The organism is Rathayibacter sp. AY1D1, from assembly GCF_002932635.1.
Classification (GTDB): domain Bacteria; phylum Actinomycetota; class Actinomycetes; order Actinomycetales; family Microbacteriaceae; genus Rathayibacter.
The window spans coordinates 57,672-171,520 of record NZ_PSVY01000003.1; the positions used below are offsets into that span (position 1 = coordinate 57,672).

Genomic DNA, 113,849 nt, shown 5'->3' on the forward strand with positions numbered 1-113,849 from the left:
CGGCCGAGCCGTCGCCCGCGAGGACGATGCCGTCGCTGAGCATGTTCGCCGGGCCGGCGCTCGCGACCTCCTGCTGCGACCAGACGTTCCAGCAGACCAGGGCCACGACCGCGAGGAGCCCGACGACCGCTCCGCCCTGCCCGAGCAGCCGGTTCCGGCGCCGCCGGCGCCTCTCGGCTTCGCGGCGCTCCCGCGCCTGCGCTCGGGCGAGCTCCTGGCGCTCGCGCTTGGTCAGGCCGCTTCTCGCACTGTTCCCGGACATCGCCGACGACGCTACGGGCGCAGGCTTCGGCGCGCCGTGGAGTGCGCCCGCCGGATCCTGGGACGGAGTGCGGGTCCTCTCAGGGATCAGGCGAAGAGGCCGGAGCCGAGGAAATCGGTCTCGTCGCGGGCACCGGGCGGCACCGCGAACACGGCCGAGCCGACGTGCTTCACGTACTCGTTCAGCGCGTCGGTCGCGAGGTTCCGCTGCACGGTGACGAACTGCTCCGGGGAGCGCTGGAACGAGAGGAAGAACAGCCCCGCGTTCAGGCGTCCGAGCTCGTCGTTGCCGTCGACGAAGTTGTAGCCGCGGCGCAGGAGCCGCACTCCGTTGTTCACGCTCGGGTGCGCGAGGCGCACGTGCGACTCCTGATCGATCAGCGGGGCACCGGTGGCGCCGGCCGCTGCGAAGTCCGGCTCGGTGGACTCCGTGCCGCCCGAGAGCGGGGCTCCGGACCCCTTGCTGCGGCCGATGACCCGCTCCTGCTCGCCCAGCTGGCTGCGGTCCCACGTCTCGATGATCATCCGGATCTTCCGCGCGACCAGGTAGCTGCCGCCGACCATCCACGCGGGGCCGTCGGAGGACGGGACCCAGACGTGCTCCTCTACGGCGTCGGCCTCCTCGGACTTCACGTTCGCCGTGCCGTCCTTGAAGCCGAAGAGGTTGCGCGGAGTCGCCTGGGCGGTGGACGTCGAGGAGGTGCGGCCGAAGCCGAGCTGCGACCAGCGGAGCGAGGCCCGGCCGAACGCGATCCGGCTCAGGTTGCGGATGGCGTGCACGGCGACCTGCGGATCGTCGGCGCAGGCCTGGATGCAGAGGTCGCCGCCGCCGGCCGACGGGACGAGCGCGTCGCCGCGGAAGCGGGGCAGGGCCTGCAGCTGCGGAGGCCGGCGGTCGGCGAGGCCGAAGCGGTCGGCGCCGGACTCGTCCGTGAAGAGGGTCGGTCCGAAGCCGACCGTGACGGTGAGGGACGCGGCGTCGAGCCCGAGCGCCTCCCCGGTGTCCTCCGGGGGAGCCGTGTCCGGCCCGTCCACCGCGCCGGTCTCGCCGACCTCGAGGCCCTGGGTCATCCGCGAGGCGGCGAGCGTCCAGTCCTTCAGGAGCTCGACGAGGTCCTCGCGCGTGGTGCCCGCGGCGAGGTCGAACGCGGCGAAGTGCAGACGGTCCTGCGCGGCGGTGGTGATGCCCGCCTGGTTCGCGCCGAAGAACGGCACGGTGCGCGTGGCGGAGGAGGCCGTCGCGCTGGCGGACGACGTGACGGCCACCGTGCCGCCCACTCCGGCGGCCAGCCCGGCCGTCCCCGCCGAGACGAGGCCGAGAAGCCCGCGCCGCGAGAGGCGGCGGGGCTCGTCGGCGGGCTGCTCGGAATCCGTCGGCCGGGCTCCCTCGTGCTGCTCGGCGCCCACTACGCGGCCGGCTCCTCGACGCCCAGCACCGTGTGGGTCAGCTGCGAGAGCGGCTCGGAGAGAGCGTTGACCGCGTCCGAGAGCTCCTTCTTCTGCTCCGCGGTGACGGTGGAGTACGCGGCGAAGCCGGAGTCGATCGAGCCGTACTGCGCGAGCAGAGCGTCGAGCTCGGAGAACCGCTGCGTGATCCGTCCGGTGAGGTCGGCGCCCTCGTCGCCGCTGGCGGTCGCGATCGGCTCGACGTTGCCGAACGCCACCTCCGCGCCCTGGACGTTCGCGGCGAAGTCGGTGAGGTCGGTGCTCGACCACCAGTCCTCCTCGCCCGTGATCTTGCCGGCCGCGACCTCGTCGAGCAGGCCGATGGCGCCGTTGGAGATGTCGCCCACCGAGACGGTGAAGCCGGGCGCGTTCACGAGGTCGGCCAGGCTCTGCACGTCGTCGACGAGGCCCTGGCCGAACTGCGCGCGCTGCTCGGGGGTGGAGGGCGCCCAGTCGAGGAGCGCGCTCGTGCCGTCGGAGTTGAGCGCACCCTCCGCGGGGGCCCACAGGTCCTTCTCGATGCGGTGGAAGCCGGTCCAGTCCAGGCCCTCGGCGACGGCGTCGACCTCGCGGTAGTCGATGCGCGGGTCGAGGTCGCCGAACGCCTCCGCGGTCGGCTCGATCCGCTCGTAGAAGACGCGGGTCGACGCGAAGAGGCCGCGCGCCTTCTCGTCGTCGCCGGCCTCGTAGGCCTGCGTGAACTCGGCGACCGCGGGGAGCAGCTCGCCCGCCTGCGACTTCACGTACGCCACGTAGTTGGTGACCGCCGCCTCCGTCGCCGCCTTCTCGTCCGCCGACTGAGCGGTGGCCTCACCGGTCACGGTGAACTCGCTCAGCCCGACCGGGGCGCCGACCTGCTGGAACTTGCAGGCGGTGTAGTAGGTGCCCGGCTCGAGCTGAGCGACGTAGGAGACGCTCTGGCCCGGGGTCACGTTCTCCTTCTCGCCCACGATCCGCAGCTTGTCCTCGGCCAGGATCTCGAACTCGTTGACGTCCGAGCCGCCGTTGGTCAGTGAGAACGTCACCGCTCCCGCCTCGGCGGTCGCCGTCGACACCTCGCAGGCGTCGTCCCTCATCGCGACGTCGAGCGCGACGGAGGAGGAGGACGCGGGGGTGTTCGGCACGCAGCCCGTGAGGATCAGCGCCAGGGCGCCGGCGCCGGCGAGGCCGAGGGTGACGCGGGGGAGGGTGGGACGAGCGCGCGAGGACATGCTTCTCCTGGATCGGGGCGAGTGCGCCGGCGGTGCCGGAGCGGGTCAGACGGAGGTGGGAGCGGGAGCGGCGACCGGGGCCGCGCTGCCCCGTCGCGGGCCGCGCAGGCGGACCTGGCGGACGAACAGGGCGCCGACGACGACGAGGTAGAGCAGCCAGGCGGCGAACTGCAGAGCGGTCGGCTCGGGCGTGTAGTTGAAGAGGCCGCCGACCACGGCGGTCACGGGCGGCGGGAGGATCGGGCCGAGCGAGAACAGCGGGGTGCCCCAGCCGGGCAGGAGCGACGCCTCCTGCAGGTCGCCGACGCCGTAGGAGAGGACGCCGGCCGCGACGAGGATGAGGAAGCCGCCCGTCCAGGTGAAGAAGCGCCCGAGGTCGATCCGGACGAAGCCCCGAAAGATCAGGTACGCGATGACGACCGAGCTGAGGATGCCCAGCATCGCGCCGACCGTGCCGACCCACGCGCTGGATCCCGACCCCGCAGTGCTCGAGGACACGCTCGCCCAGACGAAGAGCGCCGTCTCGATGCCCTCGCGGCCGACGCTGATGAAGCCGAGGACCACGATGCCGAGGGCCGACCCCGCAACGGCGCCGTCGAGCCGGGACTCGAGGTCGCCCTTCATGCTGCGGGCGTTCGCGCCCATCCAGAAGATCATCCAGGTGACCAGGCCGACCGCGAGGATCGAGAGGCCGCCGCCGATGAGCTCCTGAGCCTGGAACGACAGGGTCGAGGGGCCCCAGGTGAGGATCGCACCGGTGACGAGCGAGATCGCGATCGCGGCGGCGATGCCGGTCCAGAGCCGCGGCAGCACGTCGCGCCGGCCGAGCTTGGTCAGGTAGGCCACGAGGATGCCGACCACGAGGCCGGCTTCGAGGCCTTCGCGGAGGCCGATGAGGTAGTTTGCGAGCACGCGTGTTCTCTTGGTCGATGGTGGACGAGGAGGGGGCGACTCCCGCCCCGAGTCGATCCGGTCGGCGGGGCTCCGTTGTTCGGTAAGCCTTGCCTAACCCGGGTCGACTGTAGTCCGCTGCCCGGTCGCTGTCCAGAAGCGCCCGCAGCGGAGGCCGCGCAGGACGAGAGGCGGAGAGTGGACGCGGGCCGGGACGCAGCAGCGGAGCGGGTGGTGGCGGTGCACGCCCACCCCGACGACGAGACGATCACCATGGGCGGGACCCTGGCGCAGCTGGTGGCGCAGGGCGCCTCCGTCACCGTCGTCACCGCCACGCGGGGCGAGTGCGGCGAGGTCATCCCCGAGGACCTCGCTCCGCTCGAGGGCTCGGCCGAGCTGGCCGCGCACCGGACGACCGAGCTCGTCGTCGCCCTGACGGCCCTCGGCGTCGCCGACCACCGCTTCCTCGGCGAGGCGGGTGCCCGCGCACCCGGCCTCGCTCCGCGCGTCTACCGGGACTCCGGCATGCAGTGGGGGCCCGGCCGCGTCCCGGTGCCGCTCGAGCCGGTGCATCCCGCGTCCTTCACCGCCGCGCCCGAGGACGAGGAGGTGGCCGATCTCGTCGCCGTCCTCCGGCAGGTCGACGCGGGCGTCGTGCTGTCCTACGACGCGGGCGGCGGCTACGGCCACCCGGACCACGTCCGCACCGCCCGGGTCGCCGAGCGCGCCGCCGAGCTGCTGGGCCTGCGCTTCCTCGCCGTCCTCCCCGACGCGGCCCCGCCCCTCCCCGGGGACGTCGTGATCGAGCTGTCCGCCGAGGACCACGCCCGCAAGCGCGCGGCCCTCGAGGCGCACGCGACGCAGCTGGTGGTCGAGGGTGACGAGGCCCGCCTCTCGAGCGGTCCGCCGTTCCCCATCGGCCGCATCGAGCGCTTCCGCCCGGTCGCGCAGGCGGGGCGTCCGGCGCCGCTGCCGGAGGAGCGTCCGACGCTGGGATCGCGCGTGCTGTCGGGCGTCGCCGGAGTCCTGGTCGGCGCGGTGGTCGGAGCGATCACGACCGTCGCCCATCAGAGCACCGTGTCGGTCGGCGGTGTCGTCCTCCCGGTCGGCCTCGCCGCCTCCCTCGCCGGCGTGCTGCTGCTCCTGCTCGGGCTGCGCCTCGTGCTCATCGACCGGTTCGTCGCGTTCTGCACCGCGATGGGCCTGCTCGGGATGATCGGGCTGCTCGCCCTGCGCAGCACCGGCGGATCCGTCCTCGTCCCGGCGAACGGCCTCGGCGTGGCCTGGACCTTCCTCCCCGCCCTCATCGCCCTCGTCGTGATCGCCTGGCCGCGGCTGCGGGCGGCCGCTCCCGCCGCCGCCCCGCGGCCCGCGGACGCCGACGCCCCGTCGGCCCCCGTACGATAGACACACTGTTCGAAGGGACCTGGAGCACCGTGACCTACGTGATCGCACTTCCGTGCGTCGATGTCAAAGACCGCGCCTGCATCGACGAGTGCCCGGTCGACTGCATCTACGAAGGCGAGCGCTCGCTCTACATCCACCCGGACGAGTGCGTGGACTGCGGTGCCTGCGAGCCGGTCTGCCCCGTCGAGGCGATCTACTACGAGGACGACCTCCCCGAGGAGTGGTCCGACTACTACAAGGCCAACGTCGAGTTCTTCGACGAGATCGGCTCCCCGGGTGGAGCCGCCAAGGTCGGCGTGATCGCGAAGGACCACCCGGTCATCGCGGCGCTGCCTCCGCAGAGCCACTGAGGCCGCTCCCGTGGCCCTCGGCGCGCTGCCCGACTACCCCTGGGACCTGATGGCGCCCTTCGCCCGCACGGCGGCGGAGCACCCCGGCGGGATCGTCGACCTGTCGATCGGCTCGCCGGTGGACCCGACGCCCGCCCCGATCGGCGACGCGCTCGCCCGCGCGACGGACTCGCACGCGTACCCCACGACTGTGGGCACCCCCGCTCTGCGCGAGGCGATCGCCGCCTGGTACGCGCGGCGGCGCGGAGTCGAGGGCCTCGGGATCGACGAGGTCCTGCCGACGATCGGCTCCAAGGAGCTCGTCGCCTGGCTGCCCTTCCTCCTCGGACTCGGGGAGGGGGACGTGGTCGTGCATCCGCGCGCCGCCTACCCGACGTACGCGATGGGCGCGGCGATCGCCGGCGCCGAGGCGCTCGCCTCCGACGACCCGGCCGAATGGCCCGCGACGACCCGCCTGGTCTGGCTCAACTCTCCCGGCAACCCCGATGGCGCCGTGCTCGACGTGCCCGCCCTGCAGCGCGCCGTCGCGCGTGCCCGTGAGCTGGGGGCCGTGATCTCGGGGGACGAGTGCTACGCCGAGCTCGGCTGGGACGGCCGCTGGGCCGACGAGCCGATCCCGAGCGTCCTCGACCCGCGCGTGGTGGGCGAGGACCGCACCGGGGTCCTCGGCGTCTACTCGCTGAGCAAGCAGTCGAACCTCGCCGGCTACCGCGCCGCCTTCGTCGCCGGGGACGCGGCCCTGATCGCGCGCCTGGTGACCGTCCGCAAGCACGCGGGCATGATCGTGCCCGGTCCGCTGCAGGAGGCGATGATCGTCGCCCTCGCCGACGACGAGCACGTCGCCGCGCAGAAGGAGCGCTACCGCTCCCGCCGCGACCGCCTCCGGCCCGCCCTCGAGTCCGCGGGCTTCCGGATCGACCGCAGCGAGGCCGGCCTCTACCTGTGGGCGACCGAGGGCCGCGCGGCCTGGGAGTCCATCGACCGGCTCGCCCGCCTCGGCGTCCTCGCGGGCCCCGGCGTCTTCTACGGGGAGGGCTTCCCCGAGCACGTGCGCCTCTCGCTGACGGCCTCCGACGAGCGGATCGACGCGGCCGTCGAGCGCCTGTCCGGCGGCCTCTGAGGCGCTCGACCCGGCCGATCCTGGCGGGTTCCGACAAGGCCCCGGCCCCAGCGCTGGGCGATGTCACAGTGCCCCCGCTTTGCCCATAGGCTGTATGTGGTTCGGTCGACGTCGCCTCGCGAGGCCCCGGCTGCACCACGATCCAGACCCGGCGCCGCCCGCTCCGCGCGAGCGCTTCCGGGGTGCGACCGCGACGACCTGGGAGGCGTTGTGACCGAATCCGGCACGCAGAGCGACGGAACCGCGACGGTGGGCTCCACGGAGCCCGCGACCGGGAGCGCCACGACGCCGCCTCCCGCGCCGGCGGAGCAGGAGCTCCCCGAGAAGGTCACGCTCACCTTCGGCGACCGCACCGCGGACTTCCCGGTCCTGCGCAGCGTCGACGGCTCCTCGAGCATCGACTTCTCGACCCTGTCGAAGCAGACCGGCTTCATGTCGCTCGACTACGGCTTCGTGAACACGGCGGCGACCAAGTCGCAGATCACCTACATCGACGGCGACCAGGGGATCCTCCGCTACCGCGGCTACCCGATCGAGGAGGTGGCCACCAACGCGACCTACCTCGAGGTGGCCTGGCTCCTCATCTACGGCGAGCTGCCGACGGCCGACGAGCTCGCGGGCTTCGACGAGCGCATCCGCCGCCACACGCTCCTCCACGAGGACCTCAAGCGCTTCTTCGACGCGCTCCCGCACAGCGCGCACCCCATGTCGGTGCTCTCGGCCGGGGTCTCGGCCCTGTCGACGTACTACGAGGACAGCTCCAACCCGAAGGATCCGGAGGCGGTGGAGCTCACCACGATCCGCCTCCTGGCGAAGCTGCCCGTGATGGCGGCGTACGCCCACAAGAAGGCGATCGGCCAGGCGTTCCTCTACCCGGACAACTCGCTGAGCTTCGTCGACAACTTCCTCCGCCTCAACTTCGGCACGATGGCCGAGCAGTACCAGGTCGACCCGGTGCTCTCGAAGGCGCTCGACCGCCTCCTGATCCTCCACGAGGACCACGAGCAGAACGCGTCGACGTCGACCGTCCGCCTCGTCGGCTCCACCGAGGCGAACCTCTACGCCTCCGTCTCGGCCGGCATCAACGCCCTGTTCGGCCCTCTGCACGGCGGAGCGAACGAGGCGGTGCTCACCATGCTCGGCCGGATCCGCGAGTCGGGCGAGAGCGTGTCGACGTTCGTCGAGCGGGTGAAGAACAAGGAGGAGGGCGTGCGCCTGATGGGCTTCGGCCACCGGGTGTACAAGAACTACGACCCGCGCGCGAAGCTGGTCAAGGAGAGCGCCTCCGAGGTCCTGCAGGCCCTCGGCGTGAAGGACCCGCTGCTCGACATCGCGATGGAGCTCGAGGCCCTCGCTCTCGAGGACGACTACTTCAAGGAGCGGCGTCTCTACCCGAACGTCGACTTCTACACGGGCGTCATCTACAAGGCGATGGGCTTCCCGACCCGGATGTTCACCGTGCTCTTCGCGATCGGCCGCCTGCCCGGCTGGATCGCCCACTGGCGCGAGATGAACACCGACAAGCAGACCAAGATCGGCCGCCCGCAGCAGCTCTACATGGGCTCGCCCGAGCGCCACTGGCCGACCGACCGCTGACCGGTCCCCGAGAGCCCGTCCCCGCCGGGGGCGGGCTCTCGCTGTGCGGCGCACCCGCCTCTCATCAGCCGTCCGAGGCTCGCACCTCTTCTCCGAGGCGGGACGCAGAGCGGTGTGGTCGCCGCGGACTCGATCAGCACGGTTCGTCCCGGGGTGCCGCCTGCTGGGCCCGGCGGCGCGGGACGCCCGTCCTCAGGCGTGCAGGGCGGCGTTCAGCTCGATGCCGGCGCCGGTGCGGGGGAGGACCTCGACAGCTCCGGTGAGTGAGTTGCGGCGGAAGAGCAGGTTCGGCACGCCCGAGAGCTGCACGGCCTTCACGGTCTGCGGGGCGCCGTCGGCGCGCGGCGCTCCGCCGACCACGACGACCTTGGTGCCGGCGGTCACGTAGAGGCCGGCCTCGACGACGGTGTCGTCGCCGAGGGAGATGCCGATGCCCGAGTTCGCACCCAGCAGCGCCCGCGCGCCGATCGAGACGCGCTGCACTCCTCCGCCCGAGAGGGTGCCCATGATGGAGGCGCCGCCGCCGATGTCCGAGCCGTCGCCGACCACGACGCCCTGCGAGATGCGCCCCTCGACCATCGAGCTGCCGAGAGTCCCGGCGTTGAAGTTGACGAAGCCCTCGTGCATCACCGTCGTGCCGGGTGCCAGGTGCGCGCCGAGGCGGACGCGCGAGGTGTCTGCGATGCGCACCTTCGCGGGGGTGACGTAGTCGGTCAGCCGCGGGAACTTGTCGATGCCGGTGGCCTGGATGCCGTGGCGCCGGAGCGAGGGCCGCAGGCGGGTGAACGACTCCGGCGAGACCGGACCGGCGTTCGTCCACACCACGTTCGGCAGGTGGGCGAAGACGCCGTCGAGGTTCACCTCGTTCGGGCGGACCAGGAGGTGCGAGAGCAGGTGCAGCCGCAGGTAGGCGTCGGACGTGGAGGCGGGCGGCGCCTGCACGTCGATCTGCAGCGTGACCACGTCGATGCGGACCTCGCGGCGAGGATCCTCGCCGGCCTGCTCCTCGAACTCCGCCGGCACGATCCAGGGGTCGCGGCCGGCCGGGATGGTGCCGAGGCGCGGCTCCGGGAACCAGGTGTCGAGGACGGTGCCGTCGACGGCCACGGTGGCGAGCCCGTAGCCCCAGGCGGAGGCGGGCGCGGAGGAGTCTGCGGAGTGCTCGAGGGTCATGCCGATCAGGGTAGCGCGGAGCGTCCGGCCGCTACCCTGGGGCGCATGGCCGATCCGACCACCGCCCCTCCGCTCGATCTGCGCACCGATCCGGTCGCTCTGACGCGGATCCTCTGCGACATCCCGTCCGTCTCGGGCGACGAGCTCGAGATCGCGGACGCGGTGCAGTGGGCGCTCGAGCAGTACGACCACCTCGAGGTCATCCGCGACGGCCACACCGTCGTGGCGCGGACGAACCTCGGCCTCGCCCAGCGCGTCGTGATCGCCGGGCACCTCGACACGGTGCCGGTCAACGGCAACCTGCCCGTCGTCGCCGAGACGATCGACGGCGTCGAGCACCTGGTCGGCCGCGGGACCGTCGACATGAAGGCCGGAGTGGCGGTGCAGCTCGTCCTCGCCGCCGAGCTCTCCGATCCGGCCGTCGACATCACCTGGATGTGGTACGACAACGAGGAGGTCGCAGCGGACCTCAACGGCCTCGGCCGTCTCTCCCGGCACCGCCCCGACCTCTTCTCCGCCGACTTCGCCGTGCTCGGCGAGCCGACGAGCGGAGCAGTGGAGGGCGGCTGCAACGGGACGCTCCGGGTCGACGTGGTCACCCGCGGCGTCCGCGCCCACTCCGCCCGCAGCTGGGTCGGCGAGAACGCGATCCACGCGGCGGCGCCGATCCTCGACCGCCTCGCCGCCTACGTGCCGCGCGAGGTCGAGGTCGAGGGCCTCGTGTACCGCGAGGGCGTCAACGCCGTGCGCGTCACCGGCGGGGTCGCGGGCAACGTGATCCCGGACCTCTGCACGGTGCAGGTCAACTACCGCTTCGCCCCCGACCGGTCCGGGGAGGAGGCGCTCGCCCACCTCGAGGAGCTCTTCGAGGGGTTCGAGGTGACGGTGGACGATCTGGCCGAGGGCGCCCGCCCGGGGCTGGACGCACCTCTGGCCCAGGCCTTCCTCGCGGCCGTCGGAGCCGAGGCGAAGCCCAAGTACGGCTGGACCGACGTCGCGCGGTTCTCCGCCATGGGCATCCCGGCTGTCAACTACGGACCGGGCGACCCGCTCCGGGCCCACGCCGACGACGAGCGCGTGGCGGTGCGCGAGATCACCGAGTGCGCCGAGGGCCTCCGCCGCTGGCTGACCGCGTCCTCGTGAGCGCGAGCGCCACGGCCGTCCCCGTCCGACTCCGCCTCCGCCTGCGCCTGGTCCCGTGGTGGGCGCGGGTCCTCCTGGTGTACATCGCGACCCGCGTGGTCACGACGGTGATCCTGTTGCAGTTCGCCGCGCACCAGCTCGCGAACCCGTGGACCGGACCCTCCCCGTCCTACTCGGCCTTCGCGTCGATGTGGGACGGCCGCTGGTACGAGATCATCGCGGCCACCGGGTACCCCGGCTTCCTGCCGATCACGCAGGACGGCCATGTGGGGGAGAACGCCTGGGCCTTCATGCCGCTCTACCCGGGCGTCGTGAAGGCGCTGATGGCGCTCACCGGCCTCACCTGGGCTCCGGCCGCCGTGACCGTCTCCGTCCTGTGCGGAGCCGGAGCCTGCCTCGTCCTGTACCGCCTCTTCCGGCACTCCCTCGGCGAGTCGCAGTCGCTGACGGCGGTGCTGCTGTTCTGCGTGGCGCCGACCTCGCCGCTGATGCAGCTCGCCTACGCGGAGTCGATGGCGATGCTGCTGACCGCGGTCACGCTCCTCCTCCTGGTGCGGCGGCGCTGGCTCGCGGTCGTGCCCGTCGTGCTGCTGCTGGGCCTGACGCGGCCGAGCGGGCTCGCCTTCGCCGCCGCGCTCGGCCTGTACGTCGTCTACCGGTTCGTCCGGCGCCGCACGGAGCCGTTCCCGCGGTCGGAGTGGCTGCCGGCCGTGGGCCTGACGGCGTGGGGGCTCGTGGTCGGCTTCCTCTGGCCCGCCGTGGCGTGGGCCGTCACCGGGTCGATGACCGCGTACACCGACACCGAGCTGGCGTGGCGTGCGGTCTACATCGGCTACCAGGAGCTGCTCCCGCTGACCCCGTGGTTCCAGGGCGGCGCCTGGTGGGGCTCGTGGTGGTTCGGTGCTCCGGCCGTCGGCGTCGTGCTGGTGGTGCTCCTGCTGGCGGCGTTCGTCGGGATCCTCGCCGCACCGTGGACACGGCGGCTCGATCTCTTCAGCCGGGCCTGGGTCGCCGGGTACGGCGTCTACCTGCTGGCGTTCTTCTTCCCGCAGTCGAGCACCTTCCGGCTGCTGGGCCCGATGTTCCCGCTCGTCGGAGCGCTGGCGGTGCCGCGCTCGCCGGTCTTCCGCGTCGCGCTGGTCCTGCTCGGGATCGGCGGCCAGATCGTCTGGATCTCGATCTGCTGGGCCGTCGCCGGATCGGACTGGACTCCGCCGTGATCGTGCCGCGCGCCCGCCCGGCGCGGTGCTCCTCCGGGGACTCCCGACTCCCGCACGGGTATGCTCGTCGGAATGTCTCCCCTCACGCCAGCCGGTGAGCCGCGACACGCGTCGCCCCTCCTCCGGCCGACCCGCCGGCGAGCCGCGGCGACACCCGCCCGCTCCCCGCTGACGACCGCCTCCGCCTCCTCGACGGACCGCGGGCCTCTCGCGTGAGCGCCACCGCGATCGCGCCGGAGACGGAGGACGCCTCTCCGTCCCGCTCCCGCTGGGGTCTGCTCCGGAGGATCCCGTGGTGGATCCAGGTGCTCCTGGTCTTCGCCGTGTCCCGCGTCGTCACGACCGTGATCATGCTCCGTGTCGGCGCCGTGCGTCAGGGCGTCGAGTGGACGGGACTCCGCGACACCTACGTCCGATTCGCGACGACGTGGGACGGCGGCTGGTACGAGCGGATCGGGATGACGGGGTACCCGTCGGTCCTGCCGCTCTCGCCGTCCGGAGCCGTGGAGCAGAACCCCTGGGCGTTCATGCCCGTCTACCCGTTCACCGTCCGCGGCCTGATGAACATCACCGGGCTCGACTGGGCGAACGCGGCGGTGCTCGTCGCCCTGGTCTGCAGTGCAGCGGCGTGCCTGGTGATCTACCGGCTGTTCCGCGTCTCGCTCAGCGAGGGCCAGGCGCTGATGGGGATCGTCTTCTTCTGCGTCGCTCCGACGTCCCCGATCCTGCAGATCGGCTACGCGGAGTCCGGCGGCATCCTCCTGACGGCCGTGCTGCTCCTGCTGCTGGTGCGCCGGAAGTGGATCTGGACGTTCCCCGTCGTGCTGGTCGTGGGGCTCCTGCGCCCGAGCGGTCTCGCGATCGCGGCGATGACGGGCCTCTACTTCCTCTACCGCGTCTGGCGGCACGTGCGCGGCACCGAGCCGTTCGCCCGCCGGGAGTTCGCCTTCACGGTCTCCCTCACGGTCTGGTCCCTCGCGGTGGGGTTCGCCTGGCTGCTCATCGCCTGGGCCGTGACCGGCTCCTTCACCGCGTACACCGACACCGAGCTCGCCTGGCGCAGCGTCTTCATCGGCGAGGGCGAGCTCATCCCCTTCACCTCCTGGTTCGCCGGCGGGGGCTGGTGGGGAGGCCTCTGGTTCGGCTCGCCGATCACGGGCATGGGCATCACCGTCGTGGTGGTGCTCGGATTCCTGGCGATCCTGTTCTCGCGGGCCACGCGCAGCCTCGACGTCTTCTCGCGGCTCTGGGTCGGCGGCTACGCGATCTACCTCTTCGCGTTCTTCTACCCGCAGTCGAGCACGTTCCGCATCCTGATGCCGATGTTCCCGCTGGCCGGGGCGCTCGCGGTGCCGCGGTCGACCCTCCTGAGGGTGTTCGTGGTGACCGCATCGATCGTCGGGCAGATCGTCTGGGTGCTGCTGTGCTGGGTGTTCACCCCGGGCGACTGGTCCCCGCCGTGATCGGCTGACGCCCGACTTCCGGGCGCGGTTCGGAACACCCCCGCGGATGCACGATAATAGGGGGATACGTCACGAAAGGGGAACTCTATGGCGGCCATGAAGCCGAGGACCGGAGACGGACCGATGGAGGCTGTTAAGGAGGGCCGACTCATCGTCGTGCGCGTTCCGCTCGAAGGAGGCGGACGCCTCGTCGTCTCGGTCAACGATGCAGAGGCGAAAGAGCTGCACGACGCGCTCGCGTCGGTGGTGTCTCCCGCCTGATCCGCACCGTCGTGAACGCCCGTCGCACACCGTGCGGCGGGCGTTCCGTCTTTCCTCGGTCGGCCGCGCTCGTCAGGCGCGGCGCTTGTTGGCCTGCAGCAGGCCGTCGCCGATCGGCGAGAGCACGCTGACCACGGCGGGGGAGGCGCAGACCTCGGCCACCAGCGTGCGGAACGCCGTCGCGATCTCGTCGCGCTGCGCGGGGTTGGCCACGCGTCCGCGCCAGAGCGCGTGGGGGACGAGGACCGTCCCGCCCGGACGGACGAGCCGCAGCGCGTGCTCGACGTTCTCGATGACCTGCAGCGGATCGCCGTCGACGAAGACGATGTCGTAGGAGTTCTCGTTCATCCGGGGCAGCACCTCGAGGGCGCGGCCCGGGATGAGCCGCAGCCGGTTGGGCGAGATGCCCGCCTCGTGGAACTGGGCGCGCGCGTGCTGCTGGTGCACGGCCTCGGAGTCGATCGAGGTGAGCATCGCCTCGGGGGCGCCGTCGAGCAGCCACAGGCCGCTCACTCCGGTGCCGGTGCCGATCTCGATGATGGAGGTCGCGCGCGCCGCGGCGGCGACCAGCGCGGCCTGCGCTCCGATCGAGGGGGAGACGGCGTCGATGCCCAGCTCGACCGAGAGCCGGCGGGCCGAGGCGATGGCCTCCGACTCGACGACCGCGTCCTCGGCGTACTTCCAGTTGGCATCCTTGTCGGACACGGGGGCGCTCCTCTGATCGGTGCACCGAGCGGATCGCGCCCGGGCATCGTCAGGGTACGGTGGCGCGCGGGCTCCGCGAGGGAGGCGCGGCGGGTTAGTGTTGTCCTCGTGTTCGGTCTGACGTTCGACAAGCTCCTCATCATCGGGGTCATCGCTGTCTTCGTGCTGGGTCCCGACCGCCTCCCGCACTACGCCGCCCAGCTCGGGCAGCTCGTGCGCAAGGTGCGCGGATTCGCCACGCAGGCCCGGGAGCGCGTCAAGGACGAGATGGGCGACGAGTTCAACGACGTCGACTGGAAGAAGCTCGACCCGCGCCAGTACGATCCCCGCCGCATCATCCGCGACGCCCTGCTCGAGGACGATCCGGCCCCCACCGTGAAGCCGCCCACCGCTGTCGCCGCTCCGGTCGTGCCGGGCGGCACCGGCTCCGCGCAGGACAGCTACTACACGACGATGCAGCGCTCCGTCTCGTCCGGCACGCTCTCGAGCGTCGCGCCGCCGCCGATCGACTCCGAGGCCACCTGAGCCCTGCTCCGCGAGGAGCGTCGGGCGGGCGTCTCGACCGACGCCGCCCGCACGAAGCCGCGCGGAGGCGTCAGCCGACGGCGAGCGGAAGACGACGGCCGGTCAGTCCCCGCGGCCGCGCGGCGAGCGTCGCCGCCAGGGCGTCGATCGCCCGGGCGGCAGGATCCTCCGGATCGCCGACGACGACGGGCACGCCCTCGTCGCCCCCCGCCCGCAGCGCGACGGAGATCGGCAGCGACGCGAGTAGCGGCACCTCGTCGCCCGTCGCAGTGAGCCGACGCGCGACCTCGGCCCCGCCTCCGCTGCCGAAGAGCTCCAGCACCGAGCCGTCGGGCTGCGGAAGCCCCGACATGTTCTCGACCACTCCGACGATGCGCTGGCCCGATTGGCGGGCGAGCGCGCCGCTGCGCTCGGCCACGTCGGCGGCCGCCGGCTGCGGGGTGGTGACGATGAGGACCTCCGCATGCGGGAGCAGCTGCCCGATGGAGATCGCCACATCCCCCGTGCCGGGAGGCAGGTCGAGCAGGAGCACGTCGAGGTCGCCGAAGTACACGTCGGTGAGGAACTGGGAGATCGTGCGGTGCAGCATGGGTCCGCGCCAGGAGACGGCCGCCCCCCGGGTGTCGCCCTCGAGGAACATCCCGATCGAGATGACCTTCACGCCGTGCGCCACCGGCGGCAGCATCAGTTCGCCGACGCGGGTGGGCCCCGCGACGCGCCCGTCGTGCATCAGGCCGAGCAGGCCGGGGATGGAGAAGCCGTGCACGTCGGCGTCCACGAGGCCGACCGCGAGACCCCGCTGAGCGAGGGCGACCGCGAGGTTGGCGGTGACGGTCGACTTGCCGACGCCGCCCTTGCCGCTGGTGACCGCGTACACGCGGGTGAGCGAGTCCGGGCCGAAGGGCATGCTCCGGCGGCCGCCCTGGAGGCGTTCGGTGAGGGCGGTGCGCTGCGCCGGCGTCATGACTCCGACCACGACGTCGACCGCCGTGACTCCGGGAGCCGAGGCCGCGGCCTCGCGCACGTCGCGCTCGATCGCGGAGGCGGCCGGGCAGCCGACGATGGTCAGCCGGATCGCGACGCGGACCGCTCCGTCGACGGCCGCCTCGACCGACTCGAGCATGTCGAGCTCGGTGATGGACTTCCGGATCTCCGGATCGACGACCCGGGCCAGCGCCGTCCTGACGGCGGTCTCGATGGCGGCGACGTCAGGCATCGCGCCGCTCGGGCTCCTGCGCCCGATCCTTCTCGAGCTCCTCGAGCAGGCCGCGCAGCTCCGAGCGGATGAAGTCCTTGCTCGCCATGTCGCGGATCGCCAGGCGCAGGGCCACGACCTCGCGCGCGAGGTACTCGGTGTCCGCGAGGTTGCGCTCGGCCCGCTGCCGGTCCTGCTCGATCTGCACGCGGTCGCGGTCGTCCTGTCGGTTCTGCGCGAGCAGCAGGAGCGGCGCGGCGTAGGAGGCCTGCAGCGAGAGGATCAGCGTCAGCACCGTGAAGCCGAGGGCCTGAGAGTCGAAGCGAGCGTCCGCGGGCCCGTAGGTGTTGAACATCAGCCAGAAGACGCAGAAGATCGTCATCCCGACCAGGAACCACGGCGTGCCCATGCCGCGGGCGAACGACTCGGTCAGGCGGCCGAAGCGGTCGCTGCTCGGGCGGTTCCGCCGCGAGAGGACGCGGGTGCGCAAGCCCTTGGGAGCGTCCAGGCGCCGGTCCTGCTTGGTGTCCCTAGCCACGCGCGCCCCTCCGTCCCCGTCGTGTCCTGCCTGTCGCCGCGGGTGCCGGCGGCACGAGCGGGACGCCCTGCGTCGCCGTCGTCACCGGCCTCCTCGGTTCGTCGTCGTCGCCGTGGCTGCGCCAGTCGTCGGGGAGGAGGTAGTCGAGGACGTCGTCGATGGTCACGACGCCGACGAGGCGGTGGGACGCGTCGACGACGGGCACCGAGACGAGGTTGTAGCTGGCCAGGATCCGGGCGACCTCGGCCGCCGAGGTCTCGGGCGTGATCGGGTCCATGCTCTGGTCGAGCAGGGTGCCGAGGCGCTCGTGCGGCGGGTAGCGGAGCATCCGCTGGAAGTGCACCATGCCGAGGAAGCGGCCGGTCGGCGGCTCGTAGGGCGGCAGTGTGACGCAGACGGCGGCGCCGAGGGCCGGGGCGAGCTCGTGGCGGCGGATGAGGGCGAGACCCTCGGCGACGGTCGCCTCGGAGGAGACGATGATCGGCTCCGTGGTCATCAGACCGCCGGCGGACTCCGGGGCGTAGGTGAGGAGCATGCGGACGTCGTCGGCCTCCTCCGGCTCCATCAGCTCCAGGAGCGCCTCGCCGCGCTCCTCCGAGAGCTGGGCGATCAGGTCGGCCGCGTCGTCCGGCTGCATCTGGTCGAGGACGTCGGCTGCGCGGTCGTCGTCGAGCCGGCCGAGGATCTCGACCTGCTCGCTCTCGGGCATCTCCTCGAGCACGTCCGCGAGGCGGTCGTCCGAGAGCTCGCCGGCGACCTCGAGCATCCGCTGCTGCGGCAGGTCGAGGAGCGTGCTGGCGAGGTCGGCGGGCTTGAGCTCGGAGAGGCTGGCGACGTACTGCTCGGCGGACTGCGCCTCGGTCGAGACGCTCTCGCGGACCTCGCGCCAGCCGGCGAAGGCGGTCGCGCCCTTGGCGAAGGGGGAGGGGCTGGTCTTGGGCCGGCGGACGAAGAGCTGCGCGAGCTCCCACTCGCCGGGAGCGGCTTCCTCGATCGCGACGTCCTCGACGACCGCGTCACCGGAGCCGTCCACGAAGCTCACCCGGCGGCCGAGGAGCTCGGCGATGACGCGGACCTCGCCGCCCCGCTGCTCGAAGCGGCGCACGTTGATCAGCCCGGTGGTGATGATCTGGCCGCTGCCGATGCTGGTGACCCGGCCGATCGACACGAAGACCCGACGGCGCCCGGGGATCTCGACCACCAGGCCGACCACCCGCGGGGCGTCGTTCTGCCGGTAGACCAGGAGCACGTCGCGGACCTTGCCGACGCGATCGCCGGCCGGGTCGAAGACACTGCATCCGGCCAAGCGCGCGACGAAGACTCTGGCGGAACTCACGGCTACAAACCTAGTCCCGTGCAGCCGGGCGGACGCCGAGCGTTCCCGGCTCGCCCTCGGCCGGTTCTCCGAATCCGTTCAGAGACCTTCAAGTGGCCTGTGCGATTCTGTCCGGGTGACTCAGCAGACGCCGTTCAGCGGCCGAGGGCCGGCCTTCCCCACGATCCCGCGCGGGGAGATCCTCGCCACGTTCGACACGTACCAGGAGGCGCAGGCCGCCGTCGACGTGCTCGCCCGCGCCGACTTCCCGGTGCGCCAGCTCGCCATCATCGGCAACGAGCTCAAGAGCGTCGAGCGGGTGACCGGCAAGCTCACCTGGGGCCGCGTCGCCCTCGCCGGAGCGGCCTCCGGCGCCTGGCTCGGTGTCTTCCTGGGCCTCCTGCTCATCATCTTCTCGCCGACGACGGAGTTCTCCTTCCTCATCGCGGCGGTCCTCCTCGGCGCCGGCTTCGGGATGCTCTTCGGGCTCGCCTCCTACGCCGTGAACCGCCGCCGTCGCGACTTCACCTCGACCATGCAGGTGATCGCGACAAGCTACTCCGTGCTCGTGGACCCCGAGGTGGTCAACCGCGCGCGCAACCTGCTCGACGGCGGCACCTCCCCGGCGGAGGCGCCGCAGACGGCCTGGGCTCCGCCGCCCGCCGCGGTCGGCGACCCGCAGCCGCAGCCCGTCCGCCCCGAGGACGACCCGCGCTGACGATCATCCACGAAGGCCCCCGGTCCGCCGGGGGCCTTCGTCATTCCGGGGGCGGGGCGGCTCAGGCGGAGCCGACGGGCGGGAGGACGATGTCGACCGCGAGACCCCGGGGGGAGCGGTTGACCAGGGCGACCGTCCCGCCGGCCGAGAGCACGGTGGTGTGCACCAGGGCCAGCCCCAGACCGCTGCCGCCGGAGGCGAGGGTCCGGGAGTCGTCCGGGCGGGAGAAGCGGTCGAAGGCGACCGGGATGAAGGCGTCGGGCATCCCCGGTCCGTCGTCCGAGACGCTGAGCATCAGGCGCCCGTCCGACTGCGAGAGGGAGGCGACGATCATGCCGCCGCCGTTCATCGCCTGGATCGCGTTCCTCACGAGGTTGTCGATCACCCGGCCGAAGTCCTGGGACGCGACCGCGTAGAGCCGCGCGGGCTCGCGCTCGTCGATCTCGTAGTCGATCTCCACCCCCGACTCCGAGGCGAGCAGGCGGGTGCGGTCGACGGCGCCCACCAGCTCGTCGACGAGCTCGGCGAAGGGAGCGGTCGGGCGGACGGTGCGGCTCTCGATGCGCGAGATGTCGAGCAGGGCGGACGCGAGGCGCACGAGCCGGTCGACGCTCTTCTGCGCATCGAGGATGACCCGGTCGACCGCGACCGGATCGTCGACGCGGTGGTGGGCGATCTCGAGCTGCGCGGAGAGCGCGGCGAGGGGAGTGCGGAGCTCGTGGCTCGCATCCGACACCATCTGCTTCTCCCGGGCCAGCGACGCGGTCTGCTTGGTCAGGAACGCGTTCAGCGTCACCGCGAGCTCGTCGATCTCGTCGCGCGTGCCGACGACCGGGAGCTGGTCGCCCTGCCCGGGCTCGGCGGCGATCTGATCCGCGCGCGCCCGCATCCGGCGCACCGGGGCGAGGGCCGCGCCCGTCAGGATCCACGAGGCGAGCCCGAACGTGACGACGAGGAAGATCGCGGCGTAGACGAGCACGTGGGCGAAGTCGTCGAGGACGAGCTGCGACGCGGCCTGATCGCGGGCGGAGGCGACCTGCCAGACGCCGCGATCGCTCTCGATGGCCGTGAAGCGAACCAGGTAGCTGCCGTTCGCCGTCGTCACGTCGGCGTACCGGGGCGAGGTGTCGGCCGGCTCCTCCGCCAGAGCGCTGAGCACCTCGCCGCTCAGGCGCGAGGGCATGGTCGAGGTGCTGACGCTCCCGTCGGGCGCGAGAGCGAGGAACAGCTGGCCCGTCGACGAGCCCTGCGTGCGCGGGACGTTGCCCGCCGAGATGTCGCGGCGCACCTCGTCCTCGATCGACATCAGGATCGTCCGCTCGCTGCGGTCGACGATGCCGGTGACCACCTGGTAGAAGAGCAGCGCCGCGAGCGCGAAGAGGGCGGTCGCCACAGCGACCGTTCCCACGGTGATCCTCGCGCGGATCGAGAGCGCGCCGACCCGGCGGCGTGCCGTGCTCATCCGCGACACGGGCTATTCGACCGGGCGGAGGAAGTAGCCCTTGCCGCGGACGGTAACGATGCTGACGCCCGTGTCCTCGGTCGGGAGCTTCTTGCGCAGGTAGCTGACGTACTGGTCGACGATGTTGTTGTCGACGATCTCGCCGCCGCCCCAGATCTCGGAGAGGATCCGCTGGCGGGTCACGACGGAGCCGACGGGAGTGATGAGGAGCTTGAGGAGCTCGAGCTCCTTCGGGCTGACGTGGATGCGCGAGCCGTCGGCGGTGCGCCGGATGCTCGATCCGTCCACGGTGATGCGTCCGACGTCGATCGAGGTGGACATCAGCGACGGGCTGCGGCGCAGGAGGGCCCGGAGGCGCGCGTTGAGCTCGGTGAACGCGAACGGCTTGGTCAGGTAGTCGTCCGCTCCGGCGTCGAGGCCGAAGACGCGGTCCTCGATCGCGTCCCGCGCGGTCAGCAGCATGATCGGCGTGGGCCGGCCGAGCTCGCGGATCCGGCGGCAGATCTCGAAGCCCGACATCGCCGGCAGCATGACGTCCACGATGGCGGCCGAGAACTCGGCGTTGCTGAACGCGACGAGCGCGTCGATGCCGTTCGTGGTCAGCACGGCCTCGTAGCCGGCGTCTTCGAGGCCGCCGACGAGGGCCTCACCCATGGCTGGATCGTCTTCGACGACAAGGATCTTCACGCGCTCACCCTACGGCCCGGCTCCCAGGAGGACGCACTGGGCGGGCCGTGTGTCGATCGGATGCGGGATCGACCCATTCGATCGGCGCTGGGCGACGAATGAGGAGCAACAGACCGCTCGGGGGCGTGGCGGGAGAGGCGCGATCAGTGGCGCATTTCTACTCTTCTCTCCCCGTCGGCCCGATGATCCTGTTTGCGAAGTTCACCTCTACCGTCACCCGAAGGCGGCACAAAAATGCTCGATATTCTTTCCATCTGGGCGCGTCTCGCGCTGTCGGTCCTCCTGTGGATCGTCGTTCTTCCCGTCATGCTCGTCCTGCTGCCGTTCCGCACGGGCAGGAGCGCCTCGCTCCCCGCCCTGCGACCGGTGCCGGTTCCCGCACCGACGGTTCCGATCGACACCCGGAGCACCAGCGGCGCGTACTAGGCCCACTTCCCGGTCGTTCCGGGCTCGACGCCCCGCTCCCATGAGCTCCGGCGTCGTCCGCCCACCGATCCCCGACGCCCGAACAGCCGTGCCTCTCTCCGCCAGGAGGGGGCGCGGCTGTTCGTCGTTCCCCGGGTCGATCCCGACTGACCGACAGATGTCGATATCGGCTCCTCTCGATCGCGAGCCGCGTCAAGCCCTTCGCAGAATCTCAGGGACTGGCAATACAGCGCTCGCACATGGTTCACCGATCGGAAGGAACACGGATGCTTCGCGCCACGCGCGACACCGCTGGGATCCAGCTCAATTCGACCACGGGAGCCCCCGTGCGCCCCGACACCCCGGTCTCGGTGGTCGCGTCGGCGCCTCAGAGCCTGATCTCGCGGATGCTCGGACGCCGCCGCTGCGAAGCCTGCGGAGCGGCCTCGGCCCGTCGCCGCGACGGCTTCTGCTCGGCCGACTGCGCCGGCACCTTCCACCTCTACGAGTGAGCCCGACCGGCCGAGTGCCGGTGGTGAACGTCCCGAAGGCCCGTGATCGACGATCGCGGGCCTTCGTGCTGTCCGGGGAGGGTCGGAGCGCCGGGTGAGGAGCGCCACGGTCGGACTCGGTCGCCCACCGGGTGACGCCGCTCGGTCCGTGGTGGAGGGGTGCGCCACGAGGGGCGTCGAGCACCGGAGCTGAGCTCCCGCAGGCGAGGGAGGGGAGCGGAGGACCGCAGATGTGCCCCCAGTAGGATTCGAACCTACGCCCCTGCCTCCGGAGGGCAGTGCTCTATCCCCTGAGCTATGGGGGCCAGGAGTGCCTGACCACATTAGCACCCGGGCGGGGCGGGCCCCGACGCCGGGAGCGGTCCTCGCGCATGCCACGATGGAGCCATGCTGCGCACCGTCTCCGCCTCGCTGGATCTGCGTCTGAACGGCCCGACCGACCTGATCTTCCTGGTGGCGGCGACGCCCACGGGCGACTCGTTCGAGGACTCCTTCACCGTCCGGCTCGACGGGCAGGACGTGCCGGTGCGGGAGTTCCCGGCGCGGCACGGCGCCCGCGTGCACCGCGTCGCGGGGAACGAGGGCGACCTGCGGGTCGAGTACCGGGCGCGGGTCGCCGGGCACGGCGCTCCGGACGAGCCGAGCGAGCTCGAGCTCGTCGAGTACCTGCGGCCGAGCCGGTACGCCGAGGCGGACGTGCTCGGCGGGATAGCCCGGCGCGAATTCGGGCGGGCCCGGGGCTTCGAGGCGCTGACGGCCGTCGAGGAATGGGTGCACGGCCACCTGTCGTACGTCTACGGGTCGACGGTCGGCACCGGGGGAGCGGCGCAGGTCATCGAGAGCGGCCAGGGCGTGTGCCGGGACTTCGCGCACACGGTCGCCGGGCTGCTCCGCGCCCTCGACATCCCCGCCCGGGTGACGGCGGTCTACGCGCCGGGCCTCGAGCCGCGGGATTTCCACGCGGTCACGGAGGCCTGGGTGGGCGGCGCCTGGCACGTCGTGGACGCGACCCGGCTGGCTCCGCGCGGGTCGATGCTGCGCATCTCGTCCGGCCGGGACACGGCTGACACCGCGTTCCTCAGCAGCTACCTGACGGACCTGCGCCTGACCGGGATGAGCGTGGAGGCCGACTGCGACGCGGCGCTCGTCGACGACCACGTCTCGCCGGTGCGCCTGGGCTGACGCCGGGGCTCAGCCGGCGAGGACGCCGATCGCCGACCGCACGAGCGGCTCGGGGTCGCCCGGCTCGACGAAGGAGGCGCTGGACGCCTCGATCCAGTACTCGCCGACGAAGGCGTCCGCGACGCCCCGCCCCTCGGCCACCTGGTAGTAGCCCTCGATCTCCGGCGGCTTGCCGTAGGTGGGGACGGCCTTGCTGGTGGTGAAGAACTCGTTCTTGAGCGCCTCGATCACCGCGGGGTCGAGGTGGGCCACGGCCAGCTGCAGCTCGGCGCCCGAATCGTCGGACCATCCGCAGACCAGGCCGTCGTACTGGGCGATCTCCTCGGAGACGGCGGTGGTCCCGATGCCGTCGTCCGGGGAGAATCCGCCCCACAGGCCCGCGAGCGCCGAGGCCGGGACCAGCTGCTCGCAGGCGAGGGGGATCGGCGTGCCGCTGACGGCGCCGCTCGCGCTCGGCTCCGGGTCGGCCGCGGGGGAGCAGCCGGAGAGGGCCGCCGCGGCGAGGGCGACGAGGAGGAGGGCGGCGGGACGGCGCATGCGTCGCACCCTAGCAACGCCGCCCTGCCGAGCGGCCCCGCGGTGCAGGAGGGACGGGGGGCGCGGGCGCGGCGGCCGGTAGAATCGCTCCCCGTGACTCCCGAACAGCTCGCCGCCTCCCTGCACGCCCTCGTCCTCGACGCCGTGCAGCGACGGGGGAGCGATGCGGGCGTCGAGCTCTCGGACGTCGTGCTGGAGCGCCCGAAGAACCGCGACCACGGCGACTGGGCCTCGAACATCGCGATGAAGCTCGCGAAGCGGGTCGGCGCGAACCCGCGCGAGCTCGCCGCCGAGCTGGCCGAGGGGCTGGGCGCGGTCGAGGGCGTCGCCACGGTCGAGGTCGCCGGTCCCGGCTTCCTCAACGTCCGGCTCGAGGCCGCGGCCGCGGGCGCCCTTGCCGGCGCGATCGTCGAGGCGGGCGAGGCCTACGGCACCGGGTCCGCCTACGCCGGCGTCCGGATGAACCTCGAGTTCGTCTCCGCCAACCCCACCGGCCCCATCCACATCGGCGGGACGCGCTGGGCGGCGGTCGGCGACAGCCTGGCCCGGATGCTCCTCTCGCAGGGCGCCGAGGTGACCCGCGAGTACTACTTCAACGACCACGGCGCGCAGATCGACCGCTTCACGCGGAGCCTCCTCGCCGCCCACCGCGGCGAGCCGACCCCGGAGGACGGCTACGGCGGCGCCTACATCGGCGACATCGCCGAGCGCGTCGCGGCCGCCTACCCGGGCGACCTCGCCGTCCTGCCCGAGGAGGAGCTCGCCGAGACCTTCCGCTCGATCGGCGTCGAGCTGATGTTCGGCGAGATCAAGCAGAGCCTGCACGAGTTCGGCGTCGACTTCGACGTGTACTTCCACGAGAACTCCCTGCACGAGTCGCGCGCCGTCGACCGCGCGATCGAGCGCCTCCGCGAGCTCGGGCACATCTTCGAGGCGGACGGCGCCACCTGGCTGCGGACCACCTCGTTCGGCGACGACCGCGACCGCGTCATCATCAAGAGCGACGGGGAGGCGGCCTACATCGCGGGCGACCTCGCCTACTACCTCGACAAGCGCGAGCGCGGCTTCGATCGGGCGATCATCATGCTCGGCGCCGACCACCACGGCTACATCGGCCGGATGATGGCGATGTGCGCGGCGTTCGGCGACACCCCGGGCGTGAACCTCGAGATCCTGATCGGCCAGCTGGTCAACCTGCTCCGCGACGGCGAGGCGGTCCGGATGTCCAAGCGGGCGGGGACCGTCGTCACGATGGAGGACCTCACGGAGGCCGTCGGCGTGGACGCCGCGCGCTATTCGCTGGTGCGCTCCTCGGCCGACTCGACCCTCGACATCGACCTCGACCTGCTGACCAAGCGGAGCAACGACAACCCCGTCTACTACGTGCAGTACGCCCACGCGCGCACCCGCCAGGTCGCGGCGAAGGCCGCGGCGTCGGGCGTCCCCGTCGAGCCGTTCGCGCCCGAGACGCTGGTGCATCCGACCGAGTCGGCGCTGCTCGGCGGCCTGCAGGAGTTCCCGCGCATCGTGGCGCACGCCGCGGAGCTGCGCGAGCCGCACCGCGTCGCGCGGTACCTCGAGGAGGTCGCCGGCCTCTACCACCGCTGGTACGACAACTGCCGGGTCGTGCCGCAGGGCGAGGACCCGGTCGAGGCCGTGCACTCGACCCGGCTGCGCCTGAACGAGGCGACCGGGCAGGTGCTCCGCAACGGGCTCTCCCTGCTGGGCGTCACGGCCCCGGACCGGATGTGAGCGCGTCGGGGGCTGCGCCGCGGCGCCGGCGCGGGGGACGCGCGGCCGTGGTGGTCGTCGTGGTGCTGGTGCTGCTCGTGGTCGCGGCGGTGGTGGGCGACTCGCTCGCCCGCCGCGCCGTCGCGGACCGCGCCGCCGCGAGCCTCCGCGAGGCGCTCGCACTGCCCGTGGACCGGGCGGTGGACGTCGACGTCGCCGGCTGGGCCGTGCTCCCGCAGCTCGTCTCGGGGCGGCTGGACCGGCTCGACCTGCGCAGCCCGGACGTGACGTTCGGCGAGCTCGACGGCGACGTCGCTGCGACCCTGATCGGGGTGCCGGTGAGCGGCGTCGGAGCGGTCGAGTCCGGCAGCACCACGGTCGCGATCGACGCGGCCTCGGTGTCGCGGCTCGTCACCGAGCGCAGCACCGTTCCTGTCGACGAGGTGACGCTGGACGCTCCGCTCGTGCGCGTGACCGCCTCCGTCGAGGTGCTGGGTCTCCGGCTCGGCGCGGGCGTGGGGATGGAGCTCGCCGCCGTGGACGGCGCCATCCGGCTGACCCCGGCCGAGGTCTCCGCCGCCGGTGCGACCTTCTCGGCGACCGACTTCCGCGACCGCTTCGGCGCCGTCTCCGGCGACCTGCTCGCTCCGTCCTCCGTGTGCATCGCGGACTCGGTGCCGCGCGGACTGACGCTGACCGGAGTCGAGGTCGCCGACGAGTCGCTGAACGCGAGCTTCGCGCTCTCTCCGACGTTCCTCAGCGACCCCGCGGAGCAGGAACCGGGCACGTGCGCCTGAGCCCGCGCGGCGCCGCCGCCCCGGACCGGTAGGATCGGAGCCCTGTGCCGGCGTCTTCCGCGGGCCGAACACTGACATCGCTGGCTTCAGGGGTCAATCCGGACCCGCTCGCCCCGCAGTGACGCTCCCACTCTCTCCTGTGAGGTCTCACCCGTGGACACCGTCGACGCCCGCGCCCGCGCCCCCCGGCATCCGCTCGCGCCTGAGTGGCTGCACACGCCCGCCGACCCGAACGCCCTGGCCGACGGCGTGTGGCCGGACAGCGCCGAGCGCGGCGAGGACGGCGGGATCCGGATCGCCGGAGTGCCCGTCGCCGAGCTGGTGCGCGAGCACGGCACTCCTCTCTACGTGGTGGACGAGGCCGACGCCCGCCGCCGGGCCGTCGAGATGCGCGAGGTCTTCGCCCGCGAGCTCGGCCGCATCGGCACCGGCGTCACGGTCTACTACGCGGGCAAGGCGTTCCTCTCGACCGAGGTCGCCCGCTGGATGCGCGACGAGGGCCTGAACCTCGACCTCTCCAGCGGCGGCGAGATGGCAGTGGCCCTCGCCGCCGGGATCGAGCCCGAGCGCTTCGGCCTCCACGGCAACAACAAGTCGCTCCGCGAGATCGACAGGGCCGTCGAGGTGGGCGCGGGCACGATCGTGCTCGACAGCCTCGTCGAGATCGAGCGCGTCGCAGCCGCGGCCGAGCGGCACGGCCGCGTGCAGGCGGTGCGCCTCCGGGTCAACAGCGGAGTGCACGCGCACACCCACGAGTTCCTCGCCACGGCGCACGAGGACCAGAAGTTCGGCCTCGCACTCGCCGACTGCCCGGCCGCGGTCGCCCGCATCCGCTCCTTCTCCTCCCTGCGGTTCCTCGGGCTGCACTGCCACATCGGATCCCAGATCTTCGGCTCCGCCGGGTTCGCGGAGTCGGCGTCGCGCCTGCTCGACGTCCACGCGGCACTGCTCGCGGACGGGCCCGTGCCGGAGCTCAACCTCGGCGGCGGCTTCGGCATCGCGTACACCAGTGCCGACGACCCGACCCCGATCGCCGAGATCGCGGCCGCCGTCGCCGACGCGGTCGCCGAGCAGTGCTCCGCCCGCGGCGTCCCGGTGCCGCACATCGCGATCGAGCCCGGCCGCTCGCTGATCGGGCCCGCCGGCGTCACCCTCTACGAGGTGGGCACCGTGAAGGACGTGACGGTCGGCTCCGAGGGCTCGACCGCGGTCCGCCGCTACGTCAGCGTCGACGGCGGCATGAGCGACAACGCCCGTCCGGCGCTCTACGGCGCCGACTACACGGCGCGGATCGCCGACCGCTCCTCCTCGGCCGAGCCCGCCCTCGTGCGGGTGGCCGGGAAGCACTGCGAGTCGGGCGACATCGTCGTCCACGACGACTTCCTGCCCGCGGACGTGCGACCGGGCGACCTGCTCGCCGTCGCCGCGACCGGCGCCTACTGCTGGTCGCTCGCCAGCAACTACAACTACCTCGGGCGCCCCCCGGTGGTCGCCGTCCGCGACGGGCGCTCGCGCGTCCTCGTGCGCGGCGAGACCGAGGAGGACCTCCTCCGCCGCGACGCCGGCATCGAACGAAAGGCCACCTCCCGATGATCGAGTACCGCAGCCTCCGCGTCGCCCTGCTGGGCGCCGGGTCCGTCGGTGCCCAGGTGGCGCGCCTCCTGCTCGACCACGGCGACGAGCTCGCCCAGCGCGTGGGGGCGCCGCTGGAGCTCGTGGGCGTGGCCGTCAGGGACGTGGACGCGCCCCGCACCGCCGACATCCCGAAGCACCTGCTCACCACCGACGCCGAGTCGCTGATCCTGGGCGCCGACATCGTGGTCGAGCTGATCGGCGGGCTCGAGCCCGCCCGCAGCCACATCCTCACGGCGATCTCGTCGGGCGCGGACGTGATCACGGCCAACAAGGCGCTGCTCGCCGCCCACGGCAACGAGCTCTTCGAGGCCGCCGACCAGGTGGGCGCCCAGCTCAACTACGAGGCGGCCGTCGCCGGCGCGATCCCGATCATCCGGCCGCTGCGCGACAGCCTCGCCGGCGACCGGGTCCACCGCATCCTCGGCATCGTCAACGGAACGACCAACTACATCCTCGACCGGATGGACACCGAGCACGCGAGCCTCGAGGACGCGCTCGCCCGCGCGACCGAGCTCGGCTACGCCGAGTCCGATCCGACCGCCGACATCGAGGGCTACGACGCGGCGCAGAAGGCGGCGATCCTCGCCCGCCTCGCGTTCCACACCGACGTCCCGGTCACCCTGGTGCACCGCGAGGGGATCACCGGCATCACGAAGGCGCAGGTCGACCAGGCCCGCGACTCCGGCTATGTGATCAAGCTGCTCGCGATCTGCGAGCGGCTGACCGACGCCAAGACCGGCGTGGAGGGCGTGTCCGCGCGGGTCTACCCCGCGCTCGTGCACCGCTCCCACCCGCTCGCGGCCGTGCACGGGGCCAACAACGCGGTCTTCGTCGAGGCGGAGGCGGCCGGCGACCTGATGTTCTACGGCGCCGGCGCCGGCGGGATCGAGACGGCCTCCGCCGTCCTCGGAGACGTCGTCTCGGCCGCCCGCCGTCACGTCGTCGGCGGCCCCGGCCTGGTGACCAGCGCGAGCTCCGGACTTGCGGTCCTCCCGATCGGACACGTCACGACCCGATACCAGGTCACCCTCGAGGTGCTCGACCGCCCCGGCGTGCTCGCGCAGATCGCGGGCGTCTTCGCCGACCACGGCGTCTCGGTCGAGACCCTGGTGCAGACCCCGCCCAGTGCCGACCCGCTGGAGGAGCAGGGCGGTGCGGAGCGGCGCGAGCCGACCGCTACCCTGGTCATCGGCACGCACGCCGCGGCGGAATCCGATCTGGCGGCCACCGTCACCGCCCTCCATTCGCATGGTTTCGTCGGCGCCGTGACGTCCGTTCTACGAGTTGAAGGAGCCTGAGATGGCCAAGCAGTGGCGCGGAGTCCTGCACGAGTACGCGGACCGCCTCGATGTCACCGAGGCGACCCCGGTCATCACTCTCGGCGAGGGCGGCACGCCGCTCATCCCCGCAGCGGCCCTCTCGGCGCGCACGGGCGCGAAGGTGTGGGTCAAGTACGAGGGCATGAACCCGACCGGCTCCTTCAAGGACCGCGGCATGACCATGGCGATCTCGAAGGCCGTCGAGCACGGCGCGAAGGCCGTCATCTGCGCCTCGACCGGCAACACCTCCGCGTCGGCCGCCGCCTACGCGACGCACGCCGGCATCACCGCGGCCGTCCTGGTGCCGGAGGGCAAGATCGCCCTGGGCAAGCTCAGCCAGGCGATCGCGCACAACGCGCAGCTGCTGCAGGTGCAGGGCAACTTCGACGACTGCCTCGACATCGCCCGCGACCTCGCGAAGAACTACCCGGTCCACCTGGTCAACTCGGTGAACCCGGACCGCATCGCCGGCCAGAAGACCGCGGCCTTCGAGGTCGTCGAGGTGCTGGGCGACGCGCCGGACTTCCACATCGTCCCGGTCGGCAACGCGGGCAACTACACCGCCTACTTCCGCGGCTACTCGGAGGAGCTGGAGCGCGGCGAGTCGACCCGCCTCCCGCGCATGTTCGGCTTCCAGGCCGAGGGCTCCGCTCCGATCGTGCACGGCGCCCCGGTCCGCCACCCCGAGACGATCGCCAGCGCGATCCGGATCGGCAACCCGGCCTCGTGGGAGCTCGCCCTGAACGCGCGCACCGTCAGCGACGGCTACTTCGGCGCGATCAGCGACGAGAAGATCCTCGAGGCGTACCGCATCCTCGCGGGCGAGGTCGGCGTCTTCGTCGAGCCGGCGTCGGCGATCAGCGTCGCGGGGCTCCTCGAGCGCGCCGAGGCCGGAGCGATCCCGAAGGACGCGACCGTCGTCCTGACGGTCACCGGCCACGGGCTCAAGGACCCGCAGTGGGCGCTCCGCACGGCCGACGGCGCGGACATCACGCCGACCGTCGTCCCGGTCGACACCGCCGCGATCGCGGACGTGCTGGGGCTGGCCGGCGCATGACCTCGGCGGTTCCCGTCGGCCGCACCGTCCACGTCAAGGTCCCCGCCACCTCGGCGAACCTGGGCCCCGGCTTCGACACGCTCGGCCTGGCGCTCTCGTTCTACGACGAGCTCGACGTGACGGCCGTCGCGGCCACGGGTGCGCGGGTCACCGTGCACGGAGTCGGCGAGGGCGAGGTGGCGACCGACGAGACGAACCTCGTCGTGCAGGCCATCGCGTACACGTTCGCCGACCAGCGGCAGGAGATGCCCGGCATCGAGGTGATCGCGCGCAACATCATCCCGCACGGCCGCGGGATGGGCTCGTCCGGCGCCGCGATCGTCTCCGGCATCATGGCCGCGAAGGGCCTGCTCGAGGGCGTCGTCGAGCTCGACTCGGACGACCTCCTCCGCATCGCCACCGAGATGGAGGGGCACCCCGACAACGTGGCGCCCGCACTGTTCGGCGGCCTCACGATCGCCTGGGTCGAGCCGCACGCCTCCGGCGCCGACGACTCGCCGCTGCGACCGCGCTCCAAGAAGCTCATGGTCCACCGCGGCGTGTCCCCGGTCGTCTTCGTGCCCGAGCACACCATGTCGACGCGGCTGGCACGCTCGCTGCAGCCGCAGAGCGTGCCGCACGAGGACGCGGTGTTCAACGTCTCGCGCTCCTCGCTCCTGATCGCCGCCCTCATCCAGAGCCCGGAGCTGCTGTTCGCGGCGACCGAGGACAAGCTGCACCAGAACTACCGCGCGGCCGCCATGCCCGAGACCTCAGCGCTGATCGCGCTGCTGCGCTCGAACGGCTACGCGGCCGTCGTCTCGGGTGCCGGACCGAGCGTCCTGGTGCTCTGCAGCGACCCCGCCCAGCGCCTCGCCGCCGCGGATCTGGTGGAGCGGGAGGCCCCCACGCCGTGGCGCGCGCACATGCTGGCCGTCGACTTCAAGGGTGCTACAGTGGGGACCGCATCCCGAGGAACCGCGTAACGAGCGGAATCTGTCCGACGGATCGTCCCGACAACCACGGCCATCACATCGTGTGAAGGGCGCCCCTGCTCCTCTTGCAGACCGGCGCCTGGTCTCCGGGCCCTCTCCTCGCTCTCTGCGGCAGTCGGTCCCGGCGGCCGAGAGCATCGCGTGGATCAGAACACGCGATGGCACCGCACGGTCGATGAGCTCTCCCGGTGAGCACTCGTTCCCGGGGGGAAGGAACCCTCTCCAGTGACAGACGTCAACACCCACGGCTCGGCCGTGGACCTCACCGCCGACCTCTCCGGTCTGCGCGTCGCCGAGCTCCAGGCTCTCGCGACGCGGCTCGGCCTCGGCGGCGCCTCCAAGCTCCGCAAGGGCGAGCTGGTCCAGGCCATCTCGGACCTGCGCGCCGCCTCCGCCGAGGACGCGCCCGCCGCGATCGCCGACGCGGTCGCTCCGGACGACGCAGCGGTCGCCCCGGACGTCGACGCCACCGGCGTCGAGGCCGAGCCGGCCGATGTGGCCGAGCAGTCCGCTCCGCAGCCCGAGGCGCCGGCGGAGCTGCCGACGCCCGTCGAGAGCACCGAGGCCGACACGGCCGACGTCCTCGAGCAGGCCGCGCCCATAGTCGACGAGCCCTCCGCGACGGCCGCCGAGTCGGCCCCCGTCGAGCTCGAGCTCCCCGCGGCGGCCGAGCCGGTCGCCGAGCCCGCCGAGCGCGCGCCCCGCCGACGCAGCTCGCGCCGCGCCTCCAGCGGCACCGTCGCCGCCGGCGAGCACCTCAACATCCCCGGCGGGACCGGCGTGGAGTCGCTGATCCCCGACCTCCCCGTCATCGAGCAGGACCGCGACGCCGACCAGGCCGCGAAGCCCGTCATCGACATCGAGCTGCCCAACGGGCCGGAGTCGGACGACTCCTCCCGCGAGGGCGGCCAGCGCGAGCGCCGCGGACGCCGCCGCAGCCGCGGGGGCGCCTCCGAGCAGAGCGAGCAGGCCGAGCAGGCGCCCGCCGAGAACGACGCCGACTCCTCCGACTCCGGCGACCAGCAGGAGCAGCAGAACGGCGACCAGCAGGGCACCGGCCGCGGCCGCAACCGACGCAACCGGAACCGCAACCGCGGGGACGACCGCCAGAACGATGCTCAGCAGAGCCCCGCCGCGCAGTCCCAGCCGCAGAACGGTCAGGGCGCGCGCGCCGCGCAGTCCGAGGGCCAGCAGGCTCCTCAGCAGAACGGCTCCGGACAGCCCCAGAACGGCCAGCAGGCCGAGGGCGAGGACGGCCGCCGCAGCCGCTACCGCGACCGCAAGCGCCGCGGCGGAGCGATCGGCGACGACTTCGAGCCCGAGATCGGCGAGGACGACGTCCTCATCCCGGTCGCCGGCATCCTCGACGTCCTCGACAACTACGCCTTCGTACGCACCACCGGGTACTTGCCCGGCGTCAGCGACGTCTACGTCTCCCTCGGACAGGTCAAGAAGTACAACCTGCGCAAGGGCGACGCGGTCGTCGGCGCCATCCGCCAGCCCCGCGAGGGCGAGGGCGGCGGCCGCCAGAAGTACAACGCGATCGTCCGCGTCGACTCGATCAACGGCCAGACCGTCGAGGAGGCCGCTGCGCGCGTCGAGTTCCAGAAGCTCACGCCGCTCTACCCGACCGAGCGCCTGCGCCTCGAGACGGAGCCCGGCAAGCTGACCCAGCGGATCATCGACCTGGTCGCCCCGATCGGCAAGGGACAGCGCGGCCTGATCGTCGCGCCGCCCAAGGCCGGCAAGACCATCGTCCTGCAGCAGATCGCCAACGCGATCGTGCAGAACAACCCCGAGGTCCACCTGATGGTCGTCCTGGTCGACGAGCGTCCGGAGGAGGTCACCGACATGCAGCGCACCGTGCGCGGCGAGGTCGTCGCCTCCACCTTCGACCGCCCGGCCGAGGACCACACGACCGTCGCCGAGCTCGCGATCGAGCGCGCCAAGCGCCTGGTCGAGCTGGGCCACGACGTGGTCGTGCTGCTCGACTCCATCACCCGGCTCGGCCGCGCCTACAACGTGACCGCTCCTCCCTCGGGCCGCGTGCTCTCGGGCGGCGTGGACGCCTCGGCGCTGTACCCGCCGAAGAAGTTCTTCGGAGCGGCGCGCAACATCGAGAACGGGGGCTCGCTCACCATCCTCGCGACGGCGCTCATCGAGACCGGCTCGAAGATGGACGAGGTGATCTTCGAGGAGTTCAAGGGCACCGGCAACATGGAGCTCCGCCTCTCCCGTCACCTCGCCGACAAGCGGATCTTCCCCGCCGTCGACGTGAACGCCTCCGGCACGCGCCGCGAGGAGATGCTGCTCAGCGCCGACGAGGTCAAGATCACCTGGAAGCTGCGCCGCGCCCTCGCCGGGCTCGACCAGCAGCAGGCGCTCGAGATCATCCTGTCGCGCCTGAAGGAGACCTCGTCCAACGTCGAGTTCCTCATGCAGGTCTCGAAGTCGGCCGTCGGCCCGGCCACCGCCGGCCACGGCAACGGCCACCACTAGCGCCCTGACGTCCGCGGTCGCCCCTGTCACCGGGGGCGGCCGCGGACGTTTTCGCGTCCCCGGGCGATGAGCCCGACCCCGACCACCTCCGGAAGCCAGGACCCCATGTTCGAATCCGTCAGCGTCCTCCTCGCCGAGCACGAGGACCTGCAGACGCAGCTCTCCGACCCGGCTCTCCACGCCGATGCCGCCCGCGCCAAGAAGGTCAACCGGCGCTACGCGGAGCTGAGCCAGATCAAGGCGGCCCACTCCGCCTGGATCGAGGCCGGCGAGGACCTCGAGGCCGCGCGCGAGCTCGCCCGCGAGGACGAGGCCTTCGCGGAGGAGGTCCCCGAGCTGGAGGAGTCGCTGCGGGTGGCGCAGGAGAAGCTGCGGCGCCTGCTCATCCCGCGCGACCCCGACGACGGCCGCGACGTCATCATGGAGATCAAGGGCGGCGAGGGCGGAGCCGAGAGCGCGCTGTTCGCGGCCGACCTCCTCCGGATGTACCTCCACTACGCCGAGGCGAAGGGCTGGAAGACGGAGATCCTCGACCGCGACGAGTCCGACCTCGGCGGCTACAAGAACGTGCAGGTCGCGATCAAGAGCAACGCCACCGATCCCTCGCAGGGCGTGTGGGCGCACCTCAAGTACGAGGGCGGCGTGCACCGGGTGCAGCGCGTCCCCGTGACCGAGTCGCAGGGGCGGATCCACACCTCGACCACGGGCGTGCTCGTGTTCCCCGAGGTGGACGCGCCCGAGGAGGTCGCGATCAACCAGAACGACCTGAAGATCGACGTCTACCGCTCCTCCGGTCCCGGCGGGCAGTCCGTCAACACGACCGACTCCGCCGTGCGGATCACCCACCTCCCGACCGGCATCGTCGTGTCGATGCAGAACGAGAAGAGCCAGCTGCAGAACCGCGAGGCGGGCATGCGCGTGCTCCGCGCTCGCATCCTGGCCCGCCAGCAGGAGGAGATCGCCGCGGCGGCCTCGGACGCGCGCAAGACGCAGATCCGCACGATGGACCGCTCCGAGCGCATCCGGACCTACAACTTCCCCGAGAACCGCATCGCCGACCACCGCACCGGCTACAAGGCGTACAACCTCGACGGCGTGATGAACGGCGCGCTCGACCCGGTGGTGGAGAGCGCCATCCAGGCCGACGAGGAGGCCCGCCTGGCTGACATCGGCTCCGAGGAGGCGTGACCCTCGTGACCACCGGTGTCGACGCGCGCACCCTCCTCGCGGACGCGGTCGCCCGCCTCGCCGCCGCCCGCGTCCCCACGCCGGACGTCGACGCGGAGCTGCTTCTCGGGCACCTGCTCGGGCTCGGCCGCGGCCGGCTGCAGGCGCGCCTCATCACGGGGTTGAGCGTCGACGAGGAGCACGCCGCGGCGTTCGCGAGCGCGATCGAGCGCCGGTCGGCTCGCGAGCCCCTGCAGCACATCACCGGGATCGCACCGTTCCGCTCGCTCGAGCTCGCGGTCGGACCCGGCGTGTTCGTCCCGCGCCCGGAGACCGAGGGCGTCGCGCAGATCGCGATCGACGCGCTCCGCGCGGTCGTCGACCCGGAGCCGATCGCCGTCGACCTCGGCACGGGCAGCGGAGCCCTGGCGCTCGCGCTCGCGCACGAGGTGCCGCACGCGCGCGTGATCGGGGTGGAGAACGCTCCCGAGGCGTTCATCTGGGCCCGTGGCAACCGCGAGCGGCTCGGGCTCGAGAACGCCCGCATCGTCTTCGACGACCTCGCCCGGGCGCTTCCCGAGCTGGACGGCACCGTCTCCGTCGTCGTCTCCAACCCGCCCTACATCCCGGCCGCCGCCGTCCCGCGCGACCCGGAGGTGCGCCTGTTCGACCCGCCCTCGGCGCTCTACGGCGGCGAGGACGGCCTGGACGTCGTCCGCTCGCTCTCGGCGACCGCCCTCCGCCTGCTCCGCTCCGGGGGAGTGCTGGTGATGGAGCACGGCGAGCTGCAGGGCGCCGAGATCCGCGCCCTGCTCACCGCCGACGGCTGGCGCGGAGCGACCACGCAGCGCGACCTCACCGGCCGCGACCGCGCGACGGTGGCGGTGCGCTGACGCGTCGCGGAGCTCTGCTAGCCTCAGCGGCGATCCGGTGGCCGCACCGGGCAGGCAGGCTCGGGAGGCTCGCATCGCCGCTGCACGCGATCGGCCGCGCCATGGGCTCCGCCGCCCGCTGCTGATCTTCCTGGCCGTCGTGGTGGTCGCGGCCCTCGTCGTGGTCGCCGTGCGGCTCCTCGAGCGGAGCGACGGAACTGCTCCCGTGGCCTGCGCGCCGTCGTCCGTTTCCGCGTCGCCCGCGCCTGCCATCGGCTCGGTCGACGACTACCTGGGCGGCCGGTCCTACCTCCGCGGCGTCAACGTGTTCGATCTGCAGTCGCGCGTCGACGTCGGAGTCGACTGCACCGCCGGGAATCCGGCCGAGAGCTACGAGTTCCTGGCGGACCGCGGGCTCACCCTGGTCCGGCTCGCGGTGCCCTGGTCGCTCCTGCAGCCGCAGGCCGACGGGGAGAGCACCGACGACGCTCTGGCGAAGGGGCTCGATCCGGCGGCGGTCGCGCTGCTCCGGACCGAGATCGCCGCCATCGGCGCCGCCGGCATGCGGGTCGTGCTCGACCTGCACAACAACGGCACTTATCCGGCGAGCCAGGGCGATCTGCCCGAGGGGACCGTCTGGTTCGGATCCGGGCTCTCGGTATCCCAGGCGCAGAGGGTCTGGACCCTGCTCGCGGCGGAGTTCCAGAACGACGGACGCATCGCCGCCTACGACCTCTTCAACGAGGTGAAGCGGTCGCTGGTCCCCGTCGAGACCTACAAGGCCTACACGCAGGCCGTGGTGTCGGCCGTCCGGGGAACCGGCGATCGGCACACGATCTGGGTCGAGGGGATGCGGGAGGCGACGACGGGCACGGTCGCCGCGATCGCACCCGACGGGCCGTGGATCCAGGACCCGCTGGACCGGACCGTGTACTCGCAGCACTTCTACCCCGGCGGCACGGGCACGACCCTGCGCTCGGACAAGCAGGGCGGCACCGACGAGCATGTCTTCGTGGCGGCGGTGACGACCTTCGGGCAGTGGTGCCGGCGGTACGGGGTGCACTGCTCGGTCGGGGAGGTCGGCTGGCCCAGCGATCAGAGCCTCTCTCTCACCGCGGGCGGCGCGGGCTCCTGGACGGACGTCGGCGAAGCCTTCTACACAGCACCGACTGGCTGTTCCCGCTGATCGAGAACGACGAGCCTCTGGTGGTGGTCGCCGTGGGCGGCACGCCGGAGTCCTCGGCCAAAGCGGCGGAGGCGGTCGCCGCCCGCACGTCCCGGATGACCTGGCTCGCGTACGACGGATTCGACCAGCAGTGGCACGGCATCGGCGAGGAGCGGCCGCTCGCCGAGTCGCTCGCCCGTGCCGATCTCGTCCTGGTCGGGATGGGCATGCCCCGCCAGGAGCGCTGGATCCTGGAGAACCGGGACCTCGCCCCGCGGGCGGCGTTCGCGAACGTGGGGGGGCTGCCTCGACTACATCGCCGGCACGCAGGCGCTCGCCCCGCGGTGGATGGGCGCCCTGGGCGTGGAGTGGCTGTTCCGCCTGGCGCGCGACCCGCGCCGGCTCGCGGCCCGCTACCTCCTCGAGCCACTGCAGCTGCTCCGCATCGTCCTGTCCGGTCGGTCCCGCGCGAAGCGGACGCCCGGCCCGTGCGACTCTCCGCGGCCCTCCGGCCGGGTGTCGACCGGAGTCGGTCCGCACTGATCCCCGCCGGCGGGCCGCCTCAGGCCTGAGCGGAGTACTTCTCCTCGGTGGCGGCCTTCGCGGGGCGCCACCAGTCCTCGTTGGCGCGGTACCAGTCGATGGTGGCGGCGAGTCCGGCGTCGAAGTCGGTATAGCGGGGGCGCCAGTCGAGTTCGGTGCGCAGGCGGGTGGAGTCGATGGCGTAGCGGAGGTCGTGTCCGGCGCGGTCGGTGACGTGGTCGAAGGCGTCCTCGGGTTGTCCGAAGGCGGTGAGGATGCGGGTGACGACGTCGAGGTTGCTCTTCTCGCCGTCGGCGCCGATGAGGTAGGTCTCGCCGATCTCGCCGCGGTCGATGATGGCCCAGACGCCGGTGTTGTGGTCGTCGACGTGGATCCAGTCTCGGACGTTGGCGCCGGTGCCGTAGAGCTTGGGGCGGATGCCGTCGATGGCGTTGGTGATCTGGCGGGGGATGAACTTCTCGACGTGCTGGTAGGGGCCGTAGTTGTTGGAGCAGTTGGAGATCGTGGCGCGCACGCCGAAGGAGCGCACCCAGGCGCGCACGAGGAGGTCGCTGGCGGCCTTGGTCGAGGAGTAGGGGCTGGAGGGGTTGTACGGGGTGTGCTCGGTGAAGCGCGCGGGGTCCTCGAGCTCGAGGTCGCCGTACACCTCGTCCGTCGAGATGTGGTGGTACCGCACGTCGTGCGCGCGCACCGCCTGCAGGAGCGCGAAGGTGCCGATGACGTTCGTCGCGAGGAAGGGCGTCGGGTCGTGCAGGGAGTTGTCGTTGTGCGACTCCGCGGCGAAGTGGACCACCAGATCCGCATCGGCGACCAGCCGGTCCACCAGCTCGGCGTCGGCGACGTCGCCCTCGACCAGCCGCACTCGGTCGGCGACGGGGGCGAGGGAGTCGCGGCTGCCCGCGTAGGTGAGCTTGTCGAGCACGGTGATCCGCGCGTCGGGACGCTCGCGCAGGGTCAGGTGGACGAAGTTGCTGCCGATGAAGCCGGCACCGCCGGTGACGAGGATCCGCACGGGTTCTCCTGGAGGTCGGGAAGGTCGGGGGAGGCCGGGCTCAGCGGCCCGCGTTCACGCCTTCGAGGCTGAGCAGGCGGTGGAGGTAGGCGCCGTATCCGCTCTTGACCAGCGGTGCGGCGAGCTCGGCGAGGCGGGCGTCGTCGATCCAGGAGTTGCGCCAGGCGATCTCCTCGATGCAGCCGATCTTGAACCCCTGCCTCTGCTCGATCACGCGCACGAACTCCGTCGCCTCGATCATGGAATCGAAGGTCCCGGTGTCGAGCCAGGCCGTTCCCCGGTCGAGCACCTGGACGTTCAGCCGCCCCGCCTCGAGGTAGCGCTCGTTGATCGTCGAGATCTCGAGCTCGCCGCGGGCCGAGGGCGTGATCGTCTTCGCGATCGCCACGACGTCGTTGTCGTAGAAGTAGAGGCCGGGCACGGCGTAGTTGCTGCGCGGCTGCTCGGGCTTCTCCTCGATGGAGACGGCTCGGAAGTGCTCGTCGAACTCGACGACCCCGTAGGCGCGCGGGTCGGCGACCTGGTAGGCGAAGATGACGGCGCCCTCGATCGTGGTGTTCGCCGCGAGGGCGGTGCCCAGGGCGGTGCCGTGGAAGATGTTGTCGCCCAGGACCAGGGCGACCGACTCGTCGCCGATGAACTCCTCGCCGATCAGGAACGCCTGCGCGAGCCCGTCGGGGGAGGGCTGCACGGCGTACTCGATCCGCATGCCCAGGCTCGACCCGTCGCCCAGCAGGGCGCGGAACTGGTCGTTGTACTCGGGGGTCGTGATCACGAGGACCTCGTCGATCCCGGCCATCATCAGCGTCGACAACGGGTAGTAGATCATCGGCTTGTCGTAGATCGGCATCAGCTGCTTCGAGATGCCCTTGGTGATCGGCCACAACCGCGACCCCGAACCACCCGCGAGGACGATGCCCCTCATCGGAGCAGCCCCGGGTGAGGAGCGGCGGCGGGGGTCCGCTGCACCGCCGAGGGGAGCGTGAAGATCTGCGGGGAGAGGGTCACGGAGCCGACTCTATCGGCGGCGCCTCGGTGCCTCCGCATGCCGGTGCAGCGGGCGCGGAACCCGTGGCGGGGACTGACGGTCGAGCGACCGCTGCCGACGCGATCCGACTCCGTGAGCGGCGCGCACGCCGCCTCCGCGTCCGTATCGCGCCTCCCACTCGGAGGCCGCCGGGCACGGGGATAACTTCTCCGACGTCCGCGGCTCCGCCTGCCGCGACGGAGAGAGGTACCGCCCTGTGCACGAGGTCATCGACCAGCGGGACTCCGCGCTCCTTACGTCTCCCGGTCCCTGCCGCCGATCCCCCCTGACGGGGGGAGTCCGCCCGTGCTGACCATCGGGATCGTCGCCCTCGATGCCTGGCACGCGGCTCCGCTCGAGCGCGCCTGGCGCCGCCAGGGACACCGCGTGGTCGTGGTGACCGGTGACCCGGAGGGGTTCAGCGGGGCGGAGCTCCGCCCCAGCGTGCTCGCCCGCTTCCTCGAGCCCGCCGGCCGGAGGGGCGCCGGGTCCGTCGGGCTCGCCGTCGTCACGCGCCGGGCCCGCCGACTGCTCGCCCCGGAGCGGCCCGACCTCGTGGTGGCTCTCCCGGGGACGGCCGTGGAGCTCGCCGGGCTCGCTCCGACGACCGTCCTCCTGGCCGACGACCTCCCGGCACTCCCGCGCCTCCGGTTCGAGGAGGAGCGCCGCGGTGCTGTCGTCGTCACCCCGACGGAGCGGCTCGCGTCAGCCCTCGCGGGAACGGTCGTGCCCCTGGGCCTGCCGGACGCGTCGTTCCCGACGCCGTCCGCCCCCGACGGGCCCCTCCGCTTCGCCGCCGTGGGAGCCTCCGGTCTCGACGGGGGCACCGAGCGGCTCGATCTCCTCGCCCGGCTGGACGGCACCGAGTACGTCACCGTGATCGACGACGGCGGCGGGATCTCCGACGACCTCGCATCGGGGCTGCGCTCCGTCGGCGAGCAGGACCGCGACGGCATCGTCGAGGTGCTCCGCCACTCCCACACGTACGCCCATCTGACGCCGTCGACGACCGGCGCGGCCGCCGGACTCGACGCGCTGGCGAGCGGGCTGCCGGTCCTCGCGATCGAGTCGAGCGTCCTGGCCGATCTCTGCGCGGCGGGGGCGGGCGTGGTCCTCTCCGACGACGCGACGCGCGAGGAGTACGAGGACGCCCTCCATCGGCTCCGGCGCGAGTGGACGGCTCTCTCCCGGGGGGCCGCCGAGCTCGCGCGGGAGCGCCCGTGGTCCGTCGCGGCCGAGGAGATCCTCGCCCTCGCGGAGGGACGCGTCCGTGTCGCCTGAACCGGTCCCTGCTGTCGGCGCCTCCGCCGACGCGATGCTGCCGAACGCCGTCGCCCTGCGCCTGGCCGCCGTGCTGGTGCAGTACAGCCTGCGGACGCACGGCGTCCGCAGCCTCGTGGTGAAGGGCGAGGGTCTGCACCGCCAGGGGATCCGCGCGCCGATGACGTCGGCCGACGTCGACCTCTGGGTCGACCCCGAGCGCTTCGACGAGGCTCTCGGGCTGCTCGCCTCGATGGGCTGGCGCCGCCGCGCCGAGGCTCTCAGCTGGACGCTCTTCGTCGACCACTCGATCACGCTCGTCCACCCCTCGTGGCCGTGCGACGTCGACGTCCACCGCTCCTTCCCGGGTGCCTTCGAGGAGGAGCGGATCGTCTTCGACCGCCTCTGGGCGGCCGCCGAGGATCTGCCGCTGAGCGACGAGACCCTGCGGATCCCCGGGCGCGCGCACCACCTCGTGCTGCACGCCCTGCACCAGCTGCGCAGCGCGCGCTCCGCCTCGGCGACCACGGCGCTGGCGGTTCTGAAGGCGCACGCCGCCGGCCTTCCGAGCGAGGAGCGCGAGGCGATCCGCGACGCGGCCGTCGAGCTCGGCGCGCAGACGCCGATGACGGAGCTCCTCACCTCCTGGGGAGTCCCCGCCGCGCCCGAGGAGCGCTACCGGCAGGCCCAGATTCTCTGGGACGTGCGCCGCAGCTCCGACCGGCACACCTTCAACTGGCTGCACGCCGTGGCGTCCGCTCCCTGGCGCCTGAAGGGAGGCCTGCTGCTGAGAGCCGCCTTCCCCACCCGCGCGGATCTCGAGGCGAGCCATCCCGAGGCGACGACGGTCCGACGTCGGCTCCGGCTCCGGGGGGAGCGGACCCTGCGGGCGCTCCGAGGCCTCCCCTCCGCCCTCACCGGTTTCGCCAGGGTGGCGCTGAGCGGCCGCAGCGAGGAGCAGGGCCCGGCGTCCTCGTTCGAGGCGATCGCGGCGACCAAGGCGCCGGTGAGCGACCTCCCGGCCTCGTCCGATCCCGCGGCGAGCGCCGTGCATCCGGTGGAGGCCTCCGCCGAGGCGCAGGGTGGCAGCGCGCCGCCGGCCCAGCGCTTCGCCGTCGAGCGCACGGACCGTCAGGTCTACGTGCTCGACCTGTCCCGCCCGTCGGTGCCCCCGATCGTGCTCTCGCTGAGCGCCGCCTCGGTCTTCGAGGCCGTGATCCGGCAGCGCCGGCCCCGGGACGAGGTCGTCGACCTCCTCGCCGATCACTACGACGTCGATCCCGGGACGATGGGCCGCGACGTCGACGCCGTCCTGGCCGAACTCGACGTCCGCTTCCCGGGCGCGGTTCCCGACGGGGCGCTCTCATGAGGGCCGCCCGTTCCCGATCCCTGCGGATCCTGCACGTCCTCGACTCCTTCGAGGACGGCGGAGCGCAGCGTGTGGCCCTCTCCCTGGGCGTGTGGAGCCGCGAGCACGGCTGCGAGACCGCCTACTGGGGGCGTCCCGGGCCGCTCAGCGACCGCGCCGCGCAGGAGTCGCCCGTCTTCGTGGTGCCGAGACCGAGACAGGGCTTCGCGGCCGATCTCCGCGGCGTCGCTCTCGCCGTCCGCCGGTTCCGCCCGCACGTCCTGCACGCCCACCAGCGCCGCGAGGCTCTGCTGGCCCTCCTCGTCGGCGCCGCGCTCGGTGTCCCCGTGGTCGAGCACGCGCACACCGAGCTGCCCGGGATCGACAGGCGAGCGCTCTCCTTCCGCTCCCGGCGGGTGTTCGCCGTCTCCGCCTCCGTGGGGCGGATGGTCGTCGAGGACTACGGCCGCCCGCAGGATCGCGTCGTGGTCACCGGCAACGCCCCGGCGAACGTCACCGCGGAGCCCGCGAGCGCGCAGGAACTCGCCGAGCCGGTCGTCCGCGTCCTCGGCATCGGGCGGCTCGCGGAGCAGAAGGACCCGATCCGCTTCCTCGCGGCCGTCGAGGCCCTCGCCCGGGTCCGGCCCGTCACCGGCACCTGGCTCGGCGACGGTCCGATGCTGCCGGTGCTGCGCGAGCGCGCCCGGGGAGCCGGAGTGGTCGACTTCGCCGGTCCGTCGGCGGACGTGACCGGAGCGCTGGACGCGGCGCATCTCCTCCTGTCGACCTCGCGGTGGGAGGGGACTCCGCTCGTGATGCTGGAGGCGATGGCCCGCCGTCGCCCGGTCGTGGCGACCGACGTCGGCGGTGTGGGTGAGCTGCTCGCCGACGGTCGGGGCCTCCTGCTCCCCGCCGACGCCGACGGGGAGCGGATCGCCGAGCTCCTCGCCGCCGCTCTGGAGCGACCCGAGGGGCTCCTGATGCAGGCCGACCGCGCGAAGGCGTGGGTGGACGAGGCCGCCTCGCCCGACGCCGTCTTCGGCCCCGTCGTCGCCGCCTACCGCGAGCTCGGGGGCCGACGGTGAGCGGGCGCGTGCACTCGGTGACCGTCGTGGCTCCCTGCTACAACGCGATCGCCCGGCTCGACGGCTTCCTCGCGCGGCTCGCACTCACTCTCGGACCGGGGATGCGGGTCGTCCTCGTCGACGACGCGTCCTCGGACGGCACGGCGGAGGTGCTCGAGAAGTGGGCCGAGGGACGCGAGGACGCCCGGGTCCTGCTCCTCGAGCAGAACGGCGGCGTCGCTGCCGCCCGGAACCGCGCCCTCGACGGCATCGACTCCGAGTTCGTCTGGTTCGTGGACGTCGACGACGAGTGGGACACGGAGATCCTCCGGACCCTCACCGCCGAGGCCGAGCGGACGGCGGCCGACGTCGTCGTCTGCCGGGCGCTCTACCGCACCCGGCAGTCGACCTCCGGACGTGTGATCGACGGCCTCGACCGGCGCGAACTGGTCTCGTCCGAACTCGCTCTCGAGCGGATGGCGTCCGGACGCCTGCACGGCTTCCTCTGGAACAAGCTCTTCCGCCGCGCCGTCCTGCAGGAGGAGCTCTTCCCGCGCTTGAGCTCCCAGTCGGACTTCGTCGGCGTGCTGCGGGCGGTCCAGGCGTCGGAACGGGTGCTCTTCGTGCCGGAGGTCCTCTACTCCTACGTCCACACGGCGTCCTCGATCACCCGTCGGCGCGACCCGGACCTCCGGAACCTCCTGGTCTGCGCCGAGGAGATGCGCGCGGCGCTCGCCCGTACGTTCGAGGAGGTGCCGCGCCCGCTGTCGGACTGGTTCACGACCTGGTTCTACGCCGTCCCCGTCGCGCTCACCCCGATCCGCCAGAACTCCGACGCGGCGCTCGTCGAGACCGGCGTCCGGCTCGGGTCCGAGGCGCTGCGCGACGTCCGCGTGCTCCGCTCCGCGCGGTCGCCGCGGCTGCTCGTCCTGGGGCTGGTGCTCAAGCACGTCCCCGCCGCCTTCACGGCGCTCAGCCGGATCCTCTACGCCGTGCACGACACCCGCCGCCGGCTCTCCGATCGGAGGAGCACCCGGTGGACGACGTGACGGTCCCCGTGCAGGCGGCCGCGACCGGCCCCCTCCGCACACCAGCTCCGTTCCCTCCCTCCCGCACCGACCCCCGAGGAGCACCGGCATGACCTCCTACATCACCGGCCGCATCGAGCGGATGCCGGCCAGCATCACCACGCTCGACGAGGCGGCGGAGGCCGTGCTCGAGCTGTCCCGGAGCGGCCGCGACGAGCTGGTCGTCACGCCGAACACCGACCACTTCGTGCGCTGGAAGCACTCCGGCGAGTTCCGGCGGTACTACGGCCGGGCGTCCCTCGTGGTGCTCGACGGGGCGCCTCTGGTCTGGCTGGCCCGCTCGTACGGTCACCGCACGGCGAGCCGCGTGACAGGCATCGACCTCTTCACCGAGGTCTGCCGTCGCGCGGCGCTCGAGGGCGCGCCGATCGCTCTCATCGGCGGACGCCCCGGAGTCGGCGATCGCGCAGCCGCCGAGCTGCAGCAGCGCTTCGCCGGGCTGCAGGTGCCGGTCGTCGTCTCGCCGGAGCCGGCCGAGCTCGCGGACGACGCCTACCTCGCCCGCCTCTCCTCGACCCTGCGCGCGGCCGACGTCCGCATCGTCGCGCTCTGCCTCGGCTCCCCGAAGCAGGAGGAGGTCCGCGAGCGCCTGCTCGCCGTCGGCGGCACGGGAGCGGTGTGCCTCGGCGTCGGCGCCGCCGTGGACTTCCTCGCCAGCGAGATCCCGCGGGCGCCGCTCGTGGTGCAGCGCCTCGGCCTCGAGTGGGCGCACCGGCTCAGCCGGGAGCCCGGCAGGCTCTGGCGGCGCTATCTGGGCGACGCCGTGCGGGTGCTGCCGAGCGTGGTCGCGGCCCTCCGCTACCGGGTGCGCCGTGCCGTCCGCTGAGCACGCGGGAGTCGCCGCCGCCGCCGAGAGGCCGCTGGTCCTGGTCTGGAAGCGCGCGTGGCTGCAGGACTCCGAGACGTTCGTCCGCAATCAGATGCACGGACTCGAGCGCTGGCGCGCCCTCGGAGTGGGCCTCGAGCGCACCGGCTCGGGCGTCCTCCACGACCGCACGGACATCGTCCTGCACGATCCGATCACCCCTCGCGGGCGGCGGTCCCTCCTCCTGCGGTGGTTCGGAGTGTCACGACGGCTCGACGCGATCGTCGATGAGCACCGGCCCGCCCTCATCCATGCGCACTTCCTCATCGACGCCGTCTCCATCGCCCGGTACGCACGGAGGAGGCGCCTTCCGCTCGTCGTGACGGGGCACGGCTACGACGTGACCAGCTGGCCGCTCGCGACCGGAGCTCCGCGCCTGCTCCGACCCCTCGCCCGCGCTCACCGCGCCCTCGAGGCCCGCACCGTCTTCCGTACCGCGCACGCGGTGATCGGCGTGTCCCGCTTCATCACCGACGGGCTCCTGCGCCTGGGGGCGGACCCGCGGCGCACCGGAGTGGGCTACATCGGCGTCCCGACCTCCCGCCCCGAGGCCGCACCGGCTGCGGAGCGCGCGGGAATCGTCTTCGTCGGACGCCTCACCGACAAGAAGGGCGTTCCGGATCTGCTCGAGGCGGTCGCCGCCCTCCCCGGACCGATCCGCGACGTCCCCCTGACCGTCGTCGGCGACGGCCACCTGCGGGAGGCGCTCGTCGAGCAGGCGGCGCGGCTGGGCCTGCAGGTGACCTTCACCGGCTCCCTGCCCCCCGCCGAGGTCGCCCGCATCCTCGCCGGCGCCGCCGTCTTCTGCGCACCGTCGCGGACCGCGGCGACAGGCGACTCCGAGGGCTTCGGCATGGTCTTCCTCGAGGCCGCGCTCGCAGGCGTCCCTGTCGTCTCGTACCGCCACGGCGGCGTCCCGGAGGCGGTCCAGGACGGCGTCACCGGGCTGCTCGTCCCGGAGGGGGACGTGCCCAGCCTGACCGGGGCGCTCACCGCCCTGCTCCGGGACCCGGACCGCGCGGAGCGGATGGGCGCGGAGGGGCGGGAGCGCGTGCTCGCCTCGTTCGACCTCGCCGAGCGGATCCGCGACCTCGAGGACCTCTACGACCGGGCGGCCGGCCGATCGATGCCGACGACGACGGACGGAGATCGCGGATGAGCCGCGCCGAGCACCGCGCCGACGATCCGCGACCGGGCCTCCGTCCGGCCTCCGCCGGGCGGGAGAGGTGAGCCTGCGCCGGAGCACCGTCGACGCGACCGCCTGGACGGCGGTCTCGTTCGCCGTCGCGCTCGTCGTGCAGCTCGGGCAGTTCGCGCTCCTGGCGAGACTGCTGGACCCCTCCGAGATGGGGATCATCGCGATCGTCGCCCTGCTCAACGCGTTCGTCGACATCTTCCTCGGAATGGGGGTCGCCCAGGCGATCATCCAGCGCCGGCGGGCGACCAGCTTCGAGCTCTCGTCGGTCTTCTGGCTCAACCTCTCCGTCGGGCTCCTGGTCACCGTCGCCGTCCTCCTGGGCGCCGCACCGATCGCCTCCCTGCTCGGGTCCGCCGCCGCGGCGCCGGTCCTCACCGTCGCCTCGCTCGTGTTCGTGGGCAGCGCAGCCGGGCAGGTGCCGAGAGCGGTGCTCGAGAAGGGGATCCGGTTCCGAGCGGTCGCCGTGTCCGAGACGATCGCTCTCGTCGGCGGCTTCGCCGTGACGGTCTGCCTCGCGGTCTCGGGCGCGGGGGCGCTCTCCTATGCGTGGGGGCTCGTCGCGACCGCGGCTCTGCGCTCCGTGCTCGCCCTCGTGCAGGCCCGCCGCTGGTTCCGGCTGCGGTTCCGGTTCCGGATCCGCGAGACCGCCCGCTTCCTCTCCTTCGGCGTCTTCCAGACCCTCGACGGCATCGTCAACTACCTGGGCTCGAACGCCGGCTCGCTCGCGATCGGCCGCCTGCTCGGACCGGCCCAGCTGGGCGGGTACACCCTGGGATACAACCTCGCCGTGAACCTCCCCGCGAGGGTCAACCCGATCGTGACGCGGGTGATGTTCCCGGTGTTCTCCTCGATCCAGCACGACCGTGAGCGCGTCGCGCGGAACCACCTCCGCGTCACCGCGGTGCTCAGCATGGCGAGCATCCCGCCGCTGATGCTGGTGGCGCTGCGCTCCGAGGAGATCGTGCGGCTGTTCTACGGACCCGGCTGGGGCTGGATCGCGGGCATGACGAGCGCACTGACGGTGGTGGGCGCGGTGCGGGCGATCGGCAATCCGGTCGGCTTCATCCTGATGGCGATGGACCGGGTGCGGTTCGGGCTGGTCGTGAACATCGTGAAGACCGCGATCACGGTCCCGATGATCGTCGGCGGGGGAGTGCTGTTCGGACTCGACGGCTTGATCGGCGGGCTGCTGCTCTCGAGCGCTCTCGGCTTCGCCGTCACCTGCGCCGTGCTGCGGGTGGTGCTCGGAGTGCGCCTCGGCGCGTTCCTGCGCGCGTGCGCCGCGGGGCCGCTGCTCGCCGCACCGATGGCGATCGTGCTGCTCCTGCTCCGCCTGCTCCCCGAGGGCGCGCCCCTGCGGCTGCTCCCGGTGGAGCTGGCGCTCGCGGGCCTTGTGCTGGGAGCGACCGCCCTCCTGGCGCCGGGGCGCGACATCGCCGAGGCGCGATCGCTCGTCCTGTCGCGACTGCCCGCCCGGCTCCGGCTCGGCTCCGCCGCCCCGGTCGAGGTCGCCGTGGTGCTGGCCGCCGAGGAGCGCTTCGACGGCAGCGGGGGAGCCGTGGCGACCTGGGTCCGCGAGACGGTGTCCCGCTCCTCGCTCCGGATCGCCGTGCACGCGCCGTGGTCGTCGGCGTCACCGGGCGTGGACGTCAGGCCCCATCGTCTGTACCGGCGGATCTACGCGGTTCAGCGGCGCGCGGCACTCCTCCTGGCGCATCGGCGCGACAGCGACCCGGGCGCCGAGCTGCGCCGGCTGTCCTTCGGCGGGCGCTTCTGGCTGCTGGTGCTCGCTCCGTCGCTGCGCCGTGTCCCGACGGTCTGGATCCACAACCGCCCCCGCTACGCCGTGCGCCTGCGCCGCCTGGGCTACCGGGGGCGGATCGTCGCACACCTGCACAACGACCTGCTCGATCACCTGCCACCCGATCCCGCCGCCGCCCGGCGCTACCTCGACGCGGTCGACGAGTGGATCTTCTGCAGCGAGTTCCTGCGCGCCCGGGCGGTCGACCGGTACGGCCTGATCGCCACAGCCGTCCTGTACAACGGGGTCGTCCCTCCGCCCGAGGTCCCGCCGGCGCCGCTCGGCGGTACTGCGGAGGCGGTCTTCGCCGGGAGGCTGGTGGCCGAGAAGGGAGCCCGCGAGGCCGTCGAGATCGTGAGGCGGATGCGGACCGAGCACGGCGCCGATCTGCGACTGGTCATCGCCGGCGCATCGGGCCTCGGGGACGATGCGACGCCCACCCCGTACGTCCGAGCGCTCGACGAGGCGGTCGCCACCCTGCCCGGCGCCGTGCGCCGGCTCCCGTTCCTCCGGCACGAGGACCTGCTGGAGCTGTTCGGCTCCTCGGCGCTCCTGCTCTACCCCTGCCGCTGGAACGAGCCGTTCGGGATGGTGGTGGTGGAGGCGCTCTCGCGGGGGATCCCCGTCGTGACGGTCGAGCGCGGAGGCCTCCCCGAGATCCTGCGCACCTCCGACGGAGTGGTCGACGGATCCGTCCTCGTCCCGCCGGGCACGGAGGAGGAGGTCGCGGACGCCGTCCTCGCGGAGCTCCCCACCCTCATCGCCTCGCTGCGCGATCCCCGGCGGCGCGCGGAGGTCGCTGCTGCGTCGCGGCGTCGAGCGGAGGACTTCGGCTGGCCGGGCATCGCCCGCCGCGCGGACGAGCTGCTGGCAGACCCCCGTGGCTGAGGCGCGGGGCCGCCGCGCGCACGCGGATCGACGTTCCGCGCCAAGCCCGTCGAGGCTCGTGCCGCGCGATTAGTGTCGGCGCGACATGCCACCTGCATCCCCTCTCCCGCCCGCGTCCGCCGACGCCACCGCCTCTCCCGTGCTGCTCGATCCGCCTCCCGCCCCGGACCGGCGCCCGCGGACGACCCTCCCGCCGCGAGAGGTCGGCCCGTCGTCCCGGAATCGGCGCGCCGCTCCTCCGCTCCGCCAGACGGAGGCCGCCACCGGCACCTCCGCGGAACGGCTCTGACATGGGCCGCCACGCCGACGACGCCCTCCTCCGCCGCCCGACCGCCTCTCGTCCCTCCGTCATCGCCGCGACCCGCGTCACCGACGCTCCGGAGACCCGCGGGCGGCCGTCGCGCGCGCCGGCGGATCCCGCTCAGCGGCGGCACGAGCGGATCGTCCTCGTCTTCCTCGCGGTGCTCCTGGCGCTGAGCGTCGTGCAGCTCTACACCCTGGGCCCCGTCACCGCTCCGGTCGCCTGGAGCCTGCTCTTCCTCCCGTACTCCGTGGCGCGGCTGCGCGGCGGGCGGATCGACCGGTTCGTGGTCGTGGTCCTCCTCGTGATCGCCGGCACCCTCTTCGCGCTCACCTACTCCGGAGCACGCGCGGCCGCGCTGCGCGACGTGGTCTCCGTCGTCTCCTTCCTCACTCCGTACCTGGCCGTCCGCGGGCTCGGCGACGGCGCCTGGCGTGTCGTCGGCCGCGCCCTCAACTGGGCGGCGCCCGTGTTCCTCCTCCAGGTGACGCTCACGATCCTCTTCCAGCTCGATCCCGTGCAGGAGACCGCCTACCTCCGGTGGCCGGAAGCGGTGCTGTTCTCCGACATCTACGTGCGGGACATCTTCACGACGTCCTTCAACAACGTCCTGCAGGAGAAGTCGGGAGGGTTCTTCCTCAACGGCAACATCGCCTCGATGTACATGGCCACGACCGGCGCGCTGGCCTTCGCCGTCTGGAGACGGCAGCGGGGGAGGCTCCTCCTGCTCGTCGCCGTCGCCGGGCTGGTCGGCGCCCTCTTCACGCTGTCCAAGACCGCGATCGTCCTCGCGATCGTCCTGCCCCTGCTGGTCGCCGCGATCCGCGGACTCAAGGGACGCAGCCTCGGTCCGGTCGCTTGGATGATCACCATCCCCTCCGGGATCACGGCCGTGTACGCCGTCGCCGTGTCCTTCCCTCAGCTGGCGGAGGCGGGCCTGCTCACGCTCGGGGCCCGCGGCGACTTCCTGCGCCTGGCTGCGAGTGCGTTCCCCGACAACTGGCTGCTGGGGCTGGGGTACGGCGGATGGCAGGAGCTGTGGCTGGCGCGCGGGTCGCAGTTCACCCAGCACAGCGAGCCGCGCCCGCCTCACAACCTCCTCGTCACCGCGTGGACCAACGGCGGGCTCCTGATCGCGCTCCCCGTCATCGCGTTCCTCCTCCTCGCCACCATCGCCGTCGTGCGCCTGCTCCTCCGGGTCGCCCGGAACGAGGCCGTCGCCGTCGGGGCGCTCGCCGTCGCCGTCCTCTGGACGTTCCTGCACGGGATGGCCGACAACACCACCTGGTTCGGCGATCAGCACTCGCTCGCGACGCTCGCCGTCTCCGTGGCGCTCGTGGGCGTCCTGTCGGCGGAGGCGCCCGCCACGCCGGGCCGAGTGCCTCACGGAAGCGCTCCGGCGGCCTCGGCCGGCGCGGGTCGGGCGCCGCTGCGACGGCCGCCGAGCCCCGGCCTCGGGCGGCGCTGACGCGACCGCCGCGCCGCAGCCGGTCCGGACACGGACCGCGCCGGTATCATCGACCCGTTATGGCACGCATCTACGACTGCTCCGTCGACACGGACCTCCTGACCGGCACCCGTCTCGCGCGGACGGCCATCGGCCGCGGCGAGCTCGTGGTGATCCCCACCGACACCGTCTACGGCGTCGCGGCCAACGCGTTCGACGCCGCCGCGGTCCAGCGCCTGCTCGACGCGAAGGGACGGACGAGGCAGTCGCCGCCGCCCGTCCTGATCGGGGACGTGGCCGCCCTCGACGCCCTCGCCGAGAACGTGCCGGAGGCGGTGCGCGACCTCGCGCGCGAGTTCTGGCCCGGCGGGCTCACCATCGTCCTGCACGCCCAGCCCTCACTGGTCTGGGACCTGGGCGAGACGCGCGGGACCGTGGCGCTGCGCATGCCGGACAACCCGGTGACGATCGAGCTCCTCGCCGAGACCGGCCCGCTGGCGGTCTCCTCCGCCAATCGCACGGGGCAGCCCTCGGCCACGACCGCACAGGAGGCGTTCGACCAGCTCGGCGACTCCGTCGACGTCTATCTCGACGCCGGCGCCGCCGGATCGCGCTACAGCGACCGCCCCGCGGGCGCCAGCGAGTCCTCGACGATCGTCGACGCGACAGCGCTGAGCTTCGAGGGCGGCACCCTGCGCATCCTGCGCCAGGGCGTCGTGTCGGCCGAGCGGATCCGCGAGGTCGTCGGAGACCTGCTGCCGGATCCGGACGCGCCTCGTGCCGAGACGTCGGAGCCCGACGCCTCCACGGCCGGCGCGGCGCAGGCCGGGTACCAGCAGGAGCCCGCCGAGACCGCGACCGGCAGCGACCCGTACGCCTTCGAGCGGACCCCGACCGCGCGCCCCGACTGGGCCTCCGGCGCCCGCCTGCAGGACGACTCCGCGCCCGGCGACTCCGCGCCCGTCGATTCCGCCGATGCGCCGGACACGGGCTCGTCGAGCACGAACGCGCCGACGCCCAACACCGGCACCGGCGCCGCCCGCACCGACTCCGCTCCGGGTGAGTAACCGGTGATCACCTTCGCCCTCGTCTCGCTCGCGGTCGCGCTCGTGACCGGAGCGCTGTCGTGGGTCATCTGGAAGCTGAGCCTGAAGTACCGGCTCTACCCGAAGATCCGCGTCAGGGACATGCACACGCGGCCGACCCCCCGCCTGGGCGGCATCGCGATGTTCCTCGGGATCCTCGTCGGCTTCGGCATCGCCTCCCAGCTGCCCTACTTCCGGCTGGTGTTCGCCAATCCCGAGCCGATCCTCGCGATCCTCGGCGCGAGCCTGCTCATCGTCCTCATCGGCGTCGCCGACGACATCTGGGACCTGGACTGGACCACGAAGCTGGCCGGTCAGCTGATCGCCGCCGGCCTGATCGCCTGGAAGGGCGTGCAGATCGTCTCCCTGCCGATCGGCGGCCTGACCGTCGGCTCGCCGTGGATGTCGCTGATCATCACCGTGCTCGCGATCGTCCTGGTCACCAACGCTCTCAACTTCATCGACGGCCTCGACGGCCTCGTGGCGGGCGTCGCCCTGATCGCCAACGGGGTCTTCTTCCTCTACAGCTACCTGCTGGTGCAGCAGACCTCGCCCACCGACTACTTCAACCTGGCCTCGCTCATCGCGGTCCTGCTCGTCGGCGCCTGCGCCGGATTCCTCCCCATCAACTGGCGTCCGGCGCGGATGTTCATGGGCGACAGCGGCGCACTGCTGATCGGGATGCTGATGGCCACCTCCGCGATCGCGGTCACCGGCCAGATCGACCCGGCCCAGCTCGCGGCGAAGGAGCTCCTGCCCGCGTTCATCCCGATCATCCTGCCGTTCGCGATCCTCGTGGTGCCGCTGATGGACTTCGGCCTCGCTGTGATCAGGCGCCTGCGCGCGGGAAAGTCGCCGTTCAGCGCCGACCGGAAGCACCTGCACCACCGCCTGCTCGACATGGGGCACTCCCACCTGCACGCCGTGCTGATCTTCTACGCGTGGACCGCCGTCGTCGCCGTCAGCTGCCTGCTGATGTTCGTGGTCGACGTGCTGTGGGTCCCGCTCGTCTTCCTCGGAGTCGGTCTGCTGGTCTGCACCGTCGTCACGCTCGCCCCGCTCAGCCGCCGCAAGCGGCTCGAGGCGGCGGCGCAGTCCGCGGAGGCCTCACCCGTCCTCGACCCCCTCGACCGCGCGTCCTCGACGGAGCTGCTCCGTCCGCCGGCCGGACTCCCGATCGACCGGGACACGACAGCGCCGACCACGGCGCGGAAGGAAGCATCATGACCGGAGCCTCCCCGGCCACCCCCCGTCCGCAGCCCGCGTCCGTCCCCGTCCTGCGCCGCGCGCTGGTCGTGGGCGGCCTCTTCGTGCTCGCCCTGGCCGTTCTCGGCACCGTCGTCGGCGGGATCGCCGCCGGGGGAGAGGGCGCGATCGGAGCCCTCCTCGGCGCGATCGTCGGCGGCGTGATGGTGCTCCTCACCGCCGCGAGCATCCTCGTCGCCAACCGCCTCGACATCGGCGGGTTCTTCGCCGTCGTCCTCGGCACGTGGCTCGCCAAGTTCGTGCTGTTCGTGATCGCCGCCCTGGTCCTGCGCGATCAGCCGTGGCTGAACAGCACCGCGATGTTCGTCACGATCATCGTCGCCGTCCTGGGGTCCCTGGTGATCGACGTCCTCGTCGTCTCGCGCTCGCGCATGCCGAACGTCAGCGACATCGCTCGATGAGGACGAGCCGAACGGTTCCTGAGAGGACCACGATTCGGCTCTCAGGCCGTTCTGTTGCTACAGTAGGGACGAATCCCGCAGGCGAACGTGTCCTCAGATCGTCTCATCGTTGATGGCGGTCGTCGAGCACGATCGCCGTCCGAGCGGAAAACCCCACCTTTCGTCGTCGCGAGAGCGTTGCGTCCGAATGATTCGATTCGGTCGGCTGCAACGTGCCACGCCCCGAATTCCAGGAGCTAGCGCTGTTTGCTAACGCTGTGACCCTGTTGGTCTCGTCCTCGACCGGTGAGAGTGACTTCCACACCCCGTCGATCTCCGAGTTCTTCCCGCCCGGTTTCCTCTTCGAGGGAACCCCTTTCGAGATCAACCGCGTCATGCTGGTCCGCTTCATCGCGGTCATCGCACTGATGCTGTTCTTCTGGCTCGGGACGCGCAAGCTGCGACTCGTCCCCGGCCGCTTCCAGAACGTCGTCGAGCTTGCGTTCGACTTCGTCCGCGTCACCATCGCCAAGGACATCCTCGGCGAGAAGGACGCGCGCCGGTTCCTCCCGATCCTCGTGACGATCTTCTTCGCGATCATCTCGATGAACCTGACCGGCATCGTCCCGTTCCTGAACATCGCGGGGACCTCCGTGGTGGGCATGCCGCTCTTCCTCGGCCTGGTCGCCTACGTGACGTTCATCTACGCGGGCATCAAGGACCGGGGGATGGGCTTCTTCAAGAACGCCCTGTTCCCGCCCGGAGCGCCGTTCCTGATCTACTTCATCCTCACGCCGATCGAGCTGCTGCAGACGTTCATCATCCGTCCGCTCTCGCTCGCACTGCGGCTCGTGATGAACATGATCGTCGGCCACCTCCTGCTGGTGCTGTGCTTCTCGGCCACGCAGTTCTTCCTCTTCAGCTCCCAGATCGACCCGGGCTTCAAGCTCTTCGGCGTCGTGACCTTCGCCTTCGGCGGTGCGTTCACGCTCTTCGAGCTCCTCGTCGCCGTGCTGCAGGCCTACATCTTCACCCTCCTCGCTGCGGTCTACATCCAGTTGGCCGTCGCCGAGGAGCACTGACCCCACTACTCACGGGCTCCCGCCCGTTCTCACGATCACCCCACTGAAAGGACCCACTCGTGGACTCAGTCACCGTTCTCGCCGAACTCACCGGCAACATCGCGACGGTCGGTTACGGCCTCGCAGCGATCGGCCCCGGCATCGGTGTCGGCATCGTCGCGGGCAAGACCGTCGAGGCCATGGCGCGCCAGCCCGAGATGGCCGGCCGCCTCCAGACCACGATGTTCCTCGGCATCGCGTTCACCGAGGTGCTCGCGCTCATCGGCCTCGCCACCTACTTCATCTTCGCGGCGTAGTCGTGTTCAGCACCGCTGTGAACATCGCTGCGGAAGAAGGTGACGTCCCCGCGGTCATTCTGATCCCGGAGTTCTACGACTTCTTCTGGTCGGGGGTGATCTTCCTCATCCTGCTGTTCTTCTTCTGGAGGCTGGTCCTGCCGCGCCTGCAGAAGATGCTCGACGCGCGCTCCGCCGCGATCGAGGGGAACATCGCGAAGGCCGACGAGGCCCAGCGACAGGCCGAGGCCGCCCTCGAGAAGTACACCGCCCAGCTGGCCGAGGCCCGCGCCGAGGCCGGAGTGATCCGTGAGAAGGCGAACGCCGACGGCAACGCGATCGTGGCGGCGAAGAAGGAGCAGGCGCAGGTCGAGGCCGAGCGCATCCTCCACAACGCGCGCGCTCAGATCGAGGCGGACCGTCAGGCCGCCGTGGTTTCGCTCCGCTCCGAAGTCGGAACCCTCGCCATCGACCTCGCCTCCGGCGTGATCGGCGAGAGCCTCAACGACGACGCGAAGGCGTCCGCGATCGTGGACCGCTTCCTCGCCGACCTCGAGGCCTCGGAGAAGGCGAACAACTGATGGGCAGCGCGTCCAGGCAGGCACTCGCATCGGCGAAGGCGGAGCTCTCCGCCCTCGCCGGTCAGGCGTCCCTCGACACGGCCCAGCAGCTCTTCGAGGCCGCACGGGTCATCGACGGCCAGGCGCAGCTGCGCGCGGCCCTCGCCGACCCGAGCGCCGACTCGAGCAGCAAGCAGGCTCTCGTCGCCCGCGTGTTCGGTCCCTTCGGCGAGCCGGCCAAGCGCCTGCTCACCGTGATCGTCGGCCACCGCTGGTCGAGCCCGAGCGACATGGTCGCCGGGGTCGAGGAGGTCGGGGTCCGCGCGATCGCGTCGTCCGCTCCGGAGGGCGTCAACCTCGAGAAGGAGCTCCACTCCTTCGGCGAGGTCGTCGGCTCCGACGCCCAGCTCGAGCTCGCGCTCGGCAGCAAGCTCGCCGCCGCCGACTCGAAGGTCGCGCTCGTGCAGCGCCTCCTCGAGGGCAAGGCCGCGGCCGAGACGCTGGCGATCCTCCGGCAGCTGATCGCGCACCCGCGCGGTCGCCGCATCCCGGAGCTCGTCCGCTTCGCAGCAGGCGTGGTCGCCGACCAGGGCGGGTTCATCCTCGCCACGGTCTCGGTCGCCGCACCGATCGCCCCCGAGCAGCTCGACCGGCTCCGCTCGGCGCTCACGCGCCAGTACAGCCGACCGGTCTCCGTCAACGTCGTGGTCGATCCCTCCCTCCTGGGCGGGATGCGCCTGCACGTCGGCGACGAGGTCATCGACGGAACCGTCTCCGCACGGCTGTCCGACCTGAAGCTCCAGCTCGCGTCCTGACGGGCGCACGTATCCTCAGAGGGCACTGCCCTCGACCCCCGCACCATCCAGGTCAGGCCCCGACGACCTCTTCGGCTCGCACGGACCCAACGAATAGGAATTCCCATGGCAGATATCACCATCAGCCCGGATGAGATCCGCGACGCGCTGAAGGACTTCGTCTCGTCGTACGAGCCGGGCAAGGCCTCCACCACCGAGGTCGGCTACGTCATCGACGCCGCCGACGGCATCGCCCACGTCGAGGGCCTCCCCGGCGTCATGGCCAACGAGCTCATCCGCTTCTCCAACGGTGTCCTGGGCCTGGCCCAGAACCTCGACGAGAACGAGATCGGCGTCGTCGTCCTCGGCGAGTTCTCCGGCATCGAGGAGGGCATGGAGGTCACTCGCACCGGCGAGGTCCTCTCGGTCCCCGTCGGCGACGGCTACCTCGGCCGCGTCGTCGACCCGCTCGGCAACCCGATCGACGGACTCGGCGAGATCGCCTCCGAGGGCCGCCGCGCCCTCGAGCTCCAGGCTCCCGGCGTCATGTCGCGCAAGTCGGTCCACGAGCCGCTGCAGACCGGCATCAAGGCCATCGACGCGATGATCCCGGTCGGCCGCGGCCAGCGCCAGCTCATCATCGGCGACCGCCAGACCGGCAAGACGGCCATCGCGATCGACACGATCATCAACCAGAAGGCCAACTGGGAGTCGGGCGACACGAACAAGCAGGTCCGCTGCATCTACGTCGCCATCGGCCAGAAGGGCTCGACCATCGCCTCGGTGAAGGGCGCGCTCGAGGACGCCGGAGCGATGGAGTACACGACCATCGTCGCGTCCCCCGCCTCCGACCCCGCCGGCTTCAAGTACCTCGCCCCCTACACCGGCTCGGCCATCGGCCAGCACTGGATGTACGGCGGCAAGCACGTCCTGATCATCTTCGACGACCTGTCGAAGCAGGCCGAGGCTTACCGCGCCGTGTCGCTCCTCCTGCGCCGCCCGCCGGGACGCGAGGCGTACCCGGGTGACGTCTTCTACCTGCACTCCCGTCTGCTGGAGCGCTGCGCGAAGCTGTCCGACGAGCTCGGCGCCGGCTCGATGACCGGTCTCCCGATCATCGAGACCAAGGCGAACGACGTCTCGGCCTACATCCCGACCAACGTGATCTCGATCACCGACGGCCAGATCTTCCTCCAGTCCGACCTCTTCAACGCCAACCAGCGTCCCGCGGTCGACGTGGGCATCTCGGTCTCGCGGGTCGGCGGCGACGCGCAGGTCAAGTCGATCAAGAAGGTCTCCGGCACGCTGAAGCTCGAGCTGGCGCAGTACCGCTCGCTCGAGGCCTTCGCGATGTTCGCCTCCGACCTCGACGCCGCCTCGCGCCGTCAGCTCGCCCGCGGCGCCCGCCTCACCGAGCTGCTCAAGCAGCCGCAGTACTCGCCGTACCCCGTCGAGGAGCAGGTCGTCTCGATCTGGGCCGGAACGAACGGCAAGCTCGACGAGGTCCCGGTCCCCGACGTGCTGCGCTTCGAGCGCGAGCTCCTGGACTACCTGGGCCGCAACACCCAGGTGCTGAACACCCTCCGCGACACCAACGTGCTCTCCGACGACACCGTCGCCGAGCTCAACCGTGCCGTCGACGGCTTCAAGCTGGAGTTCCAGACCGGTGAGGGCAAGCCGCTCGCCTCGGTCGGGCGCGAGGAGCACCAGGCCATCGCGGCCGACGAGGTCGGCCAGGAGAAGATCGTCAAGGGCCGTCGCTGACCAGCGGCACCCCGACGATTCGCCACTTTTAGGACAACAGGAGACACATGGGAGCGCAACTCCGGGTCTACCGGTCGAAGATCCGCTCGGCCCAGACGACCAAGAAGATCACTCGGGCCATGGAGCTGATCTCGGCCTCGCGCATCCAGAAGGCGCAGAACCGCGTCGCTGCCGCGGCGCCGTACTCGAACGCGATCACCCGCGCCGTGTCCGCTGTCGCGACCTACTCGAACGTGGAGCACCCGCTCACGACCGAGCGCGAGAAGCTGGACACGGCCGCGATCGTGATCTTCACCTCCGACCGCGGCCTCGCCGGCGCGTTCTCCTCGAGCGTGCTCAAGGAGGCCGAGGAGCTGGCCGCGCTGCTGCGCAGCGAGGGCAAGGAGGTCGTCTTCTACCTGGTCGGCCGCAAGGCGAACGCGTACTTCTCGTTCCGGAAGCGGGCCAGCGTCCGCGTCTGGACGGGCGGCACCGACCAGCCCGTGTTCGAGACGGCGAAGGAGATCGCGGACGCGGTCGTCGAGTCGTACAACCTCGATGACGAGGAGGGCGGCGTGGACGAGATCCACCTCGTCTACAACCGCTTCGTCAGCATGGTCACCCAGCAGCCGACCGTCGTCCGGCTGCTGCCGCTCGAGGTCGTCGAGGGCGCCGAGGAGCAGAACAGCGAGCTGTACCCGCTCTACGAGTTCGAGCCCGACCCCGAGACGGTCCTCGACCGCCTCCTGCCCGTGTACGTCGAGAGCCGCATCTTCAACGCGATGCTGCAGTCGGCGGCCTCGGAGCACGCGGCACGTCAGAAGGCCATGAAGTCGGCGAGCGACAACGCGGACACGCTGATCAAGACCTACACGCGTCTCGCCAACAACGCCCGCCAGACCGAGATCACGCAGCAGATCGCCGAGATCGTCGGCGGCGCCGACGCCCTGTCCTCCTCCAAGTAAGAGGGCTCCGCTCCACACAGTTTCGACTCCGCCCTCCGGGAGCGGTGAGACCACAGAAGGAAGTAGCAATGACACTGACCGCACCTGAGGCGGCGACCGGGACGTCGGGCGGGGCCATCGGCCGCATCGCCCGCGTCACCGGCCCCGTCGTTGACATCGAGTTCCCCCACGACGCGATCCCCGAGGTCTACAACGCGCTCTACACGCACGTCGAGGTCGAGGGCGTCTCGAGCAAGCTGACCTTCGAGGTCGCGCAGCACCTGGGCGACGACCTCGTCCGGGCCATCTCCCTGAACCCCACCGACGGACTCGTCCGCGGCCAGGAGGTCCACGACACCGGCCTGCCGATCTCGGTCCCGGTCGGCGACGTGACCAAGGGCAAGGTCTTCAACGTGATCGGCGAGGTGCTCAACGCCGACGCCGACGGGAAGATCAACGGCGAGTCGTTCGAGATCACCGAGCGCTGGCCCATCCACCGCAAGCCCCCGCAGTTCGATCAGCTCGAGTCCAAGACCGAGCTGTTCGAGACCGGCATCAAGGTCATCGACCTGCTCACTCCGTACGTGCAGGGCGGCAAGATCGGCCTGTTCGGCGGCGCGGGCGTCGGCAAGACCGTCCTCATCCAGGAGATGATCCAGCGCGTCGCGCAGGACCACGGTGGAGTGTCCGTGTTCGCCGGCGTCGGCGAGCGCACCCGTGAGGGCAACGACCTCATCGCCGAGATGGAGGAGGCGGGCGTCTTCGACAAGACCGCGCTCGTCTTCGGCCAGATGGACGAGCCGCCGGGAACGCGTCTGCGCGTCGCCCTGTCGGCACTGACCATGGCGGAGTACTTCCGCGATGTGCAGAAGCAGGACGTGCTGCTCTTCATCGACAACATCTTCCGCTTCACGCAGGCCGGCTCGGAGGTGTCGACCCTCCTGGGCCGCATGCCCTCCGCGGTGGGCTACCAGCCGAACCTCGCCGACGAGATGGGTGTGCTCCAGGAGCGCATCACCTCGACGCGCGGACACTCAATCACCTCGCTGCAGGCGATCTACGTCCCCGCCGACGACTACACGGACCCGGCGCCGGCGACCACCTTCGCCCACCTCGACGCGACCACCGAGCTCTCCCGTGAGATCGCGTCCAAGGGCCTCTACCCGGCCGTCGACCCGCTCACGTCCACCTCGCGCATCCTCGACCCCCGCTACCTGGGCGCCGACCACTACCGCGTGGCGACGAACGTGAAGCAGATCCTGCAGAAGAACAAGGAGCTGCAGGAGATCATCGCGATCCTCGGTGTCGACGAGCTGTCGGAGGAGGACAAGATCACGGTGTCGCGTGCGCGCCGGATCCAGCAGTTCCTCTCGCAGAACACCTACATGGCGAAGAAGTTCACCGGTGTCGAGGGATCGACCGTCCCGCTGAAGGACACGATCGAGTCGTTCGACGCGATCACCAAGGGCGAGTTCGACCACGTGGCCGAGCAGGCGTTCTTCAACGTCGGCTCGATCTCGGACGTCGAGGAGAAGTGGACCCAGATCCAGAAGGAGAACGGCTGATCATGGCCGGGACCCTGAAGGTCAGCGTCGTGTCCGCGAACGCCGAGGTGTGGTCCGGAGAGGCGAAGCAGCTCACGGCTCGCACGGTCGAGGGCGAGATCGGCATCCTCGCCGGCCACGAGCCGATGCTCGCGATCCTCGCCACCGGCGAGGTGCGCGTCACGGCCCTGGACGGCACGCGTCTCACCGCGCAGGCCGACGACGGCTTCCTGTCCGTCGAGAACGACGTGGTGACCGTGGTCGCCCGTCAGGCATCGCTGGTCTAGTACACCGCCGCTCACCGCGGCTCGGAGGGGCCGGACGATCATCGCGATCGTCCGGCCCCTTCGTCGTGCCGCCCGTCCCTCTTCTCCGAAGGAGTCCTGTGCACGTCCTGCTGCCACCGTCCGAGACGAAGCGCGACGGCGGCGACGAGCCGTTCGTGCTCGAGTCGCTCGCCTTCCCCGAGCTCCACGCGAAGCGGCGCGAGCTGGCGGAGGCGCTGATCGCGCTGGCCGGGGACCCCGAGCTCTCTGCCCGGGCGCTGAAGCTCGGTCCGCGTCAGTTCGGCGAGATCGATCGCAACGCGGGGCTCGCGACCGCGGCAGGTCTCCCCGCGGTCGACCGCTTCGACGGGGTGCTGTTCGATGCGCTCGACGCGCGCAGCCTCGATTCCGGTGCACGGGAGGTGCTCGGTCGGACGGCGATCGTGCAGTCCGCGCTCTGGGGGCCGATCCGCGCCCTCGACCTGATCCCTGCATACCGTCTGTCCCACGACTCCCGTGTGCCGGGCAGACCGCTCAAGCGGTGGTGGGCGGCGGAGGCCGGGCGGGTGCTGAGCGCGCTCGACGGGCTCGTCCTCGATCTGCGGAGCGAGGCGTACGCGGCGCTCGGACCGGTCCCTGCGGGCGAGGGGCGGTTCTTCGTCCGCGTCCGCTCGCGCGGGGCCGACGGCGTCCTCCGGTCGCTGAACCACTTCAACAAGCAGGGCAAGGGACGCTTCGTCAGGGCGCTGGCGGAGGACCGGGTGGCGACGGAGTCGCTCGGCGAGCTCTCGGCGTGGGCGGCCGGGCGCGGGTTCCTGCTCGCCGAGAACCGGCACACGGGAGAGCTCGACCTCGTCGTGCCGGAGTCGTAGGCGTCAGCGTCGGCGCCAGCAGCCGGTGAGGTGGTCGTCGACGACTCCGGCCGACTGCATCAGCGCGTACGCGGTGGTCGGTCCGACGAAGCGGAGCCCAGCGGCCTTCAGCGCTCGCGCGAGCGCCGTCGACCCGGGCGTCGTCGCAGGGACGTCGGCGGCTCGGACCACCCGGTCCTCGACGTCCGGATCGTGGAAGGACCACACGAGCTCGTCGAGCGCGCCCTCGCCTCTCTGCTCCAGGAGCGCGAGCACGGCCCGGGCGTTGTCCCGGGTGGCGATGATCTTCGCGCGGTTCCGGATGATGCCGCTGTCCTCCATCAGCCGCTCGACATCGGTGTCGTCGTACCGGGCGACGCGGGCCGGATCGAAGCCGTCGAAGGCCTCGCGGAACCTCGGCCGCTTGCGGAGGATCGTGATCCAGGAGAGGCCGGACTGGAACGCCTCGAGGGAGATCTTCTCGAACAGCGGGCGATCTCCGTGCAGCGGGGTGCCCCATTCCTCGTCGTGGTAGCGGCGGTACTCCGGATCCGCGCCGCTCCAGGCGCAGCGGACCAGGCCGTCCTCTCCCTCGACGAGTCCGTCGGCCGTGCTCATCGGTGGGGGATCCCCTCGTGATCGAGAAGCCAGGCTTTCGTGGCGACGCCCTCGCCCGCGCTGAAGCCGGTGATCCGTCCGTCGCTCGCGAGGACGCGGTGGCAGCCCACGATGATCGGCACCGGGTTCGCACCTACCGCTCCGCCGATCGGCCGGCCCGCCCGGGGGCGACCGGCGGCCGTGCCCAGTGCGCCGTAGGAGGTGATCTCCCCGAAGCCCAGAGCCTGGAGCCGCTGCCAGATCTCGAGCTGGAAGGGCGTGCCGCGCAGAGCGACCGGCAGATCGAAAGAGCGGCGGGTCCCGTCGAAGTACTCGTCCAGCTGCTCGACGGCCCGCAGGAGCACCGGGAGGTCCGACTCCGGGAGGTGCTCGTGCGGGAGCAGACCGGCCTGCTCGATGGCGAGCGAGACGATCGCATCGCCGTCGCTGCCCACTTCGATGCGGCCGAGGGGGCTCGTCGTCCGTCGGACGTGAAGGGGAGTCGTTCTCATGCGTCGAGAGTATCCGCGGGACTCCCCACCGACCGGCGGGAATCGGACACCGGTGCAGAACTCGGCCGATCGGTCCCTGTGGAGGGATTCCTGGGGGCCGGAGGGCGCCATCCGTGCGCTGGCGATTCGGTGTCGATGGGACCTCTCCCTCCACAGGCGGCGATCTCGAGATCCTTCCGATGATCCCGAGGGCCGTCGCTCCCGGCGGGTGCGAGGGTCGGCAGGATCGCAGCATGACCTCCTCAGCGATCTTCCTCCACCCCGCTCCCGCTTCGCGTGTCCCGGCCTCACCCGACGACGCCGCCCTGTTCCACGCCGCTCACGGGTCCCGGCGGGGTGCGGCCGAGGCGAGCCTCGTGCTCGTCCCGTTCCGGGCCGGCGCGCCGAGCGGCTCGCTCCGCTTCGAGCTGTCGGGGGCGGATCCGTCCCTGATCGCGCGGGCCAGCCTCGGTGCGCTCGGCCGGTTCGGGCGGGTGCAGCGAGCACTCGCGCTGGTGCATCCCGGCGAGGCGGGTCCGGAGTCGTGCGAGGGACTCGTCGCCGCCCTCGAGGAGCGTGCGCGCCGGCTCCCCGGCCTCGCCCTCCGCGTCGCCGTGCTCCCGTCGTCCGGCCGCGACGACGGGCTCGAGGCCGGCGACCGGGACGACCCGCGAGCGGTGGCCGCCGCGGTCGACCGTCTCCTCGACCGCCACCCGCGGGCCGAACTGCCCGACGTGCTGTTGCACGGCGTCGACGACCTCGTCCGGCGAGCTCTCACCGGTCCCGATCCCGAGGTCCGGCCTGCGGGCCTGGCTGCGCTCGTCGTGGCCGTGCAGCGCAGCCGCGGTGCGGACCGCGTGCTGCGGTCGGCGCGGAGCGGTGACCCCTGCGCGGCGGGAGCGCTCGCCCCGCTGCTCCGCCGTGCCGCCGTCGTCGCACCCGCGAGCGAGCGAGCCGGAGTGCTCGTCCTCCTCGCGCGGATCCTGGCCGGTGAGGGCCGTGCCGACGAGGCCGGACGGCTCGCCGACGAGGCCGTCGCTCTCGATCCGCACCACGCAGGTGCGCGCCGGGTCGCGGCCGCACTCGCCGCCGATCGGCGGGAGCGCGCCGCGTGAGGTCGCTAGAGCCGCGACCAGGCCTCGGTGAGAACGCTCCGGAGGATCTGCTCGATCTCGTCGAACTCGCGCGGGCCGATGGTGAGCGGCGGTGCGAGCTGCACGACGGGATCGCCTCGGTCGTCCGCCCGGCAGTACAGCCCCGCGTCGAAGAGCCCCTTCGAGAGGAATCCGCGCAGCAGCCGCTCCGACTCGTCCTCGTCGAACGTCTCCTTCGTCGCCTTGTCCTTCACCAGCTCGATGCCGAAGAAGTAGCCGTCGCCCCGGACGTCGCCGACGATCGGCAGGTCGAGCAGCTTCTCGAGCGTGGACCGGAAGACGGGCGAGTTCTCGCGCACGCGCTCGTTCAGGCCCTCCTCCTCGAAAATGTCGAGGTTCTCGAGCGCGACCGCGGCCGAGACGGGGTGGCCGCCGAAGGTGTAGCCGTGCGGGAAGACGACCTGACCGTGGCGGAAGGGCTCGTAGATCCGATCGCTGACGATCGTCGCGCCGATGGGGGAGTAGCCGCTGGTCATCCCCTTCGCGCAGGTGATCATGTCCGGCACGTAGCCGTACTCGTCGCAGGCGAACATGTGCCCGATACGGCCGAACGCGCAGATCACCTCATCGGACACCAGCAGCACGTCGTGCTTGTCGCAGATCTCGCGGACCCTCTGGAAGTACCCGGAAGGGGGCGGGAAGCAGCCGCCCGAGTTCTGCACGGGTTCCAGGAACACGGCGGCCACCGTGTCCGGCCCCTCGAACTCGATCATCTCCTCGATGCGGTTCGCCGCCCACAGGCCGAACGCCTCCAGGTCGTCGCCGTGCTCGGGAGCCCGGTAGAAGTTGGTGTTGGGGACACGGAAGCCGCCCGGCACGAGCGGTTCGAACATCGACTTCATCCCGGGGATGCCCGTGATCGCGAGCGCTCCCTGGGGAGTGCCGTGATACGCGACCGAGCGCGAGACGACCTTGTGCTTGCCCGGCTTGCCCTGCAGCTTCCAGTAGTGCTTGGCGAGCTTGAACGCCGTCTCCACCGCCTCGCCGCCGCCGGTCGAGAAGAAGACCCGGTTGAGGTCGCCCGGCGCGTGGTCGGCGAGCCGGTCGGCCAGCTCGATCGCCGAGGGGGTCGCGTAGGACCAGAGCGGGAAGAAGGAGAGCTCGGACGCCTGCTTCGCCGCGGCCTCCGCCAGTCGGCGCCGCCCGTGTCCCGCATTGACGACGAACAGGCCGGACAGGCCGTCGAAGTACTTGCGCCCGGTGCTGTCCCAGATATGGTGTCCCTCGCCGCGCGTGATGATCGGCACGCCCGCGCCGGAGTCCATAGTCGACTGACGGGTGAAGTGCATCCAGAGGTGGTCCTTCGCCTTCTTCTGCAGGGAGGCGTCGTCGATCCCCCCAGGCGCGTCGGTCCCGCGGACGGGATCGCCCGACTCGAGGCCGGAGGTCGAGAAGGCTGTCTCGGTGGTCATCTTTTACCGCGTTCCCCAGTTGTAGAACTGCTTGTGGAGCTTCAGATAGACGAAGGTCTCGGTCGAGAGCACGCCGGGAAGCGACCGGATCTCCTGGTTGAGCAGGGCGATCAGATCGTCGTCGTTCTCGCACACGACCTCGGCGAGGATGTCGAAGGAGCCGGCCGTCAGCACGACGTAGTCGACGGCGGGGATGGAGGCGAGCCGGTCCGCGACGTCGCGGGTGTCGCCGGTGACGCGCACACCGATCATCGCCTGGCGGTAGAAGCCGAGCTGCATCGGATCCGTCACCGCGACGATCTGCATGACGCCCGACTCGGTGAGCTTCTGCACCCGCTGCCGGACGGCCGCCTCGCTCAGGCCCACGGCCTTGCCGATCTCGGCGTACGAGCGCCGACCGTCGGCCTGCAGCTGCTCGATGATCGCCTTCGACACCTCGTCGAGCTGGACAGGACGCTGAGAGGGCGGGCGAGACGGGGCCATGCGGCGATTCTGGCAGTCCTCGAGTGCCCGGGCAAGTGGATCCGCACGTCGGAGCTCGCTCCGGCATCGGATCCGGTGGTCTGAGCGTGGTCCCGTCTGCGCGACGGACATCGGGCGACAGCGATGGCGGCCGGCTCGGCGGAGGGCCGTCAGCGACTACCATCGGGAGGCGGCCGGGCACCCCTGGAGCCGGCGGTCACGGGCCGTCGGACCGGACGGCTGCGGGCCACGGGGATGCGAGGAGCAGCGATGACGCAGATCGGCCGCAGCCGCGCGTCCGTCACCGTCCCCGTCTCCGCCTGGAGCTCCGACGCACCCTCGGCCGAAGTCACCCTCGGCTGGGCCGCGCGCACCGAGACCGGCCACGTGCGCAGCGCGAACGAGGACAGCTACCTCGCCAAGAGCCCGCTCTTCGCTGTCGCCGACGGGATGGGCGGGCACGCGGCAGGAGAGGTCGCCAGCGACGCGGTCGTGTCGCGCCTGTCCACCGCGGCGCTCGGCGCGACCGTCGGAGCGGAGGAGATCGACCGGGCGCTTCGGGAGGCGGTCGGGGACATCGCCCGGCAGTCGCACACGGCCGACGTCGGCACCGGGACCACGGTCACCGGGATCGCGCTCACGGTGGTCGGGGGAGAGCCCTACTGGTCCGTCTTCAACATCGGCGACTCGCGCGTGTACCTGAGCGTCGCCGGGACCCTCGTGCAGCTCACCGTGGACCACTCCATCGTCCAGGAGCTGGTCGACGCGGGCCTGATCTCCCGCGACGAGGCCGACGTGCATCCGCACAGCAACGTGATCACCCGCGCGGTCGGCTTCCACGAGGCGCCCGTCCCCGACTACCGGCTCGTGCCCGTCCTCGCCGGATCGCGTCTGCTGATCTGCTCGGACGGACTCACGAAGGAGCTGACCGATGCCGGCGTCGGCCACCTGCTCACCGGCACCGGCTCCGCTCAGGAGGCGGCCGACGCCCTGGTCGACGCCGCGCTGGACAACGGCGGGCGCGACAACGTCACCGTGATCGTCGTCGACGTCCTCGCGGTCACCGGCGACGAGGAGGCCGGCGCACCGGTCTGACGAGCAGCGCTCCGGCACGGGACGGCCGCGGCGGCGGTGCCGCCGGACCGCCCGCACGTGCCGAACGGCCGTACGACGGTCCTGCGCCTGCCGGTTCGCGTCGGGTTCGGCCGGCTCGAGGCTCCCCGCGCCGGCGCTGGGTACGATGGTGAGCGGAAGGGCGTTCTCGGTGATCTGCAGCACGTGTGGCTCCAACCTCGCTCCCGGGGCGATCCTCTGCGGCGAGTGCGGTTCGTCGGTGGCGGCGCATGCCACGACGGGTGCGTCCCGCCCCTCGTCCTCCGGCGACACGACGGTCCTCGACCCGTCCCGCCGTGCCTGGCTGCCGGGCCTGGCCCCCGGCCGGCACCGGCGTCCCGCCCCCGGCGCACCGATGGCGCCGCCCTCGCAGGGGCTCGTGCGCCTCAGCTTCGCGACCGGGCAGCACGCGATCGTGACCGGCAACGGCCTGATCGGACGCCAGCCGCTCCCGGACCCCAACGAGACGTTCCGGCACATCCTCGCGATCCCGGATCCGTCGCGATCCCTCTCCAAGACCCACCTCGAGTTCGGCTTCGACGAGGGCGGGCTCTGGGTCAGGGACCGCTGGTCGGCCAACGGGTCCGTGCTGGTCGCGCCGACCCAGGCGCCGCTCCCGCTCGAGGCCGGCCGCCGCTACCGCGCGAAGCTCGGCAGCCGGATCCTGCTCTCCTCGGTCGAGATGGCGGTCGAGCGCGTCGACGGATCCGCCGGCGGCTCGGGACGCCCGCCCCTCACCCGCTGACGGCACGGCCTCCGGGGACCGAATCGGCGGTCGACACGGCCTCCGGGTGCGGAATTCGTGACGATCATGTTTCCGGATGAGCGTTCTCCTCCGTTCGCCGTGACAGGCGGATGAGCGCTGTGCCAGTATTTCCCCACGTTCGGCCCTCGAGGCACGAGCCCCGACGCAGTCAGGAGCCCCCCCCATGACCCGTCCCCTCCCGAGGGATCCCGTCCTCCGCCGGGCCGTCGCCGCGGCACGCTCGCACGAGCGCGAGCGCCGGGCGGTCCTCTCGCGTCGGGCGGTCCTCGGCGGGATCGGCCTCGGAGCGGGTGCCCTCGCCCTGGCCGCCTGCGCCCCGCAGACCCGTGCCGCTCCGACCGCCGCCGCCGACGGATCGGCCGGCGACCCGCGCCTGGTGTGGGACAACTGGCCCGCCTACATGGACGAGGACGACGACGGGAACCACCCCACGCTCCAGGGCTTCGAGGAGCAGACGGGCATCGCGGTGACCTACAACGTCGCCGTCGACGACAACAACTCGTACTACGGCAAGGTGAAGGATCAGCTCGCGCTCGGGCAGTACATCGGCGCCGACACGGTCTGCCTGACGGAGTGGATGGTCTCGCGCCTGGTCCGCCGCGGCTACGTGCAGGAGCTCGACCACGCGAACATCCCGAACATCGCCAACCTCACCCCCTCGCTGGCGAACCCCGACTTCGATCCGGGCCGCCGGCTCTCCCTCCCGTACCAGGCGGGGTTCTCGGGCATCTGCTGGAACAGGGAGAAGCTGCCGAAGGGCCTCTCGAGCATCGAAGATCTGTGGGATCCGTCGCTCCGCGGCCGCGTCGGCGTGCTGAGCGAGATGCGCGACACGATCGGGCTCATCATGCTCGCTCAGGGGACGGACATCGCCGGCTCCTGGGGCGACGACGAGTACATGAACGCGATCGACGTCTTCCGCGAGCAGGTCGACGCCGGACAGATCCGCAACATCAAGGGGAACGCGTACCTCAACGACCTGCAGAACGAGGACACCCTCGCGGCGATCTGCTGGTCCGGCGACATCACCCTGATCAACGCCGAGGCCGGCGACAAGTGGGAGTTCGCCTTCCCCGACTCGGGCGGCGCGCTCTGGAACGACACCTTCGTGGTCCCGATGGGCTCCGAGCGCAAGGCCAACGCCGAGGCCCTGATGAACTACTACTACGAGCCCGAGGTCGCCGCCGAGGTGGCCGCCTGGGTCAACTACATCACCCCCGTGGATGGAGCGAAGGACGTCATGGAGAGCATCGATCCGGAGCTGGCCGAGAACCAGCTGATCTTCCCCGACGAGGACACGCTCGCGCAGGCGCACGTGTTCCGGACCCTGACCGCCGCGGAGGAGAAGGAGTACCAGGCCGAGTTCCAGAAGGTGCTCCTGGGCATCTGATGGCGATCGGGACCTTCGCCGAGAGCGGCGCCGACCTCCAGCTGGTCGGGATCAGCAAGCAGTACCCGGGCTTCACGGCCATCGACTCCCTGGACCTCACCATCCCGGCGGGCTCCTTCTTCGCCCTGCTGGGCCCCTCGGGCTGCGGCAAGACGACGACGCTGCGCCTGGTCGCCGGGCTCGAGGAGCCCTCCGCCGGCCGGATCCTCATCGGCGGGCGGGACGTCACCGAGACGAAGACGTACCAGCGGCCCGTCAACACCGTGTTCCAGTCGTACGCGCTGTTCCCGCACATGTCGATCCTCGAGAACGTCGCCTTCGGCCTGAAGCGGCGGAGGATCGCCGACCCCGTCGGCAAGGCGCACGAGGCGCTCCGTCTGGTCGAGCTCGACCACCTCGCCCAGCGCCGCCCCGCGCAGCTCTCCGGTGGTCAGCAGCAGCGGGTCGCCCTCGCGCGCGCCCTCGTCAACCGGCCCGCCCTGCTCCTGCTCGACGAGCCGCTCGGCGCCCTCGATCTCAAGCTCCGCCGGCAGATGCAGCTGGAGCTCAAGTCCATCCAGGAGGAGGTGGGCCTCACCTTCCTCCACGTCACGCACGACCAGGAGGAGGCCATGACGATGGCCGACACCGTCGCGGTGATGAACAAGGGCAGGATCGAGCAGATGGGCGCGCCGGAGGAGCTCTACGAGCTCCCGCGCACCGCGTTCGTCGCGAACTTCCTCGGCCAGTCCAACCTCTTCACGGGCGAGGTGGTCGGCAGCACCGACCGCGCACTCACCGTCGACGCGGGCGGGCACCGGATCGTCGTGCCCGTCGCCCGCTGCGCCCGCACGAGCGGGGAGATCACGGTCGGCGTCCGCCCCGAGAAGCTCCTGCTGCTGACGCAGGAGCCGCCGGCGGACTCCGGCCGGAACGTGCTCGGGCCCGGTCGCGTGGTCGACGTCTCCTTCAGCGGGGTCAGCACCCAGTACACGATCCGGATGCCGGGCCTGGGCCCGGTGGTCGTCTTCGCGCAGAACATGGTCTTCGGGCCGGTCGTCGGCGAGGGAGCGGAGGTGTGGGTCGGCTTCAGCACCGAGCACGGCTTCGGACTCGCGGACGAACCGGGCTCGGTCCCGCGCTTCGAGGCGGACGACTCCACCAGCGCCATCGCCGTGCAGCGCCGGGGGCTCCTGGCCGGTCGCAGCGGGGGAGCGTAGGCATGGCCTTCGCCGCCTTCGCCACGGGGCAGGCGGATCCTCAGGACGCTCCGGTCCGCCGGCGGTCGACGATCGCGCTGGTCCTGCTGCTGCCGGGCATCGCCTACATGCTGCTGTTCTTCCTGGCACCGCTGATCTCGCTCGTGCTCACCTCGTTCCAGGCCGAGGTGCCGGACGGGGACATCGGCGAGTACGCCCCCGGGTTCGCCTGGCAGAACTACCTCGTGGTGATGGGCGACTACTGGCCGCACGTGCTCCGCTCCTTCGGCTACGCGCTGATCGCGACGGTGCTCGCGCTGGTGATCAGCTACCCGCTGGCCTACTTCATCGGAGTGAAGGCGCGGCCCTGGCCGCTGCTGCAGAACCTGCTCCTCACGCTGGTGATCGCGCCCTTCTTCATCAGCTTCCTGCTCCGGACGCTGGCGTGGAAGCAGATCCTCGCGGACGAGAGCCCGCTCGTGCAGGCGCTCAAGGCCGTGGCGGTCCTGCCGAGCGACGGCCACCTCACGGGGACGCCGCTCGCCGTGATCTTCGGCATCACCTACAACTTCATCCCGTTCATGACGCTGCCGCTGTACACGACGCTCGAGCGCCTCGACGTGCGCTTCCTGGAGGCCGGGTCGGATCTCTACGCGCACCCCGCCTCCGTGTTCTGGAGCGTGACCGTCCCCCTGTCGATGCCGGGCATCGTCTCGGGCACGCTGCTGACGTTCATCCCCGCGGCGGGCGACTACATCAACGCGAGCCGGGACTTCCTCGGCTCGTCGCAGACCTCGATGGTGGGCAACGCGATCGAGGCGAACTTCCTCACGCTCGAGAACTACCCGGCGGCCGCCGCGCTCTCGATCGTGCTGATGGCCGTGATCCTGGTCATCGTCGGCTTCTACGTGAAGCGCAGTGGAACGGAGGACCTCCTGTGACCGCGACGGCCGACCGTCCGCTCGCGAGCGCCCAGGAGGCGCTCGGCGCGCCGCCCCCCGCCCCGATCCGGGGCCGCCGCCGCTTCCGGGGCCTCGGGCTCGGCGTCTACACGGCGCTGGCGCTGCTCTTCCTGCTCATCCCTATCGGGTACACCTTCGTCTTCTCCTTCAACGACTCGGGGAAGAGCAACCTCGCCTGGCGCGGGTTCACCCTCGACAAGTGGGTGTCGGCCTGGACCAGCGAGGAGGTGATGACCGCCTTCGGGAACAGCCTGCTGGTCGGTGTGATCGCCACCGTGCTGGCCACTGCGCTCGGCACCATGATCGCCATCGCGCTCGTGCGGTTCCGCTTCCGGTTCCGGTCGGCGATCAGCCTGCTGCTGTTCCTCCCCATGGCGACTCCGGAGGTGGTGCTCGGAGCCGGCCTCGCCGCGCAGTTCCTCAGCGTGGGCGCCGAGAAGGGGCTGGTCACGATCGTGCTGGCGCACACGATGTTCTGCATCAGCTTCGTCGTGGTCACCGTGAAGGCGCGGGTGGCGAGCCTGGACCCGAAGCTGGAGGAGGCGGGACGCGACCTCTACGCGTCGCCGAACCAGGTCTTCTGGCGGATCACCTTCCCGCTGCTGCTGCCCGGCATCCTCGCCGCGGCGCTGCTCTCGTTCGCGCTGAGCTTCGACGACTTCATCATCACGAACTTCAACTCCGGATCGGTCACCACGTTCCCGAAGTACATCTACATCGCGGCGGCGCGCGGCATCCCGGCGGAGGCGAACGTCATCGCATCGGCGGTGTTCGTCCTCGCGATCCTCGTGGTGGTGATCACGCAGGTCTCCGCGGCGGCCCGGGCGAAGCGCCTCGCGCGCGAGCAGTAGCTCAGGGCGTGCCGGGACGTGCGGTCAGACGTAGGAGGCGCGGATCGCGCCGACCGGGCGCCCGCCGCCCGACACGACCGGGTTCAGCCGCACCAGCACGTCGTTCGCCGCGGTCCGGTCCACCGCGTCCGCCTCGACCAGGAGCTTCAGTGCGACCACGGTCGCGGCGCGGAGGCTCCCGTCGAGGATCTTCAGGGCGACGGTGGTGCCGTCGGGCGAGGCCATCACGAGCACGCCCTCGGCGCCGAGCTTGGCGACCAGGCCCAGGCGCTCGATCACGACGGTGTTGTCCCGGCCCGGGCCGTCGATCGCCCACGCGTTCTCGAGGATCGCGGCCGTGAGGACGCCGGCCTGGCGGTAGAGGCCGAACGGTGAGGCGGGGGAGGAGGACACGATCCGCGAGACGCCCTTCGCCAGCGCGGTCAGAGGAAGGGCGTGCACGGGAGCTCCGCAGCCGTCGATCCCCGAGGCCACGACGCGCTCGCCGGTGAGGCGCTCGATCGTGTCGACGATGTGCTGCTGCAGCGGGTGCGTCCGCTCGAGGTAGTCCTCGGTGCTCCAGCCGTTCTGCACGCAGGCCAGCAGCATCGCCGCGTGCTTGCCCGAGCAGTTCATGTAGAGCGGGTCCGGAGTCGCGCCCGCCCGCAGCAGCTGAGCGCGGGTCCCGGAGTCGCCGGGCCAGTCGGCCGGGCACTGCAGGGCGGTGTGGTCCAGGCCGGCGCGGAAGAGCAGGTTCTGCACCAGCGCCACGTGCTGGGGGATGCCGGCGTGGCTCGCGGTGGCGATGACCGCCTCCGCGCCGTTCAGCTCGACTCCGGCGGTCATCACCGCGAGGGCCTGGAACGGCTTGAGGCAGGAGCGGGGGAAGACGGGAGCCGTCGGGGTGCCGAGGCTGCGGGCGACGCGGCCCTCGGAGTCGAGGAGGACGGCGGAGCCGGCGTGGCGCGACTCGACGAACCCGGATCGCTCGACGACGGCCAGCTCGACGGACTCGGCGACGGTGAATGTTCCTGCTGGCATCCCCCCATCCTGCCCGATGCGCCGCCCGGTCCCGCGCTCCCGGAGACGCCGAAGGCCACCGGGGAGCGCCTCGGCGCCCGCGGTGGCCTTCGGAGGATCGCGCCTAGAGGGTGGCGAACGCGTCGGCGATGACCGACACGGCGTCGTCGAGCAGCTCGTCGGTGAGGGCGAGGCTCGGCAGGAAGCGGACCACATTGCCGTAGGTGCCGGCGCTCAGCACGAGGACCCCGTGCTGGGCGGCGTAGTCGATGATCGCCTGGACCGCGACGGCGTTCGGCTCCTTCGTGGTGCCGGCGGTGCCGGGCTGCACGAGCTCCATCGCCATCATCGCGCCGATGCCGCGGACGTCGCCGATGATGTCGTAGCGCTCCTGCAGGCCTCGCAGCGCCGCGCCCAGGCGGGCGCCGATCCGGTCGGCCTCGGCGAGGAGGCCCTCGCGCTCGATGCGCTCGAAGACCGCGACGGCGGCGGCGGCGGCGACGGGGTTCCCGCCGAAGGTGCCGCCCAGTCCGCCGGCCTGCGCCGAGTCCATGATCTCGGCGCGGCCCGTCACACCCGCGAGCGGCAGGCCGCCGGCGATGCCCTTGGCCGAGAGGACGAGGTCGGGGACGAGGCCGAGGTGCTCGCTGGCGAACCAGGCGCCGGTGCGGGCCATGCCCGACTGGATCTCGTCGGCGACGAAGACGATGCCGTTGGCCGTGCACCACTCCTGCAGTGCCGGGAGGAAGCCGTCGGCGGGGACCATGAAGCCGCCCTCGCCCTGGATGGGCTCGGCGACGAGGCAGGCCAGGGCGGAGGCGCCGACGGTCTTCTCGAGGTACGAGATCGCGCGCTGGGCGGCCTCGGCTCCCGACAGGCCGTCGTGGTACGGGTACGAGCTCGGGGCGCGGTGGACGTCGCTGGCGAAGGGGCCGAAGCCCAGGCCGTAGGGCAGCGCCTTGAAGTTCATGGCCATCGTGAGGTTCGTGCGGCCGTGGTACGCGTGGTCGAGCACCGCGACGCCCGGGCGGCCGGTGTGCTTGCGCGCGATCTTGACGGCGTTCTCGACCGCCTCGGCACCGGAGTTGACCAGGACGGTCTTCTTGGCGAAGTCGCCGGGGGTGTGCTGGGCCAGCAGCTCCGCGACGCGGATGTAGGGCTCGTACGGAGTGACGGTGAAGAGGGTGTGCGTGAGGCGCGCGAGCTGCTCCGCGGCGGCCGCGACGACGGAGTCGTCGGTGTGCCCGATCGTCGTGACGCCGATGCCGGCGCCGAGGTCGATGAAGCTGTTGCCGTCGACGTCGACCAGGATCGCGCCGTGCGCGCGGTCGATGTAGACGGGGAGCGCGGTGCCGACGCCGGTGGGCACGACGGCGAGGCGGCGCTCGTGCAGGGCCCGGGATCGCGGCCCGGGGATCTCGGTCGCGACGCGCCGCTCCTGGGGGACTGCGGACGTGGGAACCTGGGGGGCGAGCGTGTCTGTCATGGTCCTCGGAGTCTACCCGCGGGGGTTCCGCGTCCAGAGGTCCAGACCGGCGCGACCGGCCTGATCCACCGCCGTCGAGGAGGAGCCCGATGAAGTCCGAGCACGAGTACGCGGTGTCCGTCGTCTGGGAGGGCGACCGGGGCACCGGCACGAGCGGCTACCGCGAGTACGGGCGCCAGCTGACCGTCACGGCGGAGGGCCCGGCGCCCATCCTCGCCTCGGCCGACACGCCCTTCCGGGGCGACGCCGACCGCTGGAACCCGGAGCAGCTGCTCCTCGCGGCGCTCGCGCAGTGCCACCTCCTCTCCTACCTGCACGTGGCGGTCAAGAACGGAGTCGTCGTCACCGGCTACACGGACGACGCGGTGGGCTCGATGCTGCAGGAGGGGGAGAGCGGCCGCTTCACCTCGGTGACCCTCCGGCCCCGCGTCACTGTCGCCGAGGAGTCGATGGTGGCGATCGCCCAGACGCTGCACGCCGAGGCCTCCCGGCTCTGCTTCATCGCCAACTCCGTGAACTTCCCCGTCGCCCACGAGCCGGAGGCGTCCGCGCGCTGAGGCTCAGCGGCGCTCGTGCGGGAGCGCCCGGCGGATGCGCTCGACCGTGGTCGTCGGCGGCGACTCGTTGTACGCACCGGCGAGCTCCTGCCCGGAGAGCGCGTGGACGGCCGCCATCACCTCGTCGGTGGCGTGGCGTCGGGCGCGGCCGGAGTCGGCGGAGCCGTGCCGCGAGAGGTCCAGCGGAGCCCCGAAGCGGACCGTGATCCGGTGCAGGCGCGGCACCCTCGTGCCCACCGGCTGGAGCTCCTGCGTGCCGATCATGCCGACGGGGACCACCGGCGCGCCCGTGGTGAGGGCGAGCCATGCCACTCCGGTGCGGCCCTTGTAGAGGCGCCCGTCGCGGGAGCGGGTGCCCTCGGGGTAGACGGCGAACGCCTCGTCCCGCTCGAGGATCGCCCGGCCGAGGTCCAGCGCCTCCTGAGCGGCCTGGCCGGCGCCGCGCTCGACCGCGACGGCTCCGACGCTCGTGAAGAACGCGCGCGAGAGGGCGCCCCGCACGCCGGTCCCCGTGAAGTAGTCCGACTTGGCCAGGAACTGCACCGGCCGCGGGGCGAGCAGCGTCAGCACCGGGGAGTCGATGAACGAGAGGTGGTTGGCCGCCAGGATCACGCGTCCCTCGGCCGGGACGTTGTCGCGCCCCTCCACGATCGGCCGGTAGACCAGCCGGCCGACGCCACCGATGGACAGGCGCGCCAGACGCGCGGAGAGGCCGATCCCCGGGGGAGTCGGCCTCTCGTGGTCGTCGTCGATCCGCATTCCGACGAAGCTACCGGGGCGTCCATGCCGCTCCGGTCATGCGGCGGATCAGCCGAACTGGGCGAGCGCCTCCTCGATGACCGTCGCGGCGTCGTCGATGAGCTCCTCGCTGATGACCACGCTCGGCATGATCCGCAGCACGCTGTCCCAGCTGCCCGCGTCGAGGACGATCACGCCGTTCGTGGTGGCGTGCTTCAGGATCGCGGTGAGCGCCTCCGGGTACTGCTTCTTCGTGCCCGGGTGGACGAGCTCGACGCCCCACATCGCGCCCTTGCCGCGGACCTCGCCCACGACCGCGAAGCGCTCGGCCCAGTCGCCGATCCGCGCCTGCAGCAGGCGCTCGACCCGCTGCGCCTCCTCCAGCAGGCCCTCGGACTCGATCGCCTCGAACGTCGCGAGCGCCGCGGCGGTGGAGACGGGGTTGCCGCCGAACGTGCCGCCGATGCCGCCGGGCTGCACGGCGTCCATGATCTCGGCGCGGCCGGTGACGGCGGCGAGCGGGAAGCCGCCGGCGATGCCCTTGGCCGTCGTGATGAGGTCCGGGACCACGCCGTGGTGCTCGATGGAGTACCAGGTGCCGGTGCGGGCGATGCCGGCCTGGATCTCGTCCGCGACGAAGACGATGCCGTTCTCGGTGCAGAACTCGGACAGGCGGCGGAAGTAGCCCGGCGCCGGGATGATGATGCCGCCGTCGCCCTGGATCGGCTCGACGAAGAGCGCGGCCAGCTCCTGCGCGCCGATGTGGGTGGTGATGTAGTCGATGGTGCGCTCGGCCGCCTCCTCGCCCGTCATGCCCTCGGGGTCGCGGAACGGGTAGCTGATCGGGAGGCTGTAGATCTCTCCCGGGAAGGGGCCCATGCCCGCGCGCTCCGGCCAGGGGCGGTAGGTCATCGCCATCGTGAGGTTGGTGCGGCCGTGGAAGGCGTGGTCGAGCGTCGCGATGGCGCGGCGGCCGGTGAACTTCCGCGCGATCTTGACGGCGTTCTCGACCGCCTCCGCGCCGGAGTTCACCAGGATCGAGTGCTTCTCGAAGTCCCCGGGGGTGATCCCGGCGAGCTTCTCGGCGACCCGGACGTAGTTCTCGTACGGAGTGACGGTGAAGAGGGTGTGCGTCAGCTTCTCGGCCTGCGCGGCGGCCGCCGCGGCGACCGCGGGGTGCGCGTGGCCGATGGTGGTCACTCCGATGCCGCAGCCGAGGTCGATCAGGCGGTTGCCGTCGACGTCGACCAGGACCGCGCCCGACGCGTGGTCCATGTAGATGTTCGCGAGCGTCCCGGCGCCGCGGGAGACGCTGGCGACGCGGCGCTCCTGGAGGGCGACGGAGCGCGGGCCGGGGAGCTCGGTGACGAGCTCTCGGGACTGGGGGACCGAGAATTCACGCATGCCCCGATGGTAGGCCTGGGACCGTTCGAGGACCCGCACCCAGCGCGTTGCGAGGCGCGCCGTGCAGGATGGAGGCGATCCCCGAACGTCCACCGGCCGCCGCCGGTCACGAAAGGTGCCCCTGTGCGCAGAACCCTCGCGATCCTCGCCGTCCTCGGCGCCTCCCTGAGCCTGGCGGCCTGCACCCCCGGGGAGCCGGATGCAGCGCCGTCCGCCTCCGCCACCCCGCTCGGCTGCGCGACCGAGGGCGAGGCGACCGCCGCGGTGCAGACCAGCGGCGACTTCGCCACCAAGCCGGTCACCGTGTTCCCCAGCCCGGTCAGCGTGGACGCCACCGAGCGCTCCGTCGCGATCGAGGGCACCGGCGAGGAGGTCGCCGAGGGCGACACCGTGCTGGTCGACTACACGCTCTACAACGGGACGAGCGGTGCCGAGTTCTCGGCGAGCAGCTACGCGTCCGGTGGCCGCGCGGCCTTCGAGGTCGACACCGACCAGTACCTCGCCGGCCTCGTGAAGGCCGTCAACTGCGCGACCGTCGGCTCGCGCGTCGTCGCCGTCGTTCCCCCGGCCGACGCGTTCGGCGACGCCGGGCAGAGCCAGTTCGGCATCGCCGCGACCGACTCGATCGTCATGGTGATCGACGTCGAGCAGATCGTGCCGACCGCCGCCGACGGCGAGCCGCAGCCCCCGGTCGACGGCCTGCCGACGGTGGCGCTCGCCGAGGACGGGGCGCCCACCGTCACCATCCCCTCGACCGACCCGCCCGCCGACCTGCAGCTCGCCGTCCTCAAGAAGGGGAGCGGCGCGACCGTGGCCGACGGCGACCAGCTGATCGTGCAGTACCAGGGCGTGGTCTGGGGCACCGGCGAGGTGTTCGACCAGAGCTGGGGGAAGCCCGCTCCCGCCGCCTTCGGCACCGGCGACGTGATCGAGGGCTTCAAGGAGGCCGTGGTCGGCCAGACCGTCGGCTCGCAGGTGCTGGTCACCATCCCGCCGTCGAAGGGCTACGGCGACCAGGGCAACCAGAACGCGGGGATCAGCGGGACCGACACCCTCGTCTTCGTGGTCGACATCCTCGCCATCAGCTGACCGGGAGGCGCTGGGCGCTCCGTGCCAGGATGGGCGGATGCGCAGGGTCATCATCCTCGGCTCGACCGGGTCCATCGGCACGCAGGCTCTCGACGTCATCGGCGCGAACCGCGAGCGGTTCGAGGTCGTCGGCCTCGCCGCCGGCTCGAACCGGGCGGCGGTCGCCGAGCAGGCGTCCGCGTTCGGCGTCGAGCACACGGCGTTCGGCGCGGAGGAGGCCGAGCAGCTGATCCGCTCGGTCGATGCGGACGTCGTGCTGAACGGGATCACCGGCTCGGTGGGGCTCGGCCCGACGCTCGCGGCGCTCAAGGAGGGCAGGACGCTCGCCCTCGCCAACAAGGAGTCGCTGATCGTCGGCGGCGAGCTCGTCACCTCGCTCGCCGGTCCCGGCCAGATCGTGCCGGTCGACTCCGAGCACTCCGCGATCGCCCAGGCCCTCCTCGCGGGCGAGCACCGCGAGGTCCGCCGCCTCGTGCTGACCGCGTCCGGCGGGCCGTTCCGGGGACGCGACCGCGCCTCCCTCCGCGACGTCACCCCGGCGCAGGCGCTCGCGCACCCGACCTGGGACATGGGCCTGGTCGTCACGACCAACTCCTCCACCCTGGTCAACAAGGGGCTCGAGGTGATCGAGGCGCACCTGCTCTTCGACGTCCCCTACGACCGGATCGACGTCACCGTGCACCCGCAGTCGGTGATCCACTCGATGGTCGAGTACGTCGACGGCTCGACGATCGCCCAGGCCTCGCCGCCGGACATGCGGCTCCCGATCTCGCTCGGCCTCGACTGGCCGCACCGCGTCGCCGGGGTCGGCGTCCCGCTCGACTGGACCCGCTCCCACTCCTGGACGTTCGAGCCGCTGGACGAGGAGGCGTTCCCCTCGGTCCGGCTCGCGAAGCGCGTCGGGGAGGCGGGCGCCTCCTACCCGGCCGTGTTCAACGCGGCGAACGAGCAGGCCGTGCAGGCGTTCCACGCCGGGCGGATCGGCTACCTCGACATCCTCGAGACGGTGGAGGCGGTGGTCGACGCGCACAGCGTCGACGGCACGCTGACCCGCGAGTCGCTGGCCGCGGCGGAGGAGTGGGCGCGCCGCACGGCGGACGAGCGGATCGCCGGAGTCTGACCAGGGGTCATCCGGACGGGCTCCGTCTCCGCGGATCCGTGTCGGCGGACGTCGCGCCGCTGATCCGCTCGGCCGCGGAGTTCATCGGATCCGTGCAGGCGCACCCCAGCGTGGACGGGCGGGCCCGGCCTACAGTGTGTCGGTGGAATCCGTGCTGCTCTTCGTCCTCGGCGTCGTCATCATCGCCGTCGGCGTCGCCCTCTCCATCGCCCTGCACGAGGTCGGGCACCTCCTCCCCGCCAAGCTGTTCGGGGTCAAGGTCACGCAGTACATGATCGGGTTCGGGCCGACCCTCTTCTCCCGGCGACGCGGCGAGACGGAGTACGGCGTCAAGGCGATCCCGCTCGGCGGCTACATCGCCATGATCGGCATGTACCCGCCGAAGCACCCGGGGGACCGGCCCACGGAGTCGAGCACAGGCTTCTTCAACGGCCTGGCGTCCTCCGAGGCCCAGCTCGAGGAGCCCCGGCGCGGCGCCTACGCCACGATGATCGACGAGGCCCGTGCCGCCAGCGCGGAGACGATCGGCGACGGCGAGGACCATCGCGCGTTCTACCGGCTCCCCGTGTGGAAGCGCGTGGTCGTCATGGCCGGCGGCCCCTTCATGAACCTCGTGATCGCCACGGTCCTCTTCACCGTCCTCCTCTGCGGCATCGGGATCCCGCAGAGCACCAGCACCCTCGCCGCGGTCTCGCAGTGCGTGGTCCCGGAGTCGCAGCGCGCGACCGCGACCTGCACCGCCGACGACCCGCTGGCACCCGGAGCCGCGGTCGGCCTGCTGCCGGGCGACACGATCACGGCGATCGACGGCACTCCGGTGAGCACCTGGAACGACCTGACCCCGATCATCCAGCGCTCCGCGGGCGTCCCGCTCAGCGTGTCCGTCCAGCGCGACGGCGCCCCGCTGACCCTCACGATCACCCCCGCCGAGAACGAGGTCGCGGTGACCGACGCGAACGGCGCCCCCGTCACCGACGCCTCCGGTGCGATCGAGACGCAGACGGTCGGCTTCATCGGCATCTCGCCCACGTCGGCCCTCGCGCAGCAGCCGGTCACCGCGGTGCCCGAGACGGTCTGGTCGAACATCACCAGCGTCGCCCATGTGATCCTCAACCTGCCGCAGCGCCTCATCGACGTCGCCCAGGCGGCGTTCGGCTCGGAGGCGCGCGACGCCAACGGCCCGATCAGCGTCGTCGGAGTGGGCCGGATCGCGGGCGAGATCGCCGCCTCCGACCAGCTCCCCGTCGTGTCGAAGGTGCAGACGATGGTCGGCGTCCTCGCCTCGCTCAACGTCGCCCTCCTCGTCTTCAACCTGGTGCCGCTGCTCCCCATGGACGGCGGCCACATCGCCGGTGCCCTCTGGGAGGGCCTGCGCCGCCGGATCGCCAAGCTCTTCGGACGCCGCGACCCCGGCCCCGTCGACATCGCCCGCCTGCTCCCGCTCACCTACGTCGTCGTCCTCGTCCTCGGCGGCATGAGCGCCCTCCTCATCTACGCCGACATCGTCAAGCCGATCACGCTGTTCTGAGTTGGATTCCACGCCGGGCCTCGCCCGGCGTGGCGCGGTCGGCTTCTCGGGGTGGGGGCGTGGGTGGAGCGGGGTGCGGACGGCTGGGGCGAAACGCTGGGATGCGATTCACCCGTTCGCCTCGGGGCTGCGACCGTCTGAGGTGAATCGCTGGGACGGGATCGGCGGTTCGGCTCGGGAGCGAGGCGACCGCGGATCGTCGTGCGGTCTCGGGCTGAGAGCAGGTGCGGTGGACGGGTTCCGAGGCGCGCAGGAGGGGCGGCGGCTGGGAAGGTGCGGCGAGCGGACGAGGGGTAGCGCGGCGCGCGTACGATGGGGCGCGTGCCAGCAGTGAATCTGGGTCTTCCCAAGGTCCCCATGACCCTCGCCCCCCGCCGCAAGTCCCGCCAGATCAAGGTGGGCAAGGTGCTCGTGGGCGGTGACGCGCAGGTCAGCGTCCAGTCGATGTGCACCACACCGACGACGAACATCAACGCGACCCTCCAGCAGATCGCCGAGCTCACCGCGTCCGGCTGCGACATCGTCCGCGTCGCGGTGCCGAGCCGCGACGACGCGGAGGCGCTGCCGATCATCGCCAAGAAGAGCCAGATCCCGGTCATCGCCGACATCCACTTCCAGCCCAACTACGTCTACGCCGCGATCGACGCCGGCTGTGCCGCGGTCCGCGTGAACCCCGGCAACATCCGCAAGTTCGACGACCAGGTCGGCAAGATCGCCGCCGCCGCGAAGGCCGCCGGCGTCTCGATCCGCATCGGCGTCAACGCCGGCTCGCTCGAGCCGAGCATCCTGCAGAAGTACGGCAAGCCCACCCCCGAGGCCCTCGTCGAGAGCGCCGTCTGGGAGGCCAGCCTCTTCGAGGAGCACGACTTCCACGACTTCAAGATCTCGGTCAAGCACAACGACCCCGTCGTCATGGTGAAGGCCTACCGCCAGCTCGCCGAGCGCGGCGACTGGCCCCTCCACCTCGGCGTCACCGAGGCCGGCCCCGAGTTCCAGGGGACCATCAAGTCCGCCACCGCCTTCGGCATCCTCCTCGGCGAGGGCATCGGCGACACCATCCGTGTGTCCCTCTCGGCCCCGCCCGCGCAGGAGGTCAAGGTCGGCCTGCAGATCCTCCAGTCGCTGAACCTCCGCGAGCGCAAGCTCGAGATCGTCTCCTGCCCCAGCTGCGGCCGCGCGCAGGTCGACGTCTACACGCTCGCCAACGACGTCACCGCCGGCCTCGAGGGCATGAGCGTCCCGCTGCGCGTCGCCGTCATGGGCTGCGTCGTCAACGGACCCGGCGAGGCCCGCGAGGCCGACCTGGGCGTCGCCTCCGGCAACGGCAAGGGCCAGATCTTCGTCAAGGGCGAGGTCATCAAGACCGTCCCCGAGGCCGAGATCGTCCAGACCCTCATCGAGGAGGCCAACCGCCTGGCCGCCGAGATGCCGGCCGACGACACCTCGACCGGAGCCCCGGTCGTCACCGTCGGCGCGAATTGACGGCGCGGGGCGGATCGACGTGGTCCGCCCCGCACTGCGCCTCGCGCTCGTGGTCGTCGCCGCCGCGCTCCTCGCCTCCGGTGTCGCCGCGCTCCGCAGCGGCCCGTCCTCCGAGGCCGGCGAGTGCATCGACAGCCGCAGCCCGCAGGACCCCTTCGGCTGCGACCGCTGGGTGCTGACCGCGGCCGAGGGGGAGACCCCGTACACGGCCTGGGTCGAGGACGCCCGCGTCCGCCTCCGCTCCGAGAGCATCGGGGGTGCGCCGACCCTGGTCGTCGGCACGGGCTGCCTCGTGGTCAGCGCCGCCTACCGGATCGACGACGGCGTGCTGATCCCCGGCGACGAGGTGACCGGATCCGACACCTGCTCCGACACGCCGAGCCCCGAGGCCATCCGGCTCCGGGCGCTCCTCTCCGGCCCGATGACGATCGGCGGCACCCCCGACGACGTGCTGCTGGACGGCACGGGCGGAGCGGTCGTCTTCTCGCGGATCCCCGACTGAGGCTCCCGGCGCCCTCGCGAGCCGGGGGAGCGCAGCGGATAGGATCGTCCCTCGTGGTCACCCGTCTCTCGCATCTGTTCGTCCGCACGCTCCGGGAGGATCCCGCCGACGCCGAGGTCGCGGGCCACCGCCTCCTCGTCCGCGCGGGCTACATCCGCCGTCAGGCGCCCGGCGTCTTCGCCTGGCTGCCGCTGGGACTGCGCGTCAAGCGCCGCATCGAGCGGATCATCCACGAGGAGATGGAGGCCGCCGGCGCCCAGGAGGTGCACTTCCCCGCGCTCCTGCCCCGCGAGCCCTACGAGCTCTCGGGCCGCTGGACCGAGTACGGCGACGGCGTGTTCCGCCTGAAGGACCGCAAGGACGCCGACTACATGCTGGCTCCCACGCACGAGGAGTTCTTCACGCTGCTCGTGAAGGACCTCTACTCCTCCTACAAGGACCTGCCCCTGTCGATCTATCAGATCCAGGACAAGTACCGGGACGAGGCGCGGCCCCGCGCGGGCCTCCTGCGCGGCCGCGAGTTCACGATGAAGGACGCGTACTCCTTCGACTACACCGACGCCGGCCTCGACGCGAGCTACCAGCGCCAGCGCGACGCCTACGAGCGGATCTTCGCCCGTCTGGGCCTGGAGTACGTGATCGTGCAGGCCGACGCCGGAGCGATGGGCGGCTCCCGGAGCGAGGAGTTCCTGCACCCCACCCCCGTCGGCGAGGACACCTTCGTCCGGTCGGCGGGAGGGTACGCGGCGAACGTCGAGGCGTACCGCACGCCCGTCCCCGCGGTGCTGCCCGTCGAGGGCCTGCCCGAGGCGCGCGTCTTCGACTCGCCCGACACCCCGACCATCCAGACCCTGGTCGACCTGGCGAACGCGACGCAGCCCCGCCCCGACGGCCGCGCCTGGACCGCCGCCGACACCCTGAAGAACGTCGTCCTCGCGCTCACCGCGCTCGACGGCACCCGCGAGCTCGTGATCGTCGGCCTGCCCGGCGACCGCGACGTCGACCTCAAGCGCGCCGAAGTGGCGTTCGCCCCGGCCGAGGTCGAGGCCGCCACGGCGGAGGACTTCGCGAAGCACCCCGGACTGGTCAAGGGCTACATCGGACCCTGGTCGGCCGAGGGAGCCGTCCTGGGCGAGGAGTCGGCGACCGGCGTCCGCTACCTGCTCGACCCGCGCGTGGTCGACGGCACCGCCTGGATCACCGGGGCCAACGTCTCCGGGCAGCACGTCCTCGACCTGGTCGCCGGCCGCGACTTCCACGGCGACGCCACCGTCGAGGTCGCGGACGTCCGCACCGGCGACGAGGCGCCCGACGGCTCGGGCCCGATCGAGACCGCCCGCGGCATGGAGATCGGCCACGTCTTCCAGCTCGGCCGCAAGTACGCCGACGTCCTCGGGCTGAAGGTGCTCGACGAGAACGGGAAGCTCGTCACCGTCACGATGGGCTCCTACGGCATCGGCGTGACCCGCATCCTCGCCATCATCGCCGAGGCCACCCACGACGACCGAGGACTGCTCTGGCCCGCGAACGTCGCGCCGTTCGACGTGCACGTCATCGCGACCGGCAAGGACGCGGCGGCTCTCGAGCTCGCCGAGTCGATCGGCGTCTCCCTCGAGGCCGCCGGCCGCGACGTGCTGATCGACGACCGCCCGAAGGTCTCGCCCGGCGTCAAGTTCGGCGACGCCGAGCTGATCGGGGTGCCCGTGATCGTCATCGCAGGCCGAGGAGCGGCCGACGGGATCGTCGAGCTGTGGGACCGCCGGTCCGGCGAGCGCGAGCAGCTCCCGGTCGCCGAGGCGCTCGCCCGGCTGGGCGCCTAGACCCGACACGCCGAGGGCCCCGCCACCGCTTCCCGCGGCAGGCGGGGCCCTCCGTGCCTCGGCAGGAACCGCGGGTGGAACCCCGGGCCGCGTCGGGTACCCTTGAGGGCTGATCCGGGTGAGAGCCCGGCAGGCGAACGACCGCGGTCACCACCGCGGCATCCAAGTGAATAGAGAGAAAGGCCCGCCCGTGGACATCGACCTGAGCGTTCTGCGACTCATGGAGCGCGAGCGCGAGATCCCCTTCGAGGAACTCGTGCAGATCATCGAGCAGGCGATCCTGACCGCCTACCTCAAGCACATCGGCCAGGCCGACGACGCCGACAAGGCCACCGCCGTCGACGCGCGCGTGCACCTCGACCGCAAGACCGGTCACGTCTCGGTCTTCGTGCCCGAGCTCGACGAGGAGGGCGCCGTCGTGGGCGAGGCCGAGGACTCCCCGCGCGACTTCGGCCGCATCGCCGCCTTCGCCGCGAAGCAGGTCATCAACCAGCGCCTGCGCGACATCGCCGACGAGCACGTGCTCGGCGAGTTCAAGGGCCGCGAGGGCGACATCGTCGCCGGCGTCATCCAGCAGGGCCCCAATCCGCGGATGATCCACGTCGACCTCGGCTCCATCGAGGCGATCCTCTCGCCCGAGGAGCAGGTGCCCGGCGAGGACTACAGCCACGGACGCCGCATCCGCGTCTACGTCACGAGCGTCGGCCGCGGACCCAAGGGCCCGTCGGTCCAGGTGTCCCGCACCCACCCGTCGCTGGTGCGCAAGCTGTTCGCCCTCGAGGTCCCCGAGATCGCGTCCGGCGTGGTGGAGATCGTCTCCCTCGCCCGCGAGGCCGGCCACCGCACCAAGATCGCGGTGCGCGCGACCGAGCCCGGCGTGAACGCCAAGGGCGCCTGCATCGGCGAGCTCGGCCAGCGCGTGCGCGCGGTGACCGCCGAGCTCAACAACGAGAAGATCGACATCGTCGACTACTCCTCCGACCTGCCGACCTTCGTCGCCAGCGCGCTCTCGCCCGCCAAGGTGACCAGCGCGTTCGTGATCGACCAGAGCCTCAAGGCCGTCCGCGCGCTCGTCCCCGACTACCAGCTCTCGCTCGCCATCGGCAAGGAGGGCCAGAACGCCCGCCTCGCCGCCAAGCTGACCGGCGCGAAGATCGACATCCAGCCCGATTCGGTGATGGACGGGGAGTGATCCCCGAGCATCGGCCGTGCGGGGGAGCGGTCCCGGAGGGGAGGGAGTAGAGTGGAAGCCGTCAGAACGTGCGTCGGCTGCCGTCTGCGCGCCCCCCGGGCCTCTCTTCTGAGGCTGGTCCTCCACTCGAACGTCCTCGCGGTAGACCCGCGTGCCGTCCGTCCTGGTCGGGGAGCGTGGCTCCACGACACAGCCGACTGCTACGAGCTCGCGGTCAAGCGCCGCGCGTTCGGAAGAGCGTTCCGGACACGCGAGAGCGTGGACGCGAGCGAGCTGGAGCAGTACATCGCACGATCCGACCGGCTCGGCCCCTCGACCGGAGGGGCCGGAGCAGCGCACGATCACACCATAGAGAACAGGCAGAACGGCCCGTGAACTGATCATGAGCGAAGACTGATGAGCGGCTCGAAATGAGACCCGTCCGTTCGTGACGCCTGCCCCCGTCTTGGGTGCAGGCCCAAGACAGGAGAGAAGTGGCAAAACCACGCGTACACGAGATCGCATCCGAACTGGGTGTCGATAGCAAGGTCGCACTTGCGAAGTTGAAGGAGCTCGGCGAGTTCGTCAAGGGCCCGTCCTCGAGCATCGAACCCCCGGTGGCGCGCAAGCTCCGCCAGGCCCTCCAGGGCCAGGGCGGTTCCTCCGCGGGAGCGTCGGCGACCCCGACCGCCCCCGCCGCCGGCGCCCGTCCCGGGGCCCCGCGTCCCTCCGGCGTGCGTCCGTCGGCGCCCACGCCCGGACCGGCCAAGCCGCCCGCTCCGGCGCCGGCACCGCCGATGTCGGTCGCCGAGCGCCAGGCCCAGGCTCAGGCCGCCCAGGAGGCCGCGGCCGCTCAGCGCGCTCAGGCAGCCAAGGACGCGCCCGCCGAGGCCGCCGCTCCGGCTCCGACCGAGGCCCCCGCGGCTCCGGCCGCCGCCGAGAAGCCGGCGTCCGGCGCGACCCCCGGCGGACCCAAGCCCGTGACCCCGCGTCCGGCTCCCGCCGCGAACACCCCGCGCCCCGGCGGCGCCTCGGGCGGCTCCAACCGCCCCGGCGGCACCCCGCGCCCGGGCAACAACCCGTTCGCCAGCAACCAGGGCATGGGACAGCGTCCCGCCGCCCCGCGCCCCGGCAACAACCCCTTCGCCAGCTCGCAGGGCATGGGATCGCGTCCGACCCCGGGCAACATCCCCCGCCCGGCTGCTCCGCGCCCCGGCGCGCCCCGACCCGGCGGACCCGGCATGGGCCAGCGCCCCGCCGGCTTCGGCCAGCGTCCCGGCGGACCCGGCGGCGGAGCAGGACGTCCCGGCGGTGCCGGTCGTCCGGCCGGCGGCGGCTTCCAGCGCCCCGGCGGCGCTCCCGGTGCCGGTGGCGGCTTCGCCCCGCGTCCCGGTGGCGGCGGCGGTCGCGGTCGCGGCCCCGGCGGTGGAACCGCAGGAGCCTTCGGTCGCGGCGGCGGCAAGAGCAAGGCCCGGAAGTCCAAGCGCACGAAGCGTCAGGAGTTCGAGCTCAGGGAGGCCCCGTCGCTCGGCGGCGTCAGCGTCCCCCGCGGCGACGGCAGGACGGTCATCCGTCTGCGCCGCGGCGCGTCGATCTCGGACTTCGCCGACAAGATCGAGGCCATGACCGGCGTGCCGGTGCCCCCCGGCAACCTGGTCACCGTCCTCTTCGCCCTCGGCGAGATGGCGACGGCGACCGAGTCGCTCGACGAGGCCACCTTCGAGGTGCTCGGCTCCGAGCTCGGCTTCAAGATCCAGGTCGTCTCGCCCGAGGACGAGGACAAGGAGCTCCTCGAGGGCTTCGGTCTCGACCTCGAGCAGGAGCTCGACGACGAGACGGACGAGGACCTCGAGATCCGTCCGCCGGTCGTCACCGTCATGGGTCACGTCGACCACGGAAAGACGCGCCTGCTCGACGCGATCCGCAACGCCAACGTCGTCGCCGGCGAGGCGGGCGGCATCACGCAGCACATCGGTGCGTACCAGGTCGTCGCGGAGCACGAGGGCATCGAGCGCCCGATCACCTTCATCGACACCCCGGGTCACGAGGCGTTCACCGCCATGCGAGCCCGCGGTGCCCAGGTCACGGACATCGCGATCCTCGTGGTCGCGGCGGACGACGGCATCATGCCGCAGACCATCGAGGCGCTGAACCACGCCCAGGCGGCCAACGTGCCGATCGTGGTCGCGGTGAACAAGGTGGACAAGCCCGACGCCAACCCGGCCAAGGTGCGCCAGCAGCTCACCGAGTTCGGGCTCGTCGCCGAGGAGTACGGCGGAGACGTCATGTTCGTCGACGTGTCGGCTCGCGCGGGCACCGGCATCCAGGACCTCCTGGACGCCGTGCTGCTCACCGCGGACGCCGGTCTCGACCTGCGCGCCAACCCCAACAAGGAGGCGCGCGGAGTCGCGATCGAGGCGAAGCTCGACAAGGGACGCGGTGCGGTCGCGACCGTGCTCATCCAGTCGGGAACGCTGCGCGTCGGAGACGCGATCGTCGCCGGAACGGCCTACGGCCGCGTCCGTGCGATGGCGGACGAGAACGGCAACGCCGTCCTCGAAGCCGTGCCGTCGCGTCCGGTGCAGGTGCAGGGACTCTCGTCCGTGCCCCGCGCCGGCGACACCTTCCTCGTCACCGAGGAGGACCGCACGGCCCGTCAGATCGCCGAGAAGCGCGAAGCCGCTCAGCGCAACGCCCTGCTGGCCAAGGCCCGCAAGCGCATCTCGCTCGAGGACTTCACCCGTGCTCTCGAGGAGGGCAAGGTCGAGTCGCTCAACCTCATCATCAAGGGCGACGTGTCCGGTGCCGTCGAGGCGCTGGAGGAGTCGCTCGTCAAGATCGAGGTCGACGACTCGGTGCAGCTGCGCATCATCCACCGCGGTGTCGGTGCGATCACGGAGTCGGACGTCAACCTCGCGACGATCGACAACGCGATCATCGTGGGCTTCAACGTCCGCCCCGACCCGAAGGCCCGCGAGCGCGCTGCTCGAGAAGGAGTGGACATCCGCTTCTACTCGGTCATCTACAACGCGATCGAAGAGGTCGAGAACTCGCTCACGGGCATGCTCAAGCCCGAGTTCGAGGAGGTCCAGTCCGGTGTCGCCGAGATCCGCGAGGTGTTCCGCTCCTCCAAGTTCGGCAACATCGCGGGTGTCATCGTCCGCTCCGGCACGATCACCCGCAACTCGAAGGCGCGCGTCATCCGTGACGGCGTCGTGGTCGGGGACAACCTGGCAATCGAGTCGCTGCGTCGCTTCAAGGACGACGTCACGGAGGTCCGTACGGACTACGAGGCCGGTATCGGTCTCGGAAAGTACAACGACATCCAGATCGGCGACGAGATCGAGACGATCGAGATGAAGGAGAAGCCGCGAGGCTGATCCGCTCCACTGGAAGGCCCGGGTCCGCCCGGGCCTTCCGGCGTCTCACGGCGCTGTTCGTGCGGGATCGGGAGGGGACTCTTGTCCTCTCGCGCCCTGCGGGAGGAATCGGGGGCCGCCCGTGTCCCGAAGGTGCGGACCCTCCAGAGGGCGCTTCCGCACCTCCGGGCGTGGAAGGCCGTCGAAGATCAGGCGCTCCCGTCTCGGTGGGTGCGCCCGCTGAGCGAGCAGCTCGTGAGCAGCGAGCCTGCGGGCGATGTCCGGCTCCCGATCCAGCACCTGAGCCTTCCCTCCCCACCCGGTCCCCGAGGATCAGGGAGCCGCGAGAAGGCACCCCACCCGCGCCGTCGATGACGCGCGGTCGAGGGGCATCACGCCCCAGAAGCAAGGCCCCCTCAAACGCGACCGGTCATCCGGGCGGAGAGTGGTTGAATGGCGAGCTGAACGGTTCGCCGAGAGAGATGTGAGGACCAGCCATGGCAGATCCGGCCCGGGCGAGGAAGCTCGCCGAACGTATCCAGGTGATCGTCGCGAAGCGGCTCGAGCGCGGTCTCCGCGACCCGCGCCTCGGCTTCGTCACCATCACCGATGTCCAGGTGACCGGCGACCTGCAGCACGCCTCGGTGTTCTACACGGTCTACGGCACCGATGAGGAGCGCGCCGATTCGGCCGCGGCTCTCAAGGCCGCCACCGGCATGCTCCGCACCGAGGTGGGCAGGAACATCACGTCCCGGCTCACGCCGTCGCTCGAGTTCATCCTCGACGCGGTGCCCGAGAACGCGAAGCACATCGAGGACCTGCTCGCCGCCGCGCGCAGCCAGGACTCGCAGGTGCAGTCGCTCGCCGCTCAGGCGGACTACGCCGGCGAGGCCGACCCCTATGTGAAGCCCCGCGAGGACGACGAGGACTAGGCGCCGAGCCCGAACACCGCGGAGCCCGTGGCGACGTCGACCGATTCCAGGACGACGACGACACGGGCTCCCGGCTCGAGCGGGGCCGGGAGGTCGACGGTGATCTCCGGGTCGAGCAGCTGGACCGAGGAGCGGGTGCGCGCCGAGGAGACGACGATCCCGCTGAAGGAGGCTCCTTCGCGGCCGCGGAGGACGGCGGCCTCGACGATCGCGGTCGCCGCACGGGAGGCGGCTCCGGCCCGGCGGTCGCTCGCGGCGAGGAGCGGCGGGAGCAGGGGCAGCGCCTCGCGCAGCTGCGACGGGATCGTTCCGCCCCGGGACACCGCGAGGCAGACGGCGAGGCCGAACCGGTCGACCAGGCGCCGCAGGGGCGCGGTGACGTGCGCGTACGGCGCGGCGAGAGCCGCCTGCGCGGGATGCTCCGGCGGGGCGCCGTCGAAGGCGGTGTAGCCGGCGCCGCGGAACAGGGTCGCCGCGGCGTACATGATGGCGAGCTGGGCGGGGTCGTCGGTGTCGAGGCGGCGCAGGTAGGCGCCGTAGGCCTCCTCCTCGGGCCACGGGACGCCGAGCGCCGCGGCTCGGGAGCGGAAGGCCGCGACGGTGGCGGGGTCGGCCTCGGGCATGGTCCGGAGGATGCCCACCCCCGCGTCGAGCATCATCGTCGCCGCCGCCATACCGGTCAGCAGCGAGACCTGGGCGTTCCAGCCCTCGACGGCCAGGGGAGCGCGGCGCTCGACCCGGTAGCCGCCGTCGACGGCGACGATCTCCTCCTCGGGCAGCGTCAGGCTCGCTCCTCCACGCTCGGCCTCGCGCGCCAGGCGCTCGCGTCCGAACCAGGGGAGCAGGGCGAGGGAGGGGTGCGGGTCGCCCGCGTCGACGCTGCGCTGCACGCCCTCGTAGTCGAGCCGGGCCACGCTGCGGACGAGCGCCCGCTCGAGGTGCACCGAGCGCGGCTCCGCCCGCTCGTCGAGGGTCAGCGTCCAGACCAGCGCTCGGCGCGTCTCGTCCGGCAGGAGCGACGCGGTCCCCTCGGAGAGGACCGCGGGGTGCAGCGGGACGCGGCCGTCCGGGAGGTAGTAGGTCTGGCCGCGGCGGCGCGTCTCGGCGTCGAGCGCTCCGCCGGTGCGGACGACCGCGGGCACGTCCGCGATGGCGTAGCGGAGGACGACGCCCTCCGACGTGCGCTCCAGGTGGAGGGCCTGGTCCAGGTCGAGCGAGCCGGGCGGGTCGATCGTCACGAAGGGGAGGTCCGTCCGGTCGACGCGGTCCTCGTCGTCCGCTCCGGCGTCCGCGTGCTCGGCCTCGGCCAGCGCGGCCGGCGGGAACGGGCCGGGCAGGTCGTTCTCGACGCGGACCGCGGCGAGGGCGCGCTGGACGTCCAGGGCGAGGTCGACGTCGAGGGCGCGCTCGACGGCGGCGTCGGGGCGGGGGAGGCGGAGGCGGCGACCGGTCACGGCGCCGACCCTACCCGCCTCCTCCGACGCGGACGGCGGTCGACGGGCCCTCAGGAGCCGGGGAGGAGGTAGCCGTCCTCCGGGCCGCCCGTCGCCAGGCCGTCGGCGAGGAGCCCGGCCAGGGCGCGACCGCGCTGGTCGGCGTCCGGCCAGAGAGACTCCACCTCGGCCGCGGTGACCGGGCCGTGCGCGGCGCGCAGCTCGGCGAGGATGAGGCCGCGGACCTGGCGGTCCGAGCCCTCGAACCGCTTCTGCTTCGCCTTCACGGGCCCGGTGTGCTCGGGGTACCCCTCCGCCCGCCAGCGGCAGAGGTCGCGGATCGGGCACTCGTCGCAGCGCGGAGCGCGGGCGGTGCAGACGATCGCCCCCAGCTCCATCGCGCCCGCGTTGAAGGCCGCCGCCTCGGAGAGCGACTCGGGCAGCAGCGCCGACATCGCGGCGAGGTCGGCCCTCGCGCGGGGCGGGCCGGGCTCCGCCGCTCCGTCGACCGCGCGCGCGAGGACCCGGCGGACGTTGGTGTCGACCACGGGGTGCCGCCTCCCGTAGGCGAACACGGCGATGGCGCGGGCGGTGTAGTCGCCGATGCCGGGCAGCGCGAGGAGGGTCTCGACGTCGTCGGGGACCACGTCGCCGTGCTCCTCGGCGATCGCCACGGCACAGGCGTGCAGGCGCAGGGCCCGCCGCGGATAGCCCAGGGACTGCCAGGCGCGCACCGCCTCGCCGGGAGGGACGGCGGCGAGAGCGGAGGGTGTCGGCCAGCGCTCCAGCCACTCCGCCAGACGCGGGACGACGCGGACCACCGGGGTCTGCTGCAGCATGAACTCGCTGACGAGCGTGCCCCAGGCGGGGAAGCCCTCGCGGCGCCACGGCAGGTCGCGGGCGCTCGTGCGGAACCAGGCGGTGATCGCGTCGGCGAGAGGGTCGGAGGGCATCAGCCCACACTAGGCGGCGGCGCGTATCGTGGGCGGATGACCAGGTGGGCTCCGCAGAAGGCCGATGTGCTCGACGCTCTCGCGGCGGAGGTGCTGCACAACTACGGGCGCGGACGGGTCAAGGTCGGGATCGACGGCGACGACCCCGCGGTGAGCGCGGCGTTCGCGCTCGACCTCGCGGCGGCGCTCCGCCGGGCCGGCAAGGACGCGATCGTCGCGCACCTCGCCGACTTCCGACGTCCCCGCGCCGATCGGGACGACCCCGCCGTGCCCGACGAGCAGCGCTCCTACGCGGCCGGGTACGACTACGAGCTCCTGCGCCGCGTGCTGCTCGATCCGTTCACCCTCGGCGGCAGCACCGGGTTCGTGCTCGCGGGCTTCGACGCGGTGCGCGACGAGGCGCGGCAGGCGCGCTGGCGGACCGCCGGCCGCGACGCGGTGCTGCTCGTCGACGGCGAGTTCGCCCTCCGGCCGGAGCTGCGCGGCGCGTGGAGCACCAGCATCCGCCTCGACACGCAGGAGCCGCCGGTGGACGCGGCGTACCGCGCCACGACGGATCCGCGCCGGCTGGCGGGGATCCTCGTCGACATCCGCGATCCGGAGCAGCCCCGGCGCCTCTTCGCCGACTCCTGCTGAGCCTCGGGACGGAGGCCGCCGCCGCGGGCGGCGTCCGTCCGACAGGGCCGCGGGCTCAGACCAGGGCGGCGCGGCGCACGACCTCCGCCGGCGGCACGAAGGCGCCCGCCCGCTCGACCTCGTGCACCAGGTCGACCAGCAGCTGGTTGACCGGTGCCTCGCGCCCGCCGCGGTGAGCGGTGCGGACCACGGCCCCGGCCAGGTGGTCGATCTCGCTCGGCACTCCGCGGCGGACGCTCTGCAGCGTCGACCCGGGGTTCGGCACCTCGCCCATCCGCGCGGCCATCCGGCGGGGGAGCAGCTCGACCAGGGGCAGGGGAGCGGCGGCCAGGGCGCGGACGGACGTGTTCGAGAGTCCCTGCAGCGAGCCGAAGCGGACGCCCGACGCGAGGCCCGTCCGGGCGGCCTCGCGCATCGACCGGGCGAGGACGCGCCGCAGCCCCGGATCGTCGATCGTCTCCTGGACCGAGAGCCCGGTGATCGCGGGCAGGGCGTTGACCTCGTTGATCAGCAGCTTCGTCCACTGCGCTCCGGTGAAGTCGTCGGTGACGGCGGTGGGGACCGCCTCGCCGAGCACGGCGGCGGCCCGTCGGACGTCGTCGTCGGCCGGGCGGCCGGGGACGCCGAGCGTGGTCGTGGCAGGAGCCGTGACGGTGACCCGGCCGGGTTCGAGGTGGCTCGCGGCGAAGAGGGCGAGAGCACCCACGAGCCGGGCGTCGCGCACCTGCCGGGCCGCCGCGGTGAGTCCGTCCAGTCCGTTCTGGACGACGACGACGAGAGTGCCGTCGACCGTGCGGCGGTTGGTGCGCAGCGCGTCCTCGGCGTCCTGCGCTTTCGTGCAGACGAAGGCGAGATCGGGCACGAGGTCGAGGGACTCGCCGCAGCGGACCCAGGCGGTGTGCTCGCCCCACGCCCCGTCGAGCCGGATCCCCGACCGGCGGATCGCGGTGAGGTGGTCGCCTCGGGCGGTGACCTCGACGTCGTGCCCGGCGCGGTCGAGAAGGGCGGCGATGGTGCCGCCGACGGCGCCTGCTCCGAGTACTGCGATCCTCATCCGGACAGCCTAGGACGGGCGGGCGAGGGCTCCGGCTCCACCCCGGGGGTACTCCCGATCCGTCCGTGTATCCTCGCACCCGTGCTCGAGACCCCCGCCCCGGCTCCGAACGGGATCCTCCTGCTGGACAAGCCCGGCGGCATCACCAGCCACGACCTCGTCTCGCGGACCCGCCGCCGCGCGGGGACCCGCAAGGTCGGCCACGCGGGGACGCTCGATCCGATGGCGACCGGGCTGATGATCCTCGGTCTCGGCCCCTCGACGCGCCTGCTCACCTACCTCGTCGGCCTCGACAAGCAGTACGAGGCGACGATCCGGCTGGGCTCCTCCACCACCACCGACGACCAGGAGGGCGAGGTGCTCGCCTCGGCGGAGCCCGCCCTCGTCGCGGCCCTCGCCCCGGAGTCGGTGTCCGACGCGATCGCGGCCCTCACCGGAGCGATCGAGCAGGTCCCGAGCACGGTCAGCGCGATCAAGGTGGACGGCCGCCGCGCCTACGCCCGCGCCCGCGACGGCGAGGAGGTCGTGCTCGCCTCCCGCCCCGTGACCGTCTCGGAGTTCGCCGTCCTGGCGAGCCGCCCGGTCGAGGGGTTCCTCGACCTGGACGTGCGCGTCACCTGCTCCTCCGGCACCTACATCCGCGCGCTCGCCCGCGACCTGGGCGCGTCCCTCGGAGTCGGCGGCCACCTGACCGCGCTGCGGCGCACCGCGGTCGGCCCCTTCTCCGTGGCGCAGGCCGGCGAGATCGACGAGCTCGACGTCCCCGCCGCGCTCCTGCCGCCGACGCTGGTGGCGGGCGAGCTGTTCCCCCTGCTGCGCCTCGACGCCCAGGAGGCGGGCGATCTCGCGAACGGCAAGCGCATCCCGGCCCCGGAGGCGGTGGCGGGCGCGAAGGGCCTCCTCGCCGCGGTCGGCCCGGGGGAGCGGCTGATCGGCCTCGCCGAGCGGCGCGGCACCCAGCTCAAGAGCGTCGTCAACTTCCCGACCGAGGACCTGCGGACGGCCGCCTCGTGATCGAGTGGTTCACGATCCTCCAGGTGGGGATCGCCGTCGCGGCCGGCCTGCTCTGCCTCGTGCTCGGGCTGCTCGCCCGCCGTCCCTCGGACGTCTCGGTCGGCGCGACGGCGATCGTCGAGCTGCTGCTGATCGTCCAGCTGGCGGTCGCGATCGTGTCGCCGCTGGTCGGCAACCGCCCGTCGGGGAGCCTGCCGGAGTACTACATCTACCTGATCTCGGCGCTGCTCCTGCCGCTCGCGGCCGGGTTCTGGGCGCTCATCGAGCGGAGCCGCTGGAGCACCGTGATCCTGGGCGTCGCCTGCCTCTCGATCGCGGTCATGGTCTACCGGATGCACCAGATCTGGTTCTTCCAGAGCGCCTGATCGGGCCCGCCACCGGGCCCGGCCCGGCGAGCGCCTAGCATGGACGTGCGATGTCGAAACCAGCCAGCGATGCGTCCGGACGGGCCGCTCACGACCCCTCAGTCCCCTCGGCCCCCGGGAGCGGCGAGCCGACCCGTTCCGCCCGCTCGCGCGGGATCGGCAGCCTCCTGGTCGTGGTCTACGGGATCCTCGCGCTCGCCGCGACGGGGCGCTCCGTCTTCCAGATCATCGACCGGTTCGACGAGGCGCCGCTGGCGTTCTCGCTCTCGGCGCTCTCGGCCGTCGTGTACATCGTCGCGACGGTCGCCCTGATCGTCCCGGGCCGCGCCTGGCAGCGCGTCGCGTGGGTGACGATCACCTTCGAGCTGGTGGGCGTGCTCGTGGTCGGCGCGCTCAGCCTCCTCGCTCCGCAGCTCCTCGGGCTCGCGAGCGCCGACCCGTTCGGGCGCCAGTCGACGGTGTGGGCGGCCTTCGGCGCCGGCTACCTGCTCATCCCGCTCGTCCTGCCCGTGCTCGGCCTCTGGTGGCTCCGCGTGCAGGGGCGGCGCACGCCCCGGGCGGCCGCCTGATGCGCGTCGAGACCCGCCCCGGCGACCTGGCCGGGATCGGACCCTCCGCCGTCACGATCGGCAAGTTCGACGGCGTCCACTCCGGGCACCGGGCCGTCATCGGCCGGCTGCACGAGCGGGCCCGCGAGCAGGGGCTCGCCGCCGTCGTCGTCACCTTCGACCGCAATCCGCTCAGCGTGATCGCGCCGGAGAAGTGCCCGCCCGTCCTGGTCGGCAACGAGCAGAAGCTCGAGCTCCTCGCCGGGACCGGCGTGGACGCGACCCTGCTGCTCACCTTCGACGAGGCGTTCCGGGCGCTCTCGCCCGAGCAGTTCGTCGAGCAGGTGCTGGTGGAGGCACTCGAGGCCCGCGTGGTCCTCGTCGGCTCCGACTTCCGCTTCGGCGCCCGGGGAGCGGGCGACGTCGACCTGCTGCGCGTGCTCGGCGGGCAGCACGGATTCGAGGTGGAGCTGATCGACGACGTGCGGCCCGAGGACGGGCGCCGCGTCTCCTCCACCTGGATCCGCGAGCTGCTGGCCGAGGGCGACGTGGAGCACGCGACGCGCCTGCTCGGGCACGAGCCCGTCGTCCGCGGCGTGGTCGTGCACGGAGCGAAGCGCGGCCGCGAGCTGGGCTTCCCGACCGCGAACCTCTCGCCGCAGTCGCAGGGCCTGATCCCGGCCGACGGCGTCTACGCGGGCCGGCTCACCACCGACGGCGTCACGCATCCCGCCGCGATCTCGGTCGGCAGCAACCCGACCTTCGTCGGAGTGCCGCCCAAGCAGGTCGAGGCGTACGTGCTCGATCAGACGCTCGACACCCTCGACCTCTACGACCGCGTGGTCGACGTGGCGTTCGTCGGCCGGATCCGCGGCCAGGTCGCCTACGAGGGCGTCGAGCCCCTCATCCGCCAGATGAACCACGACGTGGTGCAGGTCCGCGAGGTCCTCGGCATCGACTGAGCGGGATGCCGGGCGCCGCCTAGCAGGGGCCGCGGGCCCGCACCAGCGGGAGAGGTCCCGGGGCCATCGGCGTACCGTGGCCGCATGAGCGAAACCCCCTCCGACTCGGCGCGCCCCCTCGCGCTCGTCACCGGCGCGACCGGCTACATCGGCGGCCGGCTGACGCCGCGCCTCCTCGAGGCGGGCTTCCGGGTGCGTGTCCTGGTGCGCGACCCGCGCAAGCTGGTCGACGTGCCGTGGGCGGAGGAGGTCGAGGTCGCCCAGGGCGATCTCGGCGATCCGGAGTCGCTGGAGGCCGCGGTCGGGGGCGTCGACGTCCTCTACTACCTCGTCCACTCGATGGGCTCGGGCAACGACCACGCCCACTTCGAGGAGGTCGAGAGCCGCGCCGCGCAGAACGTCGCCACGGCCGCGAGGTCGGCCGGCGTCGGCCGCATCGTCTACCTCGGCGGCCTGCACCCCGAGGGCCAGGAGCTCTCGAAGCACCTCCGCTCGCGCGCGGAGGTGGGCCGGATCCTGATGGAGTCGGGAGTGCCGACGATCGCCCTGCAGGCGGGCGTGATCATCGGCTCCGGGTCGACCTCGTTCGAGATGGTGCGCCACCTCACCGACGTGCTGCCGTACATGCCCGCGCCGCAGTGGGTGCGCAACTTCATCCAGCCGATCGCCGTGCGCGACGTGCTGCACTACCTGATCGGCTCCGCGTCGCTCGAGGACGCCGCGCTCAACCGCACCTTCGACATCGGCGGGCCCGACGTGCTCCGCTACGGCCAGATGATGAACGGCTACGCGGTCGAGGCCGGGCTCCCGCAGCGGCCGATCGCGTCCCTGCCGGTGTTCACCCCGTGGCTGGCCTCGCAGTGGGTCAACCTGGTCACGCCGATCCCGCGCTCGCTCGCGGTGCCCATCATCGCCTCGCTGCAGTACGACTGCGTCGTGCACGAGCAGGACATCCGCGCGCTCATCCCCGACCCCGAGGGCGGGCTGACCTCCTACCGCCGCGCCGTCCGGCTCGCGCTGGGAAAGATGCAGGCGGGCGAGATCGAGACGAGCTGGCAGAACGCGGAGGTCGTCGGCGCTCCCAGCGATCCGCTGCCGAGCGACCCGGAGTGGGCCGGCCACACGGTCTACGTGGACCTCAAGGAGCGCCGCACCCAGGCCGACCCGGCCAAGCTCTGGCGCGTCATCGAGGGCATCGGCGGCACCAACGGCTGGTACTCCTTCCCGCTCGCGTGGGTGATCCGCGGCTGGATGGACCGCCTCGTCGGGGGAGTAGGCCTGCAGCGCGGGCGCCGCGACTCCGCGCGCCTGCACGCCGGCGACGCCCTCGACTTCTGGCGCGTCGAGGAGATCGAGCGGCCGAAGCTCCTGCGCCTGCGCGCCGAGATGAAGGTGCCCGGCGGGGCCTGGCTCGAGATGCGCGCCGAGCCCTCCGGAGACGGCGGCTCGGTCTACACGCAGCGCGCGGTGTTCTTCCCGCAGGGCCTCGCGGGCAGGCTCTACTGGTTCGCGATCCTGCCCTTCCACGGCATCATCTTCAACGGCATGGCCAACCGCATCACGGCCACCGCGGCCGACCTGCCGGACTCCGGCGACGAGCGCTCCCCTGGCGGGCGCCGGGTGCAGCGGTGACAATGGAGGGGTCCGGCGGCGGCGAGGCCGCCCGGGACGCCGACGAGAGGAGCACGATGAGCGAACGGTCGAGTACGGACGCGGGGCGCGGACTCCAGCTGGGGAAGGTCCTCTTCATTGGGGACAGCATCATCCAGTCGGGAGCCTGGGGCGAGTGGCTGACGGAGTCGACGGTCGTCGACGAGGGAGTCGGAGGGGCCACCACGGCGGACGTCGTCGCGCGGCTCGCCGAGCTGGTCGCGCAGGAGCCGGACACGGTGGTGCTGCTGATCGGCACCAACGACCTCGCCTGGCACCGCACGACGGAGCACGTCGTGCGCAACATCGAGACGATCGTCGCGACGTTCCGGCGCGACCTCCCGGACGTGCGCATCCTGGTGACCTCGGTCCTGCCGCGCGGACACGAGTTCGCGCCGCAGATCCGCGAGATCAACCGCCACCTGTGGCAGTTCGCGCCCACGGCGCACGCGGGCTACCTCGACCTGTGGCCGGTGCTCGCGGGCGAGGACGGCGGGCTGCTCGAGCAGTACTCGCCGGACGGCCTGCACCTCAACGAGGACGGCTACCGCGCCTGGCGCGAGGCACTGGGCCCGGCGCTCGAGGCGGTCGTGCGGATGCCTCCGCGGACCCGCCCGATCACGCTGCCCTACGACGAGTTCGCGCGGCCGAAGACGGCCTAGCGCAGCACCGTGGAGGGGGAGTCGACCGCAGGGTCGGCTCCCCTTCCGTCATTCCGCGGCCAGGGCGGCCTCGAAGGCCGCGAGGGCGTCCGCGGAGAAGAGGACGAACCGGACCTCGTCGAGTGCGCCGTCCGCGGTCGCCTCGCGGACCGTCTCCACCGCGATGCGCGCCGCGTCGTCCATCGGCCAGCCGTAGACGCCCGCCGAGACGGCCGGGAAGGCGAGCGTCCGCGCACCGAGACCGACGGCGGTGCGCACCGACTCGCGGTAGGCCGAGGCGAGGACGGCGCTGCGGTCCTCCGACCGCGAGTGGACGGGACCGACGGTGTGCACGACCCAGCGGGCGGGGAGGCGGCCGGCGGTCGTGGCGACCGCGGAGCCGGCGGGGAGACCGTCCGGCAGCTCGGTCCCGCGGAGCCGGCGGCACTCGGCGAGGATCTCCGGTCCGCCCGCGCGGTGGATCGCGCCGTCGACGCCGCCGCCGCCGAGGAGCGACGAGTTCGCCGCGTTCACGATCGCGTCGACGTGCTCGCGGGTGAGGTCGCCGCGCACGGCTCTCAGGGTGGTCACGACTCCTCCTCCAGGCTTCGTCCGAGGGCAGCGATCGCCGCAGGTCCCACGCGGCAGCAGCCGCCGATCAGATCCGCTCCCGCCGCGCGCCAGGAGGCGACCAGCGCAGGGTCGAAGGCCGCGTCGCCTGCCCAGCGACGCTCGACGGCGTCCCACTCCTCGCCGCTGTTCGGGTACACGACGACCAGCTTGCCGGTGACGGAGCGGGCGATGCGGACCGCCTCGGCGACGTCGCCGGGCGGGCAGCAGTTCACTCCCACGCCGACGACCTTCTCGGAGGCGGCGGCGACGGCGAGCGCCTCGGCCAGGGGCTCGCCGGACGCGGTGCGGCCCGAACGACCGCTCACGCAGATCCAGGCGGGGACCGAGGAGCCCGCGAGGGCCTTCACGACGGCCCGCACCTCCCGCACCGACGGGATGGTCTCGACGGCGAGCAGGTCGGGCCCGGCCGCGGCCAGGGTCTCCAGGCGCGGGCGGTGCCAGGCGGCGAGCTCGCCGACGGTGAGGCCGTCGTCGCCGCGGTACTCGGAGCCGTCGCCGAGGCTCGCACCGAAAGGGCCGACGGAGGCGGCGACCCAGCCGCTCTGCGCGCGCCGGGCCAGGTCGACGCTCTCCCGGAGGGCGCGCTCCGCGAGGCCCGGGGCCAGGCCCGCGGCCGCGAATCCGCTCGCGGACACCTGGTAGCTCGCGGTCACCGCGACCCGGGCGCCCGCCTCGGCGAAGGCGCGGTGCGCGGCGACGACCCGGCCGGGCTCCTCCAGCAGGACCCGGGCGCTCCAGAGCGAGGAGTCCACCGCGGCGCCCTGCGCCTCCAGCTCCGTGCCCAGGCCCCCGTCGAGCAGCAGCGGGCGCACCCGCGCCGCGGCGACGAGGCCGGCGGTCACGAGCGGTTGTTGGAGAGCTCGAAGATCTTCACGAGCTCGGCGATCGCCGCCTCGCGGGCGTCTCCGCCCTCCTCGAACATCGCGGTGATGTGCGTGCGGAGGTGGTTCTCGACGATGAGCTTGTTGAGCGAGCCGAGCGACTTCTGGATCGCGAGGGACTGCGTGACGATGTCGACGCAGTAGTCCTCGTTCTCGATCATCCGCTCGAGGCCGCGCATCTGGCCGCCCAGGATCCGGGCACGGTGCAGCGAGCGCTTCTTGAGGTCCTCGATCACTCCTCCAGCCTACGCGCCGCAGGCGGTACCCGGGCGGGGTATGCGCGCCTACGATCGAGGGGTGAGCACCCGCAAGCCGTCCCGCGCGACCGCCGCCCGCTACCCCTCGCGCGACCGCGCCCGCATGGCGCTCGCGCCCGGGATCCTCGGCACGATCGTGCTGCTGGCCGGGCTCGCCCTCGTCGGCTCCGACGCCTACGACTTCATCCGCTACCCGGTCGCGATCCTCGCGGCGGTCATCGGCTGGTTCGCGATCCAGGCGCGCGCACTCCTCTGGCTGATCGGGCTCGTCCCGGTGCTCGTGCTGTGGAACCCGGTGCTGCCGTTCGCGTTCCCGGACGCGATCTGGTTCTCGCTGAGCCTCGCCGCGGTCGGCGTCTTCGTGGCGGCGGGTCTCGTGATCCGCGTCCCGACCCCGGAATGACGACGAGCGCGACCGTCCGCGCGTCTGAGCGCCGCCCGGACCGTCCCGAGGAGTAGACTGGCGCCGCACCCGCATGCCGGGGATGCTGCGACCGGGTCCCAGACCCGTTGCTCGGAGCTCCCGACGGCCACCGGATGCACCGACGCCCGACGCCTCCCCGGAGGCGATCCGGCGGATGCACGGCGACGGCAGCGCGCGGGAACCCCTCCTCCGCCCCCCGTCACACATCGAGGAGGAGCATGGCTCGCAGCGGCCAGCGTCAGTCCGGTCAGACGCGACGAGCGTCGAACGCCGCCGGGAGCCGACCCCGATCGCGCTCGCGCGGCGTGGACAACGCGGGGATCATCCCGATCCTCGCCCGCCGCGTCCGCGAGGTGGAGGCGAAGGCCCAGACCGGCAAGGTCGGGCCGACCAACCGGACGAAGTTCCTGGTGATCGCCCTCCTGATGCGCGAGGAGCGCAAGCGGGTCAAGGTCGATCCCTCGCTCAGCGACGCGCAGCGCGCCGAGGAGATGAAGCGCCTCGACGGCATCGCCACGATCCTGGCCAAGACGGCCGCCCGCGACACCAGCCTGATCGCGCTGCTCGAATCGGAGGCCGGCGTCACGGCGGCCGCGCAGAAGCTCCGCCGCGACTGGCTGCTCGAGGCGGGCGCGGAGCTCAGCCCCGACGAGCTGCTCATCGTGACCGAGCCGGAGCCCAAGCCCGAGGTGCCGGTCAACCAGGTCGTGCCGCAGTCGGTGCGCGCCCGCCAGCTGGCGAACCCCTTCCTCCCGCCGGACTTCTCGATCGCCGAGGCCTCGGCTCCGGCGCCGCGCCGCAGGCTCGACGACTGGGAGCTGCTCGGGCCGCTCTTCAAGGCGTTCGAGTACGGAGCGGGCGGACGGGCCGCGAGCATGGAGCTCCCGGAGCCGCCGAAGCTCGACCGGGTCTCGCCGCGCGGCCGCGAGCTGATGCCGCACCAGGCGCGCTTCATCGAGAGCGCCCGCGAGGGGCACCGCAGCTTCCTGCTCGCCGACGAGCCGGGTCTGGGCAAGACCGCGCAGAGCCTCCTCGCCGCCTCGGTGGTCGGGGCGTACCCGCTCCTCGCGGTGGTGCCGAACGTGGTCAAGATGAACTGGGCGCGCGAGGTGGAGCACTGGACGCCGCAGCGGCGCGCCACGGTCATCCACGGAGACGGCGGCACGCTCGACGCGTTCGCCGACGTGGTCATCGTCAACTACGACATCCTCGACCGGCACATCGGCTGGCTCGGGAGCCTGGGCTTCCGCGGCATGGTCGTCGACGAGGCGCACTTCATCAAGAACCTCCGCTCGCAGCGCTCGCAGAGCGTGCTCGCGCTGGCGTCGAGGATCCGCGAGACCACTCCGGGGCACGATCCGCTGATGATCGCGCTGACCGGCACCCCGCTGATCAACGACGTCGACGACTTCCGCGCCATCTGGCGCTTCCTCGGCTGGATCGACGAGACCAAGCCGGGACCGGAGCTGATGGGCCGCCTCGAGGAGACGGGCCTCACCCCCGCCGACACGGGCTTCTACCCGGAGGCGCGCGAGGCCGTGATCGACCTCGGCATCGTCCGGCGCAAGAAGATCGACGTCGCCGCCGACCTGCCGTCGAAGCGGATCGTCGATCTGCCCGTCGAGCTGGACGACGACCTCGGCCGCTCCATCCAGAAGGCCGAGCGCGAGCTCGGCGCCCGCATGCTGCAGCGCTTCAGGGCGGTCACCTCCTCGATCACGCACGAGCTCGACGACGACGAGCGCGAGCGGTTCATCCGCATCGTGGCGCAGAGCGAGCTCGAGGAGTCGAAGTCGGCCAAGACCGGTGAGAACGTCTTCACCATGGTGCGCCGGATCGGCCAGGCCAAGGCGGCGCTGGCCGCCGACTACGCCTCGCAGCTGGCCCGCTCGGTGGGCAAGGTCGTCTTCTTCGCGAAGCACATCGACGTGATGGACCAGGCGGAGGACACCTTCGAGAAGCGCGAGCTGACGTCCGTCTCCATCCGCGGCGACCAGACCGCGGCGTTCCGCCAGACGCAGATCGACGCCTTCAACGAGGACCCGGACGTCTCTGTCGCCGTCTGCTCGCTCACCGCGGCGGGAGTCGGCGTGAACCTGCAGGCGTCCTCCAACGTGGTGCTCGCCGAGCTGTCGTGGACCTCGGCCGAGCAGACGCAGGCGATCGACCGCGTGCACCGCATCGGCCAGGAGGAGCCGGTGACGGCGTGGAGGATCATCGCGGCGCACACGATCGACGCGAAGATCGCCGAGCTCATCGACGCCAAGGCCGGTCTCGCCGCCCGGGCGCTCGACGGCGCGGACGCTGAGACGGCCTCGGCCGACACGGTGCAGCTGGACGCCCTCATGCACGTCCTGCGCGAGGCGATCGGCTGAGCGCACCCGGCCGGGCCGGCTGAGAGCTCAGCCGGTCCGGGCGAGCGGTGCGGCGAAGAAGTCCTTCTCGAACGAGCTCGACCGCAGGAAAGCGTCCCTCATCGCGGCGCGCTCCCTCGGTGAGGCGTCGCGGGCGGCCTGCTCCGTGAACTCGATCGCCCGCTCGGTGGCCGTCGCGAAGACCGGGTCGCCGTACGTGAGCAGCCAGTCCGCGTAGGGGTGCTCGGGGTGCCCGGAGGCGGCGAGGCGCGACCCGACGTCGGCGTAGAGCCAGAAGCAGGGGAGCAGGGCGGCGACGATCTCGCCGTAGCCGCCGCCCGCGGCGACCGCGAGCAGGTGGTCGGTGTAGCCGCGGGTCACGGGCGCGGGAGTCGCGTCCCTGGTCCCGAGCCGGTCGCGGTGCAGCTGCGCCTCCGCCGCGAGGGCGGACGCCGAGCCCTCGGCCCAGAAGACCTGCTCGGCGGTGGTCGGCGCGCGCTGCGCCGCCACGGCCAGGACGCGGGCGTACTCGGTGAGGTAGAGAGCGTCCTGCTCGAGGTACCACTCGAAGTCCTCCCGCCCGAGGGAGCCGTCGCCGAGGGCCCGCACGAACGGGAGCGCGTCGATCTCGTCGCGGAGGGTCCGGGTCCGCTCCCAGACGTCCGCGCAGAACGCCGGAGGACGTTGCCGGTGGAAGTGGTCGATCGGGCCGTTGCCGGTGCCGACCTCGAGAGCGTCGGCGGCGCGCAGGGCGCCGGTCAGCCACTCCTTGGCCTCCGTCAGCGCCTCGACCAGGGCGTCGGAGGAGGTGTCGCGCCCGGCCAGGAGCGTCGCCATCGCGGACGAGAGCGAGCACCCGGTGCCGTGGGTGTTCGAGGTGGCGACGCGCTCGCCGGGGACCTCGCGCACGAGGCCGTCGGGGGTGACGATCGCGTCCGGGGTGGCGTGGCCGTCGAGGTGGCCGCCCTTCACCAGCACGGCGGCGTCGAGGGCGCGGGCGAGCATCGCCCCCTGCGCGAGCGCGGCCGGCCAGTCGGAGGCGGTCGGCTCTCCGGCCAGCACGCCCAGCTCGGGGAGGTTCGGCGTCACCAGGTCGGCGCGGCGGAGCAGGTCGCGCACGGCGTCCTCCGCCTCGGGAGCGAGCAGCAGGTGACCGCTGGTCGCGACCATCACCGGATCCACGACCACGACGGGCGGGCGGACCTCGTCGAGCCACTCGGCGACGACTCCGGCGTACTCGGCCGTGGCGAGCATCCCGATCTTCACCGCGTCGATCGTGACGTCGTCGCTCACCGCGTCGAGCTGCTCGCGGAGGAACGCGGCGGGCGGCAGGTGCACGGAGCGGACCCCGTGCGTGTTCTGCGCGACGAGCGCGGTGACGACCGCCATGCCGTAGCCGCCGAGCGCGCCGATCGACTTGAGGTCGGCCTGGATGCCGGCACCGCCGGTCGGATCGGTGCCGGCGATGCTGAGGACACGGGGGACGCGGGCGCCGGCGGTCATCGGTCCCACTCCGCTCGGATCAGGCGGGCGGCCGCCGCGGGGTCGGCGGCCGTGCAGAGCGCCGACACGACCGCGAGCCCGGCCGCACCGGCGAGGCGGAGTGGCCCCGCGTCCGCGGCTCCGACTCCGCCGATGGCGACGCAGGGCAGCGCCGCGGCCGCGGCGAGGGCGGCGAACCCGTCGACACCGAGGGGAGCGGGGTGGTCGGGCTTGGTCGCGGTGGGCCGGATGACGCCGACGCCGAGGTAGTCGACCGTCCCCGCGGGCAGGGCGCGGACGGCGGCGAGGTGCTCGGGGGTGTTCGCGGTGAGCCCGATCACCGCGTCGGGTCCGAGCAGCGAGCGGGCGGCGGTGACGGGGAGGTCGGACTGCCCGAGGTGGACGCCGTGGACGCGGGCGCCCGCGAGGCGGGCGGCGAAGGCGACGTCGACGCGGTCGTCGACCAGCAGGGTCGTGCGCTCGTCGAGGACGGCGGCGACGGCCCGGGTCAGGGCGACGAGCTCGGCGGCGGGGGCGTCGTGATCGCGGATCTGCACGGTCGTGACTCCGCCCCGGACGGCGGCGGCGACCACCGCGGGCACGCCGCGCGGGCCGCACTGGGCGGTGTCCGTGACGAGGTAGAGCGAGAGGTCGAGGCTCATGCGATCCGCGCCCCGGCCTCGGCGTCGGCCGGCTGGAGGGCAGCGAGGGCGTCGAGGAGGCCGACGGCGAAGGACCCGGGACCGCTGCTCGCGGCGGCGGCCCGCTCGGCGGCGAGGCCCCAGACCGCGGAAGCGCTGACGGCCGCGTCGAGCGGGCGGGCGCCCGCGCCGAGGAACGCCGCCATCACGGCGCCGAGCGCGCAGCCGCCGCCGGTCACGCGGGTCAGCAGCGGGTGGCCCCCCGTGACCCGGACGATCCGCTCGCCGTCGGTGACGAGGTCGACCGCTCCCGAGACGGCGACCACGCCGCCGGTGCGGCGGGCGAGGACGCGGGCGGAGTCGAGCGCCTGCTCGGCGGTGTCGACGGCGTCCACGCCGCGGCCGCCCGCACCGGCTCCCGCGAGGGCGAGGATCTCGGAGGCGTTGCCGCGGATGATCGCGGGCCGCGCCTCGAGCAGCTCCACCGCCAGAGCGGTGCGGACGGGCAGCGGGCCCACGGCGACCGGATCGAGCACCCACGGGGTGCCGGCGCGTCCGGCCGCGGCGACCGCCTCGCGAGCACCCTCGCGCTGCTCCGCTCCGGGCGTGCCGAGGTTGACGAGCACCGCGGAGGCGAGGCCCGCGAAGACGCCCGCCTCGCCGGGCAGGTCGCACATCGCCGGGCTGGCGCCGAGGGCCAGAAGGCTGTTGGCGGTGAAGCCGGTGACGACCGCGTTCGTGATGCACTGCACCAGGGGCCCGGCGGCGCGGAGCTCGGCGAGATCGCGACCCACGGACGCCGGGTCGGGCGCCGTGTCGGCGGGGAGGGTCGGGTGGACAGGCGTGCGAATGCTCATTCGCGACATCCCTTCGCTAGTACGAACTAGATCAGGTTCAACGGGTCTTCTCTCAGCCCTGGCGGGCACCCCGTGTCACTGCGCACGACCCTAGCAGCGGGCGCGGGCGCGCTCGCTGCTGCAGTGCGAGAGGAGGGAGCGGGCCGTCGCCGCCCCTTCGCCCGGGAGCGGCCGCTCAGCCGGTGAGGATCGTCGAGTCGCCGCGCGGCCCCACTGCGACGCGGAGGCCGATCGGCAGCCGCTCGCGCATCGCGTCGACGTGGCTGATCAGGCCGATCGTCCGACCGCCCGACCGCAGCTCGTCGAGCGTGCTGAGCGCCGTCTCGAGCGTCTCGGCGTCGAGCGAGCCGAAGCCCTCGTCGATGAACATGGTCTCGAGCGAGATGCCGCCGGACTGCGCCGTCACCACGTCGGCGAGGCCGAGGGCGAGGGCGAGCGAGGCGAGGAACGTCTCGCCGCCGGAGAGCGAGGCGGGCTGCCGGCGGACGCCGGTGAAGGCGTCGAGCACGTCGATCCCGAGGCCGGAGGCGGCGCCGCGGTAGGCGAGCGAGTCGTCGTGGGCGAGGGCGTAGCGGCCGCTGGTCATCGCGTCGAGGCGGAGGTTCGCCGCGGTCACGATCTCCTCCAGGCGTCCGGCGAGGGCGAAGGCCTCGAGGTCCATCCGGCGCGTGTTCTGCCCCCGGCCGGAGACGGTCTCGGCCAGCGCGCGCAGCTCCTCGTGGCGGTGGAGACGCTCACCCAGCACGGCGAGGCGGCCCGCGGCCGTCGCGGCGAGCTCGGCCAGGCGCTCCGAGCGGTGCTCGAGCACGGAGAGGCCGGCTCGCGCCTCGTCGCGACGGGCGGAGGCCTCGCGCGAGCGCTCCTCGGCGGCGGCGAGGTCGACGGCCGTGCCCGGCAGTCCGCGGAGCTCCGGGTCGGACAGCACCGCCTCCGTCGCGCTCCGCCGTCGCTCGTGCTCGGCGACGACGGCCTCGGCCCGAGCCCGGTCCCCGCTGGCGAGCGCGGCCGACTCGGCCTCCTCGGCGGTCGTGAAGCCGCGCTCGGCGAGGACCTCGGCGAGCTCCTCCCGGGCGGCGGCGGCGGCCTCGGACCGCGAGACGGCCGCCTCCTCGGCCTCGACCAGGGCGACGGCACGGCGGCGCTGGGCACTCAGCTGCTCGACCCGCGAGGCGACGCTCGTCGCGCCGTCGCGGAAGGCCTCGACGCGCTCCCGCAGCAGCCGCAACGCTTCAGCGGCGAGGGCGGACTCGTCGGCGCGGGCGCGGTGCTCCTCGCGAGCGGCGTCCCGTCCGGTCGTGAGAGCGTCGATCCGGGTGCGCAGCCGGGTGCGCTCGCGCCGCAGCTCCTCCATGCGGGCGGCGGCGCGGCGCGCCGAGGCGAGCCGCTCCTCGTGCGCCGGGCGGAGCGACTCCGGATCCGCGTCCTCGCCCACACGCTCCTCGAGCGCCGCGAGAGCCCGAGCCGCGGCTCCCTCGCGCTCGCGGGCGCCGTCGAGGGCGGCGGCGGCGCGCTCCACCGCGACGCGGGCCCGGTCGAGGTCGTCGGTGCCGACCGTCGTCGGGCCGTCGTGCTCGGCCGGGCGGGGGTGCTCGCACGAGCCGCAGACGGGGCAGGGCTCGCCCGGCTCCAGCCGCTCGGCGAGCTCCCCGGCGAACCCGGCGAACCGGCGCGCGATCAGGGCGGCCTGCTCCGCGGCGCGCTCGCCGTGGACCCGCGCCGCGTCGGCGTAGGCCGTGCCGAGCCGCTGCAGACCCGCCGCAGTGAGATCGCGCTCGAGGGCCGCGGCGATCCTCCGCTCGAGCGCGGCGAGCTCGTCGACGCGCGTGGGGACAGCGGCGGCCTCCCCGGCCAGGGACTCCTCCTCGGCGGCGAGCGCGTCGACGCGGGCGGGCAGCTCGCGCAGCTCCGCCTCGATCCCCGCGAGCGCGGTCGCCGCCGCCTGCTCGGCGCGTGCGGACCGCTTGGTGACGCGCTCCGCGTCGGGGAGCCGGCGCTCCTCGGCCAGCGCCTCGGCGAGGGCGCCGAGGACAGCGGCGAGCCGTTCGGCCGTCTCGGCGGCCGGGCCCCCGGACGCGTCCCCGTAGGCGTCGGCGGCGAGGTCGCGCTGCTGCCGGGCGGCCCGCTCCTTCTCGGCGGCTGCCCGGGCGGAGCGGAGCAGCGGCAGCACGCCGTCGGCCCGGCGCGCGCGCTCGATCGCGGCCCGCTGCTGCTCGACGTGCGCCTCGGCGACCACGAGCTCCTCCGCCTCGATGAGGGCGCGCCGGCGCCGCTCCTGGCCCCGGGCGATGCGCCGTGCCTCGTCGAGAGCGGTGCCCGCGGCCTCGTGCGCCGCGTCGGCCGCGGCGGAGCCGGCCCGGGCCGCCTCGAGCGGAGCGGCGAGCCGCACCGGCAGCCCGGCGAACCAGGCGGCGTCCGGCAGAGGCGGCTCGGCTCCGTCATCGAGGAGCCGGACGGCCTCGTCCGCGAGCGCCGTCACGGCCGCGCGCTCCTCCTCGAGCCCGACGGCGCTCGCGTCGCGCTGCTCGAGCAGGCGGCGGCGGAGCAGATCGAAGCGCTCGGTCGCGAAGAGCGTGCGCAGGAGCCGCTGCCGGTCGTCGTTCTTCGCGAGCAGGAACTCGTGGAAGCGGTTCTGCGCCAGCAGGATCACCTGGAGGAACTGGTCCTTCGTCAGGCCGACGATCCGGCCGATGTCGGCGCCCACCTCCTTCGCGCTCGACGAGAGCCCGACCCAGGTGCCGTCGACCTGCTCCAGCAGCTCGACCTTCGCCGGCTGGGTCGTGGTGCCGGTGCCGCGCCGTTTCGGCCGCTCGTACTCGGGCGAGCGCCGGACGCGGTAGACGCGCCCCGCCGCCTCGAAGTCGAGCTCGGCGAAGGTCTCGTCCTCGGGGCCGCTGTGGTCGCTCCGCAGGCGCGAGGCGGTGCCGTCGAAGCGGGGGACCGAGCCGTAGAGCGCGAACGCGATCGCGTCGAGGATCGTCGACTTGCCCGCTCCGGTGCGCCCGGCGATGAGGTATACGCCCACGTCCTCGAGCCGGTCGAAGTCGACGCACTGCTCGGCGCGGAACGGTCCGAGTCCGGCGAAGGCGAGTCGGTGGATCCTCACCGCAGAGCCTCGGCCTCGACGGCAGCGAGCGCGTCGAGGGTGAGGGCGCGCTCGGTGTCCGTGGCGCCGTGACCGCCGCGGACGTGGGCGAGGAAGTCGTCGACGACCTCCACGTCGCTCCGCCCGCGGATCCGCTCGGCGTACGCGCGCGGCTCGGCCGCGGCGTGCGGGGGCCGGTGCTCGAGCGTGGCGCAGCCGGGGAAGCGCGACTGCAGGCGCGCCATGGCGTCGAGCGGGCGCACGGGATCGGTGAGCACCGCCGAGACCCAGTCGCCCTCCACCTCGGCCAGGGAGGGATCGCGCAGCAGCTGCTGGAGCTCGCCTTCGATCACGCTGAGCCTCCTCGGCACGGGGAGCGGCGACCACTCGACGCCCTCGAGCCCCTCGGGCCCGATCGTCACCAGCCAGGCACCGCGCGGCTTCGACGCCTCGCCGAACGAGTAGTGCAGCGGCGCTCCGGAGTAGCGCACTCCCGGCAGCAGCTCGGCGCGTCCATGGATGTGCCCGAGCGCCGCGTAGTCGGCCGCGGCGAAGTGCTCGACCGAGACGTAGTCGAGCCCGCCCGCCGTGATGTCGCGCTCGAGGACCGCGGCCGGGGCTCCGACCGCGAAGCAGTGCGCGAGCACGACCCAGGGACGGCCCGCCGCCTCGGCGGCGGCGCGCACCCGCGCCATCGCGAAGGCGAGCACGTCCTCGTGGCGGCGCAGCTGCTCCTCCGGGTGCCGGTGGCGGTAGAGGGCGGGCTCGAGGAAGGGGATGCCGTGGACGCCGACCTCGAGCCCGGACGCGTCGCGCAGCACGACCGGCTCGGCGTACGCCTCGGGGTCGGTGAGGACGTGGACGCCCGCTCCGCGAAGGAGCCCCGCCTGGAAGCCGAGCCGGGCGGGGGAGTCGTGGTTGCCGCTGGTGAGGACGACCTCGGCGCCGGCCGCGCGGATCGCCTCGAGCGTGCGGGTGAGGAGGGTGTAGTGCTCCGCGGCGGGCACGGCGGAGTCGAAGACGTCGCCGGCGATCAGCACCGCGTCCACGCGCTCGGCCCGCACCGTCTCGACCAGGGCCTCGAGCACGGTCGCGAGCGCCGCCGTCGTGGAGTGCCCGTGGAAGGTGCGGCCGATGTGCCAGTCCGAGGTGTGCAGCAGCTTCACGGTCGTCCTTCCTCTGCGTCGTCCCGGGGGAGCGACTCCAGGCTAGTGAGGCCCTCCGACACCGGCGGCGCAGCGGACACCTCCCGTTCACCGGGAGGTGCACAATAGGGCGTCGGTCGAGCAGAGGAGATGGTCGTGAAGCTGCCCCGCGTCCCCGCGACGATCCTGGGTCTGGGCTCGCGCACCCGCGCCGCCGCCGAGGACACCGCTCCCATCCAGCGTCTGCGCCCGGACGACGAGCCGGTCCGCACCAGCACGGTCGACAACGCGATCTACCAGGACGGCCGCCGGGTCGTCTCTCCCGGCAGCATCCCGGAGGCGCTCGCCGCCCTGCAGAAGCTGCCCGACGCGATGGCGTGGATCGGGCTGTACCGGCCGAACGCGGCCGAGCTCGCCGCGCTCGAGGACGAGTTCTCGATGCACCCGCTCGCCCTCGAGGACGCGATCAGCGCGCACCAGAGGCCCAAGCTCGAGCGGTACGGCAGCGACATGTTCGTGGTGCTGCGCGCCGCCAGCTACTCCGACCAGCGCGAGGAGGTCGACTTCGGCGAGCTCCACCTGTTCGTGGGGTCGAACTTCGTCGTCACGGTCCGCCACTCCGAGAAGCCCGACCTCTCGCTGGTGCGGCGGCGGATGGAGGCCGATCCGGAGCTGCTGCGCGTCGGCCCGGTCGCCGTGCTGTACGCGATCCTCGACGCCGTCGTGGATCAGTACTCGCCCGTCGTCGCCGGTCTCGAGAACGACATCGACGAGATCGAGGCGCAGGTCTTCGAGGGCGACCCGGCGGTGTCCCGCCGCATCTACGAGCTCAGCCAGGAGGTGCTGGACTTCCAGCGCGCGGTCGCTCCGCTGACCGGCATGCTCGGGCGGCTCGTCACCGACTTCGAGGTGTTCCAGTCGGATGTGGAGCTGCGCCGCTACATCCGCGACGTCGCCGACCACGTCGCGCTCGTCACCGAGCGGGTCGACGGCTTCCGCACCACGCTGCGGGAGATCCTGGCGGTGAACGCGACCCTCGTCGCCCAGCGCCAGAACGAGGACATGAAGAAGCTCGCGGAGGTGGGCAACCAGCAGAACGACGAGGTCAAGCGGATCTCCGCCTGGGCGGCCATCTTCTTCGCGCCGACCATGATCTCGAGCATCTACGGCATGAACTTCGACGTGATGCCCGAGCTGCACGTGGCGTGGGGGTACCCGGCGGCGCTCGCGGCGATGCTCGCCTCGAGCGTGGTGCTGCACCGGCTCTTCAAGCGGTGGGGCTGGCTCTGAGCCCGCGTCCCGCGACGTGTCAACACCGTGACGGTCCCGGAGGCTCCGCGTAGCGTCGCTCGCGGGCCGTCCGGCCCCTGAACGGAGGGACTCCCGATGACTCCGGAGGACACGACCACGACGGCCCCGCGGCCCCGCTCCCTCTGGCGGGCGGGCGCGGCTCCGATCCCCTCCGACGAGTTCGTGCCGGGCGCGCACTACGACGACGTCGTGGTCGGCGCCGGGCTCACCGGGCTGGTCACCGCGCTCCTCCTGCAGCGGACCGGCCGGCGCGTGCTGGTGCTGGAGGCGCGGGAGGTCGGCGCCGTCACGACCGGGAACACGACGGCGAAGCTCAGCCTCCTGCAGGGAGCGCACCTCTCCCGGATCGCGGAGCGCAACATCCCCGCGGTGACCGAGGCCTACGTCGCGGCGAACCTCGCGGGCTTCCGCTGGCTGCTCGACTACTGCGAGGGCGCGGGCGTGCCGGTGCAGAGGCGCACCGCCTACAGCTACGCGCAGACGCCCGAGGGCGTGGACGCCGTCCTGAAGGAGCATGCGACCGCGCGCCGCTTCGGCCTCGCGACCCTCCTCGTCGGCGAGCTCGACGTGCCGTTCCCCAGCACGGCGGCCGTCGCCCTCGACGACCAGGCCCAGTTCGACCCGATGGACGTCCTCACCGCGCTCGCCGCCGACTTCCGCGCCGCCGGGGGCAGCCTGGTGCAGGGCGTCCGGGCCCTCGGGATGCGAGCGACCGCTCCCGTCCGGGTCCGCACCAGCGCGGGCCCGGTGACCGGGGACCGGGCCTACCTGCTCACGGGGGCGCCGATCCTCGACCGCGGCCTCTACTTCGCCAAGATCGCCGCGCTGCGCTCGTACGCGGTCGCGTTCCGCACCGACGCGCCGATCCCCGACGGCATGTACCTCTCGGTCGACGAGCCGTCCCGCTCGGTGCGCGACGCCGAGCGCGACGGCGAGCGGCTCCTCCTGATCGGCGGCAACGGCCACCCGGTGGGGCGCAGGCCCGTCACCTCGGAGGCGGTGGACGACCTGGTCGCCTGGACGCGGCGGTCCTTCCCGGGGGCGGAGCCGGTCGCGCAGTGGAGCGCCCAGGACTACGAGCCGTTCCACCGCGTGCCGTTCGTGGGCTGGCTGCCGCGGGGCCGCGGACGGATCTTCCTGGCGACCGGCTACGACAAGTGGGGGATGACCAACGCGGTGCAGGCCGCGCTGACGCTCGTCGCCGACCTCGAGGGCGCGACGCCGGCCTGGGCGAGGACGCTGCACCGCCGGCCCACGCTGCCGCGGGTGATGGCGGAGGGGCTCGGCGCCGGGCTGGCGGTGGGCGCCTGGTACGCCCGCGGCTGGTCGGCAGCGCTCCGCGCGCCCCGCTCGGCCGGGGTGGTGCCGGCGGAGGGCCAGGGCTCGGTCGCCCGCGACGGCCTGCAGCCCGTCGCGGTCTCCACCGTGGAGGGGCGGCGCTGCGCGGTGTCGGCGGTGTGCCCGCACCTGGGCGGGATCGTCACCTGGAACGACTCGGAGCGCAGCTGGGACTGTCCGCTGCACGGCTCCCGCTTCGCAGCCGACGGGACGGTGCTGGAGGGGCCGGCGGTCGAGCCGCTCGCCCCGCTGCGCTAGTCCGGCCGTCGGCTCCGCGGAGCCGAGCCGACGGCCGGCCCCGCAGAGCAGGCGGCTCAGTCCTCGTCCGCTCCGGGCTCCGCGACCTCGTCGCCGTCCGCGCCCGAGGCATCGCCGGTCGTGTGCAGATCGGTGTCGCCCGGGATGCTGAAGTCGCTCAGCGGGTCCAGGGGCTTCTTGTCGTCGGTGTCGTCGC

107 protein-coding genes, 1 tRNA gene, 1 pseudogene and 1 riboswitch (2 of these 110 cut by a window edge) are annotated in these 113,849 nt (G+C 72.5%); of the genes and pseudogenes, 74 read left to right on the plus strand and 35 right to left on the minus strand.

Features of this window, described 5'->3' with window-relative positions; genetic code table 11:
• From C5C56_RS03220 to efeU, 4 genes are all read right to left on the minus strand, one after another.
• Positions 1–262 carry the 5' portion of a thioredoxin domain-containing protein gene (locus tag C5C56_RS03220; protein ID WP_104319099.1) on the minus strand. The gene continues 653 nt to the left of window position 1, outside the view, so the window shows 262 of its 915 coding nt (coding positions 1–262); its start codon is at positions 260–262; its stop codon lies beyond the left edge, outside the window.
• Between the two features lie 86 nt (positions 263–348).
• Positions 349–1,668 carry an iron uptake transporter deferrochelatase/peroxidase subunit gene (gene efeB / locus C5C56_RS03225; protein WP_104319100.1) on the minus strand — a complete coding sequence of 440 codons (1,320 nt, stop codon included), beginning with the start codon at positions 1,666–1,668 and terminating at the stop codon, positions 349–351.
• Positions 1,668–2,918: an iron uptake system protein EfeO gene (gene efeO / locus C5C56_RS03230; protein ID WP_104262479.1), complete on the minus strand. Its 1,251-nt coding sequence runs from the start codon at positions 2,916–2,918 to the stop codon at positions 1,668–1,670. Before efeO ends, efeB begins: the two co-directional genes overlap by 1 nt.
• A 45-nt stretch (positions 2,919–2,963) precedes the next feature.
• Entirely contained in the window at positions 2,964–3,830 is an 867-nt protein-coding gene (gene efeU, locus C5C56_RS03235; RefSeq protein ID WP_104225548.1) for an iron uptake transporter permease EfeU, read from the minus strand.
• A 177-nt stretch (positions 3,831–4,007) separates the two neighbouring features.
• Here efeU and C5C56_RS03240 point away from each other — a divergent pair, with 177 nt between their 5' ends.
• From C5C56_RS03240 to C5C56_RS03255, 4 genes are all read left to right on the plus strand, one after another.
• Positions 4,008–5,216, plus strand: coding sequence for a PIG-L family deacetylase (locus C5C56_RS03240; RefSeq protein WP_146086440.1), 1,209 nt, complete (start codon positions 4,008–4,010; stop codon positions 5,214–5,216).
• Positions 5,217–5,245: 29 nt separating this feature from the next.
• Complete coding sequence (gene fdxA, locus C5C56_RS03245) at positions 5,246–5,566, plus strand: ferredoxin (protein WP_104222984.1); 321 nt, start codon at positions 5,246–5,248, stop codon at positions 5,564–5,566.
• A gap of 10 nt (positions 5,567–5,576) precedes the next feature.
• On the plus strand, positions 5,577–6,686 hold the full coding sequence (gene dapC / locus C5C56_RS03250; RefSeq protein ID WP_104319102.1) for a succinyldiaminopimelate transaminase: 1,110 nt from the start codon (positions 5,577–5,579) through the stop codon (positions 6,684–6,686).
• Positions 6,687–6,896: 210 nt separating this feature from the next.
• A complete protein-coding gene (locus C5C56_RS03255) occupies positions 6,897–8,282 on the plus strand; it encodes a citrate synthase (RefSeq protein ID WP_258059270.1) in 1,386 nt (461 codons plus the stop codon).
• A gap of 192 nt (positions 8,283–8,474) precedes the next feature.
• Here the strand turns inward: C5C56_RS03255 and dapD are convergent, their stop codons facing one another.
• On the minus strand, positions 8,475–9,455 hold the full coding sequence (dapD, locus tag C5C56_RS03260) for a 2,3,4,5-tetrahydropyridine-2,6-dicarboxylate N-succinyltransferase (protein WP_104237554.1): 981 nt from the start codon (positions 9,453–9,455) through the stop codon (positions 8,475–8,477).
• Between the two features lie 45 nt (positions 9,456–9,500).
• Here dapD and dapE point away from each other — a divergent pair, with 45 nt between their 5' ends.
• From dapE to C5C56_RS03280, 4 genes are all read left to right on the plus strand, one after another.
• Positions 9,501–10,598 carry a succinyl-diaminopimelate desuccinylase gene (gene dapE, locus C5C56_RS03265; protein WP_104225552.1) on the plus strand — a complete coding sequence of 366 codons (1,098 nt, stop codon included), beginning with the start codon at positions 9,501–9,503 and terminating at the stop codon, positions 10,596–10,598.
• Positions 10,595–11,818 (plus strand): hypothetical protein, encoded by a 1,224-nt coding sequence (locus C5C56_RS03270; protein ID WP_258059271.1) that lies wholly within the window; start codon positions 10,595–10,597, stop codon positions 11,816–11,818. The genes dapE and C5C56_RS03270 overlap by 4 nt, the downstream gene beginning before the upstream one ends.
• Positions 11,819–12,030: 212 nt before the next feature.
• Positions 12,031–13,281 carry a hypothetical protein gene (locus C5C56_RS03275; RefSeq protein WP_104319103.1) on the plus strand — a complete coding sequence of 417 codons (1,251 nt, stop codon included), beginning with the start codon at positions 12,031–12,033 and terminating at the stop codon, positions 13,279–13,281.
• A gap of 87 nt (positions 13,282–13,368) precedes the next feature.
• Positions 13,369–13,542: a DUF3117 domain-containing protein gene (locus C5C56_RS03280; RefSeq protein ID WP_068208299.1), complete on the plus strand. Its 174-nt coding sequence runs from the start codon at positions 13,369–13,371 to the stop codon at positions 13,540–13,542.
• Positions 13,543–13,614: 72 nt separating this feature from the next.
• Here the strand turns inward: C5C56_RS03280 and C5C56_RS03285 are convergent, their stop codons facing one another.
• Entirely contained in the window at positions 13,615–14,247 is a 633-nt protein-coding gene (locus C5C56_RS03285; protein ID WP_104222989.1) for an O-methyltransferase, read from the minus strand.
• Positions 14,248–14,355: 108 nt separating this feature from the next.
• Here C5C56_RS03285 and C5C56_RS03290 point away from each other — a divergent pair, with 108 nt between their 5' ends.
• Positions 14,356–14,772 (plus strand): twin-arginine translocase TatA/TatE family subunit, encoded by a 417-nt coding sequence (locus C5C56_RS03290; protein ID WP_146076468.1) that lies wholly within the window; start codon positions 14,356–14,358, stop codon positions 14,770–14,772.
• Positions 14,773–14,842: 70 nt separating this feature from the next.
• On the opposite strand, the gene C5C56_RS03295 is transcribed toward C5C56_RS03290, so the two are convergent.
• From C5C56_RS03295 to C5C56_RS03305, 3 genes are read right to left on the minus strand one after another with little or no spacing between them, the layout of a single operon-like run.
• On the minus strand, positions 14,843–15,988 hold the full coding sequence (locus C5C56_RS03295) for an Mrp/NBP35 family ATP-binding protein (RefSeq protein ID WP_104319104.1): 1,146 nt from the start codon (positions 15,986–15,988) through the stop codon (positions 14,843–14,845).
• The gene (locus C5C56_RS03300; protein WP_104222991.1) at positions 15,981–16,505 is read right to left on the minus strand and encodes a DUF1003 domain-containing protein; all 525 of its coding nucleotides are present in this window, start codon (positions 16,503–16,505) and stop codon (positions 15,981–15,983) included. Before C5C56_RS03300 ends, C5C56_RS03295 begins: the two co-directional genes overlap by 8 nt.
• A complete protein-coding gene (locus C5C56_RS03305) occupies positions 16,498–17,841 on the minus strand; it encodes a magnesium transporter MgtE N-terminal domain-containing protein (protein WP_104319105.1) in 1,344 nt (447 codons plus the stop codon). The genes C5C56_RS03300 and C5C56_RS03305 overlap by 8 nt, the downstream gene beginning before the upstream one ends.
• A 115-nt stretch (positions 17,842–17,956) precedes the next feature.
• On the opposite strand from C5C56_RS03305, the gene C5C56_RS03310 reads away from it, so the two are divergent.
• The gene (locus C5C56_RS03310; protein ID WP_258063423.1) at positions 17,957–18,538 is read left to right on the plus strand and encodes a general stress protein; all 582 of its coding nucleotides are present in this window, start codon (positions 17,957–17,959) and stop codon (positions 18,536–18,538) included.
• A 61-nt stretch (positions 18,539–18,599) separates the two neighbouring features.
• Here the strand turns inward: C5C56_RS03310 and C5C56_RS03315 are convergent, their stop codons facing one another.
• Both C5C56_RS03315 and C5C56_RS03320 read right to left on the minus strand, forming a co-directional pair.
• Entirely contained in the window at positions 18,600–20,000 is a 1,401-nt protein-coding gene (locus C5C56_RS03315) for a cell wall metabolism sensor histidine kinase WalK (protein WP_146076469.1), read from the minus strand.
• Between the two features lie 12 nt (positions 20,001–20,012).
• Positions 20,013–20,687, minus strand: coding sequence for a response regulator transcription factor (locus C5C56_RS03320; RefSeq protein WP_258059273.1), 675 nt, complete (start codon positions 20,685–20,687; stop codon positions 20,013–20,015).
• Between the two features lie 234 nt (positions 20,688–20,921).
• Between C5C56_RS03320 and C5C56_RS03325 the strand changes: the two genes are divergently transcribed.
• Together C5C56_RS03325 and C5C56_RS03330 are read left to right on the plus strand one after the other, a co-directional pair.
• Entirely contained in the window at positions 20,922–21,113 is a 192-nt protein-coding gene (locus C5C56_RS03325) for a hypothetical protein (RefSeq protein WP_104246600.1), read from the plus strand.
• Positions 21,114–21,379: 266 nt separating this feature from the next.
• Entirely contained in the window at positions 21,380–21,604 is a 225-nt protein-coding gene (locus C5C56_RS03330; protein ID WP_104319106.1) for a hypothetical protein, read from the plus strand.
• A 233-nt stretch (positions 21,605–21,837) separates the two neighbouring features.
• Here C5C56_RS03330 and C5C56_RS03335 read toward each other — a convergent pair.
• Positions 21,838–21,909 (minus strand) — tRNA-Arg (locus C5C56_RS03335).
• Positions 21,910–21,991: 82 nt separating this feature from the next.
• On the opposite strand from C5C56_RS03335, the gene C5C56_RS03340 reads away from it, so the two are divergent.
• Positions 21,992–22,786: a transglutaminase family protein gene (locus C5C56_RS03340; protein ID WP_104232730.1), complete on the plus strand. Its 795-nt coding sequence runs from the start codon at positions 21,992–21,994 to the stop codon at positions 22,784–22,786.
• A gap of 9 nt (positions 22,787–22,795) precedes the next feature.
• Here C5C56_RS03340 and C5C56_RS03345 read toward each other — a convergent pair whose 3' ends face one another.
• Complete coding sequence (locus C5C56_RS03345) at positions 22,796–23,323, minus strand: hypothetical protein (protein ID WP_104237561.1); 528 nt, start codon at positions 23,321–23,323, stop codon at positions 22,796–22,798.
• 93 nt (positions 23,324–23,416) lie between these two features.
• Between C5C56_RS03345 and argS the strand changes: the two genes are divergently transcribed.
• The 12 genes and pseudogenes from argS (at position 23,417) to C5C56_RS18220 (ending at position 37,082) form a co-directional block, all read left to right on the plus strand.
• Complete coding sequence (gene argS, locus C5C56_RS03350) at positions 23,417–25,075, plus strand: arginine--tRNA ligase (protein WP_104222999.1); 1,659 nt, start codon at positions 23,417–23,419, stop codon at positions 25,073–25,075.
• 47 nt (positions 25,076–25,122) lie between these two features.
• A complete protein-coding gene (locus tag C5C56_RS03355; protein ID WP_181133868.1) occupies positions 25,123–25,851 on the plus strand; it encodes an LmeA family phospholipid-binding protein in 729 nt (242 codons plus the stop codon).
• 153 nt (positions 25,852–26,004) lie between these two features.
• A complete protein-coding gene (gene lysA, locus C5C56_RS03360) occupies positions 26,005–27,444 on the plus strand; it encodes a diaminopimelate decarboxylase (protein ID WP_104225560.1) in 1,440 nt (479 codons plus the stop codon).
• The gene (locus C5C56_RS03365) at positions 27,441–28,784 is read left to right on the plus strand and encodes a homoserine dehydrogenase (RefSeq protein WP_104225561.1); all 1,344 of its coding nucleotides are present in this window, start codon (positions 27,441–27,443) and stop codon (positions 28,782–28,784) included. The genes lysA and C5C56_RS03365 overlap by 4 nt, the downstream gene beginning before the upstream one ends.
• 1 nt (position 28,785) lies before the next feature.
• On the plus strand, positions 28,786–29,862 hold the full coding sequence (gene thrC, locus C5C56_RS03370) for a threonine synthase (RefSeq protein ID WP_104223003.1): 1,077 nt from the start codon (positions 28,786–28,788) through the stop codon (positions 29,860–29,862).
• Positions 29,859–30,827, plus strand: coding sequence for a homoserine kinase (thrB, locus tag C5C56_RS03375; protein WP_104225562.1), 969 nt, complete (start codon positions 29,859–29,861; stop codon positions 30,825–30,827). Before thrC ends, thrB begins: the two co-directional genes overlap by 4 nt.
• A 234-nt stretch (positions 30,828–31,061) precedes the next feature.
• Positions 31,062–33,335 (plus strand): transcription termination factor Rho, encoded by a 2,274-nt coding sequence (gene rho / locus C5C56_RS03380; protein ID WP_104319107.1) that lies wholly within the window; start codon positions 31,062–31,064, stop codon positions 33,333–33,335.
• Positions 33,336–33,440: 105 nt separating this feature from the next.
• Positions 33,441–34,523, plus strand: coding sequence for a peptide chain release factor 1 (gene prfA / locus C5C56_RS03385; RefSeq protein ID WP_104257071.1), 1,083 nt, complete (start codon positions 33,441–33,443; stop codon positions 34,521–34,523).
• Positions 34,520–35,395 (plus strand): peptide chain release factor N(5)-glutamine methyltransferase, encoded by an 876-nt coding sequence (gene prmC, locus C5C56_RS03390; RefSeq protein ID WP_104237567.1) that lies wholly within the window; start codon positions 34,520–34,522, stop codon positions 35,393–35,395. The genes prfA and prmC overlap by 4 nt, the downstream gene beginning before the upstream one ends.
• Before the next feature lie 37 nt (positions 35,396–35,432).
• On the plus strand, positions 35,433–36,560 hold the full coding sequence (locus tag C5C56_RS03395; RefSeq protein ID WP_104225566.1) for a glycoside hydrolase family 5 protein: 1,128 nt from the start codon (positions 35,433–35,435) through the stop codon (positions 36,558–36,560).
• A 32-nt stretch (positions 36,561–36,592) separates the two neighbouring features.
• A pseudogene (locus C5C56_RS18465) lies at positions 36,593–36,772 on the plus strand (hypothetical protein); the annotation flags it as partial.
• Positions 36,738–37,082, plus strand: a complete 345-nt coding sequence (locus tag C5C56_RS18220; protein ID WP_219813756.1) for a WecB/TagA/CpsF family glycosyltransferase — start codon at positions 36,738–36,740, stop codon at positions 37,080–37,082. The pseudogene C5C56_RS18465 and the gene C5C56_RS18220, both read left to right, overlap by 35 nt.
• Positions 37,083–37,101: 19 nt before the next feature.
• Here C5C56_RS18220 and rfbB read toward each other — a convergent pair whose 3' ends face one another.
• Both rfbB and rfbA read right to left on the minus strand, forming a co-directional pair.
• Entirely contained in the window at positions 37,102–38,094 is a 993-nt protein-coding gene (rfbB, locus tag C5C56_RS03405; protein WP_104223009.1) for a dTDP-glucose 4,6-dehydratase, read from the minus strand.
• A gap of 40 nt (positions 38,095–38,134) precedes the next feature.
• Positions 38,135–39,019 carry a glucose-1-phosphate thymidylyltransferase RfbA gene (rfbA, locus tag C5C56_RS03410; RefSeq protein WP_104223010.1) on the minus strand — a complete coding sequence of 295 codons (885 nt, stop codon included), beginning with the start codon at positions 39,017–39,019 and terminating at the stop codon, positions 38,135–38,137.
• Positions 39,020–39,427: 408 nt separating this feature from the next.
• Between rfbA and C5C56_RS03415 the strand changes: the two genes are divergently transcribed.
• The 20 genes from C5C56_RS03415 to C5C56_RS03510 all read left to right on the plus strand — a co-directional run bounded on the left by C5C56_RS03415 (position 39,428) and on the right by C5C56_RS03510 (position 61,192).
• Positions 39,428–40,402 (plus strand): glycosyltransferase family 4 protein, encoded by a 975-nt coding sequence (locus C5C56_RS03415; RefSeq protein ID WP_146086441.1) that lies wholly within the window; start codon positions 39,428–39,430, stop codon positions 40,400–40,402.
• Positions 40,392–41,750 carry a PqqD family peptide modification chaperone gene (locus C5C56_RS03420; protein ID WP_104319109.1) on the plus strand — a complete coding sequence of 453 codons (1,359 nt, stop codon included), beginning with the start codon at positions 40,392–40,394 and terminating at the stop codon, positions 41,748–41,750. The genes C5C56_RS03415 and C5C56_RS03420 overlap by 11 nt, the downstream gene beginning before the upstream one ends.
• Positions 41,747–42,814 carry a glycosyltransferase family 4 protein gene (locus tag C5C56_RS03425; RefSeq protein WP_104319110.1) on the plus strand — a complete coding sequence of 356 codons (1,068 nt, stop codon included), beginning with the start codon at positions 41,747–41,749 and terminating at the stop codon, positions 42,812–42,814. Before C5C56_RS03420 ends, C5C56_RS03425 begins: the two co-directional genes overlap by 4 nt.
• Complete coding sequence (locus C5C56_RS03430) at positions 42,811–43,842, plus strand: glycosyltransferase family 2 protein (protein WP_181137333.1); 1,032 nt, start codon at positions 42,811–42,813, stop codon at positions 43,840–43,842. The genes C5C56_RS03425 and C5C56_RS03430 overlap by 4 nt, the downstream gene beginning before the upstream one ends.
• 88 nt (positions 43,843–43,930) lie before the next feature.
• Positions 43,931–44,707, plus strand: coding sequence for a WecB/TagA/CpsF family glycosyltransferase (locus C5C56_RS03435; RefSeq protein WP_104319111.1), 777 nt, complete (start codon positions 43,931–43,933; stop codon positions 44,705–44,707).
• Complete coding sequence (locus C5C56_RS03440; RefSeq protein WP_104319112.1) at positions 44,694–45,905, plus strand: glycosyltransferase; 1,212 nt, start codon at positions 44,694–44,696, stop codon at positions 45,903–45,905. The genes C5C56_RS03435 and C5C56_RS03440 overlap by 14 nt, the downstream gene beginning before the upstream one ends.
• A 67-nt stretch (positions 45,906–45,972) precedes the next feature.
• Positions 45,973–48,633, plus strand: a complete 2,661-nt coding sequence (locus C5C56_RS03445) for an MOP flippase family protein (RefSeq protein WP_104319113.1) — start codon at positions 45,973–45,975, stop codon at positions 48,631–48,633.
• 290 nt (positions 48,634–48,923) lie between these two features.
• Positions 48,924–50,402: an O-antigen ligase gene (locus C5C56_RS03450; protein WP_104262495.1), complete on the plus strand. Its 1,479-nt coding sequence runs from the start codon at positions 48,924–48,926 to the stop codon at positions 50,400–50,402.
• 59 nt (positions 50,403–50,461) lie between these two features.
• A complete protein-coding gene (locus C5C56_RS03455; RefSeq protein WP_104260103.1) occupies positions 50,462–51,448 on the plus strand; it encodes an L-threonylcarbamoyladenylate synthase in 987 nt (328 codons plus the stop codon).
• Positions 51,449–51,451: 3 nt separating this feature from the next.
• A complete protein-coding gene (locus C5C56_RS03460; protein ID WP_181065442.1) occupies positions 51,452–52,693 on the plus strand; it encodes an MraY family glycosyltransferase in 1,242 nt (413 codons plus the stop codon).
• Complete coding sequence (locus C5C56_RS03465; RefSeq protein ID WP_104223021.1) at positions 52,690–53,133, plus strand: hypothetical protein; 444 nt, start codon at positions 52,690–52,692, stop codon at positions 53,131–53,133. Before C5C56_RS03460 ends, C5C56_RS03465 begins: the two co-directional genes overlap by 4 nt.
• A gap of 257 nt (positions 53,134–53,390) precedes the next feature.
• Positions 53,391–54,194 (plus strand): F0F1 ATP synthase subunit A, encoded by an 804-nt coding sequence (atpB, locus tag C5C56_RS03470; RefSeq protein ID WP_068254016.1) that lies wholly within the window; start codon positions 53,391–53,393, stop codon positions 54,192–54,194.
• A gap of 59 nt (positions 54,195–54,253) precedes the next feature.
• Entirely contained in the window at positions 54,254–54,490 is a 237-nt protein-coding gene (locus C5C56_RS03475) for an ATP synthase F0 subunit C (RefSeq protein ID WP_055794702.1), read from the plus strand.
• 2 nt (positions 54,491–54,492) lie between these two features.
• Complete coding sequence (locus C5C56_RS03480; protein WP_258065556.1) at positions 54,493–55,050, plus strand: F0F1 ATP synthase subunit B; 558 nt, start codon at positions 54,493–54,495, stop codon at positions 55,048–55,050.
• Positions 55,050–55,844 carry a F0F1 ATP synthase subunit delta gene (locus C5C56_RS03485; RefSeq protein WP_104319114.1) on the plus strand — a complete coding sequence of 265 codons (795 nt, stop codon included), beginning with the start codon at positions 55,050–55,052 and terminating at the stop codon, positions 55,842–55,844. The genes C5C56_RS03480 and C5C56_RS03485 overlap by 1 nt, the downstream gene beginning before the upstream one ends.
• 105 nt (positions 55,845–55,949) lie before the next feature.
• A complete protein-coding gene (gene atpA / locus C5C56_RS03490) occupies positions 55,950–57,587 on the plus strand; it encodes a F0F1 ATP synthase subunit alpha (protein WP_104223023.1) in 1,638 nt (545 codons plus the stop codon).
• Positions 57,588–57,634: 47 nt separating this feature from the next.
• On the plus strand, positions 57,635–58,531 hold the full coding sequence (locus C5C56_RS03495) for a F0F1 ATP synthase subunit gamma (protein WP_104223024.1): 897 nt from the start codon (positions 57,635–57,637) through the stop codon (positions 58,529–58,531).
• Between the two features lie 68 nt (positions 58,532–58,599).
• Positions 58,600–60,075: a F0F1 ATP synthase subunit beta gene (atpD, locus tag C5C56_RS03500; RefSeq protein ID WP_104223025.1), complete on the plus strand. Its 1,476-nt coding sequence runs from the start codon at positions 58,600–58,602 to the stop codon at positions 60,073–60,075.
• A gap of 2 nt (positions 60,076–60,077) precedes the next feature.
• Entirely contained in the window at positions 60,078–60,341 is a 264-nt protein-coding gene (locus C5C56_RS03505) for a F0F1 ATP synthase subunit epsilon (RefSeq protein ID WP_104223026.1), read from the plus strand.
• 98 nt (positions 60,342–60,439) lie between these two features.
• Positions 60,440–61,192 (plus strand): YaaA family protein, encoded by a 753-nt coding sequence (locus tag C5C56_RS03510; RefSeq protein ID WP_104223027.1) that lies wholly within the window; start codon positions 60,440–60,442, stop codon positions 61,190–61,192.
• A gap of 3 nt (positions 61,193–61,195) precedes the next feature.
• Here the strand turns inward: C5C56_RS03510 and C5C56_RS03515 are convergent, their stop codons facing one another.
• Positions 61,196–61,789, minus strand: a complete 594-nt coding sequence (locus C5C56_RS03515) for a DNA-3-methyladenine glycosylase I (protein WP_104260210.1) — start codon at positions 61,787–61,789, stop codon at positions 61,196–61,198.
• Complete coding sequence (locus C5C56_RS03520; RefSeq protein ID WP_104223029.1) at positions 61,786–62,280, minus strand: methylated-DNA--[protein]-cysteine S-methyltransferase; 495 nt, start codon at positions 62,278–62,280, stop codon at positions 61,786–61,788. Before C5C56_RS03520 ends, C5C56_RS03515 begins: the two co-directional genes overlap by 4 nt.
• 233 nt (positions 62,281–62,513) lie before the next feature.
• Between C5C56_RS03520 and C5C56_RS03525 the strand changes: the two genes are divergently transcribed.
• Positions 62,514–63,374: a hypothetical protein gene (locus C5C56_RS03525; protein ID WP_104319115.1), complete on the plus strand. Its 861-nt coding sequence runs from the start codon at positions 62,514–62,516 to the stop codon at positions 63,372–63,374.
• Positions 63,375–63,379: 5 nt separating this feature from the next.
• Here C5C56_RS03525 and C5C56_RS03530 read toward each other — a convergent pair whose 3' ends face one another.
• Both C5C56_RS03530 and C5C56_RS03535 read right to left on the minus strand, forming a co-directional pair.
• Entirely contained in the window at positions 63,380–64,825 is a 1,446-nt protein-coding gene (locus C5C56_RS03530; RefSeq protein ID WP_104319116.1) for an aspartate aminotransferase family protein, read from the minus strand.
• A gap of 3 nt (positions 64,826–64,828) precedes the next feature.
• Entirely contained in the window at positions 64,829–65,308 is a 480-nt protein-coding gene (locus C5C56_RS03535; protein ID WP_104223032.1) for an Lrp/AsnC family transcriptional regulator, read from the minus strand.
• A 249-nt stretch (positions 65,309–65,557) separates the two neighbouring features.
• On the opposite strand from C5C56_RS03535, the gene C5C56_RS03540 reads away from it, so the two are divergent.
• The 6 genes from C5C56_RS03540 (at position 65,558) to C5C56_RS03565 (ending at position 71,547) form a co-directional block, all read left to right on the plus strand.
• Positions 65,558–66,382: a PP2C family serine/threonine-protein phosphatase gene (locus C5C56_RS03540; protein WP_104272666.1), complete on the plus strand. Its 825-nt coding sequence runs from the start codon at positions 65,558–65,560 to the stop codon at positions 66,380–66,382.
• Positions 66,383–66,620: 238 nt separating this feature from the next.
• Entirely contained in the window at positions 66,621–67,145 is a 525-nt protein-coding gene (locus tag C5C56_RS03545) for a hypothetical protein (protein ID WP_104223034.1), read from the plus strand.
• Positions 67,146–67,329: 184 nt separating this feature from the next.
• Positions 67,330–68,556, plus strand: a complete 1,227-nt coding sequence (locus C5C56_RS03550; protein WP_104223035.1) for a PotD/PotF family extracellular solute-binding protein — start codon at positions 67,330–67,332, stop codon at positions 68,554–68,556.
• Positions 68,556–69,755, plus strand: a complete 1,200-nt coding sequence (locus tag C5C56_RS03555; RefSeq protein WP_104223036.1) for an ABC transporter ATP-binding protein — start codon at positions 68,556–68,558, stop codon at positions 69,753–69,755. The genes C5C56_RS03550 and C5C56_RS03555 overlap by 1 nt, the downstream gene beginning before the upstream one ends.
• Positions 69,756–69,757: 2 nt before the next feature.
• Complete coding sequence (locus C5C56_RS03560) at positions 69,758–70,675, plus strand: ABC transporter permease (protein WP_104246578.1); 918 nt, start codon at positions 69,758–69,760, stop codon at positions 70,673–70,675.
• A 65-nt stretch (positions 70,676–70,740) separates the two neighbouring features.
• Positions 70,741–71,547: an ABC transporter permease gene (locus C5C56_RS03565; RefSeq protein WP_181027101.1), complete on the plus strand. Its 807-nt coding sequence runs from the start codon at positions 70,741–70,743 to the stop codon at positions 71,545–71,547.
• A gap of 24 nt (positions 71,548–71,571) precedes the next feature.
• Here C5C56_RS03565 and C5C56_RS03570 read toward each other — a convergent pair whose 3' ends face one another.
• Both C5C56_RS03570 and gabT read right to left on the minus strand, forming a co-directional pair.
• The gene (locus C5C56_RS03570) at positions 71,572–72,567 is read right to left on the minus strand and encodes an asparaginase (protein ID WP_104223039.1); all 996 of its coding nucleotides are present in this window, start codon (positions 72,565–72,567) and stop codon (positions 71,572–71,574) included.
• 103 nt (positions 72,568–72,670) lie between these two features.
• Complete coding sequence (gabT, locus tag C5C56_RS03575) at positions 72,671–74,032, minus strand: 4-aminobutyrate--2-oxoglutarate transaminase (RefSeq protein WP_104223040.1); 1,362 nt, start codon at positions 74,030–74,032, stop codon at positions 72,671–72,673.
• Between the two features lie 89 nt (positions 74,033–74,121).
• Between gabT and C5C56_RS03580 the strand changes: the two genes are divergently transcribed.
• A complete protein-coding gene (locus C5C56_RS03580) occupies positions 74,122–74,589 on the plus strand; it encodes an OsmC family protein (RefSeq protein WP_104223041.1) in 468 nt (155 codons plus the stop codon).
• 3 nt (positions 74,590–74,592) lie between these two features.
• Here C5C56_RS03580 and C5C56_RS03585 read toward each other — a convergent pair whose 3' ends face one another.
• Positions 74,593–75,348, minus strand: coding sequence for a 1-acyl-sn-glycerol-3-phosphate acyltransferase (locus tag C5C56_RS03585; RefSeq protein ID WP_104223042.1), 756 nt, complete (start codon positions 75,346–75,348; stop codon positions 74,593–74,595).
• A gap of 48 nt (positions 75,349–75,396) precedes the next feature.
• Positions 75,397–76,731 carry an aminotransferase class III-fold pyridoxal phosphate-dependent enzyme gene (locus tag C5C56_RS03590; protein WP_104319117.1) on the minus strand — a complete coding sequence of 445 codons (1,335 nt, stop codon included), beginning with the start codon at positions 76,729–76,731 and terminating at the stop codon, positions 75,397–75,399.
• Between the two features lie 123 nt (positions 76,732–76,854).
• On the opposite strand from C5C56_RS03590, the gene C5C56_RS03595 reads away from it, so the two are divergent.
• The 10 genes from C5C56_RS03595 (at position 76,855) to rbfA (ending at position 89,734) form a co-directional block, all read left to right on the plus strand.
• A complete protein-coding gene (locus C5C56_RS03595) occupies positions 76,855–77,820 on the plus strand; it encodes an FKBP-type peptidyl-prolyl cis-trans isomerase (protein WP_159939270.1) in 966 nt (321 codons plus the stop codon).
• A 37-nt stretch (positions 77,821–77,857) separates the two neighbouring features.
• Complete coding sequence (gene dxr, locus C5C56_RS03600) at positions 77,858–78,940, plus strand: 1-deoxy-D-xylulose-5-phosphate reductoisomerase (RefSeq protein ID WP_104319118.1); 1,083 nt, start codon at positions 77,858–77,860, stop codon at positions 78,938–78,940.
• A 142-nt stretch (positions 78,941–79,082) separates the two neighbouring features.
• Positions 79,083–80,468, plus strand: coding sequence for an RIP metalloprotease (locus C5C56_RS03605; protein WP_258065558.1), 1,386 nt, complete (start codon positions 79,083–79,085; stop codon positions 80,466–80,468).
• Between the two features lie 321 nt (positions 80,469–80,789).
• Positions 80,790–81,950 (plus strand): flavodoxin-dependent (E)-4-hydroxy-3-methylbut-2-enyl-diphosphate synthase, encoded by a 1,161-nt coding sequence (gene ispG / locus C5C56_RS03610; protein ID WP_173244694.1) that lies wholly within the window; start codon positions 80,790–80,792, stop codon positions 81,948–81,950.
• 19 nt (positions 81,951–81,969) lie between these two features.
• Complete coding sequence (locus tag C5C56_RS03615) at positions 81,970–82,452, plus strand: hypothetical protein (protein WP_104268491.1); 483 nt, start codon at positions 81,970–81,972, stop codon at positions 82,450–82,452.
• Positions 82,453–82,505: 53 nt separating this feature from the next.
• On the plus strand, positions 82,506–84,272 hold the full coding sequence (locus tag C5C56_RS03620) for a proline--tRNA ligase (protein ID WP_104319120.1): 1,767 nt from the start codon (positions 82,506–82,508) through the stop codon (positions 84,270–84,272).
• 190 nt (positions 84,273–84,462) lie between these two features.
• Positions 84,463–85,464 (plus strand): transcription termination factor NusA, encoded by a 1,002-nt coding sequence (gene nusA, locus C5C56_RS03625; RefSeq protein WP_104225180.1) that lies wholly within the window; start codon positions 84,463–84,465, stop codon positions 85,462–85,464.
• Positions 85,465–85,515: 51 nt separating this feature from the next.
• A complete protein-coding gene (locus C5C56_RS03630; protein ID WP_104225593.1) occupies positions 85,516–85,839 on the plus strand; it encodes a YlxR family protein in 324 nt (107 codons plus the stop codon).
• A gap of 98 nt (positions 85,840–85,937) precedes the next feature.
• Positions 85,938–88,823, plus strand: coding sequence for a translation initiation factor IF-2 (infB, locus tag C5C56_RS03635; RefSeq protein WP_104319121.1), 2,886 nt, complete (start codon positions 85,938–85,940; stop codon positions 88,821–88,823).
• A 476-nt stretch (positions 88,824–89,299) separates the two neighbouring features.
• On the plus strand, positions 89,300–89,734 hold the full coding sequence (gene rbfA, locus C5C56_RS03640) for a 30S ribosome-binding factor RbfA (protein ID WP_104223052.1): 435 nt from the start codon (positions 89,300–89,302) through the stop codon (positions 89,732–89,734).
• On the opposite strand, the gene C5C56_RS03645 is transcribed toward rbfA, so the two are convergent.
• Both C5C56_RS03645 and C5C56_RS03650 read right to left on the minus strand, forming a co-directional pair.
• On the minus strand, positions 89,731–91,188 hold the full coding sequence (locus C5C56_RS03645) for a ribonuclease catalytic domain-containing protein (RefSeq protein WP_258065559.1): 1,458 nt from the start codon (positions 91,186–91,188) through the stop codon (positions 89,731–89,733). The genes rbfA and C5C56_RS03645 overlap by 4 nt on opposite strands.
• 50 nt (positions 91,189–91,238) lie before the next feature.
• Positions 91,239–92,120: an A/G-specific adenine glycosylase gene (locus C5C56_RS03650; RefSeq protein WP_104225596.1), complete on the minus strand. Its 882-nt coding sequence runs from the start codon at positions 92,118–92,120 to the stop codon at positions 91,239–91,241.
• 36 nt (positions 92,121–92,156) lie between these two features.
• Here C5C56_RS03650 and C5C56_RS03655 point away from each other — a divergent pair, with 36 nt between their 5' ends.
• The gene (locus C5C56_RS03655) at positions 92,157–92,756 is read left to right on the plus strand and encodes a hypothetical protein (protein WP_146085184.1); all 600 of its coding nucleotides are present in this window, start codon (positions 92,157–92,159) and stop codon (positions 92,754–92,756) included.
• Between the two features lie 55 nt (positions 92,757–92,811).
• Here C5C56_RS03655 and C5C56_RS03660 read toward each other — a convergent pair whose 3' ends face one another.
• Complete coding sequence (locus C5C56_RS03660; protein ID WP_104249600.1) at positions 92,812–93,810, minus strand: ketopantoate reductase family protein; 999 nt, start codon at positions 93,808–93,810, stop codon at positions 92,812–92,814.
• A gap of 81 nt (positions 93,811–93,891) precedes the next feature.
• On the opposite strand from C5C56_RS03660, the gene truB reads away from it, so the two are divergent.
• From truB to C5C56_RS03690, 6 genes are all read left to right on the plus strand, one after another.
• Complete coding sequence (gene truB, locus C5C56_RS03665) at positions 93,892–94,824, plus strand: tRNA pseudouridine(55) synthase TruB (protein WP_104223057.1); 933 nt, start codon at positions 93,892–93,894, stop codon at positions 94,822–94,824.
• Positions 94,821–95,189, plus strand: coding sequence for a hypothetical protein (locus C5C56_RS03670; RefSeq protein ID WP_104223058.1), 369 nt, complete (start codon positions 94,821–94,823; stop codon positions 95,187–95,189). The genes truB and C5C56_RS03670 overlap by 4 nt, the downstream gene beginning before the upstream one ends.
• A gap of 50 nt (positions 95,190–95,239) precedes the next feature.
• Positions 95,240–95,758 carry a hypothetical protein gene (locus tag C5C56_RS03675; RefSeq protein WP_258064086.1) on the plus strand — a complete coding sequence of 173 codons (519 nt, stop codon included), beginning with the start codon at positions 95,240–95,242 and terminating at the stop codon, positions 95,756–95,758.
• Entirely contained in the window at positions 95,758–96,699 is a 942-nt protein-coding gene (locus C5C56_RS03680) for a bifunctional riboflavin kinase/FAD synthetase (protein WP_104225670.1), read from the plus strand. Before C5C56_RS03675 ends, C5C56_RS03680 begins: the two co-directional genes overlap by 1 nt.
• Before the next feature lie 84 nt (positions 96,700–96,783).
• The gene (locus C5C56_RS03685; protein WP_104319123.1) at positions 96,784–98,331 is read left to right on the plus strand and encodes an SDR family oxidoreductase; all 1,548 of its coding nucleotides are present in this window, start codon (positions 96,784–96,786) and stop codon (positions 98,329–98,331) included.
• Positions 98,332–98,387: 56 nt separating this feature from the next.
• Positions 98,388–99,011: a GDSL-type esterase/lipase family protein gene (locus tag C5C56_RS03690; RefSeq protein ID WP_104268531.1), complete on the plus strand. Its 624-nt coding sequence runs from the start codon at positions 98,388–98,390 to the stop codon at positions 99,009–99,011.
• 48 nt (positions 99,012–99,059) lie between these two features.
• On the opposite strand, the gene C5C56_RS03695 is transcribed toward C5C56_RS03690, so the two are convergent.
• From C5C56_RS03695 to C5C56_RS03705, 3 genes are read right to left on the minus strand one after another with little or no spacing between them, the layout of a single operon-like run.
• Positions 99,060–99,581 (minus strand): O-acetyl-ADP-ribose deacetylase, encoded by a 522-nt coding sequence (locus C5C56_RS03695; RefSeq protein ID WP_104225600.1) that lies wholly within the window; start codon positions 99,579–99,581, stop codon positions 99,060–99,062.
• Positions 99,578–100,465: a homocysteine S-methyltransferase gene (mmuM, locus tag C5C56_RS03700; protein WP_104319124.1), complete on the minus strand. Its 888-nt coding sequence runs from the start codon at positions 100,463–100,465 to the stop codon at positions 99,578–99,580. Before mmuM ends, C5C56_RS03695 begins: the two co-directional genes overlap by 4 nt.
• Positions 100,462–100,740, minus strand: coding sequence for a metal-sensitive transcriptional regulator (locus C5C56_RS03705; protein WP_104223062.1), 279 nt, complete (start codon positions 100,738–100,740; stop codon positions 100,462–100,464). The genes mmuM and C5C56_RS03705 overlap by 4 nt, the downstream gene beginning before the upstream one ends.
• 61 nt (positions 100,741–100,801) lie before the next feature.
• Here C5C56_RS03705 and C5C56_RS03710 point away from each other — a divergent pair, with 61 nt between their 5' ends.
• On the plus strand, positions 100,802–101,164 hold the full coding sequence (locus C5C56_RS03710; protein WP_258065561.1) for a DUF6804 family protein: 363 nt from the start codon (positions 100,802–100,804) through the stop codon (positions 101,162–101,164).
• 239 nt (positions 101,165–101,403) lie between these two features.
• Complete coding sequence (locus C5C56_RS03715) at positions 101,404–103,560, plus strand: DEAD/DEAH box helicase (protein WP_104225603.1); 2,157 nt, start codon at positions 101,404–101,406, stop codon at positions 103,558–103,560.
• A gap of 27 nt (positions 103,561–103,587) precedes the next feature.
• Here C5C56_RS03715 and thiD read toward each other — a convergent pair whose 3' ends face one another.
• From thiD to C5C56_RS03740, 5 genes are all read right to left on the minus strand, one after another.
• Positions 103,588–105,042 (minus strand): bifunctional hydroxymethylpyrimidine kinase/phosphomethylpyrimidine kinase, encoded by a 1,455-nt coding sequence (gene thiD / locus C5C56_RS03720; protein WP_104319126.1) that lies wholly within the window; start codon positions 105,040–105,042, stop codon positions 103,588–103,590.
• The gene (thiE, locus tag C5C56_RS03725) at positions 105,039–105,683 is read right to left on the minus strand and encodes a thiamine phosphate synthase (RefSeq protein WP_104319127.1); all 645 of its coding nucleotides are present in this window, start codon (positions 105,681–105,683) and stop codon (positions 105,039–105,041) included. The genes thiD and thiE overlap by 4 nt, the downstream gene beginning before the upstream one ends.
• A complete protein-coding gene (gene thiM / locus C5C56_RS03730; RefSeq protein ID WP_104246561.1) occupies positions 105,680–106,519 on the minus strand; it encodes a hydroxyethylthiazole kinase in 840 nt (279 codons plus the stop codon). Before thiM ends, thiE begins: the two co-directional genes overlap by 4 nt.
• A riboswitch (TPP riboswitch) is annotated at positions 106,511–106,602 on the minus strand. It overlaps the preceding gene by 9 nt.
• Positions 106,603–106,694: 92 nt before the next feature.
• Positions 106,695–109,622 (minus strand): AAA family ATPase, encoded by a 2,928-nt coding sequence (locus C5C56_RS03735; protein WP_104319128.1) that lies wholly within the window; start codon positions 109,620–109,622, stop codon positions 106,695–106,697.
• Positions 109,619–110,767, minus strand: coding sequence for an exonuclease SbcCD subunit D (locus tag C5C56_RS03740; RefSeq protein ID WP_104266985.1), 1,149 nt, complete (start codon positions 110,765–110,767; stop codon positions 109,619–109,621). Before C5C56_RS03740 ends, C5C56_RS03735 begins: the two co-directional genes overlap by 4 nt.
• A gap of 129 nt (positions 110,768–110,896) precedes the next feature.
• On the opposite strand from C5C56_RS03740, the gene C5C56_RS03745 reads away from it, so the two are divergent.
• Together C5C56_RS03745 and C5C56_RS03750 are read left to right on the plus strand one after the other, a co-directional pair.
• Positions 110,897–112,036, plus strand: coding sequence for a magnesium and cobalt transport protein CorA (locus C5C56_RS03745; protein WP_104262517.1), 1,140 nt, complete (start codon positions 110,897–110,899; stop codon positions 112,034–112,036).
• Between the two features lie 96 nt (positions 112,037–112,132).
• A complete protein-coding gene (locus C5C56_RS03750; protein WP_104319129.1) occupies positions 112,133–113,653 on the plus strand; it encodes an FAD-dependent oxidoreductase in 1,521 nt (506 codons plus the stop codon).
• Positions 113,654–113,709: 56 nt separating this feature from the next.
• On the opposite strand, the gene C5C56_RS17715 is transcribed toward C5C56_RS03750, so the two are convergent.
• Positions 113,710–113,849, minus strand: partial view of a hypothetical protein gene (locus C5C56_RS17715; protein WP_159914626.1) — the 3' portion only. 4 nt of this gene lie beyond the right edge of the window; 140 of the gene's 144 nt are visible here — the last part of the coding sequence; its start codon lies off the right edge, out of view; it ends in the stop codon at positions 113,710–113,712.

What these genes read in the sequence shown, in the direction of transcription:
- efeO (WP_104262479.1), bottom strand. Translation starts at nt 2,918, where the DNA reads ATGTCCTCGCGCGCTCGTCCCACCCTCCCCCGCGTCACCCTCGGCCTC.
- dapD (WP_104237554.1), bottom strand. Translation starts at nt 9,455, where the DNA reads ATGACCCTCGAGCACTCCGCAGACTCCTCCGCGCCCGCCTCCGCCTGG.
- dapE (WP_104225552.1), top strand. Translation starts at nt 9,501, where the DNA reads ATGGCCGATCCGACCACCGCCCCTCCGCTCGATCTGCGCACCGATCCG.
- C5C56_RS03280 (WP_068208299.1), top strand. Translation starts at nt 13,369, where the DNA reads ATGGCGGCCATGAAGCCGAGGACCGGAGACGGACCGATGGAGGCTGTT.
- C5C56_RS03295 (WP_104319104.1), bottom strand. Translation starts at nt 15,988, where the DNA reads ATGCCTGACGTCGCCGCCATCGAGACCGCCGTCAGGACGGCGCTGGCC.
- C5C56_RS03315 (WP_146076469.1), bottom strand. Translation starts at nt 20,000, where the DNA reads ATGAGCACGGCACGCCGCCGGGTCGGCGCGCTCTCGATCCGCGCGAGG.
- C5C56_RS03325 (WP_104246600.1), top strand. Translation starts at nt 20,922, where the DNA reads ATGCTCGATATTCTTTCCATCTGGGCGCGTCTCGCGCTGTCGGTCCTC.
- C5C56_RS03330 (WP_104319106.1), top strand. Translation starts at nt 21,380, where the DNA reads ATGCTTCGCGCCACGCGCGACACCGCTGGGATCCAGCTCAATTCGACC.
- C5C56_RS03340 (WP_104232730.1), top strand. Translation starts at nt 21,992, where the DNA reads ATGCTGCGCACCGTCTCCGCCTCGCTGGATCTGCGTCTGAACGGCCCG.
- C5C56_RS03345 (WP_104237561.1), bottom strand. Translation starts at nt 23,323, where the DNA reads ATGCGCCGTCCCGCCGCCCTCCTCCTCGTCGCCCTCGCCGCGGCGGCC.
- C5C56_RS03365 (WP_104225561.1), top strand. Translation starts at nt 27,441, where the DNA reads ATGATCGAGTACCGCAGCCTCCGCGTCGCCCTGCTGGGCGCCGGGTCC.
- thrC (WP_104223003.1), top strand. Translation starts at nt 28,786, where the DNA reads ATGGCCAAGCAGTGGCGCGGAGTCCTGCACGAGTACGCGGACCGCCTC.
- thrB (WP_104225562.1), top strand. Translation starts at nt 29,859, where the DNA reads ATGACCTCGGCGGTTCCCGTCGGCCGCACCGTCCACGTCAAGGTCCCC.
- prfA (WP_104257071.1), top strand. Translation starts at nt 33,441, where the DNA reads ATGTTCGAATCCGTCAGCGTCCTCCTCGCCGAGCACGAGGACCTGCAG.
- rfbA (WP_104223010.1), bottom strand. Translation starts at nt 39,019, where the DNA reads ATGAGGGGCATCGTCCTCGCGGGTGGTTCGGGGTCGCGGTTGTGGCCG.
- C5C56_RS03425 (WP_104319110.1), top strand. Translation starts at nt 41,747, where the DNA reads ATGAGGGCCGCCCGTTCCCGATCCCTGCGGATCCTGCACGTCCTCGAC.
- C5C56_RS03435 (WP_104319111.1), top strand. Translation starts at nt 43,931, where the DNA reads ATGACCTCCTACATCACCGGCCGCATCGAGCGGATGCCGGCCAGCATC.
- C5C56_RS03450 (WP_104262495.1), top strand. Translation starts at nt 48,924, where the DNA reads ATGGGCCGCCACGCCGACGACGCCCTCCTCCGCCGCCCGACCGCCTCT.
- C5C56_RS03455 (WP_104260103.1), top strand. Translation starts at nt 50,462, where the DNA reads ATGGCACGCATCTACGACTGCTCCGTCGACACGGACCTCCTGACCGGC.
- C5C56_RS03465 (WP_104223021.1), top strand. Translation starts at nt 52,690, where the DNA reads ATGACCGGAGCCTCCCCGGCCACCCCCCGTCCGCAGCCCGCGTCCGTC.
- C5C56_RS03485 (WP_104319114.1), top strand. Translation starts at nt 55,050, where the DNA reads ATGGGCAGCGCGTCCAGGCAGGCACTCGCATCGGCGAAGGCGGAGCTC.
- atpA (WP_104223023.1), top strand. Translation starts at nt 55,950, where the DNA reads ATGGCAGATATCACCATCAGCCCGGATGAGATCCGCGACGCGCTGAAG.
- C5C56_RS03495 (WP_104223024.1), top strand. Translation starts at nt 57,635, where the DNA reads ATGGGAGCGCAACTCCGGGTCTACCGGTCGAAGATCCGCTCGGCCCAG.
- atpD (WP_104223025.1), top strand. Translation starts at nt 58,600, where the DNA reads ATGACACTGACCGCACCTGAGGCGGCGACCGGGACGTCGGGCGGGGCC.
- C5C56_RS03505 (WP_104223026.1), top strand. Translation starts at nt 60,078, where the DNA reads ATGGCCGGGACCCTGAAGGTCAGCGTCGTGTCCGCGAACGCCGAGGTG.
- C5C56_RS03515 (WP_104260210.1), bottom strand. Translation starts at nt 61,789, where the DNA reads ATGAGCACGGCCGACGGACTCGTCGAGGGAGAGGACGGCCTGGTCCGC.
- C5C56_RS03520 (WP_104223029.1), bottom strand. Translation starts at nt 62,280, where the DNA reads ATGAGAACGACTCCCCTTCACGTCCGACGGACGACGAGCCCCCTCGGC.
- C5C56_RS03525 (WP_104319115.1), top strand. Translation starts at nt 62,514, where the DNA reads ATGACCTCCTCAGCGATCTTCCTCCACCCCGCTCCCGCTTCGCGTGTC.
- C5C56_RS03530 (WP_104319116.1), bottom strand. Translation starts at nt 64,825, where the DNA reads ATGACCACCGAGACAGCCTTCTCGACCTCCGGCCTCGAGTCGGGCGAT.
- C5C56_RS03535 (WP_104223032.1), bottom strand. Translation starts at nt 65,308, where the DNA reads ATGGCCCCGTCTCGCCCGCCCTCTCAGCGTCCTGTCCAGCTCGACGAG.
- C5C56_RS03540 (WP_104272666.1), top strand. Translation starts at nt 65,558, where the DNA reads ATGACGCAGATCGGCCGCAGCCGCGCGTCCGTCACCGTCCCCGTCTCC.
- C5C56_RS03550 (WP_104223035.1), top strand. Translation starts at nt 67,330, where the DNA reads ATGACCCGTCCCCTCCCGAGGGATCCCGTCCTCCGCCGGGCCGTCGCC.
- C5C56_RS03555 (WP_104223036.1), top strand. Translation starts at nt 68,556, where the DNA reads ATGGCGATCGGGACCTTCGCCGAGAGCGGCGCCGACCTCCAGCTGGTC.
- C5C56_RS03560 (WP_104246578.1), top strand. Translation starts at nt 69,758, where the DNA reads ATGGCCTTCGCCGCCTTCGCCACGGGGCAGGCGGATCCTCAGGACGCT.
- C5C56_RS03570 (WP_104223039.1), bottom strand. Translation starts at nt 72,567, where the DNA reads ATGCCAGCAGGAACATTCACCGTCGCCGAGTCCGTCGAGCTGGCCGTC.
- gabT (WP_104223040.1), bottom strand. Translation starts at nt 74,032, where the DNA reads ATGACAGACACGCTCGCCCCCCAGGTTCCCACGTCCGCAGTCCCCCAG.
- C5C56_RS03580 (WP_104223041.1), top strand. Translation starts at nt 74,122, where the DNA reads ATGAAGTCCGAGCACGAGTACGCGGTGTCCGTCGTCTGGGAGGGCGAC.
- C5C56_RS03585 (WP_104223042.1), bottom strand. Translation starts at nt 75,348, where the DNA reads ATGCGGATCGACGACGACCACGAGAGGCCGACTCCCCCGGGGATCGGC.
- C5C56_RS03590 (WP_104319117.1), bottom strand. Translation starts at nt 76,731, where the DNA reads ATGCGTGAATTCTCGGTCCCCCAGTCCCGAGAGCTCGTCACCGAGCTC.
- dxr (WP_104319118.1), top strand. Translation starts at nt 77,858, where the DNA reads ATGCGCAGGGTCATCATCCTCGGCTCGACCGGGTCCATCGGCACGCAG.
- rbfA (WP_104223052.1), top strand. Translation starts at nt 89,300, where the DNA reads ATGGCAGATCCGGCCCGGGCGAGGAAGCTCGCCGAACGTATCCAGGTG.
- C5C56_RS03650 (WP_104225596.1), bottom strand. Translation starts at nt 92,120, where the DNA reads ATGCCCTCCGACCCTCTCGCCGACGCGATCACCGCCTGGTTCCGCACG.
- C5C56_RS03655 (WP_146085184.1), top strand. Translation starts at nt 92,157, where the DNA reads ATGACCAGGTGGGCTCCGCAGAAGGCCGATGTGCTCGACGCTCTCGCG.
- C5C56_RS03660 (WP_104249600.1), bottom strand. Translation starts at nt 93,810, where the DNA reads ATGAGGATCGCAGTACTCGGAGCAGGCGCCGTCGGCGGCACCATCGCC.
- C5C56_RS03675 (WP_258064086.1), top strand. Translation starts at nt 95,240, where the DNA reads ATGTCGAAACCAGCCAGCGATGCGTCCGGACGGGCCGCTCACGACCCC.
- C5C56_RS03680 (WP_104225670.1), top strand. Translation starts at nt 95,758, where the DNA reads ATGCGCGTCGAGACCCGCCCCGGCGACCTGGCCGGGATCGGACCCTCC.
- C5C56_RS03685 (WP_104319123.1), top strand. Translation starts at nt 96,784, where the DNA reads ATGAGCGAAACCCCCTCCGACTCGGCGCGCCCCCTCGCGCTCGTCACC.
- C5C56_RS03690 (WP_104268531.1), top strand. Translation starts at nt 98,388, where the DNA reads ATGAGCGAACGGTCGAGTACGGACGCGGGGCGCGGACTCCAGCTGGGG.
- C5C56_RS03715 (WP_104225603.1), top strand. Translation starts at nt 101,404, where the DNA reads ATGGCTCGCAGCGGCCAGCGTCAGTCCGGTCAGACGCGACGAGCGTCG.
- thiD (WP_104319126.1), bottom strand. Translation starts at nt 105,042, where the DNA reads ATGACCGCCGGCGCCCGCGTCCCCCGTGTCCTCAGCATCGCCGGCACC.
- thiE (WP_104319127.1), bottom strand. Translation starts at nt 105,683, where the DNA reads ATGAGCCTCGACCTCTCGCTCTACCTCGTCACGGACACCGCCCAGTGC.
- thiM (WP_104246561.1), bottom strand. Translation starts at nt 106,519, where the DNA reads ATGAGCATTCGCACGCCTGTCCACCCGACCCTCCCCGCCGACACGGCG.
- C5C56_RS03745 (WP_104262517.1), top strand. Translation starts at nt 110,897, where the DNA reads ATGGTCGTGAAGCTGCCCCGCGTCCCCGCGACGATCCTGGGTCTGGGC.
- C5C56_RS03750 (WP_104319129.1), top strand. Translation starts at nt 112,133, where the DNA reads ATGACTCCGGAGGACACGACCACGACGGCCCCGCGGCCCCGCTCCCTC.